This window comes from Pseudochelatococcus sp. (assembly GCF_050946405.1).
Taxonomy (GTDB): Bacteria; Pseudomonadota; Alphaproteobacteria; order Rhizobiales; family Beijerinckiaceae; genus Pseudochelatococcus.
The window spans coordinates 1-108983 of record NZ_JBMNUS010000012.1 but is presented as its reverse complement, the minus strand read 5'-3'; the positions used below and the strand labels follow the sequence as shown (position 1 = coordinate 108983).

Sequence of the window (108983 nt, the reverse complement as noted above, 5' to 3'; positions counted from 1 at the left end):
CGCAAGGCACCGGAGAGGGCCGACGCATCCGCGCCCGGCCGCGGCTCCTGCGCCCTGCGGGCGGCCTGAGCCTCCTCCTCCTTTGCGGACAACCGGCGGCCAAGAGCCTCAAGCCTTTCGGCGAGCTCCCGGTCATCGGGCTGTCTGCCGCGCTCGCCGTTCTCCGACATGCCAAGAACTCCAGCCATGACAAATGCGTTTTCAGCACTATCACCGAAACCGGAACAATTCCAAGGCCCCTGCCGGCACCGACCTGCGCCGCCCCCCGTAGCCACCGGCCTGCAACCGTCAACCCACAAGGAATGCGGCGCAACATAGTGAGTGTCTCACCCGGTGTCAACACTGTCCGGGCACGGCTTAACATCATGAAATATAAACGGAATACGGATCACTTCGGAATTGCTCGCCCCGCCGGCGAAGATTTCCGGCGGCATGGTCTTCCGCGCAACACTGTCCCCTCCCCTCTCATCCGGCGTCGAGAATTCGCTCCGCGAGCGCGAGGTCGACCGACACGAGCTGGGACACGCCCTTCTCCGCCATGGTGACGCCGAACAGCCTGTCCATCGCCGCCATGGTGATGGGATTGTGGGTGATGACGATGAAGCGCGTCTGCGTCTGCCCCGCCATGGTGCGCAGCAGGTCGCAGTAACGCTCGACATTGGCGTCGTCGAGGGGCGCATCCACCTCGTCGAGCACGCACACGGGCGACGGGTTCGTCAGAAATACCGCGAAAATCAAGGCGATGGCGGTCAGCGCCTGCTCGCCGCCGGACAGCAGCGTCAGCACCTGCGGCTTCTTGCCCGGCGGGCGGGCGACGATTTCAAGACCCGCCTCCAGCGGATCGTCGGAATCCACCAGCGTCAGATCGGCGGTGCCGCCGCCGAACAGCGACGTGAACAGGCGCTGGAAATGGCCGTTGACGACATCGAAGGCGGCCATCAGCCGCTCCCTCCCCTCGCGGTTCAGGTTGGAGATCGCCTGCCGCAGACGGCGAATCGCCTCGACCAGTTCATCGTGCTCGGCGGCTATCCCGTCACGCTTGCCTTGCGCGTCCGCGAGTTCCGTCTCGGCCCGCAGATTGACGGCGCCCAGACGCTCCCGATCCAGGCGAAGCGCCGACAGGCGCTGCTCGATCTCCTGCGAATCAGGTATCGCCGCCTGCGGATCGAGGCCCGCATGGCCGGCCAGCGCGTCCGGCGCGATGCCGAGCGAATCACCGATCTGGCGGACGACGTCGGCAAGCCTTTCGCGCGCCGCTTCCTCCATCGCCTGCGAGCGCGCCCGCGCCTCGCGCGTCGCCGCCAGCGCATCGAGCGCGCCGCGCGCCGCCTCGTCCGCCTTCGCCTGCGCGCTTTCCGCCTCCGCACGTACACCGGCCGCCGCCGCCTGCGCCGCCCGCGCACCGGCGACCCCGGACGAAAGCGCGTCATGGCGCAGCGACATGTCTTCGGCGGTTTCCGTCAATTCCGCCAGCGTCTCGCGCGCCACGGACAGCCGCTCCGCGATATCGCACAGGACGGAATCCGCCCGCGAGACGCGCTCTTCCCAGGCGCGCAGCTCGGCGGCGATCGCCTCGCGGCGGCGGGCGCGGGCGGCGATATCGCGTTGCAGACCCTCCAGCGCGCGCGCCGCCTCGCCATGCGCGGCCCGCGCCTGCGCCGTGGCGTGGCGGGTCCGTTCGAGCGCCCCCTCGTCGGCCGGCGGCAACGCGGCCAGTTCCTCGCGCGCCGAATCGAGCGATTCCCGTGCCTGCGCCTCCCCGGCCGTCAGCCGCGCATGCGCCTCCTCCAGCGCCGCACGCCGCGCGGCGACGGAAGCGCCGGCGCGCTCGGCCTCCGCGAGCCTGACGCGCGCGCTTTCCGCCATGCGCCGTGCGGCGCGCTGGGCTTCCAGCGCCTGTGCCTCTTCCCCGGCGAGCGAGCGCGTGCGCGCCTGCGCCTGCTCGAAGCTTTGTCCCAGCGTCCCGGCGGCGGCTTCGGCTTCCTCCGCCTCCCGCCGCAGATCGGCCAGACGGTTGCGTTCCTCAAGCCGCCGCGCCGCGGCGGAAGGCGCATCGGCGGCGCGCGTCAGCCCGTCCCAACGCCAGACGTCGCCCTCGATCGACACCAGCCGCTGCCCCGGCGCGAGACGCCCGCTCAGGCGCAGCCCCGCCTCGCGCGTCACGATGCCCGTCATGCGCAGCCGGCGCGTCAACGCCGCCGGCGCATCGACGACGCCGGAGAGCGCCGCCGCCTCCGCCGGCAGCGCGGCATCCGGAGCGATATCCGTTTCGCCCTCTTCCGCCCGGCGCCAATGCACGGCCGCCGCCGGATCGGTCGACGCCAGAAGATCGTCGCCCAGAACGGCGCCGAGCGCCGCCTCATATCCCTTTTCGACGCGAAGCGAATCGAGCACCGGCGCGAAGCCCCCGCCGGCGGCCGGCGCGACCAGCCGCGCCAGCACGTCGACCTCCGCCGCAAGACGCTGGGCCCGCCGCACCGCTTCGTCGAGCGGCCGGCGCAACGTCGCCTCGGCCTCCCGCGCCGCCGCGAGCGCCGCGCGCGCCGCGAGCGCCCGCTCCTCCGCGTCTCCATGCGCGGTCTCCGCCGCCTCGGCCGCCTCGCGCAGAAGATCGAGATCCTCCTGCTCCCGCATGCGCGCCGCGAGCGCCTCAAGATCCGCGGCCACGCGGCGGCGCTCCACAGCGAGCTTCGCCAGGCGCTCGTCCTCCTGCGCGACATGGCGCAGCAACGCCGACCGCCGCGCGCCGGCATCCGCCACCTCCGCCTGCGTGTGCGCCAGTTCCGCCTCGGCATCATCCAGCAGAAGCTGCGCCTGCGCCACGATCTCGGCCGCCTCGGCCAGTTCCTCCTGCGCGCCGTCGAGCCGCGCGGCCAGCACCGCATCCTCGTCACGCAGACGCGCGGTCATCACGCCCGCGTCCCGCGCCTGCCCCTTTTCACGCTCCAGATCGCGCTCAAGCTCCACGATGCGCCGCGCGGTGTCGGCGGCGCGATCGCGGGCGCGCCGCTCGCCCGCTTCCAGTTCCGCCAGCGCCCGCTCCTGCTGCTGCAACGCCTGCGCCGCCGCTTCCTCGCCCGCCCGCGCCTGCGCCAGCGCATGCGCGGCAAGCCCCTGCGCACAGGCGGCCTGCGCCTGCGTCTCGCCGCTGGCGCGCACGGCCTGCGCGTCGGCGCGCGTCGCCTCTTCCGCGGCCACCAGTTGCGCCGATGCCGCGCGCCACGCGATCAGGTAGCCGACCACCTCGAACTTGCGAATCTCGGCCGACAGCGCCCGGTAGCGGACAGCCTGCCGCGCCTGCCGGCGCAGGCCGTCGACCTGCCCGTCGATCTCGCGCATCACGTCCTCAAGGCGCTGGAGATTCTCTTCCGCCGCGCGCAGGCGCAGTTCCGCCTCGTGCCGGCGGCTGTAGAGGCCGGCGATGCCGGCGGCGTCCTCCAGAATGCGGCGGCGCGCCACCGGGCGCGCGGCGATGATCTCGCCGATCTGCCCCTGCCGCACCATCGCATGCGAGCGCGCGCCGGTGGCGGCATCCGCGAACAGAAGCTGCACATCACGCGCGCGCGCCTCGCGGCCGTTGACGCGGTAGACCGAGCCGCTGTCACGCGTGATCTTGCGCGAGACCTCGAGAATGTCGGAATCGTTGAAATGGGCCGGCGCGGTGCGGGCGGAATTGTCGATGGACAGCACGACCTCGGCGCTGTTGCGCGCCGGCCGGCCCGCCGAACCGCCGAAGATGACATCGTCCATGCCGGATGCACGCAGGGATTTGTAGGAATTCTCCCCCATCACCCAGCGCAGCGCCTCGACGAGATTCGACTTGCCGCAGCCGTTCGGCCCCACCACGCCGGTGAGGCCGGGCTCGATCAGGAACTCGCCCGGTTCGACGAACGTCTTGAAACCGACGATACGCAGCCGGTTAAGCCTCACCGCGTTCCCTCACACCCGCAACCGGCGCCGTTCAGCCGCCGGCGAGCAGCGGCTCGATCGCCTTGTCGAGATCGGCGAGCGACAGCGCGCCCGGATAGCGCTTGCCGTTGATGAAGAAGGTGGGCGTGGCGTTGACGCGGAACTCCGCCTCGCCGCGCTCTCGCACCGCGACAACGCCGTCGTAAAGCGCGCGATCCTTGAGAGCGGTGTCGAAATCTTCCTGGGTGATGCCCGCCTGCCGCACGGTCTGGCGCAGCGAATCGAGCGGCTTGTCGTCGCCGGGCTTCGCCCAGGTCTTGCCCTGCTGGCTGAACAGCAGATCGGTGACGGCATAATACCTCTCGCCGCCGCCGAAGCGGGCCAGCATGAAGCCGAGCAACGCCAGATCGTCGAGCGGGAACTCGCGCAGGATGAACTTCACCTTGCCCGTATCGACATATTTTTCCTTGAAGGCGGCGAACGTCTCGTTGTGGAAGGCCGCACAATGGGAGCACGTCAGCGAAGCGTACTCGATCACCGTCACCCTGGCGTCATCGGCGCCAAGCACCGCGTCGCCCAGCGGGCCGGGCACGGCGAGCGCGACGACGGAGGCATCCTGCGCACGGGCCGCGCCGTAGCCGGGGCCGAAAAGCCCCGCAGCCGCGCCGGCGGCGATTCCTGTGAGCACATTGCGACGTGTCGTCATCTGTCCTGTCTCCAACGGCAGCAAACCATCCTGCGGCCGCCCCGCGCTCCCGGCCGGAACGTAACGCCGCCACCGGTGAAACTGGAGCATCCGCCGTCCCGTGGCAAGGGCCGCCGCCGTGCGATCACGCAAATATCAGCGGATATCGGGCTCCCTCGAAGCCCCGGTCAGGACTGGCTGATGCGTTCGATTCGCGCGCCGCATTGTCCCAGCTTGTGCTCCAGCGCCTCGAAACCGCGGTCGAGATGATAGACGCGGTTGACGGTGGTTTCTCCATCGGCCGCGAGCGCGGCGATGACGAGCGACACCGACGCGCGCAGGTCGGTCGCCATGACGGGCGCGCCGGTGAGGCGGCGCACGCCCTCGACATAGGCGAGATCGCCGTCGAGCCGGATGCGCGCGCCGAGCCGGGCGAGTTCCTGCACATGCATGAACCGGTTCTCGAAGATCGTCTCGCGGATGCGCGAGGTGCCGCGCGCCTTCGTCATCAGCGCCATGAACTGCGCCTGGAGATCGGTGGGGAAGCCGGGAAACGGCTCCGTCGTCACGTCCACGGCCGAGATGCCGTGGCCGTTGCGCACCACGCGGATGCCCTCGTTGGTGGCGGTGATTTCCGCTCCCGCCTGCTCCAGCGTGTCGAGCGCCGCCTGCAACAGATCCGGGCGCGCGCCCGAGAGCAGCACGTCGCCGCCGGTCATGGCCACGGCCATGGCGTATGTGCCGGTTTCGATGCGGTCCGGCAGCACGGTGTGCTCCGCGCCGCCCAGCCGCGACACACCGTCCACGACGATGCGCGCCGAGCCCGCGCCCGAGATGCGCGCGCCCATGGCGTTGAGGCAGTCGGCAAGATCGACGACCTCCGGCTCCCGCGCCGCGTTCTCGATCACGGTGGTGCCCCGGGCGAGCACAGCCGCCATCAGCGCCGTATGGGTGCCGCCGACCGTCACCTTCGGAAACACGATGTCGCCGCCCCGCAGGCCCTTCGGCGCGCGCGCGACGGCATAGCCGCCGTCGATCTCGATGTCGGCGCCGAGGCGCTCCAGCGCCATCAGCAGCAGGTCCACGGGGCGCGTGCCGATGGCGCAGCCGCCGGGCAGCGACACGCGCGCCTCGCCCATGCGCGCCAGCAGCGGCGCGATCACCCAGAAGCTCGCCCGCATTTTCGACACGAGTTCATAAGGCGCGGTGGTGTCGATGATGTCGCGCGCGCGCAGCCGGATGCTCTGGCCCGTCGTCGGCGTCTGGCCGGGGCGCTTGCCCGCGACGCCGTGGTCGACGCCGTGATTGCCGAGGATGCGCAGAAGCAGCGCCACGTCCGCAAGCCGCGGCACGTTGTGCAACTGCAACGTCTCGTCGGTGAGAAGGCTCGCGATCATCAGCGGCAAGGCCGCGTTCTTGGCGCCCGAAATCGGTATCGCGCCGTTCAGCGCTTCTCCGCCGACAATACGAATCTGGTCCATCCAGCCGCTTTCCCTCATCTAATGCGCCGCTCGCCGGCCGATTGTGGCGGCCCGCGTTCGCCCCGAGCACCGGATTGAACGCAGGCCGCAGAAAACTATAGACCTCCGGGCGGTTTGCACAACGGCACCCGATTCAGCGACGGTGCAAATCGTTCTCGTCCGCTCCCGACACCTCGTCGTCGCCGTGCGCTCCCGCACCCGGCTCCCCGCTTCCGGCCCCGGTTTCCGGCGCGGTCCCGGAGGGTCGCGCGGTCCCGGAGGCGCTTTCCTGCGCCTCGCGCGTCCGTTCGCGGGTCTGGCGCTTGCGGCGCTTGAGGTTTTCGCGCAACGCCAGCGCAAGGCGGGTCTGACGGTCCGGCGTCGACGTATTCATGACATGGCACCCGATGACGGCGGCACGCAAGGCTCGCTACCGGCGGCCGGCGGCGGAAGCACAGCGATAGCCACGCGAACGGCCGTATGCAACAGGAATATGACCGGGTTCCGCGGCGCGGCGACCGGCCGCCTGCGGCGAGACGACAGCTTGCGCCCACCGACATGCCGTGGGAAGTGTTGATTTATCGTTGATTATAACGATACTCGAACGGGTGAGGCGGTTTTCTGCCTGATGTCGCCCGATCAGGGAACAATTGCTTGCAGCCGCTGGCGGTTTCGCTCGCCCCGCGCCGGCCTTCATGGACAGCCGATGGATTACGATCACTATTTCAACGCCGCCCTCGATACCCTGCATCAGGAGCGGCGGTACCGCGTTTTCGTGACGCTGGAAAAGGATGCGGCCCGCTTCCCCTACGCCACCCGCCAGACGGACGACGGCACGCGCAACGTGGTCATCTGGTGCTCCAACGACTATCTCGGCATGAGCCGGCACCCCGACACCGTGGGCGCGATGGTGGAAACGGCGCAGCGCATGGGCGTGGGCGCGGGCGGCACGCGCAACATCTCCGGCACGAGCGGCCCGATCGTAGCGCTCGAGAAGGCGCTGGCGAAGCTGCACCGCAAGGAAGGTTCGCTCGTCTTCACCTCCGGCTACGTTTCCAACGAGACCGGCATCGCGACCATCGCGAAGCTGCTGCCCGATTGCCTGCTGCTGTCGGACGAGTGGAACCACAATTCGATGATCCAGGGCGTGCGTCGCTCGGGCGCGGAGAAGGTCGTCTTCCGCCATAACGATCTGGAGCATCTGGAGGATCTGCTGAAGGCGGCGGGGCGGGAGCGCCCGAAGATGATCGTGTTCGAGAGCGTTTACTCGATGGACGGCGACGTCTCGCCCATCCATGCCGTTTGCGATCTCGCGGAGCGCTACAGCGCCCTTACCTATATCGACGAGGTGCATGCGGTGGGTCTCTACGGCGCCACCGGCGCCGGCTATGCCGAGGAGGTGGGCGCGCAGGAGCGGCTCGATATCGTCGAGGCGACGCTGGCGAAGGGATTCGGCTGCATCGGCGGCTATATCTCGGCGAAGGCCGCGATCATCGACGCCGTGCGCTCCAACGCCCACGGCTTCATCTTCACCACCGCCCTGCCCCCTGCGGTGGCGGCGGCGGCGCTCGCCTCGGTGGAGCATCTGTCGACGAGCGACAGCGAACGCCAGGCGCATCGCCAGCAGGTGGCGCGCACCAAGGAGGTATTGGCGCGGGCCGGTCTTCCCGTGCGCGACAACCCGACTCACATCGTGCCGGTGATGGTCGGCGACCCGGAGCGCACCAAGGCGGCGAGCGACCTGCTGCTCGACGAGCACGGCATCTACGTGCAGCCGATCAACTACCCGACCGTGCCGCGCGGCACGGAACGCCTGCGCATCACGCCCACGCCGTTCCACAGCGATGCGCTGATCGAAGAGCTGGCGCAAGCGCTTGTCGCCGTCTGGCGCAAGCTGGATCTTCCCCTGCACGCCGCGCGCGCGGCGGCCTGAAGCGCCCCCGGCATCGAACGGGGGCTCCTGCACAACAATCCCCCGTTTCGTGCAGATGGGGGGTTGACGCGTGTGTCCGGCCCGCTTAAGGGTGAGCACATGGTCGAAACGTTATCGCGCTTCGCCTGCGGGTTTCCCGTTGCCGATCATGCCGGGTAGCCCTGCGTGGGGCAACGCTCCGCGCATCTCGGGGGCCTGACTTCAGGCATTCCTCCGACGCTGTGGTAGCTCAGTGGTAGAGCACTCCCTTGGTAAGGGAGAGGTCGAGAGTTCAATCCTCTCTCACAGCACCATTTTGCCGGCGACCATCCGAAAATCCGCAGAGCTGCGTCCGCCGGGCGCCTTACATGGATAAGCGCTTGCATGGACAGCGCTTGCCGCTTCTCTCGTCGGATGTTTTTGCGTCAAACCCGCGGGAGCGGGCGAGCGTGATTCGCGAATCTTCTGCTGGATCAGGCCGACCATTCCCGACATTGCTTCGAGCCTGTCCGGCGTGGCGTCGACGCGATCATTGCGCCGCTACCCACAGCTTGCGCCTGACCGGCTTCACCGGGACCGTTATGACGATCAGGCAGGAGACCACGAGCCCGACACCGACCCAGCCCAGCGGCGGCAGCCGTTCGCCCACGATCGCGACCGCCAGCACCGCCGCGACGACCGGCTCGATCAGCGTGATCGTTGTCGCCATGCTCGCCGGAATCCGGGCCAGCCCCATGCCGAAGCAGATGTAGCCGAGGAACATGGGCACGACCGCCATGTAGATTCCGACCGCCGCGTTGTTCCAGGAAGCGAGAAATGGCCCGCCGGCGGCGATCAGGACGGGCATGAGCAACAGACCGCCGATCCCGAAAGTGGCCCCCATTGATGCCGACGATTTTATGCCGCGCAACATCAGCCAACGCGCCGTCCAGGAATACAGGGCATAGGTCAGCCCGCCGACAAGGCCGAGCCCGACGCCGGCGACGGTCGCGCTGCCGGTCGTCGCCTGTTCATGCGCCGCACCTTCGGCGATGCAGAGAAGGACCACCATGCCGAGAAGCCCGATGAAGGCTCCGCACAACCACCGCCGGGAAAGGAGCGCGCCATCGAGGAAATATTCGATCAGGGCGGACAGCAGCGGCGCGGACCCGATGGTGACGACGGTCCCGATCGTGACCCCGGCCAGCCGCATGGAGCCGTAGAAAGCCAGAGGGTAAATCGCGACCGCCAGCCCGCCCAGCAGGAGATGGCGCCAATGTCGCCTCAGGTCGGGAAGAGCGCGGAGAATGCCTCTCCCCGCCAGCATCGCCTGCGGCAGCCCGCCGACTCCCATGGCGGCCGCACCGATCGCGGCCGCGCTGACATCGGGCGCGAAAGTGGCGGCCGTGCCGGTCGTGCCCCATACGATTGCCGCGAACAGGACTGCGGTGACACCGATTCTGTGATTGCGTGAAGAGCCGGTCACAATGCCTCCAGCATGTCGGAGGCCATGGCCCGGGCGTCCAGAACGAGGGCGCCGCTCCCTTCGAGCCCGGCCCGCGTCATCGCTCCCTCCAGCAGAAAAGCCAATTGTCTTGCCAGGCGGGCCGCCCGGCCCGCGTCGTTCGGGAGCAGTTCCGACAGATGCGTCGTCAGCAGGGTTTCGACTTCTTCCTTGTGACGCCTGACGGCCTGCCGGCCGGCATCGTCGGCGGCAAGTTCGGCCGCGGCATTGAGAAGGCCGCAACCGCGAAAACCCCGCTCATAGGCTTGCTCCGCATGGTCCCGATAGGCATCGAAGACGGTGAGGACCTTGTCGCGCGGCGTCGTCGCATGTCTCAACCGGGCGCGATAAAGGCCGAGCCATTCGGCATGGCGGGCTTCCAGATACCGGTTCACCAGATCCGATTTCGAAGCGAAGTTGTTATAAAGACTCTTCTTCGCAACACCTGCCTTCAGAACGATGGCGTCGATGCCCGTCCCGCCAATGCCGTTGTCATAGAAGAGAGCGGCGGCAGCCCGGAGCAACCGCTCTCGGGCGCTATCTTCCGCACGGGGTCCGGGCATTTCATAAAATCCCTCCAAAGGAGGTATACCGGGCTACCTACTTTATCGAAACCGGAAGGTCAATGAAATGCCCGTCATTTTACAGTGCCGGATGAGATCGGGCCGACCAGAGAGCGTTGCGAAGCGGCGTCGGCACTCAAACGAAAAGCGCCGACATCCCGATTCGGTTCGCGCCAGTACGCCTCCGCGAGGAGCATCGTCCAGAAAGGTGCGCATTCCTATGGTCGACAAGGATGCTTCAAATCAAGAAATCAGAGCAAACCTTCCGATTCCTTCTAAAGATCGAACTGATAGCTTGCCGGAACGTAGCGATAGCCCGTTTCCGCCTTTTCCACGAAACCGATCGACGGAAACGGGAAATGATAGCCGATGAACGGCAAGCGGTCGGTCGCGATCCGGTCGAATATTTTCTTGCGTGTCGCGGCGGCTTGCGCCTTGTCGATATCGTAGGCGACATGCCAGTCGGGACGTTGCAGCGACACGACATAATGATTCGCCGTGTCGGCCGTGAGCAGTATCTGCTTGCCGGCGGATTGAAGGTGGAAGGCCAGATGCCCCGGCGTATGCCCGAAGGCCGCGATGCTGGTGATGCCGCTGACGACATTGTCGCCCGCCTTGATGAACGTGGTCTTCTCGGCAAATGGCACGACTTTCGCCTGCACCGCCTTGGCATTGTTCTCCGCCGGCGTTCCCGCCCTGGCGGAATCGGTCCAGAAATCGTACTCGATCTGCCCGACGACATAGCGGGCGTTGGGGAAGGACGGATTGCCGCCGCCGGTGAGCCCGTTGATGTGGTCGCCGTGAAGATGCGTCAGAACCACAATGGTGATCGCATCCGGCGTATAGCCGGCCGCCCGCAGATTGGCCTCAAGCTGCCCCAGCCCGTTGCCGCGCCCATCCGCGCCGAAGCCGGTATCGAACAGGACGAGGTCGCTCCCCGTATTCACGAGCACGGGCGCGAAACCGGTGACGAAGCGATTCTCGGGCAGGAAATTCTCGCGCAACAGGGCCCCGACCGTTTCCGGCGTCTGGTCCGCGCCGAAGATGGGGTGAGGCCCGTCGGCCGCCCGCTTGCCGTCGAGCAGCGTGACGACCTCGAAATCGCCGATACGGATGCGCCGGAAGCCGGGCGCGTCCGCGCTCGCGCGCGGCGTCTCGGCCTGCGCGGCGCGTGTCATGATCTGCGGCATGGCCAGGCCGGCGATCGCCAGCGTCGAGCCCACCATCAGATTGCGGCGGGTGCACAGGTTTTGCGTATGATTTTCGGCTGTCATGGAACGGCTCCGATAAGGCAGATGCGACACGGCATCGGCCATGCGGGTCAGCGGGAGCGGACAGGATACACGAATCGGCACCGTGAGGCCGTTCCTCGGTATAATGACGCCTTTCACGATTCCGTTTTGCTTGCGCGACGCGCGGAGGGCGTGGATATTGCGGCAAGCCGGCAAATCGGACTTGACCGGAAGCGGCTGGACCGCTAGGAACCATGCTCTGAAATGAGCGGAAGCCTCCCGGTGCCGCAGCACATGCGGCGCGCGGGAATTGTTATTTTTTTGACCGGCAGGCCATGCGCTGGGCCGGGCGGAGAACGGTTCGATGAAAATTCGCAATTCGCTGAAGTCGATCCGCGGCCGTCATCGCGACAACCAGCTCGTGCGTCGCAAGGGCCGTGTGTACATCATCAACAAGACGCAGAAGCGCTACAAGGCGCGTCAGGGTTGATGCCCCCGCTTTCCTCGTGCGCGAGGCAGGATGTGCGTGAAGTCTGACGGCTCCCGGATACGCTCCGGGGGCCGTTTTCTTACTGAGTTCTCTTGCCAGGGTTCCTTGCCCGGATTCCCCGACCGAGTTCCTTGCCGGGTTTTCATGGCGTATTTTCATATGGCGTGTTTTCATGATGCATTGCCATGGTGGCCGGCGGCGGGAGACCGCTCCGCGTGAATGTTCGATCGCCTGACGACGCGCCGGAGAGCGATTCCCTGCCCGCTTTCGGCCTGATCTGGCCCGGCAAGGCGGAGGCCCGCCGCGCCGCCCGCACGCCGACGCCGCTTCGCCTGCGCGACGCGCCGGAGGCCGGCCTTTCCCCGCACGCCACGCGCAACCTGCTGATCGAGGGCGACAATCTCGACGCTCTCAAGCTGCTGCTGGCGGACCATGCCGGCAGCGTGAAGCTCGTCTACATCGATCCGCCCTACAACACCGGCAGGCCCCTGCCCTATCGCGACGATTTTCGTGCGGCCGATCCGGGCATCCCGGATGCGGAGCGGGCGCCCGTGTGGTTGCGGCCGCATGCCGCATGGCTGTCGATGATGTACCCTCGTCTCGTGCTTGCGCGCGAAATGCTGCGCGACGACGGGCTGATCTTCATCAGCATCGGCGACGAGGAACTGGACAGCCTGACGCAGATCGGCCGCGAGATCTTCGGCGACGAGAATTTCTGCGGACATCTGATCTGGGAGCGGAAGAAGAAGCCGTCGTTTCTCGATGCGCGCATGGGCCGGGTGACGGAGTTCATCGTCTGCTTCGCCCGCGACCGCGCCAGGGCCCCCGCCTTTACGGCCGGCTCCGTGACGTCGGGGAAGAAATATCCGTTCAACAATGCAGGGAACGGCTTGCAGGTGCTGACGTTTCCCGCTGCGTCCGTCTCGTTCGGCTGCGGCGACGGCCTCATTGCGCCGCAGGACATGTCCGCCGGCAACATCGTCACCGAACTGCTCGACGCGGTGGAAATCCGCGACGGCGCGAATCGCAACGCCTTCCGGCTGAAGGGCGAATGGCGCTATGCACAGGCGACGCTCGATGCCCTCGTGGCGGAGGGCGCGCGGATCACCATCCGCAAGGTCCCCTTCCGGCCCAATCTCGTGAGCCGGTCGCAGGCGCGCAAGAAGACCGCGAGCCTGCTTTCCTACCGCACCAACGGCGTGCCCACCAACGAAGACGGAACGGCGGAACTGCGGGCGCTGTTCGGGGCCGATGTCATGCCCTATCCCAAACCCTCCGGCCTCATGGCCTACCTGATCGACATGGTGACGGAAGACGGCGATGCGGTGATGGATTTTTTCGCCGGCTCCGGCTCCACGGCGCATGGCCTGTGGCGGGCGGATATCGCCGCCGGCTTCCGGCGCCGCTTCATCCTCGTGCAATCCCCCGAGCCCACGCGCCAGCCCCGCGCCGGCGGCGGCTGGCGGACGTCATCGGCATGGGAAGCCGGCTTTCCCACCATGTTCGCCGTCACGCTGGAGCGGCTGCGGCGCACGGCGGCGGCGCTGACGGGCGACGGCGCGAAAGCCGATCTCGGCTTCCGCGTCATGCAGGTCATCGACGAACACGGCGACCCGAACCGTCTCGACGTTCCGAACCACTCTGGCGATCAATAAAACTGCTGACAGGAGCGGCGGGTTGTCGTATCCATACAACAGTGTTGTACGGATACACCATTGCCGCGAATCGGGTTGCCGGTGGCGCGGCTGCGGCGTGGTCCTGCTGGCGTGAGGGCGGCGGCGGCTTGGTTCAGGTTACGGAGAAACGGCGCAAGCGCGAGGCGCGCGTCTCGGGCATCCTCGGCACCGTGGCGGTGGGGCTGGGGCTGTGCTCGGCGCTGGCCACCTTTCTCGTGCTCGCCGGGCTGACGCCGATCCTGCCCACGCATTCCGTGGTGGTGTGGGCGCTGGTCAGCAACGGCATTCTGGTGGCGCTGCTCGCGGGCATCGTGGTGTGGGAGACGTGGGCGATCGTGCGGGCGCGCCGGGCCGGGGCGGCTGCGGCGGGCCTGCATGTGCGCATCGTCTCGCTGTTCAGCCTCGTCGCGGCGTTTCCCGCCGTGCTGGTGGCTGTCGTCGCCTCGATCACGCTGGAGCGCGGGCTCGATCCCTGGTTCACCAATTCGTTGAAGGCGCTGATCGCCAACACGTCGGAAATCGCCGACGCCTATCGCGAGAGCCAATGCCGGAATCTGGCCCGCGAGACGGACCTGATGGCCGCCGACCTCAATCGCGCGCTGGTGCTCTACCGGGCCGACCGCAAGCTGTTTCAGGATTTCCTGCGCTCGCGCGCCACTTTTCTCGGCTTTCCGGTCGCCATGCTGGTGAAGCCGGACGGCACCATCGTCGAGCGCGTCGACGCGGACGAGAACGAGCGGCTGCCCGGCCCGAGCCCGGACGACATCGAATCGGCCAATTCGCGCGATCCGATCTGCCTCATTCCCCAATCCGGCAATCTTTTCCGCTCCATCCTGCGTCTGGAATGGGAGGAAGAGACGTTGCTCTACGTCGCCCGGCCCGTCGACCCGCGGGCGGTGGAGTTTCCCGCCGTGGCGGAGGTGGGGGTGGCGTATTATCAGGCGCTCGAGGAAAAGAAGGTCACGATCCAGGTCGTCTTCGCGCTGATGTTCGCGCTGGTGGCGCTGATCGTGCTGCTGTCGGCGGTCTGGTTCGGGCTCAGTCTCGCCAACAGGCTTGTGTCGCCCATCCGCCGCCTCATCCACGCCACGGATCAGGTGGCGAGCGGAAACTTCTACGTGCGCGTGCCGGTGCTGCGGACGGAGGGCGATCTGGGCCATCTCAGCACCACGTTCAACAAGATGACCACGGAGCTGCGCCAGCAGCACGACGGGCTCGTGGCCGCCAACGAGGTGATCGACCAGCGCCGGCGGTTCACGGAGGCGGTGCTCGCCGGCGTCTCGGCGGGCGTCATCGGCACGGACGGCGAGGGCATCGTCAACATCGTCAACCGCTCGGCCGAGGCGCTGATCGGCACCCCGGCGGCGGAGCTGATCGGCCGCCCGGCCGCCGAGGTCATTCCCGAAATCGCCGATCTGGTCACGGAGGCGCTGGAAAGCGTGCGCCGCGCGCAGGCGCAGGGGCGCGCGCTGGCGCAGGGGCAGGTGTCGCAGGGGCAGGTGTCGCTGGCGCGCGGCGGGCGCGACGAGCGCATGCTGAACGTGCGCGTCACCAGCGAGAAGGACGAAGGCGAGGATCGCGGGTTCGTCATCACGCTCGACGACATCACCGGGCTCGTTTCCGCCCAGCGCACCGCCGCATGGGCGGACGTGGCGCGGCGCATCGCGCACGAGATCAAGAACCCGCTGACCCCCATCCAGTTGTCGGCCGAGCGCATCCGGCGCAAATACGGCAAGGTGATCACCGAGGACCGGCAGGTGTTCGACCAATGCGTGGAAACCATCGTGCGCCAGGTCGACGACATCAAGCGCATGGTGGACGAGTTCTCCTCCTTCGCGCGGATGCCCAAGCCCGCGCAGGCGGATGAGGATATCGTGGAGACGGTGCGGCAGGTGCTGTTCCTGATGCATGTCGGCTCTCCCGACATCGTGTTCGCGCAGGAGCTGCCGGAAGCGCCGATCGTCGCCCATTTCGACCGCCGGCTGCTGTCGCAGGCGCTGACCAACATCGTCAAGAACGCCACCGAGGCGGTCAAGGCCGTGCCGGAGGCCGAGCGCGGGGCCGGCCGCATCACGGTCGCCGTCCGGCGCGAGGCGGACCGCGTCGTCATCGAGGTGACGGACAACGGCAAGGGTTTTCCGCGCGAGAACCGCCACCGGCTGCTCGAACCCTACATGACCACGCGGGAGGGAGGCACCGGCCTTGGCCTCGCCATCGTCGGCAAGATCCTCGAGGACCACGGCGGGGGCATCCAGCTTCTCGACGCGCCTGGCGGGCGCGGCGGGCGCGTCGTGCTGTGGTTGCCCCTGCAGGGCACGGCGGGGCGGCAGGCCGCGCCGGAAAAGGTGGCGGCATCAACCGAGCCTGTCCGGCCCTATGAGAGGGTCGGCGGCGAGAACCGGGAGCCAGGGCATGAGCGCTGACATTCTCATCGTCGACGACGAGGCGGACATCCGCGATCTCGTCGCGGGTATTCTGGAGGACGAAGGCCACCGGGCGCGCACGGCGGGCAGTTCCGACGAGGCGCTGGCGGCCATCGAGGCACGCCGCCCGCATCTGGTCTTCCTCGACATCTGGTTGCAGGGCAGCCGGCTGGACGGGTTGCAGGTGCTCGATATCGTCAAGGAAAACAATCCCGAGCTGCCGGTCGTCATGATTTCCGGCCATGGCAATATCGAGACGGCCGTCTCCGCGATCCGGCGCGGGGCCTACGATTTCATCGAGAAACCGTTCAAGGCCGACCGCCTCGTGCTGGTGGCGGAACGCGCGCTGGAGGCGTCGCGCCTGCGCCGGGAGGTGAAGGATCTGCGCGCGCGCTCCGTGCAGGCCAGCCGCATCGTGGGCCATTCCGCCGCCATCAACCAGCTTCGCCTCACCGTGGAGCGCGTGGCCCCCACCAACGCCCGCGTGCTGATCACCGGCGCGCCCGGAGCGGGCAAGGAGCTGGTCGCGCGCACCATCCACACCATGTCCAGCCGGGCGTCGGCGCCCTTCGTCGTGATCAACGCCGCCACCATCACGCCCGACATCATGGAGCAGGAGCTTTTCGGCGTCGAGAGCGGCGACGGGCGCGGGCGGCGCGTGGGCGCGCTGGAAGAGGCCCACGGCGGCACGCTTTATATAGATGAAGTCGCGGACATGCCGCGCGAGACGCAAAGCCGCATCCTGCGCGTGCTCGTCGACCAGAACTTTCAGCGCGTGGGCGGCACGGCGCGGGTGCATGTCGATGTGCGCATCGTCGCCTCCACCGGCCGCGACCTCGCGCACGAGATCGCGCAAGAGCGCTTCCGCGAGGATCTCTATCATCGGCTCAGCGTGGTGCCGATCCGGGTGCCCTCGCTCGCCGAGCACCGCGAGGACGTGCCGGAACTGATCACCTTCTTCATGGACCAGATCTCGCAGGCGACGGGCCTGCCGCGGCGCGCCATCGCCGATGATGCGCTGGCGGTGCTCCAGTCCCACGACTGGCCGGGCAACGTGCGCCAGTTGCGCAACAATGTCGAGCGGCTGATGATCCTGGCCGGCGGCGAGCCCGACGCCGCCATCACGGCGGACATGCTGCCGGCCGAAATCGGCACGCTGGTGCCCACCACGCCCGCGGGCGCGGGCGGCGAGAAGCTGATGAGCCTCACCCTGCGCGACGCGCGCGAGATTTTCGAGCGCGAGTACCTGATCGCCCAGATCAACCGCTTTTCGGGGAATGTGTCGCGCACCGCCGAGTTCATCGGCATGGAGCGTTCGGCACTGCACCGCAAGCTCAAGTCGCTCGGTATCGGCGGCTGATGCGGGACGGTTGATTTCCTGGCCGTCCGTGGAAGACTTCCGACACGGATGGGCGGTTCCGGTGCCGATTGTCATCGTTGTGTTGCGCAACACTGTCACAACGCATCTGTCGTGGCGGGTAGCGACATGAGGACATGAGCGGTGCTGATCATTGATGGCGTGACAAGGCGATTTGGCGACAAGGCTGCGGTGGCCGATGCGCGGGTCGAGATTCCGGTCGGCAGCATGGTGGGCGTCATCGGGCGCTCCGGCGCCGGCAAGTCCACGCTGCTGCGCATGATCAACCGGCTGATCGATCCCACCGAAGGGCGCATCCTGTTCGAGGATGCGGACATCACCCGCCTGCGCGGCGCGGCGCTGCGCAACTGGCGCTCGCGCGCGGCGATGATCTTCCAACAGTTCAACCTGGTCAACCGGCTCGACGTGCTCACCAACGTGCTCACCGGCCGCCTCAATCACGTGCCGCTGTGGCGCTCGCTCACCAAGACCTTCACCGACGCCGAGCGGACGCTCGCGCTGCGCGCGCTGGAGCGGCTGGGCATCGCGGAAGTGGCCTTGCAGCGCGCGGATACGCTTTCCGGCGGCCAGCAGCAGCGCGTCGCGATCGCCCGCACCCTGCTTCAGGAGCCGCGGATCATTCTGGCGGATGAGCCGATCGCCTCGCTCGATCCGCTCAACGCGAAGGTGGTGATGGACGCGCTGCGCGACATCAACCAGCGGGACGGCATCACCGTCATCTGCAATCTGCACACGCTCGACACCGCGCGCCATTACTGCGACCGGATCGTCGGCATGGCCAACGGCCGCATCGTCTTCGACGGCACGCCGGAGGAGCTGGACGACGCCGTGGTGCGGCAGATCTATGGGACCGACGGCGCGGCTCTCGACGAGCGCATCACCTCGACCAGCATCGTTCCAGGCAGGAAGCTCGCACCTGAGGCCACTCCCGCCTGAACCCCGCCGCCGGCGGGGTTTCCGGCAGCGGGCGCAAGAGCCATGCCCCACCGTTCTTGTCAACTCTCACGGAGTACCACCATGCTTCGCAAGCTGATGCTCGCGGCCGCCGCCGCGCTCGCGCTCGCCGCCCCTGCCGCTGCCCAGGGCTACAAGGATACCGTCAAGGAATTTCGCGTCGGTCTGATCGGCGGCGAAAACGCCACCGACCTGCTGACCCGCAACGAGGACTACCGCAAGCTGCTCGAGACGGAACTCGGCATCCCGGTCAAGCTCTATCCGGCCACGGACTACGCCGGCATCATGCAGGCCATCGGCGCCGGGCAGGTCGAGCTGGCCGCCTTCGGCGCCTCGGGCTTCGCCGGCGCCTATCTCGACTGCAACAAGTGCATCGAGCCGCTCGTCGTCGCGGAAGAGAACGACGGTTCCACCTTCTACTATTCGGTCGCCGTGGCGCGCGCCGACAGCGGCATCAACTCGCTCGACGACGCCAAGGGCAAGTCGCTTGCCTTCGCCGACCCGAACTCGACGTCCGGCTACCTGATCCCCAACGCCACGCTGAAGGCCGAGGGCAAGGACCCCGAGAAGTTCTTCTCGCGCGTGGGCTTCGCCGGCGGCCATGAGCAGGGCGTGCTCGCGGTGCTCAACAAGCAGTATGACGTCGCCGTGACGTGGACTTCGGGCCAGGGCGACATCAACGAGGGCTATTCGCGCGGCAATCTGCGCGCGATGGTGGACAAGAAGCTCCTCGACATGAAGGACGTCAAGATCATCTGGCAGTCGGGCAAGATCCCGAACGGCCCGGTTGCGATCCGCGCCGATCTGCCGGCGGATCTGAAGGAGAAGCTGCTTCAGATCCACCTCGATCTGCCCGTGAAGCACCCCGCCATCTACCAGGCGATCGAGCGCGGCACCGGCAAGGGCTACGCGAAGGCGACGCTTGAGCTTTACGAAGACATCATCAAGCTGCGTCAGGCCGAGGCCACGGGCGGCCGCAAGAACTGATCCACGCAAGCCTGATGCGGCCCGCCCGGTTTCGGCCGGGGCGGGCCGCATCGGTCCGCGTCCGCCTGCTCTTTGGAGCCGTTTGCGTTCAAGTCGATCCATCGAGTTGAACGCAAGTCGCGGTAAAATGTGAAGTTGAGAGCAGGATGGCGATTCAATCTGATCGCTTCGTGCTCTAGGAGCGCATTCTGATCGCTCAGAACCAAAAGACCAGGCCGTGTTCCCGCAACCGCGAGAAGTGTGTGCGTCATGACGTCAGTCGAGACATCCGGTGCCCCGATATCCGGCGCTTACGACATCATGCGTCGGCGCATCGATGACCATCGCCGCGAGAAATTCCGCGCCACGCTGGCCGGCGTGGTCATTTTCGCCGCCCTGTTCGCGCTTGCCGCCTGGTGGACGGATTTCGGTCTCCTGCCGGTGATCGAGGGGCTGCCGAAACTGGGCGAGTATGTCTCGAAACTGTTCTCGACGCCCGTGGCGCAGGGTTCCGCGGAGCGCATTCCCATTCTCTCCCTGTCGCATCTTTTCGGCGACTGGGACACGAAGCAGTCCCTGCTTTACTGGTTTTACAACATCAACACGTTTCTGGCCCTGTTGCTCGACACCGTGGCCATGGCCGTGCTCGCGACGCTGCTTGGTTTTTCCGTCGCTTTCGTGCTGAGCTTCCCGGCGGCCTACAACCTGTCTCCGCATGGTTCGATCGTGTGGATATCGCGCCGCTTCCTCGAGGTGCTGCGATCGATTCCCGATCTCGTCTTCGCGCTGTTCTTCGTGTTCTGCTACGGCATCGGCCCGCTCGCGGGCATTCTCGCAATGGGGCTGCATTCGGCCGGCGCACTCGGCAAGCTGTTTTCGGAGCTGAACGAGAATGCGAGTCCGCGGCCGGCGGAGGGCATCCGGGCGGTGGGCGGCAACTGGTTCGAGACGATCCGCTACGCCATCGTGCCGCAGGTGCTGCCCGGCTTTCTGAGCTACGGCCTGCTGCGTTTCGAGATCAACGTGCGTTCTTCCGCCATCATCGGCGTGGTGGGCGCCGGCGGCATCGGCGAGGAGTTGAAGAAGGTGATCAACTTCAACCGCTATGAGGACATCAGCGCCGTGATCCTTCTGATCGTGCTGCTGGTTGTGGCAATCGACGCGCTGTCCGGCTTCCTGCGCCAGCGGCTCATCCGCGACGCGCGGGTGGTTTGACGCGCACCGTCCCGGCGTGCCTGTGGATCGACAGCAAATGGACCAAAGATATGCGCCCCATCCGTCTCGACGCCGTTACGCCTGAGGAAATCCGCGCCGCGCGGCTTTACAATCCGGGGGCTTTCGGCCTGTCGCCATCGCGGCGCACGCTTGTGGGTTGCGGCCTCGCGGCGGCGCTGGCCATGCTCGTATGGCTGCACATGGCTTATGGCCTGACGCCGGCGCGCCTGCTGTCGCCCGATCCGCGCGCCGGCCTGCTGCTGGCGAATTTTTTCGACTGGTCCAACTTCGCCAATTTCGCGCATGCGGATATTTTCCGCTCGCTGGGCGAAACCGTGGCGATGGCGTTCATCGGCACCTCGCTGGCCGCCCTCGTGGCGCTGCCGCTGGCGTTCCTGGCGGCGCGCAACGTGATTCCGGCGTTTATCCTGCGGGTATTGACGAAGCGTCTGTTCGACGTGGCGCGGGGCATCGACCAGGTGATCTGGGCGCTGATCTTCATCTCGGCGGTCGGCCTCGGGCCCCTTGCGGGCATTCTGGCGATCTTCATCAGCGACATGGGCACGTTCGGCAAGCTTTTCGCGGAGGCGATCGAGAACACCGAGAAGGGGCCTGTCGAGGGGCTGCAATCGGTAGGGGCATCTCCGGTGACGGTACAGCGCTATGCCCTGTTGCCGCAGGTATTGCCGGTTTACGTGTCGCAGGCGTTGTATTTTTTCGAATCGAACACGCGTTCGGCCACCGTGCTGGGTCTCGTCGGCGCCGGCGGCATCGGTTTCGAGCTGATATCGCGCTGGCAGGTGATGCGTTTCGACGAGGTGGCCTACATCATCCTGCTGATTCTGATCACGGTCGGCCTGCTCGATCAGATCTCGCGGATGGTGCGCGAGCGCCTCATCGGGAGCGTTCACACCTGACGGCCGTTGCGGCAGCGGGGTTGCCGACGGCGCATGGTGGAAAAGGGAGAATGTTTGCCGGTTCGTTCAAAACAGCCCTTGCCACCGGCATGACAAATGGGTAGAAGCCACTCCTGCTGTCGCATGTTCGTTGCGGTTCCGGTCTGCGCTGGAATCGATACCTGATGCGAAACCGTTACGGTGTCGGCCTGCCACTGATGATGCCATGTCGTCGTCATTGACGGGGTTGTCTCCGAAGGTATTCGTATGGCGACAACGGCGGCGGGATTGGCGTCACGGAATTCTGTTCCGGGGTCAATGTCTGGAGAGGTGGCCGAGTGGTTGAAGGCGCACGCCTGGAACGCGTGTATACGGGCAACCGTATCGAGGGTTCGAATCCCTCTCTCTCCGCCACTTCGGTATAAAACCGGGAACGCCGATTCCCGCCGATTTCCCTCCTTTCGCAGCCACCAATGTCCGCAGCAGGGTGTTTTTCGATCCCATGATGCGAACCGCGTCGTCGGCGACCTCGACGCGCTGAGCGAAGGCCCGGACGTGTTCCCGCCGATAGCCGCCCTTTCCAAGCCTCATCCGGCTGCGGGCTTCGGTCGCCATTTCCCGAACGGCAATGCCTGTCAGGCCCTGATGGGCCGAGCTTGCGAGCATGGCTTCGATTCGTGAGGCATCGGCTCGCGCCTGGTCCCGTAGAGCGGTCAGCCCTGCAATCCGCTCACCAAGGGCGGACTCGGCAGGATCGAGCGAACCGGACTCGATGGCATCATAGAGCCGCTTGAGGCGCATATCCGCCTCGGCCGCGCGCTGGTTCAGTTCGGCGATGTGCTGGCCGCGCCGCTCGATGCTTTCCTGTCGGCGATCCAGCAGCGTGGCGAGGATTTCTTCGATCCGCTCGGGGTCGAGCAGCCTTTCCTCGATATGGTTGACCACCATGCGGTCGAGCTTGTCCATGGGGATGGCTCGGCCCTTGCAGCCGGTATCGCCCTGCCGCGCCCGGATCGAGCAGGCATAATAGCGATAGCGGCCGCTCTTGCCGGTGCGTAGCGTCATGGCCCCGCCGCAGTTGCCGCAATAGCAGATGCCCGTCAGCAGGTTCGGCCCGCTGACGACGCGCGGCGGCGTCACCTTCGGATTGTTAGCCTGCAACCGCTTCTGGACGCCCTCGAACGTCTCAAGGTCGATCAGCGGCGGCACCGCGACGGTGACAACTTCCTCGGCGGGTTTCAGCTCCTTGGCCTTGGACCGCTTATTGAACTGATGCTCGCCGATATAGGTGCGGCGGGTCAGGATGCGGTGAAGCTGGCCGATGCCCCACCGCCCGCCGTTGCGGGTGAAGATGCGGTTCTTGTTCAGATGGTTGACAATGGCCTTGACGCCCATCGGGCCGGACGTGCCGTCGCCTTCCGACGCAAGCCGGAAGATCATCCGCACGGTGTCGGCGTGAAGCGGGTCGATCTCCAGCTTTTTCTTCATCTTCGATCCGCGCTGCTCGGCATCGATGACGCGGTAGCCGATGGGCGGCAGGGAGCCGTTCCAGAAGCCCTGCCGCGCGTTCTCCTTCAAGGCGCGCAGGACGTGCTTGGCGTTCTCCTTGGACTGGTATTCATCGAATAGCGCCATGATCTGCCGCATCATGACGTGCATGGGATCGTCGCCCATCTCCTGCGTGATGGAGACAAGGCGCACGCCGTTCTTCGCCAGCTTCCTGACGTAAAACTCCAGCTCGAAGTGATCGCGGAAGAAACGCGAGAAGCTATGAACCACGACGACATCGAAGGGCGCGGGCTTACTGGTGCCGGCCTCAATCATCCGTTGGAACTCGGGGCGGCGGTCGTTGGTCGCAGATGCTCCGGCTTCCACGAAGGTTTCGACAAGCTGGTAGCCACGCGAGGCGCAATAGGCTTCGCCCTGCTTGCGCTGGTCGGGGATCGACACGTCATGCTCGGCCTGCCGCGTCGTAGAAACGCGCAGGTAGAGCGCGGCGCGCAGCGCGACGTGGGGACTCTGCATATTCATAGCGCGCCTCCTTTCGCGGCCCGGCGTTCGATCAGCGGCAACTCCAGCGCCACGCGGTCATGCAGCACCTTCGGCACGAGCTTCTGGCCCTCGCCGGGGTCCATGCGAATGAGGCCATAGTTCGCCATCGTCTTGAGCGTTCGAGACAGGCTGGGCTTCGTTCGCCCGGTGATCCGCGACAATTCCTCCAGCGATCCGGGCGACTGCTCGTAGATGACACGCAGCAGCTCTCGGTTCCCGCTGGACAGGATTTGCGCGAAGGATTCCGTGGACGTGAACCACACCTTCGGATCGTCGGGCGCGGGCTTTTCCTCGCCGCGCGCAATCCGCATGGTGCGGTCCTTCATCTCGTCATAGTCGGCGATCCCGACTTTCAATGTGGTCATAGCACACCTCGCTCCTTCAGCACCGCATCGACCGCCTGCCAGAAGTCGGCCAGCAAGGCGGCCGCATCCTCCCAGGCGTAAGGCTTCACGGTCTGGAGGCGGTGCCGATGATCCATCGGTTCGCCGCGTCTCCCCCGGCCGACCGGATGGGCGTTGTCGAAGCCGACCAGCCGTTCGCCCGAAGGCCCATGAAGCGTGAGCGAGTAGTCGAGGCCGTGCGGCTTTTCCGGCGAAGCCGGAATGCGCGTGACGACAAACTTTACCCAATGACCGCCTTCGGGATCGACGACAAGCACTTGCCCGTCCAGGTCCAGAAGCGTGTCGAGGCTCGGATCGCGATCCCCGCTCATGACTTACTGTTACCATTAGATGTTAACGGTGGCAAGCTGTCATTGCCCGGATCGGCATCGACGGGGCCGAACAGCCGGTCGAGAACGTCGCCGAAATACCGCTCGAAGATGTCGATTTCCGCCTCTGTGACCGGCACGCGCTCGGGCCAGTCGTCGATGATGGGCAGCTTCTCTATGTCAAAGATATGGGGCGACGGCTCCCGACGTGGTAGGCGCTCCGCTGGCGTCGGATCGTTGGCATAGTCATAGAGGTCATCAGGAAACGCTTGCGGGATCGAATGCCGGGGACGCCCTCTCGGGGCGCGGCGGTGCCTGGCGCACATGGAATCCTCCTTGGTTCGCAGGTGGATTCCGGGGCGCTAAAGCCCCGGAATTAAGCGAACCATGGAGGGGGAACGGCGGGCTGTAGCGTGCCGCATTCGCGCCTGTGCGCTGGCGGCACCCCTACGGTAAAGAATCAGAGAGGTTGCCGCCGCGCCTTGGCGAAACCGCGATCCGTGGTGATGAATCGCTCCAGCATCGGCACGATGAGCCTGATGGGATCGGCGGCGGACCGGCCGCTTTCGCGCGCCAGCACCTCGGCATAGGCGGCCAGATCGCGGTGGAGCTGCGCGGGCAACTCCACCGTCACCTTCACCGGCTTGTCGTCGGCCAGAGGGCCGAGTTTCAGCTTCGCCATGGTCAACTCCTGTAGGGTTCGAGCACAAGATCGCGGGTGACGATGACCCTGACAGGGAAGCCAGGCCGGATGGTCAGCGTCGGTGCGACCTGCAACTCGCGCTGGACGATCTGCTGTCCGGCCTGGTTGATGGTGTCCTGCGCCCCGTCGCGGATGGCGCGGATCAGCCTGTCCTCGTCGTCGGTCGCCAGTTCGGTGCCGATGCCGAGCAGCGTGGACAGTCCGGCCGCCTTCATCAGATCCCACCAGTGATAATCGACGCCATCCTCAAGCCCGGCATAGCCGGAAGCATCCGCGCCCGGTTGCCGCTCCAGCACGATAGAGCGGCCGTTGGGCAGGATGAGGCGGTTCCACACCAACAACACCCTGCGCTGGCCGAAGGTCACACCGGCATCATACTGGCCGATGATGCGCGTTCCCTGCGGGATCAGAAGCAGGCTGCCGGTCGGGCTGTCATAGACGTTTTCCGTGACCTGCGCGGTGATCTGGCCGGGAAGGTCCGAACGGATGCCGGTTATCATCGCCGCCGGGATCACGGCCCCGGCCTGAAGGATGTAGGGCGAGGCTGGCGCGGCGATGCGATCCAGAGCGACCGTCTGCCGATCCACCGGGCCATTGAGGAAGGCCGTATGCCGGTCCTGCGTGCCGGCAGCACCTGGCTGCGCGGTGAGGCCAAGGCCGGCAAGGCTCGGGCTTGCGGTTCCCGTTCCCGGTGCGGTCTGGAAAAAGACGCGGCTGACGCGCGCAGCTTCTTCCGCGGCGAGCCGGCGCTGTTCCGCCGGATCGACGGCGGGCGTCGTCATGACGGGCGGCGCGACCGGCTGTCCCCGGTTCTGCGCATCGAGGATCGGACGGCCGAGGTCGCCCGGCAACGCCGGCCCCAGGACCGGGCCAGTATAGTCGCGCGGCAGGCCGGACAAACCGTCCGCCGTGGGCCGGTTCTCGGTCGAATAGAGTTCTTCGCCGCCTCCGCCCATGTCGCGGGTCTGGAGCGCATAGATCAGCGCCCCGCCGATGCCGAACAACGCGACGGCTCCGACGCCTGCCAGCATCTTGCGGGACAGGCGGGTGACGCGAGGGGCTTCGGCGCGCAGTCGCATGGGCGCCAGTGTGTCCGTGGGAGTGTTCTCGGTCATGACGGGGATTCTCCGGTTGCCTTTGCAGGCTGTGCGGCTTGCCGTTGCTCGATGCGGACGATCCTGACCGTCTGCTGGCGGTCGCCGCTGCCGAGGCGCAGTTCGGCCGCGCCGAACAGGCGGTCCACGATCAGGATGTTCTGATGGATGCGGCTGTTGACGATCTGGGTTTCGCCATCGGAACCGATAACGAAGATCGGCGGCATCTCGCCCTGCTCGATGCCGCGCGGGAAGACGACATAGATGCGGCGGCCGTCGTCGAAGACGGAGATAGGTCGCCAGGGCGGGCTGTCGCCGGTCAGGCCGTAGCGATAGTTGCGTGCCGCCTCGGCCGGTATGATCGGCGCTGCCGGAACAGTCTGGCGCTGGCCTGCTGGCTGCGCCGGATAGGCCCATGCGACGGACGGCATATAGAGGGATTCGCGGGCGCGCAGTTCGATCATGTAGGTGCGCCGGTCGGTGGTGACGACGAGGTTGGTTGTGATGTCCGGGCGGCTCGGCTTGACGAGGATATGGACGCGCCGCGACGTTCCACTGCCGCTCTCGGTATCGCCGATGATCCAGCGGGCGGTGTCGCCGGCGGCAATCGGTCCCGCGCCGGTCAGGCTTTCGCCCAGCTCCAGCGCGATGTTGGTGATCTGCCCCGGTGCGGCATAGACCTGATAGAGCGCGCCTTCCGACCAGGGATAAATCTGGATGGCGTTATAGTAGCCCTCGCGGCGCGGCTCGACGCGCGCGGCGGCATTGGCGTTCTCGACACGGCCCGCCGGTGTTCCGGCAGCGGTCCCGCCACGCGCGACGGTCCATGCGGGCGGCGTGTGCAATGGCCGGGGCCGGTCATCGGTGACGGCGGCAGGCACGACGGGCAGCGACGGCACGTCGGCGTCGTAGCTGAATTGCGGCGGCTTGTTGGTCGCGCAGCCTGCGAGCATGGTTGCGGAAAGCAGCACGGCGGCAATGGCGGGCGTGTGGATGCTCGTCTTCATTGGCCCATCTCCCGCGACCAAGAGATTGCGTTGATGTAGATGCCGAGCGGATTGGCGCGCAGCCTTTCAGCGTCGCGTGGCGTCTGGATCACGATGGTCAGGATCGCGGTCCATCTCTCGGTCGTGGAAAGCTGGCCGTTCTCATAGTGGCGCTCGGTCCAGGCCACGCGGAAGCTGTCGTTCGATGCCCGGATGACGCTGGAAACCTCGACGGCGACCTGCTGCTTTCCGACCTTCGTGAACGGGTCATTGCTGCGGGCGTAGTCGTTCAGGGCCGCCGCGCCCCGGTCGGTCGTCCATTCATAAGCGCGGAGCCAGTTCTGCCGGACAATGATCGGGTCGGCCGGGATCGCGCGGACCTGTTCGATGAAGCGGCCCAGATGGAAAGCAATCTGCGGATCGGTCGGGCGATAGTCGGCGACGGCGGCCGCGACCGTCTGCGCCTGGCCGAGCTTGTCGACCTGCACCACCCACGGCACCACGGTCCCGCGCGCCGATTGCCAGACAAGGGCGGCAGCGAAACCTGCTGAAAGGATCAGCGAGCCGAATGCCATATAGCGCCAGTTCTTCGCCTGCACGCGGGCCGAACCGATGCGCTCGTCCCACACTTGCGCGGCGCGCTGGTATGGCGTTTCGAGTTCGGGTGATTTGCCGTAATGGGTTGATGGTCGTTTGAAGATGCTCATGAGCGGTCACTTTCGGAAAGGTTGACGGAAGAGCCGCCGCCGTGGCTGTCGCCGGATCGGACGGCATGGGCAGCCATGGTGGTGCCGTGGTTCAGGGCCTGTGATCGCTGCATCCGCTGCGCCCAGGCCGGGGGACCGGCGGTTGTGGATGCCTGCGCTGCGGCTGCGGGAGCGGCGCTTGCGCCGCCAACCGTGCCGGCGGTGGATGAGCCGCCCGTCACGCCAAAACCCGCGCGCGCGCCATCGGAAAAGCTGGATTTGACGCTATCGGTTGCTTTCGCGGCAGCGCGCTTCAAGGGCGAGACAGCGGCGGAACCTGCTGCGCGAGCAACGCCGCCAAGGCCGGAAGCGACACCGGCTGCGCCGGACTGGCCGAGCGAGCCGACGCTATAGGCTGCGGTTGCCGCACCCGCCGCGGTGGCACCGCCCCGCACGGCTGCGGCTCCACCTGACAGGGCGGCAGCGCCTCCCTTGACGGCAAGACCAGCCGCACCGCCTGCGGCAAGGGCTGCGCCGCCAACGGCAAGGCCGGTGCCAACAGCAGAGCCCGCGCCAAGCTGCGGCCCGCCCGAGACGATGCCGGAAGCAATGCCGGGGCCGAAGATGCCAAGGCCGAGCAGAGAAAGGGCCGCGAGCACGATCGCCATGGCGTCGTCGATGGTCGGTGTCGCACCGCCGAAGCCTGCGGTGAACTGCGAGAACAGCGTCGAACCGATGCCGATGATGACGGCCAGCACCAGAACCTTGATGCCGGACGAAACGACATTGCCGAGGACTTTTTCGGCCATGAAGGCGCTCTTGCCCCAAAACCCGAACGGAATGAGGACGAACCCCGCCAATGTCGTCAGCTTGAACTCGATCAGCGTCACGAAAAGTTGGATGGCGAGGATGAAGAAGGCGAGCAATACCAGCGCCCAGGCGAACATCAGGCAGGCGATCTGGATGAAATTCTCGAAAAAGCTCCAGTAGCCCATCAGGTCGGAGATGGAGTCGAGCAGCGGGCGGCCCGCGTCGAGGCCGGTCTGCGCCACCTTGCCGGGGCGCATGAGGTCGGCGGTCGAGAAGCTGGTGCCGGATGCTTTCAGGCCGAGACCGGCGAAGCTCTCGAAAACGATGCGGGCCAGATTGTTCCAGTTCGAGATGATGTAGGCGAACGCGCCGACGAACAGGGTTTTCTTGACCAGCCGGGCGATGATGTCGTCATCCGCGCCCCAGGACCAGAACAGGGCGGCGAGCGTCACGTCGATGACGATCAGCGTGGTGGCGATGAAACCGACCTCGCCGCCGAGCAGGCCGAACCCGCTGTCGATGTAGGACGTGAATACGCCGAGGAAGTTGTCGATGACGCCTGTGCCGCCCATGGATCACTCTCCTTCGCTGGGGCGTGGCGAAACCGGCGCAGGCGTCCGACCAAGAAAGCGGTCGCGGTTCTCGGCCCAGGTGGCGAGGCAGCCCGGATCGCTCGCGGCCGCCTCGCCGAGACGCTGGCAGTTGCGCAGGCTCTGGCGCAGCGGATCGGCGGGACGCTGTAGCTCGGGCGCGGGCCTGCCGCGCATCGGCTCGTCCTGCCGGGTCATTTCGATCACCGTGGCGGTGATGGCGATGGCGACGAATATGATTGCCCCGAGCCGGGCCAGCATCTTGCCGTCCATGACAGCCCCTCTCGCGCGTCAGTTGCCGTTGCCGAACATTCGGGCATTGCCCGGCTGGTAGCCGCTGCCCGGCGTCAGGAAGCGTTGGCGCTGGATGCGTCCCTGTTCTGCGGCGGTCGCGCGTTCGGCTTCGATCAGCGCCTCCGACCGGCCATTGGCCGACATCAGCGCGATCAGGTCGGAAAGCTGCTGCGATTGGAGAGCGAGAAGCTGGTTGCCGGCCTGCGTGGCTTGCAGCGCACCGGCAGCGTTCTGGCTCTGGCCGACCAGTTCCGACATCTGCGTGCGATTGGTGTCGATATTGCCGACGACGCCGGCCTGCACGCGCATGGCATCCTGCAAGCCACCGACCGTGTTCTGCCAGCGCGAGCGGGCGTCGGTGACGAGCTGCGTATCGGTCGCCGACAGGGAGATGTTTCCGTATTTCTGCTGGAACGCCTGGTCGATCTGGCTCACGTTGAAGGCGATGTTCTGCGCCTGGCTCAAAAGCTGCTGCGTGCGCTGCACGTTCTGCTGCAACGTCTGGAGCGACGAGAACGGCAGGCTCGCCAGATTCTTCGCCTGATTGATGAGCATCTGCGCTTCGTTCTGGAGCGACGTGATCTGGTTATTGATCTGCTCCAGCGTGCGTGCGGCCGTGAGCAGGTTCTGCGCATAATTGCTCGGGTCATAGACGATCCACGCCGCCGACGCTGACGGCGCGAGAAACATAGGCAAGGCGGCAATCGGCGCGGCGATCAGCACAGCGGCGAAGCGGCAGGCGCGGGAACGACGGATGGTCATGGTTGGGACTCCTTCTCGGTCTGAGAGATGAGGTTGGTAAGGTCGGGGATGAGGTCGGCCGCCCAATCGACGCCGCGCAGGCGCAGCCAGGCGGCGAGGAAGCCGTTGCGGCCATGCTCGGCGACGATACGTTCGATGGCGGTCTGATCGGATTTGGACGATGCGGCGCAAAGCGCGAGGCCGACTTCGGACAGGCCAAGCTCGAACAGGCGGTTCCCCCTGCGGCTCTGGCAGTAGTAATCCCGCTTGGGCGTGGCTCTCGCCAAAATCTCAATCTGGCGGTCATTCAAACCAAAGCGCCGATAGATGGCCGTGATCTGAGGTTCGATGGCCCGTTCGTTCGGTAGAAGCAGCCGCGTCGGGCAGCTTTCGATGATGGCGGCCGCGATGTTGCTGCCGTCGATGTCGGACAGGCTTTGCGTGGCGAAGATGACGCTGGCGTTCTTCTTCCTGAGCGTCTTCAACCATTCGCGGAGCTGGCTGGCGAACCCTTCATCGTCCAGCGCCAGCCAGCCCTCGTCGATGATGAGCAGCGTCGGTCGCCCGTCGAGCCGGTCGCCGATCCGGTGGAACAGGTAGGACAGCACGGCGGGCGCGGCTCCGGTGCCGACCAGTCCCTCGATCTCGAAGGCTTGCACCGTAGCGGAGCCGAGATGTTCAACCTCTGCGTCGAGCAGTCGCCCATAGGCCCCGCCGATGCAATATGGCCGCAATGCCTGTTTCAGATCGTTGGATTGCAGCAGAACCGAGAGGCCCGTGATGGTGCGCTCGCCTACCGGGGCGGACGCCAGTGAGGTCAGCGCCGTCCAGATATATTCCTTGTTCTCGGGTGTGATCGGGATACCCTCACGGCCGAGAATTGCGGCGATCCAGTCCGCGGCCCAGGCGCGTTCATAGGTGTCGTGGATGCGGGCGAGCGGCTGGAGCGAGACGGACGCCTCATCCCCTTCCGTCATTCCGCCGCCCAGGTCGTGCCAATCACCGCCCATGGCGACCGATGCGGCGCGGATCGAACCGCCGAAATCGAAAGCAAAGACCTGTGCGTCGGTGTATCGGCGAAACTGCAAGGCCATGAGCGCCAGCAACACGGACTTGCCCGCGCCGGTCGGGCCGACGACGAGGGTGTGGCCGACGTCCCCGACGTGAAGGGATAGCCGGAACGGAGTGCTTCCCTCGGTCTTGCCGTAGAGCAAGGGGGGGGCACCGAGATAGTCATTCCGTTCCGGCCCCGCCCACACGGCGCTCAAGGGGATCATGTGGGCGAGGTTGAGCGTCGAGATGGGCGGCTGGCGGACATTCGCGTAGGCGTGTCCGGGGATCGAGCCGAGCCATGCGTCGACGGCATTGACAGTTTCGGGCATGGCCGTGAAGTCACGGCCCTGGATGATCTTTTCGGCGAGGCGCAGCTTCTCGTCGGCCAGGCGCGGGTCGGCGTCCCAGACGGTGATGGTGGCCGTGACGTAGGCCATGCCCGCCACGTCCGCCCCAAGCTCCTGCAAGGCCATGTCCGCGTCGAGCGCCTTGTTCGCCGCGTCGGTGTCCACAAGCGCGGACGCCTCGTTGGTCATGACTTCCTTGAGGATTGCGGCGATGCTCTTGCGCTTGGCGAACCATTGCCGCCTTATCTTCGTCAGCAGCCGGGTCGCGTCGGTCTTGTCCATGAGGATGGCGCGCGTGCTCCACCGATAGGGGAACGGCAGGCGGTTCATCTCGTCGAGCAGGCCGGGCGTGGTCGCGGTCGGGAATCCCACGATGGTCAGGACGCGCAGATGCTGGTCGCCAAGGCGCGGCTCCAGCCCGCCGGTCAGCGGCTGGTCGGCGAGCAGCGCGTCGAGGTGCATCGGCACCTCGGGCACGCGCACGCGATGCCTGTTGGTCGAGATGGTGGAATGGAGGTAGGTCAGCGTCGCGCCATCATCCATCCAACGGCATTCCGGCATGAAGCCGTCGAGCAGCGCCAGCACGCGGTCGGTGCGGTCAATGAAGGCGCGCAGCAATTCCCATGGATCAACGCCGGTTTTCTCCCGGCCCTCATAGAGCCAGGTTTCGGCGCGGGCGGCGTCCTCTGCGGGCGGTAGCCAGAGGAAGGTCAGGAAATAACCCGACACGAAATGCGTCCCGGCTTCCTCGAACGCAGCCTTGCGCTCTGCGTCGAGCAGCGCGGATGCGGCTTCGGGAAAGCGGCTGTCGGGATAGGTCGCGGCTTCGCTGCGCTGCGCCTCGACGAAGATGCTCCAGCCCGATCCGAGACGGCGCATGGCATTGTTGATGCGGCCTGCGACGGCGACCAGCTCGGCGGCGACGGCGGAATCCAGATCGGGACCGCGAAACTTCGCGGTGCGCTGGAACGAGCCGTCCTTGTTCAGGACGACACCCTCGCCAACCAACGCCGCCCAGGGCAGGAAATCCGCGAGACGGCTGGCGGTGCGGCGATATTCGGCAAGGTTCATCATGTGCGCCTCCGTCAGACCGAGAGATGGCCGGGGATGCGCAGATGCCTGCGGCCCACTTCGACGAAGAGCGGATCGCGCTTTGCCGCCCAGACGGCGGCGAAATGACCGATGGCCCAGATGGCGAGGCCAACGAGCCAGAGGCGCAGGCCGAGGCCCACGGCCCCGGCGAGCGTTCCATTCATGATGGCGATGGAGCGCGGTGCGCCGCCGAGCAAGATATGCTCGGTCAGCGCCCTATGGACCGGGACGGAAAATCCCGGCACCGCGTCGAGTTGTTCGAGGCCGCCCGCCATCAGACAAGCGCCCCGCCGCCAAAGCTGAAGAAGCTGAGGAAGAAGGAACTGGCCGCGAACGCGATGCTGAGGCCGAAGACGATCTGGATCAGGCGGCGGAAGCCACCGCTGGTGTCGCCGAACGCGAGCGCGAGGCCGGTGGCGATAATCACGATCACCGCGATGATCTTGGCGACCGGCCCCTCGATCGACTGAAGGATGGATTGCAGGGGCGCTTCCCAGGGCATCGACGAGCCGGATGCGTGTGCGGCGGGCGCCAGCATCAGGTTGATGGAAACAGTGGCTGCGGCGGTCGCCATGATGCGGCAGCCGCGCGAAATCGTGCGGATCATGAGAGGTCTCCTTTCGAGGTGGTTGCGGGGGTAATGGCGTAGTCACCGTCCGATCCCAGCCCTTCGACGCGGGCGAGTTCGGCCAGCCGGCGCGCGGAGCCGCGACCGGACAGGACGGCAACGAGGTCGATGGTCTCGGCGATCAGCGCGCGCGGGACCGTGACGACGGCCTCTTGAATGAGCTGTTCGAGGCGGCGCAGCGCGCCGATGCCGGTGCCGGCATGGATGGTGCCGATGCCGCCCGGATGTCCCGTTCCCCAGGCTTTGAGCAGGTCGAGGGCTTCGGAGCCGCGCACCTCGCCGATGGGAATACGATCAGGCCGCAAGCGAAGGCTGGAGCGCACCAGATCGGAAAGTGTGGCGACGCCATCTTTCGTCCGCATGGCGACGAGGTTGGGCGCGGCGCATTGCAACTCGCGCGTATCCTCGATGATGACGACGCGATCCTGCGTCTTCGCGACCTCGGCGAGCAGCGCGTTGGTCAAGGTGGTCTTGCCGGTGCTGGTGCCGCCCGCGACGAGGATGTTGGCGCGTGCCGCAACGGCTTCGCGGAGAGTCACTGCCTGATCGGTGGACATGATGCCGGCAGCCACATAGTCGTTGAGCGTGAACACCGCGACGGCGGGCTTGCGAATGGCGAAGGCGGGCGCAGCGACGACAGGCGGCAAAAGCCCCTCAAAGCGTTCGCCGGTTTCGGGAAGCTCTGCCGAGACGCGGGGGGCGCGGGGGTGGACTTCTGCGCCGACATGATGGGCGACCAGCCGGACGATGCGCTCGCCATCGGCGGCGGACAGCATCTCGCCTGTATCGGCCAGACCTTCGGATAGCCGGTCGATCCAGATGCGACCGTCCGGGTTCAGCATCACCTCGATGACTGCCGGGTCTTCGAGAAACCGCGCGATGGACGCGCCAAGCGCTGTGCGTAGCATCCGCGCGCCGCGTGCAATCGCCTCCGGTTTCTGGTGATGTGTCGTCATGTCGGCCCCTTGTTCTCGCGGGGCGCAACAGACGGACCCCGCAACGGGGTCGATTAAAAGAGCCTGAAATCAGGCCGATTCAACAAGTATCTAATAGGTTGCGGTGATCGGCGGCTATCGGCGGCAAATAGGATGGGTTGAAAATCTAAGCAGCGTCACCATCGGTCCCAGTCTGATCTTTCGGCGGACTGGCGTGAAACGAATCCATGTCACGCGACAACTCTTTCAGGAACCTGTCTCCTGTCGCAAGCCTGCGGCCGAGATTCTGCATGAAGCCCTCGAACCGCTCGTTCCCCTTGATCCGTGCGGACTGCTTGGCGCTGTCGGGCAACGGCGGTGTCATCGTTAGCCAGAAGTGGACGAATAAGGAAAGGGTCTCGCCGAGCACGGCGAGATCTTCGTCCAGCGTGCCGATCTGCCTGCCGATCTTGTCCAGGCGGCGCGACATGGCCGCTTCCAGCCGGTCAGACGTGTCGCCCGACAGGAAGGATGCGACCGCCGCCTCGATGATGGCGGACTTTGAGACCTGTCGGCGCAACGATAGCGCCTCGACCTGTTTGAGCAGTTCCGGGTCGAAATAGACATTCATGCGATTGCGCGTCGTCATGGGCGGCCTCTCAAAGCTCTATACCGTCATCGGGGTTCATCGACGCCTGCCGGGCGATCATTCGCATCCGCGAGCGCAGCGCGCGGGCCTTGGCGGCATCCACGTCCGGCTCGTCGTCCAGAATGTCGAACTCCTGGGCTGGCGGGGTCGGCGGCGGGACGATTTCCTCATGCTCGGGCAATTCCGGCTCGCGGCGGATACCCGCATTGTCGGGATCGCCCTCCGCGCCATTGGCAGCGGTCGTCGCTGGCCTGTCCGCCGCTATGATGACGCGGCTCGTCCAGTCGTCGGTTGCCGGCTTAGTCGCCGGAACGGATGGCAGTTCGGGCGGCGGCAGGATGCGCTCCTGCAATCGCGCATCCTCGAAATACCGGGCCTTCTTCGCCCGGATCGGTGGCGTTCCCGCGACCATCACGATTTCGTCTGCGGGCGGAAGCTGCATGATCTCGCCCGGCGTGAGCAGCGGCCGCGCCGTCTCCTGCCGCGAGACCATCAGATGCCCGAGCCAGGGCGCGAGGCGATGGCCGGCATAGTTGGTGGAATCGCGCATCTCGGTTGCTGTGCCAAGCGAGTCCGACACGCGCTTGGCGGTGCGCTCGTCGTTCGTGGCGAAGGCGACGCGCACATGGCAGTTGTCGAGAATGCTGTTGTTTGGCCCATAGGCGCGCTCGATCTGGTTGAGCGATTGGGCGATCAGGAAGGACTTGAGGCCGTAGCCCGCCATGAAGGCGAGCGCCGATTCAAAGAAGTCGAGACGGCCCAGCGCCGGAAACTCGTCCAGCATCATGAGCAAGCGATGGCGCTTGCCGGAGGTGGTCAGTTCCTCGGTCAACCGCCTGCCGATCTGGTTGAGGATCAGCCGGATCAGCGGTTTGGTGCGGTTGATGTCGGACGGCGGAACGACGAGGTAGAGCGTGACCGGACGGCGGCTGCCGACCAGATCCGCAATCCGCCAGTCGCAACGATCCGTGACGCGGGCCACGACCGGATCGCGGTAAAGGCCGAGGAACGACATGGCAGTGGACAGCACGCCCGACCGTTCGTTCTCGCTCTTGTTCAGCAGCTCACGCGCCGACGAGGCGATGACGGGATGAACGCCAGCCTCGCCCAGATGCGGCGTGTCCATCATGGCGCGCAAGGTCGCCTCGACCGGGCGGCGGGGATCGGACAGGAAATTGGCGACGCCGGACAGGGTTTTGTCCGGTTCGGCATAGAGGACGTGCAGGATCGCGCCGACAAGCAGGCTGTGGCTGGTCTTTTCCCAATGGTTGCGCTTGTCGAGGCTGCCTTCGGGATCGACCAGAATATCCGCGATATTCTGCACGTCGCGGACTTCCCATTCGCCCTGCCGCACCTCCAGCAATGGGTTGTAGGCGGATGACTTCGCATTGGTCGGATCGAACAGCAGCACGCGGCCGTGCTTCGCCCGGAAGCCCGCTGTCAGGGTCCAGTTCTCGCCCTTGATGTCGTGGACAATGCAGCTTCCCGGCCAGGTCAGCAGCGTCGGCACCACCAACCCGACGCCTTTGCCGCTCCGGGTCGGGGCGAAACATAGGACATGCTCGGGGCCGTCATGGCGCAGATAGTCATGGGTATAGCGGCCGAGCAGGACACCATCGGGACCGAGCAGTCCGGCGCTGCGGATTTCCCTGTCTTCCGCCCATCGCGCCGATCCGTAGGTGGCGACGTTGCGGGCTTCGCGCGCCCGGATGATCGACATGAAGATGGCGGCGGCGATGGCGAGGATGCCGCCGGACGTGGCGATGGCCGCGCCCTCCATGAAGATCGCGGGCGCATAGGCGTCGAACGAGAACCACCACCAAAAGAAGGCCGGGGGGTAGTAGACCGGCACGCCTGCTAGTTCGAACCATGGCGCACCAAGCTGGGACTGGAAGCCAAGGCGAAAGGCGACCCATTGCGTCGCCGCCCAGGTCATCACCAGAACGATGATGAAAACGACGGCAATCTGACCCCAGAGTATTCGGCCTCCGCGCATACAGGCTCCAATCGGCGAAAAGTGACGGAGCCGATCAGAGAATGGGCAATTGTGCGGTAATCAACAATAAAGGTGGAGCGATAGGGCGACCGGATACTATCGGCGGCAAATAGGATGGGTTGTCGCGGCACTGCACCGGCACTCCGGCCGAGGTGAACTACAGCGAATCAGATTTCGGCTCTGAGTTGGCCATTTTCGTCGCCAAGGTGAGCAGGTTCGAAAGCGCTGGGTCACGGTTTCGGGGGGACCAGACGGCCGAAAACGGGATGGTTTCCGGCTCGTCGGTAATCGGTAGGAAGGCGACATTCGCTGCGCCGGCTGCGGCTCCTTCCTCGACGAAAAGCGAAATGCCATGCCCGGCCGCAATCATCGGCAGCAACGTGCAATGGCTGACATCGACACGAAGAATCGTCGGTGTCAGCCATTTTCCGGTCGAGCGGGACACTATCAGGTCATGAACCTGCGGCCCGGTGCCGCCCTGGCGGACGAGAAAGGTTTCCTCTGCAAGCTGCCGCCATTCGACATCCTGCCGGGTCGCCAATGGATGCCGTGTTGGCAGCGCAACCATCAGACGGTCGCGCCAGATCACACGGGAATTAAGGTCTGGAATGTCGTGAGAAAACGCCATGAAGGCGACATCGAGCCTGCCTTCGCGCACCATGAGTTGCGTGTCCCGCGCCGTGCCTTCGGTAATATGCAATCGGATTCGCGGATACTTTCCGTGAAACCATTTGAGCAAGCGGTCAAGGAAGCCTTCAGCCGCAAGGACATGAACGCCGATGTCCAGCTTTCCCTCTTCGCCGCGTGCCTGCATCCCGGCCGTTTTGATTGCATGGTCAAGGATACCCATGGCGCTATCGACCTGATCGACAAAGCATCGACCGGCGTCTGTCAGGCGGACTCCGCGCGTGTTGCGATCGAAGAGGACAACGCCAAGGTCTTCTTCCAACGCCTTAATCCGTGCGCTGACACTCGACTGACTGGTGCCAAGAGCCTTGGCCGCACGATGAAAGCTGAGGTATTCTGAAACGGCAAGCATCTGCACCAAAGCCGCCATAGGTATGCGGCCGCAAAGCAAAGAAGGCTCAACTTTTGCCGTCATGTGCCGAAGCGATCGCCTGCGCATGACCGATTGCCCGCTTAAAGACTAAGCTGTCTTACGTGGGGGGATTTAAGTCTCGGCAAATCGCCCCACATCAGTCTCTCCCCGAACCAGCGCGATGATGCAAAACCATAACCGGCCATCAGGATACGTCCGCCTGATATTGACGAGGTCTTTCCTCCACCGGCCCGCTTCGTCAGTCGTAGGAAGCGCATCCTTTCAATCCATCTCTCTGTGCTGGAATTCATTGCTCCCGTTGGCCAGAAGGTTCCTGGCGATTGTCCCTGCCTCGCGGCCGTCAGCAGCTACAGTCGTTGTGACACCGAAAACAGGACCAAGAACCAGAGCGCGCGCATATAAAAGCGCACGCTTTATCGCGTCAGGCTCGATACCGACTATTCCCCGGCAGACACCGCGGAACGACTGCCTGTTTTTCTTGAACCAGAGCACGACCTCGTTTCGATCTTGAATCGACTCGTGATCGTCGTCGCCCTCCTGAAGAAGCAGAACAAACGGCACACGTGCATCAAGAAGGCGCTCCTGCTCCTTGCACCACTGCTCCGCAAATCCTGGCTTCATGCGCTCGGAGTTCAGGTGAACGAGCGGAAAGTGCGCAACGTCGTGAAGGATGAAGAAGTCTGCTGATGAGGGCTTCGCCATGAGGAAGGCTCCGATGTGTCGTGTGCTAGCCAATGCATTTATTAACGACGTTAATATCATCTGTTGACCGATATGTTAACATCGGTAATATGTCAAGGAATGATCGAAGGTTCGAGAACAGCATGAACGAACGCACGAAGGCGATCGGCACACGCCGCACGCGCCGCAAAATGGAAAAGCTGACGCAGGCTCAGATCGTTGCCGTCGGGTTGCGGCTCGTCGACGAGGGGGGGCTAGACAGCTTGACGATGCGCGCCCTCTCAGATGCGCTCGATGTCCAACCACCTGTTCTTTATCGATATTTCTCTGACAAACGCAATCTGGTGGATGCGATGGCTGAAGCCATCATAGGCGATATAGACCTCGCAGGGCTGCCGGAAGATGAGCCTCTGGAGGGACTGAGAGAGTTAGTGCGCCGCCTGCGACAGGCGCTGCTACGGCACCGGGATGGCGCGCGCATCGTTGGCGGCAGCTATGACGCAAAGAGCAATACTTTGAAGACTGCTGAAGTGATGATGCGGCTCCTAATCCAGGCTGGTTTCGCGAAGGAAAAGGCCATTTGGACCATGACCAGCCTCTTCTCATTTGCTCTTGGTGAGGCGTTGGAGCAGCAAGGGTTGCCCGAGCGGCTGCGGGATGCATTGCCTCCGTTCATGGATGCGATCGAAGGCGTGCTGGCGCAGCCGACTTATCGGCATTTGGATGCCGCCGTCCTCGCTCAGAGCTTCTTCGACTTTGAGGGGCGCTTCGAGTTCGGTCTGACCCTCATACTCAACGGTGCCAAGACTGTTTGCCCGGATTGTCCGTGATGCAGGAACACTGCAAGATCGTTCAATCGCAGCAGCATCACTCCTCTTAGGCTTTGTATCGCGAAGAGATGTCCGGACGTTTGGCAATCCAGACAGCCGCGCGCTCCCGCTATGTAATAGTCTGAAAGGAGACTCTAATGTCGATAAGATCGACTTTAGTTGCCGCTGCTACAGCATTAGCTGTCGGCATCGGCTTCATCACTACACCAATCCAAGCAGCGGAGAATAAGAACGTGAAATCTGTTGTCCTTGTTCATGGCGGTTTTGTCGACGGCTCCGGCTGGGAGGGGGTCTATGAAATCCTCAAGAAGGATGGGTATGACGTCACCATCGTCCAGAACCCGACGATCTCACTCGACGACGACGTTGCCGTCACCAAACGTGCCATTGCGGCAGCATCGGGCGACGTTATCCTCGTCGGCCACTCCTATGGTGGTGTCATCGTGTCGGAAGCCGGCACCGACCCGAAGGTTGCCGGTGTCGTCTATATCGCGGCCTTCGCGCCCGATGCCGGCGAATCCGTTTCGAGCCTGATCGCCAACCCGCCGCCCGGTGCCCCGGTTCCGCCCATCCTGCCGCCGGTCGACGGTTTCCTGTTGCTCGACAAGTCGAAATTCAGGGACTCCTTTGCGGCGGACGTGCGTCCGGACCTGGCTGCTTTCCTCGCGGACTCGCAGGTTCCGTGGGGCGTTGCGGCTCTGGATGGAAAAGTCACCCAGCCCGCTTGGAAGACCAAGCCGAGCTGGTATCTCGTCGCGACCGATGACAAGATGATTCCGCCGGCTGCACAGCGGGTCATGGCCGAGCGTGCTGGCGCAACCACGGTCGAGGTGCCCGGCAGCCACGCCGTCTATGTCTCGAATCCGGCGGCTGTCGCCAAGCTGATCGAGCAGGCTGCTACGTCGATAAAGTAAATAGACGCGGCGACCACACCTAGCTAGGCATCATCCGTCCAAATCAAAAGGTGACTGCGGACGGGTGATGCTCTTACAGCGAACACACGCGATGCAAAATATACGAGCAAGGCCGATTTCTACTCTTATATGAGGGATTCTTGATCGCTGAGATGGAAATATAGAAAATCCGGTCTGCGGTTGGGAAAGCGGAGGAGAACAAATGACCCTCAACGTGAAATTGGTCGAAGTCGCGACCGTGCCGATCGGCCTGCCGCACAAGACGGACTTGAAGCTCGCAGTTCGGGGGCTTGCCAGTTCGCGGCTGATCGCGGCGGACGTCAGCTATGGCTTCAAGGCGGCCGATAGCAACCCGACGTTTCCGTCCTGGGAGGGGGCTTACAGCATCGGCGTGCATTTTGCCGACGAGAAAAGTGAAGTCTTCCTCGACAGCCAACATTTTTCGCGGCCGATCAGGAAGGGAGAGACGCAGTTCCTCTACGTATCTGACCTCGCGCATATCGACTTCACCACCCCCCGGCATAGTCAGGAGGTGATCCTACAGCGCAGCTTCATGCGTGAAATCGCCGATGATCTCGAAGTGCCGTATATCACCGACCTGGCGGCCAGCCGCTATCATGTCGCTGACGATCCGATCCTTCGAAGCATTGCCCTCCGTATCCATCCGTTCTTCGATGCGCCCGCGACGATCGATCCCCTTTATGCTGATCATTATATGTGGAGCCTCGGCATCTATCTGTGCGCCCACTATGGCGGTCTCGCCGCTCGTCGCCCGGTCGTGGGAGGGTTAAGCACATGGCAAGAGCGGCTGGCAAAGGACGTGATCGAAACCTGTCTGGTGGAGGGCATTGGACTTGCAGAGCTTGCCAGCATCTGCGGTCTTCGGACGAGCCAGTTTTCTCACGCATTCAAACGATCAACGGGTGTCGCTCCCTACCAATGGCTGATGCTTCGGCGCGTCGCCCAAGCGAAACGGTTATTGCGCAACAGCACAAATCCGTTGGCTGACATTGCTCTTGCCTGTGGATTTGCTGATCAGGCGCATCTGACCCGCGTGTTTTTACGCAGTAACGGAATAACGCCTGGAGCATGGCGAGCAACATTTCACTGACGTCGATACTTCTCGCTATTCGCTTGGCCGCAAACCCGCGATCAGGCGGTCAATGCCGAAAGTGAACCGGTCTTCCGGGTCAGATTCGAACAACTCCCCCGCAGCAGCGAAGGCATTGGAAAATTGGGCCTGCGCCATCTGACGGAATGCCTCCTGCTGCTTGTGGAACGCAGTTTCATCCAGCGCCGCCAATCCTTGTTCCTCAATGGTGAAGCCAAGAATGTAATAGAGAAGGCTGAAAGCTCCCCAACTTGCTGAGCGCGGATCAAGGCCGCCGTCCCGTAGGGCAGAGATCAGGCTTTCCCCGACGCGCAGGACATTCTCCGTTGACACGTAAGTTCCTGAAAACACCTGTGCGCCGTCCCGCCGCGACAGCAGCGCGTTGCGGATTTCGTGGCTGACCTGACGAACGCGCTCTTCATAAGAGGCAGCCGAATCGACATCCCGTGCCACGCTTTCCATCAGGGCGTCTGACATGCCATCCAGCAACGCCTGTTTGCTGGGGAAATGCCAATAGAGCGAGGGCGCTTGAATCTGAAGTCTCTGCGCTAGACGGCGCATGGTCAGACCATCAATTCCTTCAGCATCCAACAGATCGAGCGCTTCTGCCACGATTTTCGAGCGCTGTATCGCCATGAAATCTCCCTAACACTGTTTGACAGCCTAACGCAGTTAGAGTAAGGGTGCAAGTCAACTAACAGTGTTAGGGAAAATCGCATGTCACACTCCGGTAGCTCCGGCTTGGTGCTGGCTTGCGGCTTGCTCACCGCATGTGCGTCGCTGCCCCAGCCCGCCAACATGTCGGTGGCACCGCCAGCAGCAGCGCCAGCGGGAAACAATTGGTGGCGTCTCTATGGTGACGTCGCGCTAAATGACCTCATTGCGCAGGGCCTGTCGGATAATCCCGACATACATGCCGCTGAAGCGCGAACCGAAGCCCTTCGCGCGGCAATACGCGAGGCCAAGGCTGCAAGCGCAGCAAGTCTAAGCCTCGCGTTCACTGCCAACGATGCGCGCCTCGCACAGGCTTCAGGCTTGTCGACGGACCCGTTACAAAGCTCAACCCGCCAAGCTCTCGCTCAACTCGACTGGTCTCCCGATCTTTGGGGCCGCGGTCGGGCTGGTCAGCATGCGGCGTATAGCGATGCCCAAGCGGCAAGGGCCGATGCTGACGACGCACGTCGTCGCCTCGCACTTTCGATCGTTGAGGGCTGGATTGAATTAGGGCGTCTGGCGGCTTGCCGTGAACTCATGCGCGAAATTCTAGCTGCACGCCGATCCGCTCTCGACATTGCCCAACACAGGGCGGCGGTTGGCGCCGAACCGGCGTCGTCGATATGGCCGCTAGAAGCCCAGGTGGAGACAATCGCCGGCCAAGCCGATCGTATGGACAGGAGCCTTGCGACCGCTAGTGACGCACTGGCTGTCGCTGTTGGACGCTCGCCCGGTTCGCAACCGTTGGCACCTCCGCATCTGGATCACCTTCTGTTGACGTCGCCGCGCACTGATGCTGGCGAAGCCAGCAGTCTCCGCCCCGATGTGATTGCGGCTGCCGCTCGAATCCGCGCGTCGAAAGCCCGTGTCGATCAGGCTCGCGCAGCCTTCTACCCCAGCTTGAATCTGATGGGATTCGTGGGCCTCCTTCGCCTGGACGGACAAGGGTTTCGCGGCGGCGGCGGAGAAGCCGCCATTGATATTCCATTGCTTGATGCGGGCCGGCGACGCGCGGCTCTGTCTGCAAGGCAAGCCGAACGAACGGTAGCCGAGGCCGAGTATCGCGGTGTTCTTCTCAATGCCCAAGGCGAAGTCGCTCAAGCAATGAACGACCTTCACGCCGCCTTGGCAGACGGGAAGCACAAGACAGGCGTTGTCGCAGCCAACGCAGGAACCCTCGACTGGGCGGTTGAACGCCATCGCGTTGGCGTGTCGAACGAGTTGGAAGCTCTGGAAGCAAAGGTGGTCTGGCTGGAGAGCCGGATCGAAGCGATCAATCTCCAGGCTGAAGCTCTCCTTGCTCACGCCGCTTTGTCGGCCGCCACCGCGACTATGGGAGAGCCCGGCCCGCGCTCTCCGACTTATATTCCGTGAGAGACGCCATGTATCATCGATCAACAAATACCCGCCCCGCTCTGGGCCTTATTGTCACCGCTGCTGCCACACTGCTGACGCTTCAGGCTTGCGGCGAACCCTTAGCTACACCAGCAGAACCATCGGCGCTGAGTGTCACATTGGTTCCTGCCCGGCCTGTGGTGGATGTTGCAACGTCGCGTCTCGTCGCCGGGACGTTTGAACCAGCCGAACTCGCCTATGTGAAGAGTGAACTGAAAGGCTACGCGATCGATGAACTATTCGTTGAGGAAGGTCAGCTCGTTCGACGCGGCCAAATCATGGCGCGTCTTTCTTCGGATAGGCTGCGTGCCGAACAGGAAGGTATAGCCGCACAAGTTCGCCAGACACAGCTAGCTCTAGCGAGGGCTGAGGCCCTTTTTGCTCGCAATGCTGGTTCTGCAAAAGAACGCGACGATGCTTCGGCCGAGCATACGCAAGCTCTCTCGCGCCAACGCGCATTGGCAATAGACTTGGAGCGCACCAACATCCGCGCTCCGGTAGATGGCCGAATAACAAAGAGAACCGCAGAAAAGGGTGACATTACCGGCGATTCAGCCCTGTTTGAAATTGCCGCCGGAGATGCACTGGAACTGGTGCTCGACCTGAGCGAAACCGTTTGGCTTCAAAGTGCCGTCGGTCAGTCCGTCGAAATCTCGGCATCAGACGGTTCCAGCATTTCCGGCCGCGTAGCACGCCTTTCTGGAGCTGCCGATCCGCGTTCGAGACTGCATCGTGCGTGGGTTGCCTTTCCCGCTGGCAACCACCGTTTTGTCTCCGGTCAAGCCGCTACAGCTCGTCTTATTCTGCCTCCGGTATCCGGTGTTTTGGTTCCGCAGACCGCCCTGCAATTTGACGCGCAAGGCCCCTTTGTTTTCGTGATGGAACAGGGACGAGCCCACATCAGGCGAGTAAAAACCGGGCCGATGACCGCTGACGGAGCACTGGTCGAAGCGGGCCTCGCTTCGGGCGCGCAGGTCGTGGCGCGTGCGGGGTCGCTGCTCAGGGACGGCGATCCCATACGCTCCGCTCCGTCTCAGGATGGAGCGAGGTGATGTTCAATATTTCTGCGTGGGCCATACGTCGTCCTATCCCGTCCATAGTGTTGTTCGTGGTTCTGATGCTGTTGGGCTGGTCTGCCTTCCAGGGTTTGCCGGTCGCGCGTGCGCCTAATATTGATATGCCGCTAGTTACGGTGACGGTCGAACGCTCGGGCGCTGCACCCGAGGAACTGGAAGCGGAAGTCACGCGACCGATTGAAAACGCGGTGGCAGGGATCACGGGTATCAAGCATATCCGGTCATCCATTGCAGATGGAGTTTCGACCACGACCGTTGAATTCCAGCTAGAGGTCAACAGCGATGCGGCGCTTTTCGACGTGAAGAACCGTGTTGACGCTCTCGGAAACGAACTGCCTTCGGATATAGATCCACCTATTGTTTCCAAGGTTGATGTCGAGGGCCAAAGTCTCGCGATATGGAGTGCATCATCTCCCGATAAATCTCTTGCTGATCTTTCCCGTCTTATCGACGACCGCGTGGCACAGCGCCTGCGCGGCATCCCCGGTGTCGGGAATGTTGAGCGTATTGGTGGCGCGCCTCGCGAAATCCAGATCGCATTTAAAACCCGCGAAATGCTTGCGCTAGGACTGACGGTTGGCGACATCAACACCTACCTGCGAACCGCATTAAGCGACTACGCCGCCGGAAGCTGGGAGGCGGATGTTGGCCGCCAGCCGATTCGCGTCCTGGCCCGCGCCCGTTCTGTCGAGGACATTCGCAACACGCCGCTCCCGGCCGATGGACGCAATCTGCTCCTTGGGGATATTGCCGATATAATCGACACCAACGCAGACCCGTCCGAATTTGCTCGTCTCGATGGTGCGCAGACGGTCGTTGCCTTCTCGATTTATCGGGCTCGTGGCGCTGACGAGGTATCGGTGGCGCGTGCTACGGCGAGCGCACTATCGGATATGCAGCACGAGATGCCGGGCGTTACCTTCACCCGGATCGACGAAACCACCACAGCAACCGAAGATACTTTTAAGGCAGCCATGAGCACCCTCATCGAAGGGGCACTGCTCGCGGTGATCGTGGTCTTTCTCTTTCTTCGAGATTGGCGCGCAACCCTTGTTGCGGCCGTTGCGTTGCCATTGGCAATCGTGCCGACATTCTGGGTGCTCGCTCTCGCGGGCTTCTCCTTAAACACGATCAGCCTTCTGGGTATTACGCTTGTAACCGGCATCTTGGTGGATGATGCGATCGTCGAGATTGAAAACATCGAACGCCATATGGAGATGGGCAAGCCTCCCCTTCAGGCGACCATAGATGCTACCGCCGAAATTGGCATGGCAGTGATGGCCATTTCTCTGAGTGTGGCGGCGGTATTTGCACCCGTCAGTTTCATGACAGGCGTGGCGGGCCAGTATTTCAAACAATTCGGTCTCACCGTCGCAGTTTCGGTGCTGTTCTCATTGCTTGTCGCCCGGCTCATCACGCCAATCTTGGCGGCGCGTTTTCTCAACCACAATCCCAAACACGAGCATCGCGAAAGCCGCCTGGGAGCAGTTTATGGTCGGCTTCTGCGCTGGACGACACGACGCAAAGGTCTCGTCATCGGTGCCAGCTTGGGGGTGTTTTCTCTGTCCATTGTGGCTTCGAGTCAGTTGCCCGACGATCTGATCCCACTGGAAGATACAGGAAGGCTTGTGTTTGCCTTGGAAATACCGCCTGGAGGTGATCTCGGCACTTTGGCCGATGCGACGGATACCGTCGCACGTCAATTGCACGCTAAAGTTCCTGATATTCACCAAATTCTCGTGCGTGGAGGCGTAGCGCCCAATGGGGCGCGGGATGCAAGACGGGCGACGCTTATCGTCCGGTTGAAGCCTCATGGTGAACGACATCGCTCCCAACGTGTCATTCAACAGGAAATTCGCGATCATCTGCGTGTCTCGGACGACATTCGCGCCTGGCCACTAAACGACAACGGCGGTCGTGAGGTGGAGGTCTCGATCTCGTCGGGAGACGACAGTTTGTTAGATAGCTCGGTGGAAGCGCTGGAACGTCGTATGCGCACCCTTCCTCAGTTGACTAATGTAGCGGCTGAATCCGGCGTAAAGCGAACCGAGTTGCATGTAATACCGCGTCTTGATGACGCTTCGCGTCTGGATGTGACCACCGAACAAATCGCAACGGCCGTGCGCCTGGCAGCCGCCGGTGACATCGAATCGCTGCTGCCCAAGATGAAAGATCAGGATCGTCTGATTCCGGTGCGGACCCGTCTTGATTCTGCTGGTCGCAACGATCCTGAGATGCTGAATAGCCTGCCGGTCGCTCGTGTTGACGGGATGCCGATCCCATTGTTCGCCGTTGCTGACGTCACCTTCCGAAGCGGGCCATCGTCCATCGAGCGACTGGATCGGCAACGTCGCGTGGTGATCGGAGCCGATCTTGGGCCAAACGCCGCGCTCGGCGGCGCGCTCGCAGAAGTGCTTGCCTCAAAGGAAGCCAGTTCTGTTCCTGCTGGTGTTGTCGTCGGCCCCACGGGCGACGGCGAGGTTATGGACGAGGTGACGACAGGTTTTGTCTCCGCCCTCTTTCTCGGCGTAGCGTTGATGTTCGCTGTGCTGGTTCTTCTGTTCTCGGGCGTGCGCGAGCCGATCGTGATCCTGCTTTCGCTACCTCTGTCGATCTCGGGTGCTGTCGTGGCCTTGTTGCTTTGCAATATGGCAGTCAGCCTTCCGGTGCTGATTGGATTGCTGATGCTGATGGGCATCGTCGCCAAGAACGCCATCATGTTGGTCGATTTCGCCCAGATCGGCGTCAAAGAGGGACGCTCACGCGCTGACGCCATCGTTCACGCCTGCCAAATACGCGCGCGTCCAATCCTGATGACAACCCTTGCCATGTGCGCGGGAATGGTCCCGAGCGCGCTCGGCCATGGAGGCGGTGGCGGTTTCAGGGCACCCCTCGCAGTGTCGGTCATTGGTGGATTGGCGTTAGCCACCTTGCTGACCCTCATAACACTCCCGGCATTTTACCTGTTCGTTGAGAAAACCGCGGATCGGATCGCTTCGCTCTTCAAGCGCAGACGTTCTTCGACGGCGACAGCGGACGAAGAAGAATAACGACGAGGTTGAATCTGCTTCAAAAAGGAGAATGAGCAATGACAAAAAACTGGCTCATTACAGGAGCCTCCCGTGGACTCGGACGCGCATGGGCCGAGGCCGCACTTAAAAGAGGCGATAAGGTCGCCGCAACGGCCAGAAACATCGACGATTTGCAGGAGTTGGCGAACCAGTATGGAGATTCCCTCCTTCCGATCATTCTTGACGTAACCGATCGGCACAGCGTTTTCGAGTCCATGAAGACGGCCTTCGCTCATTTCGGCAATATTGATGTCGTGGTGAGCAACGCGGGGTATGCTCTCTTCGGAACCATTGAAGAGAGTTCAGAATTGGAAAGCCGGGCGCAGTTTGACGCCAACTTCTTCGGGACACTGTGGGTCGTGCAGGCCGCCCTTCCTTATCTGCGTCAGCAGGGAGGCGGTCATATCCTTGCAACGTCGAGCCTTGCCGGCGTCATCACTTTCCCCACCGCAGGAATTTACAATGCGTCGAAATGGGCGGTAGAGGGTCTTCTCCAGACGCTCAATTCCGAGGTCAATAGCTTCGGAATTAAGGTAACTCTTATAGAGCCGGGCGGATACGCAACCGATTGGCGCGGCCCTTCATCGACGCTGACTACGCCAATGAGTGAATATGACGAACTGCGAACCATGATCAAAACTGCGAGTGTCGGGCGGAAGCTTGGTGATCCGTCCGCGACGGCATCCGCAATTCTGAGCGTCGTTGACACTGCTGAGCCGCCGTTGCGACTCTTCTTGGGGAACGGGAACCTGGATCTCGCTCACAAGGAGTATGCTGGCCGCCTTGCGACGTGGGAAGCTTGGGCAGAAGTATCGCGCGCGGCGCAGGAATAGTGGCTCGGGAGTATCCGGAGATGATTGGGGACGGAGTAGGCATGTTCAAATTCCCATTCCCCGCTGCCGCCCCAACTGCCAAGATACCGACCCGCCCTGCACGATGCCCGCGACTTCGCGGCCGAGTTGGCGGTCGATTACCGGCCGCCATGGGACAAGAGTGAACTCGTGGCTCTGTTCGACGATGGCGAACTTCCCGCTCGATAGCTGCACGGTGCCGGTATATTTGCCGCTGATCTTCTCGCCATCGGCAGCAGCGCGGAATGGCACTGCCTTGCTCTCGGCCATCTCCGCGCCGACGCGGGCGACTTCGCGCTCGCGAAGGGTGGCGAGAAGGCTGCGTCGATAGAAGATGCGGCCGTCCCGCGCTCGGGTGGCGTCGCCCTGCTCGATATGATGCTCGCGGCGCTGGTCCATGGCGTCGCGCACCTGCTGCCCGAAACCGGCCGGAACGAGATCTGATGCGTCAGGCGTGACCAGTCGCCGGTCAAGCCAGGTCGCGCCGTCCGAACCGATCTGGCTTTCCAGATTGAAGGTCGAGATGACACGGATGCTGGCCTGCCGGTTGCGGCCGGCGTCATAGCCGGCGGCGCGGCCCTCGAAATCCTCCGGGATGCGCCATTGGTCGGCGTCGATCCGCTCGACGATCCCGGCGCGGCGAAGCGCTTCCAGCCGGCGCACATGCGCATCGACAAAGCCTTCATAGTCGCCGCCCGGAACGCGGCCCTCGAATTTCGCCTGTTCGAGATGGCGGCTCGGCCGATAGGTGCCGTCCTCGGCGATGGCGGCAATAGTCCGTTCGGATGGTCGCTGCGCCGTGTCGGCTGAGCCGATCTCGATGACGCTGCCGATCCGGGCATCTTCGACGCGGGCCGGGTCGATGCCAGGAACATGATGCGTCCGGCCGTCGATCCCATCCACCACAAGGGTCAGGTTCTCGCCCATCTCGTCGGTGAGATACTTGTCCACGACCCGGCCGACGATGGGCGTCTCGGGCGCGGCATCATGAAGCTGGAAGGTCATCGGATCACGCTCCAGCCCGTCGGCCTTCAGCGCCTTGTCCATGTTGCGGATGATGTCGCCGCGCTCGCCCATCTCGCGCAAGGTCGGCTCCATCCGCTCGCTCAATTCCCAGACGCCAGGCGCGTGTTCGGTGGCGAGGCCCATCTGCTCCAGCTTGCGCAGACGGCGCAGGCGTAGCGTCCGGTCGAACTGGCGACGCGGATTGTCGGGTTCATGGCGCAGGTCGATGAAGTGCTCATCGGCTTCCTCGGTAATCGCCCTGTCGATGCGGGTGAAGCGGTCCTGGTCCACCTCGGCGGACAGCTTGCGGGTCTGCTCGATCTCGGTGACGGGACCAAGCTCCATCGTGGTCAGCTCGCTCGCCCGCTCGCGGATGCCATTGGCGAGATAGTCGCCGTTGATGACCAGATTCTCGCCCAGGTCATCCTTGCCCCGGACGATGACATGCACATGGGGATGGCCGGTGTTGTAGTGATTGACCGCGACCCAATCGAGCTTGCTGCCGAGGTCGGTTTCGATCTGGCGCATGAGGTCGCGGGTGTGCCCGGTCAGGTCGGTCAGGTCCGCGCCGTCTTCCGGCGAGACGATGAACCGGAACTGGTGGCGATCGTCCTTGCCGCGATCAAGGAAAGCGTCGCCATCGGCGCGGTCGTCGGTGGCGGAATAGAGCTGGCCCCGCTTGCCGTCGCGTGATGTGCCGTCCCGCTGGATGTAGCGCAGATGGGCGGCGGCCTTGCCGTTCTTTCCGGCCTGCTGGACATAGCGGGTTTTCACGACGACGCGGCGCATTCCCGGCGTGCTGTGCTTCCAACCGCCCGACAAGGTGCGGGCACGCACGAACGACGCGCCGCGTCCACGCTTGAGGCCCGGCCCGCTGCTCCCCCGCGATGCCTTGCCGCCTTTGGTGGTGGCTGACGATCTGGAGCGTTGCGAGGATGATGCGGATGACCGCGAAGGGCTGTTGCTGTGCTGCCGCGCCAGCTTCTTCGCCCGCGTCAGAAAGCTCTTGGCCTTGCCGAGCTTTGGGGCATCAGCGCGGATGCGGCCGGGTTTCGGACGGAAGCGGTTCTCGTCGTCGGCGCTCATCGACGCGCCTCCGGCCGAAATCCGAGAAAATCGGGCGTTCGGCGGCCATGGTGCCGGTCGAAACCCAGCAAAGCCAAGGCTTTGCGCAAGATCACGGCTCTCGCCGTCCAAAAACAAGGTGCCGCTCGCGGCGCACCTAACCAGTGTGCAGACAACAACAATTTCAGAAATCCGGCCAGCGTAGTGCCGGTTTCCTTTATCTTGCCCTCGTAATCGGCACTACTTTCGCGACATTCTTGGTCATCTTGGTTCATCCTTCTTCCTCATGATGATCTGCACACTGTTTGTCCGCAAGAGAGCCTCCGCAAGCATGAGTTCTGGCGCGCCGTGCACTCGTCCGCACTCTGCGACGGGATGGTCGGGCTGCTGTCGAACGGCAGCGCTTTGTCCGTCGCGGTGCATTTTGCCATCGGATTCACGGGGCACATCACAGGCACTCCGGCGCGGCCCGGCCGTCTTTCGATCGGCGCGGCCGCAGGCAAGATAGCGTGCTTCCCGTCGTTCCTCGTCTGCACCAGTCCTCATCCGCTCGCGCGGATTCCTCTACCTAGTTCGCGTCCGTCACCATAACGGCCGCGGCGTTTTCATCAGCGGCGTCGCGGTCATGCGTGCGCGCCCAGAAGCTTGCGTTCCTTGCGCATGTGGCGCGCATCGGCCTCAGCAACGTCGGCGGCCGGGATGCCCGCATAGGCCGTGCCGCCGCTCCACATGGCGTGCATGATCACCGCCAGCTTGCGCGCCACGGCGACCGTCGCCTTGCGGTGACAACTGCGTTTGGCGAGCGCTGCGCCCCAGGTCTTGAGGTCGTCCTTGCCCTTGAAGCGCGTCATCAGCGCCGACGCCGCCTCGTAGAGCGCGCGCCGCACATCGGCATCGCCGGCCTTCGAGATCCGCCCCTTCACGTCGATCGACGTGCCCGACTGCCATCGCTTCGACGTCAAGCCGAAATAGGCGGCGACGTCGCGTGAGCGGCGGAAGCGCGACGGATCGTCGATCGCCGTCATGAACGACAGCGCCGTCACCGGCCCGACGCCGGGGATCGCCATGAAGCGTCGGCACAGCTCGCTCTGGGCGACGATCTTCACCACCAGGTCGTGCAGCCGGCAGTATTCCTTCCACAGCGCCGCGCGCGCCGCCAGCATCGCCTCCATCAGGTCAGCGGTGAACGGATCGTCGGCGACCGCTTCGCGCACGGCAGCGTCGAACTTGCCGCGCCCCGTGCCGCCGAGCCTGATCCCGAACGCCTTCAGCGAGTGACGGACGGCGTTTTCCAGATCGAGGAACTTGCGCTTGAGGTTGCGCCGATGCGTCAGAAGCAGGCGCATCCGGTAGCAGCTCTGCGTCTTCACATGCGCGCGGCGGAACCAGCCGGTGCGCATCAGATGCGCGATGCCGAGCGCGTCCGCCTTGTCGGTCTTGTTGCGCTGCGCCGACATCGCCGCGCGCACATGCACCGTCTCCAGGCAGATCGCCGGCAGGCCGAGTTTCAGCATTTCCGGGTGCAGCCAGGGCGACAGCGAGCCGGCCTCGTGGCCGACCCGGCGCAGCCTCGGCAGGAACGGTTCGAGCACGGCGAACAGCGCTGCGGCGTCCGTCACCGCCGTCGTCTGAAGATGCACCTCACCGTGATCATCGACGATGCATACCGAGGTTTCGTCAATCGACACGTCAAGCCCGCAAAAGAATTCCATCTGCCGTCGCCTCCTGGGTTTGGTTGTTCCAGGCAAGTTACTTGCTAAATCGCCGCCGGTCGGCAGCCGTTCGGTCTCGGCGCCGGCCCGCCGATTACGGCCGGCCCTCCCTTCCTTCCGGCCTTTTCGCCCAACCTGCCCGGAATCCAGCCAGACACGAACCTGCCTGACTGGACACTGAAACGCATGCGACCGGGTGCAGGAACGCCGTCCTCATGGCGCTCCCCCGTCATCAGCGCGGGCGACGAAAATGCTGCCGTCCTGTGGCTCCGTGCGGGCGAGATCGCGCACCGGAACGGTCGCGCGGGTGTCGCCGGGCTGCGCCTCGGATGACGGTGCGGCAGCAATCCGCCTGTCATCCGGGCGCGTGACGAACAGCGGAGCCTCGCGCCAGTCGGGCGGGGGTGCAGGTACCGCAACTGGCGATGCCGATGCGGTCGAGCCGCCGATAACCGGCACCAGAGCGGCGACATAGGCGCGGGTTTCGGCGGGCAATGTCCGGCCCGTCGAAAGATATTCGTCATAGCGGCCGGGACCGGCATTGTAGGCCGCGAGCATGGCGGCGACATTGCCATATCGGTCCCACATCTCGCGCAGATAGGCCGCACCCGCCATGATGTTGTCGCGTGGGTCGTGGGGATCGCGGCCGAGCCGGTAGCGGACACGCAGGCCCGCCCAGGTGTCGGGCATGACCTGCATCAATCCCATCGCCCCGGCCCGAGAAACCGCGCTCACATCGCCATTGCTTTCAGCGCGCAGCACGGCACGAATCCAGTGTTCGAGGATGCCGAACCGCTGCGACGCCTCGGCGATGTGGGCGGCATAAGGATCGACGGCGACCGGGCGGACAATCGGCGCAGATTGCGCGACCGCGCCGCCCGATCCGGTGCAGATGGAAAGCGCCCCGGCGACCAACAGGACGGCACAACGCCATGTCGTCCTGTCTCCGCTACGCCACCAGCCTGCCAGCGTGCTCGCTGCGGTCAAGGGTGCGCGCGAAGCGCCGTCCGGAGGCCGCCCCTGACCTTCGCTGCGCTCGCCGGCCGTCCGGTCGGCGAGCGGGACGAAGGGATGAGACGGCTTTCCCGCGAACAAAGGGATGACCGGAAGGCGCACCGATCAGCTCCGATCCTCGCGCGGCCTTTGCCGCTTCCAGACCAGCCGGAAGGTGCGTCCATCGTCGTCAGCCTGAAACAGCGCCGGACGAAACAGAGCGGAGAAAAGTGGGCTGTCGAGCTCCAGCGCGATATAATCTCCGGCGCGTTCACCGACACGTTTCCAGGCTCCGCCGATGTCGGGACCGTCCTCGTCGTCGAGGTGGATGCGGTAGTCCGGCACATTCTCGGCGTCGCCCGGTTCAATGGCGACGAGCACGATTGCCTCGTCGATACCGAAGTGCCGGACGCGGCCCGCGTAACCGTTGGCGGTGGGTTCAAAGATGGTGGATGACATTGCCAGATTCCTTTCGATGGTGGGGGGCAGTGCGTTGGCGCGCGCCACTCATGGCGGCCGTCGCCTTCCTCATCGGTCCAGAGCGGTAGCGCCCGGCCGATGACGGAACTTGCGGGGATGGGTCCGAAATAGCGGCCGTCGAGGCTGTCGCGGACTTCCCAATTCATGAGGAAAACTTCGCCGTCGCCGATGACGCGGCAGCCCTGCCAGACGGGCAGATCGCGGCCTATCCGGTCGCGCTCCAGCGCCTCGCCCATCTCGATGCCGTCCACGGTGATGGTACGGCTATGTCTGCAAACCCGTTGCCCGGACAGGCCGACGACGCGCTTCAGGAGCGGCACGCCGCGCCCGATATAGCCGCGCTCGACCATGAACTGTTCCAGCGGTTCGGGCGGCATGACGACAACCAGTTCCGGCACCTCGATCCGCTCGGCTGGCTCGACGGTATAGAAGCCGATGGGCGCGCTCGCGGTAGCGTTCCAGATGAGTTTCGTGGGCGTCGGAATGAACGCGGCGATGGTGATGCCCATTGCTGCGAAATATGTCGCCATGACGTAGCCGAACCGCGTCATGGTTCGATCCTCCGCCGCCCGATCCAGGCGGCATGCCGCTCGGGCGTGTAGGCGTTCGGTTCCAGATTGGCGGTCAGCCGGTTGTGGGCGTGCCGCCAGTAGTCGGGGGACACGTCAGCCGGATCGAAGCCGAGGGCTTCCACCGCGTCGATAACGGCAAGCGCCCGCTGCACCTTCTCCCAGCCATTAAGGCGCAGGAGAGTGTCGCCACCGGGCCGGACGAAAGGAACAGTCTGGAATGGTTCGCCCCGTCCGATGGCGCGCAGGATGTCGAGGCGCGAGACGACGGTGCCAAAGTCGTTCGCCGCCCATCGGACGAAAGCGAAGATGTTGCCCGGCGCAAAGCCGACGATGCTACGGCGGCGGTCGATAATCTGTTCGTAGCTCTTGCGGCCGAACCGTATCCATTGCTCGACCTTCTGCTTCTGGAAGGTCAGATCGACCAATGTGGTGAAGGGCGCAGGCCCGTCCGGCAGCGGACGGCCATGCGCGTTCCTGTGAGAACGACGGGTCATTGTTCGTCTCCGGGGATGTCGGTTGATGTGCGGGCGAGCACCGCGTCGAGCGCGGCTTCGGTGCGGAGAATGGCGCGACCAATGGCTTCGGGGATTTGCGGAAGAACCGCGTCGCCGAACGCTTCGACGATCAGACTGGCCGCAGAAGTCCCTTTGCGACTGCCGAGCGCAATGCGCGTGTCAGCCACCCAGGTGGAAAGCCCATCATCCAGCCGTAGGTGATGGGCAAGGCCGCCGTTCCAGTCAGCCCATGGCTCTGCAGCATCGTCGCCAGCGCCCGCGCGCGCGCCCATTTGTCCGGCGCGCGATCCGTCATCGCACCATCCATCACCGCGTCCATGGTCGGGGATTTCCGGCGGTCGTAGGCCGGACTCCAGGTGTCCATCCTGCTGTCGCGCTTCGTCGGCGTCGGCAGGATTTCCGCCGCGTGGCGCAACAGGTTCGGTGTGTCGATCTGCGCCTTCGCGCCGCTCAATCGCTTTCCTGTCTCGATCTCCTGCGCGCTCAACCTGCGCCCGCCATTCGGTCTCACCGGCGTTGGCATCAGACCGTAGGACGTTTCCAGCCTGTCGAAATGCAGCGCCTCGCTGATCGTCGGCGTTCGGTCGAAATCGTCCTGGTCCGAGGTCATCCTGTCCTTGTGCTTGCGCAGAACGCTCCCCCGCGGGGCCGGGTTCGCTGTCGGCGTTCCGATCATTCCCGCATGGCGGCTGGCATGGCCCTGCAACTGGCTGAGAATGTCGCCCCGACCGCCGCGATCCGCATCCGACTTCCTCGGCGTCGCCAGGATCATGCGCAGCGGATACGTCGATCCTGCGCCCCCGCCCGCGCCATCCTTCATCCCGTCCGATGCCATCGGCGTCGGCAGCGGACGATTGCGGAATAGCTCGTAAAGACCTGATTCCTTCATCGCCCGGCGCGCGCCAGAACCGCCCTCCAGACGGATGCCACCCTGCTGGGATTGCGATACGGGTGTTGGCAAGCTGTTGGGGGTCGTAGCCGATGAGCCATGACCGCTTGCGGACATGGTTGGCGCCGACATCCGAAGCACCCACCACGCACGGTTCAACGGCGTAACCGAGCGCGTCCAGCTCGCCGAGCAGCCGGTCAGCGCCGCGAGTTCGGAGATTAGCGCTGTTCTCAAAAGCGAACCAGCGAGGGCGGCAATCTCCGACCAGGCGGACGGCTTCGAGGTAAAGGCCCGACCGTTCGCCCTCGATCCCTTTGCCGCTGGTGTTGGCGCTGGAGATGTCTTGGCACGGCGGGCTGCCGACGATGATGTCGGGAAGGATGCCCAGGTCGGAAACAAGTCGAGCTGCCGTGAGTCCACGGATGTCGTCGTAGATGCGGACATGGGGATTGTTCTCTGCGTAAAGGATGCGCCGCCACTCGACGATTTCGCAGGCGGCTATGGTGAGGAAGCCGGCGCGATGCAGGCCGAGCGACCAGCCTCCGGCCGCTGCGCTGAACAGGTCGAGGGCGCGCATCATGGCGCACCTCGCCGTGCGGCACCGGCACCATGCTTCGCGTGTGCGCGCGTCAAAGAATAGAAGTTAGATTCTTTGTTAGATTCTTCTATAAAGTGCGCGGCGTGATTTGCGCCTAATGTGCCGATACTGTTTGCGCCTAATGTGCCGATAGGTTTCACATGGTTATCCACAGGCACTGTGGATAAGTTTTCGGGACGAAAACGCAGCAATTCGCGCCGATCCTCCCACTCGATTTCGAGCCGGTATCCGGGCAGCGGCTGGCGGGCGGCGATGCGGCGCAGGTCGAGCGCGAAATCGGACGGCCGTGCGAGGCTGCCGGATTTTTCGTGAAGATGGCTGATCTCGAAAGCCCAGCCGTCAGGCTGGTGGCCGGCGTGCTTGCGGGCGGCCCGGTAGAGCCAGCGTTCGATGCCGCCAGTCAGCCGGAAATAGGCCGGGTCGATGGTCAGGACCAGCGAGCGGTCGATGACGCTCTGGTATAACCATTCGGGCAGGACGAACTCCATGCCCTCGACGCGGCCCGTACGCGTCGTCATTTCCTCCCACTCGTTGATCCATGAGAATTGCCGCCGACGCCAATGTGTGCCGTTACGGATGGTGGTGGCGATAACGGTGGATTGCAGACGGGCGAGCGCCGCCTTCAGCAACAGATACTGATGATTTCCGGTCGGTCGCCCAATGGCGCGCAGCAACTGATAGGGCGTGAAGCGGAAGAAACGTGAGGTCGGGATGCCGTTGTTCTCGGCTGCGACGATCTGCGACGCGGCCCAGATGAGCACGTCGGCATCCCAGATGGTCGCCATGCCATGCTCGGGCATGGCGAAGACCTGCACCTCAACATCGGCGGCCTTGTAGAGAATCGGTTTCAGGCGTGGGCGCTTGCCCAGCGAAAAGAATGGCCGCTCCATCAGATCGCGCTGGTCGCGTGGCGCGGCGTCTCCGGTCACCACCACGAAAGCGTCAAGGTGACTGCGTTCGCTGACGGTTTCGGGCTGCGCCGGTCTATGATTGTCGTCGCGCAGCATTTCAGAGTTCGTCCCGCTCGGCAGGTGTCAGCGGGCGCGCGGGAAAGACCTTGCCGGCGTTCTTGTCGCGGGTAGATTTGCGGGAGCCGATCGACGACCAGCTTTCCAGATCGCGGACGGCATAGAGGACGCGGCCGCCGATCTTGCGATAGACGGGGCCGGTGCCATAGGTCCGGTGTTTCTCAAGGGTGCGTAGCGAAATGCCGAGGAAGCGCGCAGCTTCCTGCGTGCGAAGCAGGCGCGGCGGCAGGTCGGCTTTGCGGCCGTTGGTCATGGTATCGCCTCCGATTGGTCAAACAGGCAGGCCGTCGAGGGGACAGCGGGCTGTGGCGAACCATGGCGAGGGACCGGCGGCGTGTAGCGTGCCGCATTTGCGCCTGTGCGCTGGCGGCACCCCTGCGCGTGTCAGCGGGGCCGGAAAAGGCGAGATATTTCAGCGGCTCATTGCCTGCCGCGTCGAATTGAGAAAGACATTCGCGCGCACTTCGGCTAAGAATAAGGACGGAGCAGACGCGCTGCTCCGGGGGCGTAGTAACCCCTGACTAGCGGTTGGTGCCGGCCGTGACGGCACCATACTCCTTGACCCTATGGTCGGGGAGCCTGTGGCGTATACAACAGGCTTTCCGAGCTAAAGGCCATGGGGCCGTCTAGTCACGGTTACTAACTCCCCGATCACCAGGAGTCAGAGAGTTTTTGTTTGCGGGGGCGAACCGCAAGCCATCGCTCTCCCAGGATGAAGGGGAATGACGATGCGGGTTCCGGTCGAACTTGACCCCGATGTGGACGATCTAGCGCCAACGGGAAACGACATCACACCCTATGACGAACAGCACCATGTGACCTATCTGCGCCTTCTGGACGCTAAGGCGGACGGTGCCGACTGGAAAGAAGTGGCGCAAATCGTCCTGCACCGCGATCCGGTTGACGATGAAGCACAGACGCGACGTTGCTGGGAAAGTCACCTCGCGCGCGCCGAATGGTTCTCTCGCGAAGGCTATAGGCGGCTTCTGGAGCAGGACGCCGCAGACGAGGGGTGACGGCGAAGCCGGATCAGCGCTTGCCGCGCTTGATCGGATAATGCAGCAGCAGACGATAGCCGCCGTGCATCATCATGAGGCCGTGGGCGACGAGGCGGCGGGCTTTGTTCTTGCGTGGATCGCTCTCGAAATCTTCCTTGTTGCCATGAAAGCCGAGCAGAACTTCGGCGATGGTGCGGTAGCTCTCGCCGCGCAACCTCGCGTCGAGCGCGCGCAGGGACAGGATATGCCATTGCCGGAGCTGGTCGGGTAGTTCGCCGAAAGACGGCCCAGGCGACCGTCTCGCTACCGACCGCCAGAGGCGGCGCGCGGCGTGCGAGCGAAGCTCCATGAAAGCGTCCATGGGCAGACGCGCGACGTAAAGGGTCGCAGCGTCCGGCACGGCGTCGAGCAACCAGATTTGATGCGCGACACCATCGACCTGCCAGATGCCATGCCAGCCATCAGAGGCGCGGCGAAGGTCGAGACCGTCGAGATGAGCGAGCGTGACGACGGGCTCGGTCTCGGCCGTTTCGTTCTCGACAGGCGACAGCATGACTGCGTGCGGCTGGAGCCGGGGCGACCAGAACAGGGGCTGACCGTCAGGCGGCGTATCGGGATCGCACGGGAAATCGCAAACCCCAGCGTTGGGCGAATGATTCCAGTTGTTCCGCTTCCGGTCGCTCGATGCGGGTGATCGACAGGAAGTCATGACGGTATCCGTCATGACGACGGAGATATTCCCAGGCGAGTCCGGCAGTCACAATCTTCTTCGCATGTCTGTATGCCGCCGGCGAGCGCCACTCGATGCTTAGCATGGCGTCACCTCTCTATTTGGGGTTGTGCAAGACAAACCTCGAACAGAGAGCTTGTGAGAAGTCGAAAAGTAAGGGTAGCCGCGCCAAGGAGATAACTGATGCTCGTAACCCGATAAATTCCTTGGTTATTTCCTTCTTAACAATGCTTGCATTGTCTGGCGAGCCGGGCGCCGCCCGGCGAGCGAGTTTTCCACCGCGCAGTCTAGGGGACGCGCGAAGGCCGCCGGCCCGTTAGGGTCGGCGGCGGCGATTTCAGCCCTGCGGTTGCTTCATGGGCGAAGCCAGCGCCAAGGTTCATCCGCCCCAGCGCGGCGGTATGACAGGCGGCGGCACCGGAACGGTTGCCATAGGTAATTCAACGGCTCGAAACCGTGCCACCAATCGGCGTCAATGTCACTGCAACGGCCCTCGAACAGCACTTCACCGCTGGCGAGGTGAAGCCGGAAATCCATCGGCAGGGCTTCGGCTTGCTCCGGGTTTCCGCGTGCCGGAACGCCGTCCACGTCCTCGCCCAAACCCATGCAACCGCCATGGTGGTCAATCGTAACAATCCAGCGCATTGTGAAATCCTCTCATATGAAGTTGGGAAATGGCGGCGCCCGCCCCGTTGACGGGCGCCAGTGCAAAGGGGGTTATGCTGCCGTCCGGTGACGTTGCAGGGCTGCAAGGCGCTTGCTGGCCGTGTGGTAGTGGCCGTTGTCCAGCTCGATGCCGGTCCAGTCGCGCCCGGTCTGCTGCGCGGCTGCCAGGGTCGAACCGCTGCCGCTGAACGGGTCCAGCACAAGGTCGCCCGGCTTCGTGAACGCCTCGATAAGCGGCGTCAGGGCTTCGATGGGCTTCTGCGTCGGATGCAGCTTGTTCCCGGTATAAGGAAAGTCCAGCACATCGGGGATGGGCTGTGCGGGCAAGGTCGGATTACCCTTTGCCAGCAAATAAGCCTGCTCATGCTCATAGCGAAGGAAGCGGGCCGATGACGCATAACGCTTGCGGAAAACTAGATGCCCGACAACGCGGAAGCCTGCCGCCTTCCATGCGTCCATGAACAAATCGACCTTGTTCCATCCGTAGAAGCTGACGCAAAAGCCGCCATCCTTCAAAACGCGGTGCATCTGGTTGAACGCGGGGCGAAGCCAGCGACCGTTATCGTCATTGGCAACGGTGCGGCCCTGCCGGTCGCGGAAGTTGGTCACATAGGGCGGGTCGGTCAGGATGAAATCTATCGATGCCCGGTCAAAGGACCGCATCACGTCAATGCAATCGTCATTGAAAATCACATTGCGGGGGGCCTGGGTGCTGTTGGTCATCTCTCTAATCCTTCGGGTTTGGGGTTCAGAGCAGCGAAGCGCGCGCTCCTGAACCCTTGCCCGTCGGCGAGACCAGGGTAGCAAGGTGCCAGAGAAGTCTTCGGCACCGTGGAATATATGGAGGGGACCCGCTTGCGGGGAGCGGGCCGTTTATGCCGCGAAAGGCCGAAGAGTTTTCTTGCGCCGCGCGAGGGCAGCGCCCTTAGAAATCCCTTCTAAACTTTCAAAACTAGTGCGCTTCAGGCAGTTCCATCCATTCGCGCTGCGACCACGCCAATCTCAGCCGCATTGAGCCGATCTGCCGCCCAGCCTTCTGCAAACCGAACGCTCGCAGAGCGCGGAAGTTTAGTGTCGGGTAGATCACGGATTTTTATTTTCGCTGGTAGTGAAGCTCCCTCACCAACGAACAGGGCTTCCTGCTGAGCGAGGGTCGGTAAAGCTCTGGTCATTCCTGACAAACCATCCGGCAGAAACCGCGCAACATGTGACTGGTCTGCAGCATTGGTCAATCGAAGAACGAGCCAAGTGCCGCATTGAGAAATGACCGTGCTTTCCACGTCGGCCGGGCGCTGGCTTACAAGCATGAGACCAATACCGTATTTTCGTCCCTCACGCGCGATGCGCCGGACTGCCGATTGGGCTGCAGCATATTCCGCCTCGCCTTTGTCGGGCACGTATCTATGTGCTTCCTCGCATACGAGAAGGATAGGGTCGCGCTTCCGCTCGTCCTGAGTTTGATAGAGCTTGTACTGAAAAAGCAGCCGGGCAATTACAGCCGCTAAAGGTCCAGCAACTTCGTTGGGCAGGCCGGAAATGTCGATAATCCGTAGGTCGCGATTATCTCCGGGCGCGGTGGATGCATCACCGATGAACTGAGCGATCAGACCGCCGAGTTGCGTATCAGTTGGAGTCCAATCATTCATAAGAAAACGGATGCGGGGATCGCGGCGAAGCACAGCGACTTTGTCCAAGATTGACTTGAAGCCCTTGGCGAATTCAGATTCTGTCACCCGCTCCATCTTGCCGTCTTTCTTTGGACGGGCCGCTTGGACAAATGCGATATGGTTGGTGAACTCCGTCAGGGAGAACGGACGGGGCTTATCGCGATCGAACTCCGCGAGCTTGGAAGCTTCTACACCTGCCTTGGGCTTCGGCTCGTCATGAGCCGAACCGTCCGTGGGAGCATTCCAGTCATAAGATGTAGGCGCGGGATCGACCATGCCTGCCGTCACCATTCTGGCGTGAGTGAGGGCTTTATATACGATGTTGTGTTGCGAAGTGGCCTCGAATTCCGTTTTGCCGCTGACAAGCAGACGGAATTCTTCGGCGGACATGAGCCAATAGGGAAGCTGGATTGGCGTGCCCGCTGTTTCTTCCGTCCCGATCGGGTCATATGCCCGGTAGACTACGGCTCGCGCGCCAAATGCACGTCCATATTCTCCATGTGGATCGATTATAACGATCCGGGGTCGGCATACGGTGCCCTCGACAGGATGATGGTCGAGCACGCTATGCAGTATTGCGGCAACGGCACCGGATTTTCCGGAACCGGTTGATCCAAGAACCGCGCAATGAAGGCTGAACATCTTGTCGATATTAGCCCGACATTGCGCAGCATCCGCACCTACATAGGTTGCGAAAGGAACCAGGGGGTCGGCCCCGTCCGGCCTCTGACCTTCGGCGGATTTGTACAAAAGTCCCGCTTCATCCCGGGTCAGCAGATAGACGTTCTGGCGAGGCAGCGGATAGGTGGAGACACCCCGGGTGAATGTAAGACGGCTTTCACTCGAATTCCAAACGCCTTCGGCGAACAATTCGATCTCCATGACCCGCTGATCTGCATCCGCAGGGATCGGCGTAGCGATTTCGACGAGCTCTTCTGAACGCATCCGCAAAAGCGTGACAAAGCCAAATACGAGGCGGCGACCAAAATGAACCTTCACCACGCTCCCTATCTGTCCAATCGGGTAAACTCGCCCGCCGTAACTACGGGTGAGTTCTGATACGTCGCCGGACAACTCAACCTTGACGGTTGAGCCAGAAACTTCAACGATGGTGCCGACTTTGAGGTCTGCGACGGATTCAAAGGGCGAGGTCACAGGCTTCCCTCCGAGCCATCGCGAAGAATTTTTGTTACACCCGCGAAGGTCCACCAGTTGCGTGTTTTGCCACCCTCAGGCGCGTGAAATGGCCCCTGCTTTCCGATGTAGAGGCCCTTCTCGGTCACCACATAAACCCTTGCACCCCAGATGGAGTTTTTCCAACGAACCAAACATTCGGCCATTTCCTCACCTTCCTGCACAAAGGCGAGCAAGGTTGTCCGGCTATCTACTCTCTCCATGCAGAGTTCGATTTCCTGATTTATGTGATCATCGCCGAAACTGTAGCCGCACACCGCAAGTACATTGTCTTCGCCGCCGGAAAGCGCACGACGGAACAGATCGAACTGCGCGGCAAACGGATCTCTTTGAGTCGCGGCATACTTGGTCGCCTGCGGATGAATAAGGATCAACCCCTTACGGGTGGGGTAAGAGTCGAGATCGCGGACGCGCCAGACCTTTCCGTCTTCACCAAGGTGCCAGTCGATCGAACCATGGAGTTTCACGACACATGCGCGAATTCCGGTTTTCGGCTCGTCCTGGCCGAAACGGTGTGAACGAAAAGCAACGGCACCGCCGGAGAAGCCGTCCCAATAAGGGATGTGCGCCAAGGCAACGGCATCCTCTATGAGCGTGTCATAGTTAGTCGTAAAAATGCGTACTGGACGTCGCCTGTCCTGAAGGCCCGCCTGGGCGGTGTGGAACAGTGCTCCGATGAAAGCGCTATGCTCATCAATTCGAGTAAGGGCGTTTTCTGGCGAGCCAATGCTTTCGACCTGCCCTTCGAACGCGGGGATGTAGCCCCAACGGATAGTGGTCGCAATCCAACCTAATATCGCTTCATGCGCTTCAGTAAGTTGTTCATGGGAATATGTCGTGGCACCCACTTGAACGCTGTGCGTCCGGGATCTTTCCGCCAAGGCCGTATAATCACCCAAATGGCTTAACAGGTGCTCGACGTGCGAGTCTTCCGGCAACTCAGCCAAAATAGCTTTGATCAGCGGTTCATGGGGAGAATCGATCGCCATCGCGTTTACGCGCGCAGTGAGCGGATACATAAGAGGAATTCGCGCGCCGTAGCTGACGCCCGCACCCAGCAGCCAAGATAGGCACGGTGATGCTAAGTGCCGGTCGAGTTGTTCAAGCCAGTCGCTCTCTTGATCGCTCATAGTCCCCCCAAATGACACTTATTTTGTTGTGCAGGCGCATATTCCGAAACTAAATCACTATGACCGCACCAAGATCGTTGCCTGTGGATAGGTGTCCACTTGCTCACGATAAAGAATAAGTACCGCCGAAAGGGCGGTTGCCTGCCAACCTGGCGGAAGTTGACGTACCAGTTCTTCGATGACGCGCCGTGCGGTCATCTGACCATGGGGCATCGTAACTTCTGTGTTGGCGAGATCGGGATGCGGTGTCCGAGAGCGTGGAGGATGAGTTTGAAAGCGAAACGTATAAGGCAGGAGTGCCTTAAGTTGATTTGCTACCGCCGCAGCCGACTTCGTGCCGGAAAAATCTGCATCCAATAGATAGTCAATATCAATCGGGAACTCCCGATCAAACGTGCCTGGCGTTGAGTTATCGCGGTTGCGGCCGGGATCATTTGATCCAAATCCACTGCCATTCCAGCGGGTCCCATCACCTGCCGTATAATGCTTAATAAGCTGAGTCTCGAGGTCCATTGCCGTAAAGACAAAAATACGAATGGCCTTAAAACTCACACGCGCCGGATCAAGCCCAGATCGATGATTTACCTTTGTGGAGTGCCGCGTTAGCCGTCTAAATAGGCCCGATTCGGCATCGGTCTTGCCAATGTAGACAAGTTGGCCGTCCAAGAATAGTTGGTAAACTCCTTGCGCCTCAGGAACGCCAGAAAGATTGATTGCATCGAGCGGTGCCTGTTCCAATTCATCCAGAGCGCGCACGAGATGATCGAGCAGCGCTCCAGGGAGATCGAATTCGAATTCACGATAGCCACGAGTCATTGGCCAACACTCCGTTGAGGCCAATTCATGCCGCGACCATCAAATGTTTTGCGACGTCCTCACCAATTCTCCGTGCAAGCTGCACTGGAACAGCGTTGCCAAGTTGACGCATGCTTTCCGTCCACGATCCATGAAACAGGTAGTCGTCGGGAAAAGTCTGCAAACGCGCACTTTCTCGGATAGTGAAATAGCGCACTGAGCCATCGGCTCGGGCCAACATGTTTTCTCCACCCGGCACGCCATGTACTCCAGCCTTGAGTGTCTTGGCGGGCTCGTCAAATGGACTGCCCGTATGCCCGGTGTATGATCGGGCACCTGCCTGAAATCGATGGTTTGGGATGGTTGACGCTTTGCGAGTTTCCGGGTCCGGCAAATCGCGGATAGCGTCGCGAACGGTTCGCCAAGGCAGACTACTTGGCTTCTCACGGAGGGCCTTACCGCGTGCAATGGCCCGGTCAGACAGCTTCCGGTCTTTACGGGCGACTTCGTGGCGCTCCCAATAATCGTTAGCCCTTACTTGCTCCCAGAGCAGGGCATCGAGGGAATGTGTTCCCTCTGGGAAGCTCCACGAAACGTGTAGATCATCGCGGAACCCGACGAAGACGACACGCTCGCGCCTCTGGGGAACGCCATAGTTGGCCGCATTAAGTACGCGAGTTACCACTTGATAGTTCAGGCCGCTCCTGCGACCCCGTGTATGGTGGCGCTCCAGACGCACAAGATGGTCGGTCCATGTCTCGTCACTCTTTAACATCACTTCAGGATGCTCGAGCTGCAATCGAATGTACTCAAAATAGTTGCGGAATGCTTCGCGTGTCAGACCTTTCACATTCTCAAACAGGAATGCACGAGGGCGAGCCTCACGCACTGCCCTGATAGCCTGTGGAAACATGTCACGAGCATCGCTATACGCCCCATGCTTTCCGCCGAGCGAAAATGGTTGACAGGGAGGGCCACCCGAGACGAGATCGAGATTGCCCTCGAAGGCTTTAAACCCTACATCGCGAACATCTCCTTCAGTCAGCGGCCAATCTCTCACGAGCTTCTGCCCACGTGTTTTATTATCGCGAAGCGTATCACAGGAATCACGATCCCATTCCACAACCTGTAAAGGATGAAATCCAGCCTCATGGAGCCCCATGCCAAGTCCGCCAGCACCTGCGAACAATTCTATTGATTTCATCTCTCAAGAAACTCCCTAACAATTGCTTCTAGCGAAGCCGTTGCTTTTAATTGGCATTCCCAGATGGTAATGGCCTTCCAGCCCATGCCATCTAATTCTCTGATAACCCGCTCGTCGCGCGCCTTGTTGCCATCTAATTTAGGCATCCAAAAATCGAGACGGGAACGCGGGAGGCGAGCAAGTTTGCAATTTGGATCGTCATGCCTATGCCAGAAACAGCCATGCACGAATATCACCTTGCGCCGTGCTCGAAAAACGAGATCAGGACGGCCAGGCAGATCCCGCGCATGTAATCGATAACGATAGCCCATTCCATGCACGAGTCGGCGCACTGCAAGTTCAGGTCTAGTGTCCTTACTGCGGATCAGCGCCATGCGGGCACTCCGCTCCGCTGGCTGCAAGGTATCTAAAGATGTCGATTCGACGAATTTCATGGGCGACTCGACTGCCGTGTCAGCGGCATGCGGAATGGGGAGACTTTGATGTCCTTCTCCCGTTTCCGAACTTGGGCAATATCAAAGCTATTCTGCATACGCATGAGGGTGTCCAATGACACGCCAAAGGCCTTCTCAATTCGGAGTGCCATCTCCGGTGATAGATGCGCGCGCTGATTTAGAAGGGCGGACAACGCAGGGCGTGTGACACCCAACGCATGCGCGGCGTCAGTCACCGATAGCCCGTGGGCTTCGATTATTTCACTTCTCACGAACCCACCAGGATGAGCAGGGTCCTTCAATCGAATGCGATTCGTTGCGGCCATGACCGTTTCCTTGCGCCTTTCGGGCTACTGTGCACCGTAAAGCAACACTTTACAAGACCAAGATGTTCTCTTTTTGTGCGCGTTGAGCGCAGTACCCTGACTCGCCAGTGATAGGTATGTTTTAGAGGGCTATGGCGTAGACGTAGTTCTCAGTTTCGTCGTTCTCGGCCCGCCACTTGCACATTGCAAACCCGAAAACAGGTCCCTCGCGGGGCCTTTTTCTTTATGTGCCAAAGGGGTTTGCAGGGACCGTCCGCCCTTCGGAGACTGGCCAACCGCGCGAGATCGGTCTCCAAACGCCCACCGTCTCTTTCCATCCGCCCTTCGCCCTCAGCAAGACGGATTCAAAATCCATATATATTTCAGAGAACTGATGGGATCGCGCTGCGCCCCTGTTTCGCGGGTTCCGGCTTGTTTCAAAGCAGACGGAGAAGCGACACGGGCGGCGTGGTGGTACGTGCTTGCTCGAAGCAACGCGGGCACGCATCTTGAAACCGACAGAAAACCTTCTAACAATCGAGGGCATTACGCCCTGCCTGCCATCTGTCAGCCTCGGCGACTGGAAGCGCGCGCGGGGGCAACTTGGCAAAACTATCGTCAGATTATCTACTGGAGTACATTCGGCCGATCGCTCGGGTTCTGAAAGCCGCGAGGTTGATAACCAGTGCTCTGGGAGTGGTGGCGATAGCCGTCGGTCAAACCTGGATGACTTCGCAAACGGCATGGCAGCTTGAATGGGCGCCGATGATATTCTGGAGCGGGGTCGGCGCGATTGTCGTCACCGGATTAATCCTACTGTTCTTCGAGAAAGATAGCGCGTCACTGTTACTCGACCTTAACGCAAGTGAGGTAATGGTCGGCGAGCAGTCGGACCATATTCGTTACTTGGAAAGGCGAGAAGAAATCCTTCTTTCTTGGCAGTCGGTTACAAAACTTCTCGCTGAGCTGTTGGATCAGGCGCTAACTACCTCTGAACTCGACCCCGAGAAGAAAAAGGCTATTTTTACCGCTGTTGTGGAGATCCTCGCGGACTATAAATTCTCCTTGTTTCGGATCGCAGATGAATACTGCAACATTTCTATTTACGAACATTCCGCCGAACGAGGGATTCTGGAATGCATTGCCTGTTATCGATCGCGTCCATCTGATGCACTTGGTGACCATAGAACATGGAAAGTCGGCGAGGGGCATGTCGGTAAAGCGTTCGAATTGCAGCGGGAATTGATTTGCGGAGACGCATCGGCACCCGATATCAAGCCGTGGATTAGTGCCTCACCAGCGAACTTTGACGATCGTGATGATGAACGATACGTGTCGCTTGCGGCAGTGCCAATTGGAGTAAATGCGGAAGATCCGGTCGGTGTTTTGATCGTGACGAGCAATGTGCCGATGCGCTTTGCCAACTCCGATGAGAACCATGGCGACGAGAACGTGAAGGAAGAGCGCCGACTGGCCGTTGCAGCGCTGCAAGATTTTGCTGCACAAGTGGGACAGTTTGTGGCAGTATTCAGGTTAAGAGAGGCGACGCATGCCGAAGGAACCTCTAGCGATGAGTAAAGCACCGAAATCATTCAGCTCTTTCACGACGACGCGGATCGGTACGATCAATCGCGACATCGAGAAGAACATCAAACTCGTCGTGTCGGGGTCACGCGGCGCTACCGGTGAGGCGATTTCTTCCGTTAAGAAGCGTCAGGCCCTGTTGGCCGCTCGTCCGTTCAAGGCAAAGCAGTCCGCTTAATCACCGAAACGCCCGCTCAGCCTGCTCCTGCCATGTCTCCCCCGCCAGAAAACACAGGTCATAGAGGCTGACCGCCGATGCTTCGCGGCCGCAGGTCAGGCGTTTGAGCACCTCCGGCGCCAGATAGGCGAGGCGCAGCTGGCGGCTGACATGGCGTTCGGCCAGACCGACGGCCTCGGCCAGTTCCTGGATCGTGACGAATTCACCTGCCTCCATACGCCGCCGCCAGCCCCAAGCCCGGCCGATGGCGCGCAGGATGTGGGGGTCCTGCGCCTGATCCTCGCTCGGGCTGTAATCGGCGGGCGGCATGATCTTGGGCCGCCCGTTCTTCTTGCGCAGCTTCAGGGGGATCAGCACGCGGATCGTGCCATTGCCACGGGTCATTCGGCGGCCTCCATGTCGCGCGGCGCGATCATCTCGCGGATCACGCCCGCGACGCCTTCGCGCCGGATGTCGACTTCGAGTCCGGCGGCGGTGACGGTGACACGCCGGACCAGCAGCTGGATGATCCGCGACTGCTCAAGCGGAAACAGCTGGGCCCAGAGCGTGTTGAAATCATGCAGCGCCGCGATGGCCTCGGCCTCGGACACCTGATCGCGCTTCAGCGCCGCCAGCACCTGCGTAACCACCTCGGGGGTCTGCAGAATGCGCCGGACCTCGGTGACGATGGCGTCCTCGACCATGCCCGCAGGCAGGCGGACCGGTGCATGATCGCCACCGCTGTCGTCCTGCGTCGTGCGGTTCTTGATCACGTCCATCGAGACGTAATAGCGGTAGAGCTTACCGCGTTTCTTGGTCGCGGTCGGCGTCATCGCCGCGCCGGTGTCGGTGAAGATCAGGCCCTTCAAAGGCGCGGGCGTCTGCATGCGGCTGTTGCTGGACCGGGCGTGGCGGTTGCCCTGAAGGATGGCGTCGACCTGATCCCAAATCTTGTCGGTGACGATGGCCTCGTGTTCGCCGGGATAGGCCTTGCCCTTGTGGACGGCCTCGCCGCGATAGACGCGGTTCCGAAGCACCCGATAAAGATAGCCCTTGTCGATCAGCGTGCCCTGCTTGCTGCGAAACCCTTCCCGCCGCAGCTCCTTCGCCAGCATCGTGGCCGAGCCGAGTTCGACGAACCGGTCGAAGATCCGGCGCACCGAGGCGGCCTCAGTCTCGTTGATCACCAGCTTGCGGTCCTGCACGTCATAGCCAAGCGGCACATAGCCACCCATCCAGATCCCGCGTTTGCGCGAGGCGGCAACCTTGTCGCGGATGCGTTCGCCGATGACCTCGCGCTCGAACTGGGCGAAGCTGAGCAGGATGTTCAGCGTCAGCCGCCCCATCGAGGTGGTCGTGTTGAAGGACTGCGTGACCGAGACGAAGGTGACGCCGTTGCGGTCGAAGACCTCGACCAGCTTCGAGAAATCCACCAAGGCGCGGCTGAGCCGGTCGATCTTGTAGACCACCACCACGTCAATCAGCCCGTCGTCGATGTCCGCCAGCAGCTGTTTCAGGCCGGGTCGGTCCAGATTGCCGCCCGAGAAGCCACCGTCGTCATAGCGGTCGCGGGTGGCCACCCAGCCCTCGGACTTCTGGCTGGCGATATAGGCCTCGCAGGCCTCCCGCTGGGCGTCGAGGCTGTTGAATTCCATGTCGAGCCCTTCCTCGCTCGACTTGCGGGTGTAGATGGCGCAGCGCAGGCGGCGGCCGGGGCGCATGTTCATGTCCATGGTCAAACCTCCCGCGGTCGGACCTGCAGCCCGAAGAAGCGATAGCCGTTCCAGCGCACGCCGGTGATCTCACGGGCAATCCCCGAGAGCGATTTGTACTTGCGGCCCTGCCATTCGAAGCCGTCCTTCAGCACGGTGATGGTGTGCTCGACCCCGTTCCATTCCCGGATCAGCCGCGTGCCTGCCACCGGATTGCGGGGATCCGCGATCTGGTTCTTGCGGCGAGAGACGCCCTCGACCTCGTCGGCGAGCAGGTCCAGCATGCGGCGGGTCTCGTGATCGGGGCCACCGTAGGTCAGTTCCTGGAGCCGATAGGCGATGCGGGCCTCGAGAAAGGCGCGGCTGTTGTTCGGCGCGGCGCTGCCGAAGAGCCGTTCCCATTCGGTCTTCAGCTCTTTCACCGACATGGTCTTGAGGGCGGCGATGCGCGACAGGATGCTTTGGTCCAGGCGCGCGTCCTGTCCGGGTTTGGGCGGCGTTATCTTACTGTGATGCTTCATCAATTCCTCCGATGCGGATGCGTTTCCTGCGACGACCACCGCTCTTTCGGGGCGGGTAGTCCACGGAACTGTCTCCGTCGGCGGGCGATAAAGAACTGGACTTCCCGGCATTCAGGCGAACGACGCCCGCGGCGAGAATGCGGCCCAACTCGGCAAGCCGGGCATCAGGGGACATGCGTTCAGGGCATAGAGGATTGGGCCCGGAAACCGGGTCTTCGGGAGGAATGGACATGGCGGGTTTTCGCGACTGTTGTGATAGGCGAAATGTGTCGCGAAATCAGAAAAATATCAAGTAAATCAGTTTATTACGGAATTACTCGGTCGCTGCGCACCGTGGCGAAAATCTGCGTAGCTGATATGTTCCCACGCCGACCTTTCTGTCGGGCGGATGCGCCGAATCAACTCGTCCACCCGTCCATGAACTTGTCGTAGCTGTCGAGGATCGGCTCCTCCTCGAAGTCTCGACCATAGACGGCGTCGTCGAACTGCAAGATGGTCAGGGACAAGTCCAGAAACTCGGACACCAATGCCAGTTCCCGCACTGGCTCGGACCCGCGACTGAAGTTCCAGACGCCAGCCGGTCGCTGGACCGGCCGGTCCGAGACAAATCCCCTCTCGTCGGCGCCGAGGGCAGCCAGCGCATCGTCAGGGATCTGCATGCCCGATCGCACGAAGATCCCGCTCTTGAGAGCAGACTTGCTGGCACGCCCCCACCTTGCGAAACCGTCACGCGCGACGATCATGACGGCCCGCCGGTCCGTGAAATCGATCCACTTCCGGCAGGCGGCCAGCAGCGAAACGCCGTAGCGATCAGTGATGTGGTTCAGAAGGTCGACGGTCATTTCTTCGCCGTTCACCTGCTCACGGTAGTCATCGAGCGGCATCAGCAGGTAGGAGGCGAAAGTGTCCGCCTCTTCCTCGCGTTGTCGTTCTGCCTCCTGCCAGGCATTCGGCAGCAGCGGTTTGCATTGAAAATCGCAATCGCGCTGGAGGGTTCCGCTCTTGTAATCCCGATCGGACAGGACGGGGCGATGAAGTTGGTAGTGACCGAACTCATGCGCGATGGTGAAGCGAACGCGGCCGCGATACCGGGGGTCGTCGTTATAGACGATGTGCCATTCCGGGCGCTTTCGGTGCGGCCGGAGCATTCCCTCAAAACCCGGGAGCTCGCCACCCACGATTTTCCCGATCGGGTCCGCGTTGTTGCGGGAGACTTCTCGCGCCAGGGCTTCGACGTCGACCGGAAAGCGGTCTTCGCCCAGAACATGCCGGAGCATGATCGAGAGCCGGTTTGCCTCTTGCTGGGGAGATTTCTGCTTTCCGCTTGTCATCAATCGTCGTCCAAAGCATCCAGGATGCGTCGCAGGCGTTCTTTCTCCGGTGCCGCCATCTTCTTGTATTTCCGGAAGAAAGCTATGTCCTCGGCGTTTTCCTCTTCTTTCTCGCCGTCACCGGCCAATAAGTACTCGACTGTGGTGTCGAGCGCGGTGGCGATCATCGCCAGCTTCTCGGCCGAGGGGCGAACGACTTCCTTGTTCTCTATTTCCCACATGTAGCTCTTGCTGGAGCCGACCCGCTCGGCGAGTCCCTCCAGGGTCAATCCGCGCTTTCGCCGCTGTTCGCGAACGCGCTCCCCTAGTGGTGTTGGCACGGCAATACCCTTTTCGTTGGTGGTTCGTTTTTACGAACTTCTAGTCCTTGACACGCCATACGCGCAATCCCTATCTTCTGCGCAGGTTCGCTACTACGAACTTTGATTCCCGTTGAAACAAGACCAGGAGGCCAGAATGGCTGTTGGAAAGAACCCGGGCACGCATCACGTCGTGCCGAATGCAGAAGGCGGCTGGGATGTCCGCCGCGGTGGTGCGGCGCGCTCGAGCGGGCACTTTGATACCAAGCAGGACGCCGTCCAGCGTGCGCGCGAAATCAGCCGCAATGCGGATACCGAACTGAAGATCCACAATCGTGACGGACGGATCGCGCAGTCGGATTCGCACGGCAACGACCCCCGCAACATCAAGGGCTGAGGAGATGTAAGACATGGCGTCGGTGACCAACTTCATCCGCAATACCCCGCTCGCGTCGCTGCGCGACTATTTCACTGCGGCCGGGATCGAGTTTCCGACGCCCGTAAACTGGGATGCGCCTGAGCCGGAGGTCGTCCGGCCGCTGCTTCAAGCGGTGGACCAGATGGATGACGAAGCGCGAGGCCGCGTCATCAACGATGGTGAGCGCGTTGGCGCCATGGCCGATGTCGCGGGTCAGACGGCGCTCTACAGTGTTGTCGACGACCGGGAGGTCCTCGATGAGCTCGAAAATGGCCATGCCCGCGCCATGTGGCTGTTCATCAACGATCTGAACCGGTTTCGCCATGCGGAAGAGGTCCGTTTCACCGATGAGCGCCGCCGCGGGCGGAGCTGGGACGGCTTCATCTGCGAAGCGAACCTGAACCTCCGCCGCGACGAGCTCGCGCTCAACGCGTTCAAGACGGCCCTGTGCCAGAGGTTCGCGTCGCGGAATGTTCATGTCGACATTTTCGAGCGCGTCCGTCCGACCTTCGAAGGTGAGGACTGCGATCTGGTTCAGATCACGGTTTACCGCGAGGGTCTGCCGGACGATCAGTTCGCTTTCGACGAGGGCGAATTGGTGCGCCGCGCCTATCGGCCCGTCTTCGAGGCCGCGATGACCTATGAGCCCGCCTCCGGGGTCATCGAAGTCGTTGCCAATGATCGGGAGAGCCGCGCGGAGATGGCGCAGTATCTGGCCCGCGACCTGCTCGGCGTGGAGTTCCGGGACGAGAAGGTGCCCATGCGGCGCTATGATCTCGCGGTGCTGCTTGCGCCCCATGCGTTCCCGACTGACATCGAGGACGGGATCGAGCGGGTGGAAGTCCGGCAGCTCAGGCTCATGCCGATCGATGCCGTGGGTGAGCGCGTGACGCTGGAGGCGATGAGCAAGGCTGAACGCGACATCTGGACGATGGCAGAGGCTCGGCTTGGCCCGGACAATCCCCTCACCGGCGGCTGGGTGGCGACGCAGGCGAAGCTCGTGATCAAGTTCCAGCCCAAGCCTGGGGCTCGGCGTGGTCGCACGCTGCCCCTGACCATCACCATGCCGCATGGCTGCAATCTCAAGGATCAGACGGAAGAAGAGCAGCTGATCGGCGAGAAGTATCTGCGCCGGTGGGGAGTTGTGGTCGATGACCCGATCCTCATCGACGATTGACGAGCGGTCTGCCCGGCTTTTCGTCAGCATCGTCGAGACGAAAAGCGCGCGCATCGCCGGGGCCGTCCTTCACGACTATCACGCGGCCAGCGCCACCCCTTTGATCGGCGCTGGTCTCTTGGTGCCGGATGCGCCGGTCCTGGTTGCCACCTCTCTGGTTGACCATGAGGATGAGCCAGTGAATCTGGAATGGTCTCCAGAGCAGCGCGCCTACGGGTATTTCAGCCCGGCAGCGGGATGGGTGACCGTCGACAGCGAACGCCTTCAGGTTTTCCGCTTCGATGCCAACGCGTTCCTCGGTCGGGTGACATCTCGCCTTGACCTGCCGCGCTCCGCCCGCCCTGCAGAACGCATTCCGGGTCTTCTATGGGAGTTGGGCGATGTCAGACTGCCCGGGCGCGGTGCCCGTGTCCCAATCTGGTATGCGAGACGGCTCACGGATCGCGAGACCTGGCAGCAGGTCGTCAACTACCTCGGGGGACGTCCGCCCGCAGATTTCAGGGTGGTGGTGACCACGTCGGCGACCCGTCGTCTCGCTGAGGCGGACCTGTCCCGGCATCAGTTCATCGCGCTGGGGGATCTCGAAATTATCGGTGCGGCGCTGGTCATCGAACCAACGTATCTTGCTGCCCAGCTGAAGGCAGGCACGGCGACCCATGCAGGCGATCCCGTGCGCCACGCCGCTGGGTTCCGTCATTTCTGGGTGGGCGAACGGGAGTTCAAGTTTAGCGGCGACAAACAACGTCAGATCATTGAGTACCTCTTCAATGCCTGGGAAGACGGTGACGAAAACGTCAGCTCTCAGGTTATGCTCGCAGAGCTCGAGTTCGGCTTGAAAAGCAGGATCAGGGACATTTTCAAAGGCCACAAGGACTGGCAGGATTTGATCGAGGTGGCGGGCGGATCCTGTCGGCTTCGCATCAGGGAACTTCTGGAGGCCGATAGTCCCAACGCCGATTGATTGCGCTGTTCTCGATCTGCCCGAAAAAGGCAGCCTTCGTCTATTCCACCTCCATAATGCTCTGCACGATAGGCAATGCCCAGCTCGGCAGGCCATTGCTATAGTGGAGGAGATCCCTTTTCACTGCATCTGGCAGCTTGTGCATTAGCGTGGTCACAACCCGAGTGTCCGACGCTGCTTTTGATCCGAGCCAGAGCAGTGCCTGCGCAACGGGCGCAGAGGTCCTGCCTGTCCAAGCCATCACACTCGGGCTCGCATGCCGCAGATGGATGGTGCGACTGCCAATTTTCACGTCTCGCGTCGGCCCGTCCGTCACATAGCTTGTCTTCGCTGGAACCGCGTTGGTCAGGCCCAGCTGGTTCGCTGCGAAGATGCCATCGGGCATGATGCGGACACCGTCACGCCTCGCGATGGCGGCGACCGCCTTTTCAATATCGACTGGTGCAGGCCGCTTAAGGACGCCGCTGGTGCGGGGCAGATCATAAAGCCCTCGGCCGATGCGACGGAGGTCACCGTTCTTTGTCAATCGCGACAACGCCTTATCGACAGCATCACGGCTGCCGATGTCGAGGAAGTCTTTGGGTGTGCAAACCCACTTCCCACGGCCTTTTGAGGAAATCCGCTTCAGCATTTTATCAGAAATTGCAGTCATTTGGGCGGTCGTTGCAGGCTTTTTCTTGTCAGAAAAGTAGAGGATTTTTCTGACGAACTCAATTCCTCCCCGAACGCCCCCCCTTCGCCTCCCTAAGCCCTCCCACGCCCTCCGCCATGTTGAACCCGCAAGCGTTCGCAGAAATCCCAAGGAGGTTCACATGGCGACCAGGCACCTTTCCCAGATCGAGCTGGCGGCTCGCTGGAACATTTCGCACCGCACGCTGGAGCGCTGGCGGTGGACGGGCGAAGGCCCGAAATTCATCAAGCTCGGCGGCCGGGTGATCTACCGGCTCGAGGATGTCGAGGCCTTCGAGGCGGAACAGATCCGCGGCGTGGATCACGAACCCCATCGTCCGATGTCGGCGTGAGGGGGCGGAACATGACGATCTCCAATCACATCACCCTGGCCGATATCCACAGCATGCCGGTGGGCCAGATCGCAGCGCTGCCCGCCGATCAGCTCGCCCTGTTGAAAGGCGCGGCGGACGAGCAACTGACGCAGGCGAAGTCGGTCGCGGACTGGCTCGACGGCGCCATCTCTCTGAAATACGCCGACCGCGCCCAGGACACCCGCCAGGAGGCGGGCAAGGACACCGGCACGATCCGGTTCGAGGATGACGGCGTCACCGTGATCGCCGAACTGCCCAAGCGCATCGACTGGGATCAGGCGTTGCTGGCGCAGATCGCCGAGAACATCGCCGCGGCGGGCGAGGACCCGGCGGAATTCATCGAAACCAAGCTGTCGGTGTCCGAACGCAAATACACGGCGCTGCCGGAAAGCTGGCGCAAGGGCTTCGAGCCCGCGCGCACGGTCCGCACCGGCAAGCCGAAGTTCCGCCTCGTGCTGAACGAGGAGGTGCGCTGATGGCCATTTCGCTCGCGTCCCTGCGCACGTCCTCGGTGCTGACCCCGCCGCGCATCCTGATCCACGGCGTGGCCGGGGTGGGAAAATCCACCTTCGCGGCCGATGCCGACCGGCCCGTCTTCCTCATGACCGAGGATGGTCTGGGCAAGCTGCAGGTGCCGCATTTTCCGCTCGCGACCAGTTATGCGGAGGTGGCCGAGGCGCTGGATGCGCTGCTGAACGAGGACCACGATTTCGGCACGGTCGTCGTTGACAGCGTCGACTGGCTGGAGCCGCTGATCTGGGCCGAGGCCTGCAAGCGCAACGGCTGGGCCTCGATCGAGGCGCCGGGGTTCGGCAAGGGCTATGCCGAGGCGCTGACCATCTGGCGCGAATATCTCGACCGGCTCAATGCGCTGCGCGACCGCAAGGGCATGGTGGTCATCCAGATCGCCCATACCGACATCAAGCGTTTCGACAGCCCCGAGCACGAGCCCTACGACCGCTATGTGATCAAGCTGCAGAGCCGCGCCTCGGCGCTGCTGCAGGAGCATTCGGACGTGGTGCTCTTCGCCAACTATCAGATCTCGGTCGCGAAATCCGATGTCGGCTTCAACAAGAAGGTGACCCGGGCGCTCGGGTCCGGTGCGCGCGTCATGCACACCGAAGAGCGCCCCGCCTTTCTCGCCAAGAACCGTTACGGCTTGGCCGAAACCCTGCCGCTGATGTGGTCGGAGTTGCTCGCGGCCATGCCCCAATCCCAATGAACTGAACAAGGACAAGACCATGGCACGTTTCGACACGCCCTTCGACGCCACCAGCGTCGAGCCCACCACCGCCTACGAGCTTTTGCCCGCAGGCAAATACCGCGCCCAGATCGTCGAGAGCGAGATGCGCGTCACCAAGAACGGCATGGGCCAGTTCCTCTGGCTGATGCTCGACATCCTTGAGGGCGAGCACAAGGGCCGGAAGATCTTCGACCAGCTGAACCTGGTGAACCCGAACCCGACCACGGTGGAAATCGCGCAGCGCACGCTCTCGGCGATCTGCCACGCCACGGGCCGGATGCATGTCAGCGACAGCGAGGAGCTACACCTGATCCCCATGACGATCCAGGTGAAAATCCGGCCGCCAAAGAACGGCTACGGCGAGAGCAACGCGATTGCCTACCTGCCGCCCGAGCGGAGTTCGGCCCCGGCCGCCCGTCCATTGAGGCCCGCGCCCGATCCGGCCGGCTCTTCGGTGCCGCCGAAAATGGCCTCCGCGCCCTGGAACAAGAAGGGCTGATCCTTCGCGCTGCCCTGCGCCCTGACTGACGGGGCAGCGCGCAACCCCATCTGAGGAAATTCCCATGACTGACATGATCAACGCGGCCCCCGTGGCCGTGAACAGCCCAGGCTTGCCTGAAGACCAGCGGCGGCTGATCGAACTCGACGATGCCATCGCCAAGATCCGCACGCAGATCGCGACGGCCGATCTGGCCCGCCAGCGCGGCCAGAAGCCGATCGACCCGGACTGGTTCCACCGGGCCCGCACGGCGCTCCGCCACCTGTGCCGCGAGCGCGCGGAACTGCTCGCCCAAGGCACCGGCCGCCGCCGCCGCGAAAAGCTCAAGGACGCGCTGATCGGCATTCTGCGCGAACGCCATGACCCCGAGACCTGGGATGGCATTCTGGCCGAGGCGCAGGCCCGCAGTGAACGGGAGGGTCTGTGATGGCAGAGCTACCCGAAGCCCCCACGCCGACGCTGACGGCGATCTATGCCGACTATGAGGCCCGCCAAGGCGACGGTTTCCGCGATCACCTCGGCGCCTCGATCATCGGCAAATCCTGTGCCCGGGCGCTCTGGTATGATTTCCGCTGGATCACGCCCGCGCGCCATTCCGGCCGCCTGCTGCGCCTTTTCGAGACGGGTCAGCTGGAAGAGGACCGGCTCGTGCGCAACCTGCGTGCCACCGGGGCGACCGTGCTCGAAGTCGATCCCGAGACCGGCCGCCAGTTCCGGGTCGAGGACCATGGCGGCCATTTCGGTGGCTCGCTCGACGGCGTGGCCCTCGGGCTCCTGGAGGCGCCGAAGACCTGGCATGTGCTGGAGTTCAAGACCCATTCGGTCAAAAGCTTCAACGAGTTGACCGCCAAGGGCGTCGTTCTGGCGAAGCCCCAGCACGCCGCGCAGATGCAGATCTACATGCACCTGACGGGGATCACCCGCGCCATGTACGTCGCGGTCTGCAAGGATACCGACGCGCTGCATGTCGAGCGCATCGAGGCGGACCGCGCCATGGCCGAGCGCCTGCTGGAAAAGGCCGGGCGCATCATCTTCGCCCAGCATCCGCCCGCGCGGATCAGCGAGGACCCGGCCTGGTTCGAATGCCGGTTCTGCGATCACCATGCGGCCTGCCATGACGGCGGAGGGGCCGCAGTGACCTGCCGGTCCTGCCTGCATGCAACGCCGGTCGACCTTGGTTGGCACTGCGCGCGGCACGACCGGATGCTGCCCAAGGCGGAGCAGCGCGCCGCCTGCGGCCGCCATCTCTTCATCCCCGATCTCATCCCGGGCGAGGTCATCGATGCGGGCGACGATGTCGTCACCTACCGCATGGCCGATGGCTCGACCTGGACCAACGACGCTCGTTCCCCGGAGGCCGCGCCATGCTGACCCTGCGCCCCTATCAACAGGCCGCGATCACCGCGATCTACGGCTATTTCCAAGCCCACACCGGCAATCCGCTGGTGGTCATTCCGACCGCGGGCGGCAAGTCGCTCGTCATGGCGTCCTTCATCGAGGGCGTGCTGAAGGCCTGGCCCGATCAGCGCATCCTGATCGTAACCCATGTCCGCGAGCTGATCGCGCAGAACCACGCCGAGATGATCGGCCTCTGGCCCGATGCGCCCTCGGGCATCTATTCGGCGGGCCTCGGCAAGCGCGAAGCTCAGGCGCGGATCCTCTTCGCCGGCATCCAGTCGATCCACCGCCGCGCGGCCGAGATCGGCCACACCGATCTGGTGCTGATCGACGAGGCGCATCTGATCCCCGGCAAGTCGAGCACGATGTATCGGCGCTTCCTCGACGCGCTGAAGGCGATCAACCCGGCACTGAAGGTGATCGGGCTGACCGCCACGCCGTTCCGGCTCGATTGCGGGATGCTGCATGAGGGGCAAAATGCGCTCTTCACCGAAATCGCCTATGAGGCCCCGGTCCGCGAGCTGATCGACGCGGGGTATCTGAGCCCTCTGGTCTCGAAGCAGCCCGCCACCCGGCTCGACGTCTCGAAGGTGGGCACCCGCGCTGGCGATTTCATTGCACGCGATCTGGCGGCAGCGGTCGACCAGGATGCCATCACCCGCGCGGCCGTCACCGAAATCATCGAGCATGGCCGTGACCGGAAATCCTGGCTGGCCTTCTGCTCGGGTGTCGAGCATGCGCGCCATGTGGCCGAGGAATTCGGTCGCCAGGGCATCAGCTGCCGCACGATCTTCGGCGACACGCCGAAGGACGAGCGCGATGCGATCCTTGCCGCCTTCAAGCGCGGCGAAATCCGGGCGCTCGCCTCGATGGGCGTGCTGACCACTGGCTTCAACGCGCCGGGGGTCGATCTGATCGCGCTGCTGCGCCCGACGCAATCGGCCGGGCTCTATGTGCAGATGGTCGGGCGCGGCACCCGCCTCGCGCCGGGAAAGGAAAACTGCCTGGTGCTGGACTTCGCGGGCAATGTCCGGCGTCACGGACCGATCGACCTCGTGCGCCCCAAACGCCCTGCTGATGGCGGCGGGGGCGAGGCGCCGACCAAGGTCTGCCCGGACTGCGACAGCATCATCGCGCTCTCGGCGACGGAATGCCCGGATTGCGGCTATGTCTTCCCGGCGCGCGAGGTGAAGATCGCCCCTACGGCCGCCACCCTGCCGCTGCTTTCGCCGAAGCAACGATGGCTCCCGGTCACGGGTGTTTCCTACAGCCGCCACGACAAGGCGGGCGGGCGTCCGTCGCTCAAGGTGACCTATAGCTGCGGCCTTGCCACCTACAGCGAATGGGTCTGCCTCGAGCATCAGGGCTATGCCCGCCAGAAGGCGGTCGAGTGGTGGCGCAAGCGCGCGCCCGGCTGCCCCGTGCCCATAAGCGTGGCCGAGGCCCTCGCGCAGACGAGTCGGCTTGCGCGCCCCAGCGACATCTCGGTCCGCCCCTCGGGCCGCTATCTTGAGATCTCCGGTTACAGGTTCGCCCCATGCGCCCATCCGACCCCGGCCTCTGCGCCGTCTGCCACCGGGAACCTCGCGGCTTTGGCTGGTTCGAGCCGGGGTTCCGCCGCACCGACCCGCGGCGCGACGCCAGCCGCAAGCGGTTCTGCAGCCGCGCCTGTCAGGACCTCTGCCATGGGAGGAAGGGCATGATCGATCCGACCCCGAATGAGACCGAGGCCATGGCCACGGGCGGCCAGATGGGCGGCGAATATCTGGAAGCCATCGGCAAATCCGACCTCGCGACCCTGTCCGAGGAGGAATGGGCCCGGTTTCTCGATGCCGTCGTCACCGGCTATTGCGACCACCTGCGCGCGCTGGCGGCGAAGGATCGCAACCGGCTCGACGCGATGGCGCCGGAGGTGCCGTTCTGATGGCCGACACGTCCTGGATGACGCGCTTCGGCGCGCGGCTCGTCACCAATGGCTATGCCATCCTGCCGATCGGCCCGGGCACCAAGAAACCAGGCCGGTTCCAGCGCGGCGGTTGGGCCGATTACCCGGAATGGAACCGCCATGCCGAACGCCCGACCACGGAGGTTGAGGTCGCGACCTGGGCTGCTTGGCCCGATTGCGGCATCGGCATCGTCGGTGGAGCGGTAGCGGCGGTCGATATCGACATCGCGGCGGACGCCGAACTGGCATTGCAGATCGAGGCGCTGGCCCGGGCGCGCCTCGGCGACACGCCCGCGCTGCGCATCGGCCGCGCCCCGAAGCGTATGCTGGTCTATCGCACGACCGCACCGTTTCGGGGCATCAAGCGCCATCCTCTCGAGGTGCTCTGCCTCGGGCAGCAGTTTCTGGCCTACGCCGATCACCCCGACACCGGCGCGCCCTATGTCTGGCCCGACGAGGGGCTGGCCGATCTCGATATCACCGACCTTCCGGAAATCACCAAGGAAGCGGCGGCGGCCTTTTTGGAGGAAGCCTATGCGATCCTGCCCGAGGCTTTGCGTCAGCGCGGGCTGCGCTCTGCAGCACCGGCCACACTCCTGCGCAACCACGGGCAGATCGGCACATTGCCCGCCATCCGGTCGGCACTCGACTGGCTGCCGAATGACGAGCTCGATTACGACAGCTGGATGCGCATCGGCATGGCGTTGAAAGGTGCTCTTGGTGATGAGGGCGGTGAGGTCTTTGCCACCTGGTCGGCCCAGGCGGCCAAGGATGTGCCCGCGACCACGGCCCGCGCCTGGGCGAGCTTCAAGCCCGACCGGATCGGCGCGGGCACGATCTACCACCTCGCCATGGAGCGTGGCTGGCAGCCCGATGCTGCCTTGCGCCTTGATGGCAGCCTCGATCCGAAGGGCCCGCATCCGGCCGCAGATCTACTGGCCCGGCTGGAGGGGAGCGTGTCCACCGTCGCCGGCCCGGAAAAGCCGACCTTCAGCCTGACCATTCCCGATGGTCTTGTCGGCGAGCTGACCGGCTACATGCTCGCCACCGCCCGCAGGCCGCAGCCGCTTCTGTCGCTCGGGGCCAGCCTCTGCGCCATCGGCGCGCTGATGGGGCGGCGGTATCGCACGACCAGCAACCTGCGTTCGAACCTCTATGTCGTGGGGATCGCGGACAGCGGCTCGGGCAAGAACCACGCCCGAGAGATCATCAACGAGGTCTTCTTCGAGGCGGGTCTCGCCCACCATCTCGGCGGCAACAAGATTGCCTCCGGCGCGGGGCTTCTGACCGCGCTCCATCGCCAACCCGCGATCCTGTTCCAGATCGACGAATTCGGGATGTTCCTCTCGGCCGCCGCCGACCGAAAGCGCAGCCCGCGCCATATCACCGAGATCCTCGACAACATGACCGAGCTGTTCACGGCCGCGGGCGGCATCTTCCTCGGGGCGGAATATGCGAACCGCGACGGCACGAACGAGCGGCGCGACATCAACCAGCCTTGCCTTTGCGTCTATGGCACCACGACGCCGCTGCATTTCTGGGGCGCGCTGCAGGGCGCGAATGTGGTCGACGGCTCGCTCGCGCGCTTTCTGATCCTGCCGAGCGATGAGGACTATCCGGACGAGAACCTCGCCGTCGGCATCCGGCAAGCCCCGCCCACACTGATCAAGGCGCTCCAGCTGATCGCGAGCGGCGGCGGGGCCGTGAAGGGCAACCTGAGCGGCAAGACCGCCGATCAGAACACAGCCGTGAACCCGATGACCGTGCCGATGTCGGATGCTGCGCGCGCCCGGTTTGCCGACCTCAGCGATGCTTTGACCGAGGAGCTGCGGGCAGCGGCCGGGACGGCCTTCACCGCCATTCTCGCCCGAATCGGAGAGAACGCGTTGAAGCTGGCGCTGATCGTCGCTGTCGGGCGCGATCCGGTGCGCCCCGAGATCGACATCACCGCGGCGGATTGGGCCATCGGCTTCGTGCGCCATTACGCGCGGCGCACCATGGAAGCGGTCGAGCGCCATGTGGCGGACACCGAGACCGAGGCGCATCTGAAGCGGCTGAAGGAGATCGTCCGCGCAGCCGGGCCCAAGGGGATCACCAAATCCGAGATCACCCGGGCTTCCCAATGGCTGAAATCGCGCGACCGCGACGAAATCCTGCTGACGCTGATCGAGAGCGGCGACATCACCACCGGCATGCGCGGCTCCTCGACCAAGCAGGCCATGGTTTACCGGATGGCGCGGTGGGGCGGGTGACCGGAGATCCATCAATCCGCCTGAAGCGGCCCTTGAAGCCGAACTACCGCCAAGAAGCCGAAACGAAAGGGAAAAACCGAATCCTTCAAATCCTTCAATCTTTCAAGAGGACCCCTTATCCATCTATGTGTGCGCGCGCGGTTTAATATGAGGAGAGAGATACCCATTGAAATATTGAATAATTGAAAGATTATATATTACACATACAGGACAACCACTTAGGGGCGCAAATCTTTCAAGATGCCCCTCTGAAGGTTCTGAAGGATTTGCCGGGCGGCCGAGCCGCCCAGCACATGAACTGACCAGACCACCCTTCGGGGCCTGGCGAGACCGCAGCCTTCACCGGCCAGCCCGCTCGCCTCGCTCGCAAACGCGAAGAGGAGGTCTCTCATGACCCAATCCAACGAATACCCGCGCTGCATCCTGGCGCTCGATCTCGGCACCACCACCGGCTGGGCCTTGCGCAGCCACGACGGGCTCATCATCAGCGGCACCGCCAGCTTCCGGCCCGGGCGCTATGACGGCGGTGGCATGCGCTATCTGCGTTTCACCAACTGGCTGACCGAACTGGACCGCCTGTCGGGGCCCATCGCCGCGATCTGGTTCGAGGAGGTCCGCCGCCACGCCGGAACCGACGCGGCCCATGTCTATGGCGGGCTGATGGCCTCGCTCACCAGCTGGGGCGAGCTGCGCGGTGTGCCCTACGAGGGGGTGCCGGTGGGCACGATCAAGCGCCACGCTACCGGCAAGGGCAACGCGCCCAAGCAGGCCATGATCGCTGCGGCCCGCGCGAAGGGCTTCAGCCCCGAAGACGACAACGAGGCCGATGCTATCGCCATCCTGCTCTGGGCCATCGATGCCATTGGAGGTGCGGCATGAGATTCCATCCCAAGGGCTATGGCGGCCAGCGCCGGTCGCCCGATGAGGTGAAGCGCGACGGCTGGCGCGAACAAGGCGTGCTGGCGGTCAGCGTGGATGACCAGCGCCTGACCTGGCCCGAGCGTGAACTCGTCGAGCAGCTGGGCACGCGGCTCTATGGTCCGCGCCCGGCCGAGGATCTGCACCATGGTTGAGCACATCTGGACCGCCGACTGCGTCGCCGATCATTTCGAGGAGGCGTTCCGCACCCTGCGCAAGTTGCCGCCGGTGAAGGTGCAGGGCCATTTCAACGCCTGGCCGCAGGTCATCCGCACCGAGCGCGAGATCCTCGCCATGGAGCCTGAACCGATGCGGGTTTGGCCCTCGGCCGCCGCGATCTCGCGGCTCGAGCAGACCTTCGACTGGGTGCTCTGGCTCGGCGAGAGTGAACGCCGCCTGATCTGGTGGCGCGCTGCCCGTCGGCCGTGGAAGCAGATCACTCACGAACTGGGCGTCGACCGCAGCACCGCATGGCGCCAGCACAAGCTCGCGCTCACCAAGATCGCCGCGCGGCTGAATGCTGCGGCCGCATGAAGTGTTGCAACACTTTGGTCTTCGACAGCTGCAACATTTCCGTGCTATCTGAAGGATATGATGGGGAGAGTGCGTCGGAAGACGGCTCTCCCCGTTTCCGTTCGCGCGGACCCGCGACAGCAGGGCCGCAGCGGAGCGCATTTCCCTGAAATCGGCGGGTCCTTCCCGGCGTCCATCCTATACGGGCGGGCGAAGCGCGAGGGTTTCCCAGTGACACCCCGAAAAACACCCGTTTCGTTTCGCTTGGGCCTACGCGGTAACGAGCGAAGGGTTTGACGGCCCGACACCCCATGCCTGAACCGAAACGGCCCTGCGGGGGCATTTCGGTTCACGCCCCCCATTTCGCCGCCCGGCACCCCAAGGACAATCCCATGGACGTCGTCGACCTGCCGCTCGAGCAGATCATTCCCTATGCGCGCAATCCCCGGCGCAACGAGCAGGCCATTGCCACGGTCGCGGCCTCGATCCAGGAGTTCGGCTGGCGCCAACCTATCGTCGTGGACGAGGCGATGGTCGTGCTGGCCGGGCACACAAGGCTGGAGGCTGCGCGCAAGCTCGGCTTCAAGACTGCGCCGGTGCATGTCGCCAGGGGTCTGACCGCCTCGCAGGCCCGCGCGTTCTGGATCATGGACAACCGTTCGGGCGAGAATGCCGAATGGGACAAAGACCTCCTGAACCTCGAACTTGCGGACCTGCTCGAGGCGGATTTCGACCTCGGCCTGACCGGCTTCACCGAGGACGAGGTGAACGCGTTGATGTCGAGCCTCGATGCGGGCACCGGTCCGCAGGAAGGCGAAGACGAGATCCCGGAAACCCCGGAGGAGCCGATCAGCCGTCCCGGCGATCTCTGGCTTCTGGGGCACCACCGGCTTCTTTGCGGTGACAGCACGGTCGCCACGGATGTCGAGCGGCTGCTCGGCCCGGTGAAGCCGCTCCTGATGGTCACCGATCCGCCCTACGGCGTCGAGTATGACCCGGGCTGGCGCAACCAGGCGGGGGCGGCCAAGACCAAGCGCACCGGCAAGGTGCTGAACGATGATCGCGCCGACTGGCGCGAGGCTTGGGCGCTGTTCCCCGGCGATGTCGCCTATGTCTGGCACGGCGCGCTGCACGCGGCGACCGTGGCGGAAAGCCTCGAGGTCGCGGGCTTCACGATACGGTCCCAGATCATCTGGGCCAAGGAGCGGCTCGTTCTGAGCCGGGGCGACTATCACTGGCAGCACGAGCCCGCCTGGTATGCCGTGCGCAAATCCGGCAAGGGCCATTGGGCGGGCGACCGCAAGCAGACGACGCTCTGGCATATCTCGGGCAAGGATCAGGACGAAAAGACCGTCCACGGCACCCAGAAGCCCGTGGAATGTATGCGCCGGCCGATCCTCAACAATTCGAGCCCGGGTCAGGCCATCTACGAGCCCTTCATGGGATCGGGCACCACGCTGATCGCGGCCGAGACCACGGGCCGCGTCTGTCACGGCATCGAACTAAACCCGGCTTACGTCGATGTAGCCGTCCAGCGCTGGCAGAAATTCACCGGGAAGCAGGCCGTCCTCGACGGGGATGGAACGTCCTACGACGACCTCAAGACCAAAGACCGCTGAGGGATGGATGATCTGGCTTTACCTTCCGCAGGCCTGCCTGACGGAACAGGCGACGCATGCCTCTTCGGCCTCTCGCTCTGTTCCGGCGCCGGTGGCATCGACCTCGGACTCACCATCGCCTTGCCCGGATATCGAACTGTGGGCCATGTCGAACGGGAAACCTTCGCCGCAGCCACTCTCGTGGCGCGGATGGAAGACGCGGCCCTGGATCAGGCTGTTGTCTGGGACGACGTTGGAACATTCGACGGCCGCCCGTGGCGCGGCGCGGTGGACATCGTCACTGCGGGCTATCCGTGCCAGCCGTTCTCCGTCGCGGGCAAGCGCCGGGGCGCGGACGACCCGCGCCACCTCTGGCCCCATGTCGCCCGCATCATCGCCGAGGTCGAACCACCCTTCGTTTTCCTTGAAAATGTCGCCCATCATCTCCGCCTCGGCTTCCCCGAAGTCGCCAGCGGACTGGTCGGCATGGGCTACCGCCTTGCGGCAGGCCTCTTCACGGCGGCGGAGGTCGGCGCGCCTCACAAACGCGAACGGCTGTTCATCCTCGCGATCCGCGAGGGGGATGACCTGGCCGACCCCGCGCGCCTGCTCTGGCACCCGGTCGAGTGGCGGGAACCGGACGGAACTGCTGCGGCTCTGGCCGACGCCGAGGGCCAGCGCCAACGAGAACCGGCAGACGAAGCCGACGCCGTCACAGGCCGCGGGTCAGCACGGGATGAACCTCGCGACGACGGCTGCAATGTGGCCGACGCCGCAGACCGACAGCTTTCGGAGTCGGGGCGGCGACAGGCGCGACGAGAAAGGTTTGGACCGGATGGCGCGGGATTGGCCGACCCCGATGGCAACGGACGGCAACAAGCCGAGCGCCGGCAACCGCCGGACGGCGGACCTCACCCATGCCAGTCAGATGTGGATGACGCCGACGGCGCGGGATCACAAGGATGGCGCGACGACGCTGGCGAATACCCCGGTGAACGGCCTGCTTGGCCGCCAGGTCCTGGTGACGCCGACGGCTGGGCCGAATTCCTCCGATGTGCGCCGGACCTTGAACCCGCTGTTCGTCGAGGCGCTGATGGGCTGGCCCACCGGGTGGACCGGCTTCGCCTCTGTGGCAACGGCGTGGTCCCCCTGGTTGTGGCGCATGCGCTGCGAACTCTCGCGGCTGAACTACTGGCCGATGAATGAGGTGGAGGCATGAAACAGTCGCGCCTCATGTCACTGGTGGAGTCCGTCGCCAACGTGATCGTGGGCTACGGCGTCGCGGTCATCACGCAGATCCTGATCTTCCCGATCTTCGGACTGCACACAACGCTAGCGCAGAACCTGAAGATGGGGGCGGTGTTCACCGTGGTGAGCATCGTGCGGTCCTACGTCCTGCGACGGATGTTCGAGGCGCTCCGAGTTAATAGCTAGGGATCAGCAACCTGTGACGTCGGCACACCGCGCCGGATTGCTGCCTCCCGGAGGCGGGGCCACGTCTCGTCTGAGATCGGCGTGACCATGTAGCCTTGGTCAACGTCTCCCAGCATTGCCGAATGGGCAATGGGACCCGTTCGCCAGTAGAGACCAATCAGCACGCAGATGGCAGCGTCGAGCTTGTCCTGATCGGACTTCCGAGGCTGAGCGACATTCCGCATATGATCGGCCCATTCGGCAAGGCCCGGCACGTTGAACCACTCGGCTGAACGCTTGACCGCGCGCGCCACTGCCTGCCAGTCTTCCAAGCGGAATTTCTTCCGGTTCTGCGGATTATATTTCGGAGCGCGGAGCCGCTGAGCAAAGCGCTCGTCGAGCGCTGGCAAAGCCAGCGCGGGGAATACTTCGATGAGGAAGTGGCCACTAGACGCTGTGCGCGCCTGAATAGGATCTTCCGTCGCATCGAGACCGGAAATGAACGACCAAATTGGTGAGTCGTCGCAGAACATGCCGACCTTACTGCGATTGGCCATTTGGGCGCCCCCACCAACGAACGAGACCAATGAGGCCGCGACTTTGTCGACCGGGCGCCCGCCAGATGCGTTGGGAACAACAGTTGGCTGATCGAGCGCGACAAGGCTGACAACGAAATCTTTGCGGAGCTCCTTAATGTAGGCGAGAGCCTCCGCAAACGAGACAAGCCGAGGTTCGTAAAACTGAACTTGCCCCCGTTGATCAAACGCCACAGCGCAGATCGCGCCCGGCGCCTTCGGGGCGTCGGTCCACGCCGAGTCGAAACCAAAAACTACCGTGCTGCTTTGCGTGTCAACAAAATCCATGTGGTCCTCCGCAAAGCAGCATAGTCAAAGCATGCAGGGAATGCAGGCACTTAGTTGTTCATTTTGTACACCCTCCCACGTCCCTCGATCTTCTCCGAGGTCACCTCGAGCCCGAGCTTCTTCTTCAGCGCCCCGGCCATCGCGCCGCGCACCGTATGCGACTGCCAGCCCGTCGCGGCCATGATCTCCTCGATGGTCGCGCCATCCGGCGCGCGCAGCATGGCGATCAGCGTGGCCTGCTTGGTGCCCTCGCGAGGCGTGCGCGTCTTGGGCGCGGGTTCGGGGGCAGCGGCGGTGTCCGGTTCGATGCCGATAGCGGCAAGGCCCGCGTTGGTAGCAACCAGCGTGACGCCGTGGCCGTCGCCGGTCTCGCGCCAAACGGGTTCGCCCTTGCGCATGTCCGCCTCGGCCTCTTCGAGCAAGCCCTTGGCGAGCATCGCGCCGATCACCTTGGCGGCGGCACCGCCCCGTAGGCTCTCGGGCAGCGGCAGGGCGATGTGCTCGGGCCGCTGTGCGGCGGCGCTGAGGATGATGGCTTGGGTATCGGAAAGCTGGGTCATGGGGTCGTCTCCGTATTCGGGTCGCGACCGTCGCGATCCCTTATACGACCCCAAGCCGCGCCCGCGCACGGCAAAGGTCCGGCGATGCCAGAGGTCAGTCTGCGAATTCGCCTTCGCCGAACGCGCTGTCGGTGATACGCTTAATCAGGCTTGCGTAGTGTTCAAGGGTGCCGACGTGGCCCCAGTTGATCTCGTCGGGGTGGGCGTTGAAGTGGTCATCGCTCAGCCTCTGCAGGCGGGCGAGCATCGCGTCGATCTCGGCCTTCTTTTCAATGAAGGGGGCCAGTGCGGCTTCTTGGTTCGTGCGGGCCTTTTCGGCGCGGAGTTGGTGGCGCTCGGTCATCATCCTGCCCCCTCAGTTCTTCTGCTCGATCATCGCGAGGATCGCGCAGGCCATGCCTCCCAGAAACTCGCCGCGCCGGAAGACGATCTCGTCGATCTCGGTCGCGCGGGTGATGGCCGGATCGACCCGAAGGTCGGCCGCGATGTGCGGAAGCAGGCGGGCGGCTTCAAGGTTGTAACGTTCGGCGAGGGTCATGGCAGGCTCCGTGGGGTGCATCGTTTTCGCAGGATCAGCTTCGCTCTGCCGGGGCACATCATCCAGTATAATCGCAGCAATTACATGGCTTTAATCGGAGCGCGCGGATCATCTCATGTCGTCAGCCACGCAACCCATCGGCGTGATCGCGCGGCTTCTCGATCTCTCGGAGCGCCGGGTCCAGCAGCTGAGCCGCGAAGGCGTGATCCCGAAAGCCGAGCGCGGCCAGTACGACCTGATCGGCTCAGTGCGCGGCTATGTCCGCTACCTGCGCGATCAGGCCATAAAGGCGCAGGCCGGTGCGCCGGATTACGCGGCCGAGCGGGCGCGCTTCATTCGGGCGCGGGCTGATCTCGCCGAGATGGAGGCCGAAGAAAAGCGCGGCGCGCTGATTGCGGCCGAAGAGATCGAGGCCGCCTGGATCGCCGTCCTTGCGCTTCTGCGCACCCGCTTGCTCGCGCTGCCCGACCGGTTGGCGCCGCAAGTTTTTGAACTATCAACCGTCGGAGACACCCGGAACCTGATCCGAACGACCATCCGCGAGGTGCTCGATGATCTCGCGCAGCCAGACGTCCAACTCGAAGCCAGCGCTGACATTGACGGGCTCGCCGATCCTGAAGCGGACGGTGGAGACGGCGCTGAAGGTGCTGCGCCCGCCGCCGGAACTGACGATCAGCGATTGGGCGGATCAGAACCGTCGGCTGAGCTCTGAGGCCAGCGCCGAACCCGGGCAATGGCGCACGAGCCGGGCCGAATACCAGCGCGGGATCATGGAGGCGATCTCGGGCGCCTCGTCTGAGACGGTGGTCATCATGTCCTCCGCCCAGGTCGGCAAGACGGAGGTGCTGAACAACGCCTGCGGCTATCACATCGATCAGGATCCGGCGCCGATCATGGTGGTGATGCCGACCGAGCGTGACGCGGAAACCTGGTCGAAGGACCGCTTCTCGCCGATGGCCCGTGACACGCCCTGCCTTCAGGGCAAGATCGCCGATCCGCGCTCGCGCGACGGCAACAACAAGATCCTGCACAAGCGGTTTCCGGGTGGGCATCTGACCATCGTGGGCGCGAACGCGCCATCGGGTCTGGCGAGCCGCCCGATCCGCCTGCTGCTTTGCGACGAGGTGGACCGCTACCCGTTCAGCGCGGGCGCCGAGGGCGATCCGGTCAACCTCGCCAGAAAACGCACGGTAACGTTCTGGAACCGCAAGATCGTGCTGGTCTCGACGCCCACGAACAAGGGCACCAGCCGGATCGAGGCGGCCTTCGAGGAAAGTGACCAGCGTCGGTTCTGGGTGCCATGCCCAGAATGCGGGGCGGAACAGGTGCTGACCTGGACACAGGTGCGCTGGAGCAAGGGGCCCGAGGGCGACCACCGGCCCGAAACGGCGCGCTACCATTGCGCCGAATGCGATGCGGCGTGGCGGGACGAGACCCGTTGGGCGGCCGTATCAAAAGGACATTGGGTGGCGGAGCAGCCTTTCGCGGGCGTCGCAGGCTTCCACCTGAACGAGATCTACTCTCCATGGGTCCGGTTGGAGGCGATGGTGCGAGCCTTTCTCTCGGCTCGCTCCGGCGGGGACGAGACGATGAAGACCTTCGTCAACACGTCGCTGGGCGAGACCTGGGCCGAAACCGGGGAAGCCCCTGACTGGCAGCGGCTCTACGACCGGCGCGAGGCTTGGAAACCGGGCACCGTGCCTGCGGGCGGTCTTTTCCTGACCGCCGGGGCTGACGTGCAGAAGGACCGGATCGAGGTCGATGTCTGGGCCTGGGGCCGCGGCTTGGAAAGCTGGCTCGTCGATCACGTCGTGATCGAGGGCGGCCCGGATCGGCACGACGCCTGGTCGGAGCTGACCGCGCTGCTGGATCGGTCCTGGCCACACGAACGCGGCGCGCATCTGCGCATCGCGCGGCTGGCCATCGACACCGGCTACGAGGCCTCGGCGGTCTATTCCTGGTCACGGGCGCAAGGCTTCGCGCAGGTCTCACCGGTGAAGGGCGTCGAGGGGTTCAACCGCTCGAGCCCGGTGTCCGGGCCGACCTTCGTCGATGCCACCGAGGGTGGAAAACGTCTGCGGCGCGGCGCCCGGCTCTGGACGGTGGCGGTCTCGACCTTCAAGGCCGAGACCTACCGCTTCCTGCGGCTGGAACGGCCGACTGAGGAAGAACACGCCGAGGGCGCAGCCTTTCCGCCCGGCACGATCCACCTGCCGACATGGGTCGAAAGCGAGTGGCTGAAGCAGGTCGTGGCCGAACAGCTGGTGACGGTGCGCACGAAGCGCGGCTTCGCCCGGCTGGAATGGCAGAAGCTGCGCGAGAGGAACGAGGCGCTGGATTGCCGGGTCTATGCCCGCGCCGCCGCCTGGATCGCGGGCGCGGACCGATGGCCCGACGAGAAATGGCGCGACCTCGAGGATCAGCTCGGGGCTGCGCCTTACGGTGACACCGATCCGGCTGGGCAAATTCATCGGCCGGGACAGGCCCCACAGGGCAAGCGCCGCTCCGATTGGCTCGGGCGGCGGGAGGGATGGTTTTGATGACCGACTGGACGGAAACCGAGCTTTCGGCACTGCGCCGCGCTTATGCCAGCGGCACGACCCGGGTCAGCTATGACGGCAAGTCGGTGGATTACGGCTCGGCCGAGGATCTGCTCGCCCGCATCCACACCATCGAACGCGCCATCGCCGGCACCACACGACCGCTGCCGGTGGCCGGGCTGGCGGGCTTTTCTCGTGGGGACCGGTGATGTCGGCAAACTGGTTCGACCACGCCATCGCCACGGTGGCGCCGCGCATGGCCGCCCGCCGCGTCATGGCGCGTCAGGCTTTCGAGACCCTGACGCGGGGATACGATGGCGCCGCGCGCGGGCGGCGGACAGAGGGCTGGCGCGCGCCCGGATCCTCGGCCGATACCGAGATCGGCGTGGCCGGGGCGCTGCTGCGCGACCGGATGCGCGATCTCGTGCGCAACAACCCGCATGCGGCCAAGGCCGTCGCGGTGCTGGTGAACAACATCGTCGGCGCCGGCATCATGCCGCGCGCCGCCAGTGACAATGAGGCGCTGGACCGGAAGGTCGATGCGCTCTTCGAACGCTGGTCGGCAGAGTGCGATGCCGACGGCCAGCTCGATTTCTATGGGCTGCAGACGCTGATCTGCCGCGAGATGGTCGAGGCGGGCGAGGTGCTGGTGCGCCGCCGCCTGCGCCGCGCGGCCGATGGTCTGGCCGTGCCGCTGCAATTGCAGGTGCTGGAGGCCGATTTCCTCGACGCCACCAAATCCGGTGCCAACGGGACCGCGCGCCTCGTGCAAGGGATCGAGTTCGACGCCCTTGGCAAACGCCGCGCCTACTGGCTGCATGGCGAACATCCCGGCGACGCGCATGGGGTGCTGCGCGGCGGCTTCGACAGCCGCCCGGTCCCCGCGACCGAGATCGCCCATGTCTATGAAAAGCAGCGCACGCAGGCGCGTGGGGTTCCCTGGGGCGCGCCGGTGATCCGCAGCTTGCGCGATCTTGACGATTACGAGGTGGCGGAACTGGTCCGCAAGAAGACCGAGGCCTGCGTCACCGCCATCGTCTTTGGCGACGACGAGGCCCAGCAGGGAATCGCCCCCGCCGTGGTCGATGCCGACGGCAACCGTGTCGAGCAGTTCGAGCCAGGGTTGATCGCCTATGCACGCGGCGGCAAGGACATCCGCTTCAACCAGCCCGCCGCCACCGGCGGCTATGGCGAATACAAACGGGCGAGCCTGCACACGATCTCGGCCGGGTTCCGGGTGCCCTATGAATTGCTGACCGGCGATCTCAGCCAGGTCAACTATTCCTCGATCCGGGCGGGGCTGGTCGAGTTCCGCCGCCAGATCGATGCCGTGCAATGGCAGATCTTCATTCCAATGCTCTGCGCGCCGGTCTGGCGCTGGTTCACCGAGGCCGCATGGGCGGCGGGCCAGATCCCGACACCGGACGTGCCGGTAGAATGGTCGCCGCCGAAATTCGACGCTGTCGATCCTTACAAGGACGCGATGGCCGACCTTCTGGCGATCCGCTCCGGCACCATGACGTTGGCGCAGGCCATCGCCCGGCAGGGCCATAACCCCGATGCGGTTCTGGCGGAGATCGCCGCGACCAACGCCAGGCTCGACGAGTTGGGGCTGGTCCTCGACAGCGATCCGCGTCGCGTCACCAAGACCGGCAGCGCGCAGGCGGGCGACCCGACCGGCGAACCGACCAGTGACCCGGCCGCCCCCGCATCAGAAACCGAGAAGGAATAGGGCCATGCCCGAAACGATGATGGCGGCCCCGTCCGCCCTGCCGATGCAGCTGCGGCGCGCACCCATCCTGCCTGCGACCGTCAACACCGAGGCCCGATCCGTCGACGTGGTCTTCACCACCGGCGCGGCCGTCCGGCGGCGGCGCTGGACCGGCTGGGACAGCTCCGTGCCCTTCGACGAGATCCTTGAGGTCAGCGACAGTGCGGTGGATCTGACGCGCCTCAATGCCGGGGCCCCGGCGCTCGACAGCCATTCGGTCTGGTCCTCGCATTCGCAGGTCGGCGTCGTCGAACGCGCCTGGATCGAGGGCAAGGAGGGCCGTGCCACCATCCGGTTCCCCCGCGAAGGGCTCGATCCGGCCGCCGACCGCATGTTCGGACTGATCGGCGACGGTATCATCCGCAATGTCTCGGTCGGCTATTCCATCGACCGGGTGAAGGTGGTCGAGCCCGTCACAAAGGGCGAGGTCGAACGCCGCATCGCCGAACGCTGGACACCGCTCGAGGTCAGCTTCGTCACCGTTCCCGCCGATCCCCGCGCGCAGGTGCGCGCCGCCGATCAGGCCAGCTACCCCGTCGAGATCATTGAAACCCGTTCGCAGAAGGAGGCATCCATGCCTGAGAACACCGTCATGGCCGGGGATGCCCCCGCCAGCGCCAAGACCCGCCAGTCCGTCACCGCCCCGGCGCGGCCGGAATCGACTGCCACGCGCAGCCAGCCCCAGGCACCCACGCCGGACGCCCCCGCCGCGCCCGACACCGAGGCCATTGCCACTCGCGCCCGAGAGGCGGAACGCGACCGCGTCTCCACCATCTACGATTTGGCGGGCCGCCTGAACCTCGAGCGCAGCTTCGCCGAGGATCTGGTCAAGCGCGGCGTCAGCGTCGACGAATCCCGCCGCCTGATCCTCGATCAGGTCGCCGCCAAATCCGACGAGACCCGGACCTTCCCCCATGTCTCCGTCCCGCTCGGCGGCCGGGACGAGCGCATCACCCGCCGCGACGCGGTGGCGAACGCGCTCCTGCACCGCTACAGCCCGACGCTGTTCCAGCTGGAGGATGCCGCCCGCCAGTATCGCGGTATGACGCTGCTGGAACTTGCCCGCGAAAGCCTCGGCAATGCCGGGGTCAACACGCGCGGCCTGTCGCGCGACGAGGTGGCGACGCGCGCGCTGCATTCCACCTCGGACTTCCCCGAGATCCTGTCGGCGGTCACCAACAAGACCCTGCGGCAAGCCTACGAGGCCTATCCCCGGACCTTCATGCTGTTCTGCCGCCAGGTGCTCGCCACCGACTTCAAGGCCATGCACCGGGTGCAGCTCGGCGAAGCCCCGCAGCTTCTGGAGGTCGGCGAGAGCGGCGAGTTCAAGCGCGGCACGCTGGGTGAGAGCAAGGAGAGCTACAAGGTCAAGACCTATGGCCGGGTGGTCGCGATCACCCGCCAGACGCTGATCAACGACGACCTCGACGCCTTCACCCGCATCCCGGCGATGTACGGCAACTCCATCGCCCAGCTGGAGTCGGACGTGGTCTGGGGCATCATCACCTCGAACCCGGCGATGGCCGACGGCACCGCGCTCTTCCACACCAACCACAAGAACCTCGCGGGCACCGGTGCGGCGCTGGACGTGACCAGTGTCGGCGCAGCCCGCGCCGCGATGGCCAAGCAGACCGGCCTCGACAAGAAGACGGTGCTGAACGTCCGCCCCGCCTTCCTGATCGTGCCCGCCTCGTTGGAACTGAAAGCCGAGCAGCTGGTCGCCCAGAACCTCGTGCCTGCGTCCAGCGGCAACGTGGTGCCGCAGTCGATCCGCACGCTGGCGCCGATCAGCGAGCCCCGGCTCGACGCCGCCAGCGAGACCGCCTGGTATCTGGCGGCCAGCCCGAACCAGATCGACACCATCGAATACGCCTATCTCGAGGGCCAGCAGGGCGCCTACATCGAGACGCGCAACGGCTTCGACGTCGACGGCGTCGAGATCAAGTGCCGCCTCGACTTCGGCGCCAAGGCCATCGACTGGCGCGGCCTTTACAAGAACCCGGGTGCATAACGCGCGCGCCGACATGCTGAACCCTGACATGCGGGCGGTCCACTCGGGCCGCCCTTCGTCTTTCCACGAGGATCCTCCCCATGAAAAACTTCGTCCAGCCCGGCAACACCATCACCCTGACCGCGCCCTACGCCGTCGCCTCCGGCGATGGCCTGCTCGTCGGCTCGATCTTCGGCATTGCCGCCGGAGCGGCCGCCCTCGGCGAGCCCGTCGAGACCGCGCTCGTCGGCGTCTTCGACCTGACGAAGGTCGGCAGCCAGGCCTGGACCGTCGGCGCAAAGGTCTATTGGGACGATACCAACAAGCGCACCACGACCGTTTCGACCGACAACACGCTCATCGGTGTGGCTGTCGAGGCGGTGGCGAGCGGCGCAGGGGACACCATCGGCCGGGTCCGCCTGAACGCGACGTTCTGATGAGCGCCTTCGCCGCCGCCGTCGGTGCGCTCTTTGCCGATCCGAACATCGGCCGGGATGCGGTCTACATCGCCGACGGCGGCGCGCCCCTCCTGGTGCGCGTCGTCGCCAGGCGCGCCGACGCCGTCACCGATTTCGGCGACGCGCGCATCTGGTCGGAAACCACCCGGATCGACCTGCGCGTGGCCGAGGTGGCGAACCCGCGCCCCGGCGACCGCATCGAGATCGACGGCGAGGCCTTCCTCATTCAGGGCGAGCCGGTCCGCGACCGCGAGCGGCTGGTCTGGACCGTCGATCTGAGGCCAGCGTGATCTGTCATGAAGCTGAAGGCTGACATCATCGGCAGCATTGCCCGCATCATGGAGGCCGAGACACGAGCGGGCGAACAGGCTGTCACGACGGCGATGCGCGAGGCTGGGACCGGCCTGAAATCCACCTGGCGCGCGCAGATCACCGGCGCGGGTCTCGGGGCGCGGCTCGCCCGCACCATTCGGTCCGAACAGTTCCCGAAAGGCAGGACCAGCCTCAATGCGGCGGCGCTGGTCTGGTCGAAGGCCCCGGTGATCGTCGGCGCCCACGATACCGGCCCTCTGATCCGCTCGAAGAACGGGTTCTGGCTGGCGATTCCGACGCCTGCGGCGGGCAAGTCCCTGCGCGGCGGGCGGATCACTCCCGGTGAGTGGGAACGTCGCACCGGCCTGCGCCTGCGCTTCGTCTATCGCCGGACGGGTCCGAGCCTGCTGGTCGCCGAGGGGCGACTGAACAAGAAGGGCCGTGCTGTAGCGTCCCGCTCGAAGACCGGTCGAGGGCTGACCACCGTACCGATCTTCCTGCTGGTGCCGCAGGTGAAACTGCGCAAGCGGCTCGATCTGGCGCGGGATGCCGAACGGGCCGTGGACGGCGTGCCGAAGCTGATCGTGGCAAACTGGGTTGAGGCCCGCCTCTGACCGTGGGTGTCGACATACATGGTCAATTGGCATATATTGCCAATGATCTTGCAGGAGAGCCACATGGCCACCCGAAACGTCGTTCTGACGGAAACCCAATCCGACCTGGTCGACCGCCTGGTCGCTTCCGGGCGCTATCAGAATGCTTCGGAAGCCTTGCGGGCCGGGCTACGATTGCTCGAACGCGAAGAAACCGAGCTGGGCGCGTTGCGTGACCGGCTGACGACCGGGCTGGAACAGGCCAGGCGTGGCGATCTGGCCGAGGGGAGCGGCGAGGACGCCATCCGGCGCGCCTTTGCGTCTGCGCGCGCCCGATCCTGATGCTCAAGCCGTGGCGCCTGACCCGGCAGGCCGAAGCATCGCTTGTCGACATCGCGAACTGGACCGTCGAGACCTTCGGCCCTCGACAGGCGGCCGCTTATGAGGAGGACCTGATCGCCCGCTGCGTGGAGATCGCGGCCGGTACGGCCATGTCGCAGGACTGCCGCCGGATCATCGACCCGGAGCTGCCCGAGGATCTGCGCTTCGCACGCTGCGGCCAGCATTTCGTCATCTTCGTCGAGGACGCTGAACAGGTGATCATCGTCGATTTCCTGCATGCCCGCTCGGACCTGCCGCGGCGGCTCGCAGCCATCACGGAACCGAAGCCCGAAAGGGACCACTGAAGCCGGGCGGGTCCCGGACAACCGGGACCGCCATGCCCTCCACTCGCGAAACCATCCTCACCGCGCTGCACACGCGGCTTGTCGCGCTGCCCGCCACCGCCCTGCGCGGCGAGGTGCTGCCGGAACGTGTGCCGGCAGCCGGGCTGCTGATCCTGCGCGACGGCGAACCCGGCGAACCCGAGGTGACGCTATCGCCCTTGCGCTATCACTACCAGCACCGGGCTGAGATCGAGGCGGTCGTGCAGGGCACCAACCGTGACGCCGCTTTTGACAACCTCAGCGCCAGCATCGGAACGGCGCTTGCCGCCGACCGCACGCTCGGCGGTCTCTGCGACTGGGTCGAGGCAGAAGCCCCGCAGCCCGTCGATCTGCCGGTGGACGGCGCGGCCAGCCTGAAGGCGGCCGTCATTCCGGTGGTGCTGCATTATTCCACGGCCGACCCGCTCGGCTGAACCCCTTCGACAAGGAGACCGACATGGCACGCGCCCAAGGGGCGCGGGCGCGGATGGCGCTCGCGTTCGAGACGACCTATGGCACGCCGCCGGCAAGCGGCTACACCCGTATGCCCTTCGCCAGCGCCACGCTCGGGGCGGAACAGCCGCTGCTGAACTCGGAGCTTCTGGGCTATGGCCGCGATCCTCTCGCGCCCATCAAGGACGCGGTAACCGCCGATGGCGATGTGGTGGTGCCGATCGATGCCGAGGCCTTCGGCTTCTGGCTGAAGGCGGCCTTCGGCGCGCCGACCACCACCGGCAGCTCGCCCGGTCCATATACCCATACGTTCCAGTCCGGCAGCTGGACGCTGCCCAGCATGGCGATCGAGACCGCCATGCCCGAGGTGCCGCGCTACGCCATGTATTCCGGCGTGGTGCTGGACCAGCTCAGCTGGCAGATGCAGCGCTCGGGCCTGCTCACCGCCACCGCGCGGCTGGTGGCGCAGGGCGAAACGGTGGCCACGACCAGTGGCGCGGGAACACCGGCAGAGCTCGACCTGATCCGTTTCGGGCATTTCAACGGCTCGATCAAGCGCAACGGGGCTGCGCTCGGCAACGTGGTCTCGGCCGAAATCACCTATGCCAACAATCTGGACCGGATCGAGACCATCCGCGCCGACGGCATGATCGACGGCGCCGATCCGTCCATTGCCGCGCTGACCGGCCGGACCGAGGTGCGCTTCGCCGACAGCACGCTCGTCAGCCAGGCGATCAACGGCACGCCCTGCGAGCTGGAGTTTTCATACACGTTGATCTCTGGCGAAAGCCTGACCGTCACCGTCCACGCCGTCTATCTGCCGCGCCCGCGGATCGAGATTTCCGGGCCGCAGGGCGTGCAGGCCAGCTTCGACTGGCAGGCCGCGCGCGACGCCGCGCTGGGGCGGATGTGCACCGTCACCCTCGTCAATGATGTGGAGAATTACTGACCATGATCCGTCTCGATCTTTCCAGCGGGCCGAAATGGCTCGATCTCGGGGCTAGCCTGCGACTGCATGTCCTGCCCGTCACCACCGCCATCATGGTCGCCGCGCGCAACGACCCGGCAGTGGAATCGCTGCCCGAGGCGGCCAGCAAGGAGGAGATGGCGCTGGTCATGGCCAAGGCCGTTGCCCGCCGCGTGGTCACCGACTGGGAGGGTGTCGGCGATGCCAATGGCAAGTCCGTCCCCGTCACGCCGGAAGGGATCGATGCGCTGCTCGATATCTGGCCGGTGTTCGAGACGTTCCAGACCCGCTGCCTCGCACCGCATCTGATGCTGGACGCGGAAAAAAACGCCTCCGCGCCCTCGCCGAATGGCACTTCGGAGGGGGCGACGCCTATTGCCAGGCCTGCGAAGGCCCGTGCCCGGACTGCCCGGCGCGCGTGAGTCGTCCGGAAACTCCAGAGGGTTGGCAGGTCTGGGATCTGGCGCAGCGACTGACCGGCCAGCTGCGCATCGCCGCCGGCATGGGCGGTGGTGCCGTCATCGGCTGGGACATGTCGGCGGCGCTCGCCATGGCGCAGGCGCTCGGGCTCGATCCGCTGATCGCCGCCGAATGCCTGCCCGAGATCGAGGCGGTGATGGTCCGCAAGCTCAACGAACAGATGGCATCCGGTGATCGGTCGCCGCCGGGGCTGGCACTCTAGCGCCGGCAAGCACGCCCAATTCCGCCCGTCAGGAATAATGATCCATGGCACAGAAGAAGGTCTCCGTCCGCCTCGTCGCCGAAGGCGGCCGGCAGGTGAAGGCCGAGTTTCTGGGGATCGGCGACGCCGGCGAGAACAATTTCAAGCGGATCGAGCGGCAGGCCGACATCACAGGAGCGGTGGTGCGCCGGGTCATGGGCGTCCTCGGCGCGGCGATCAGCACGCGCCAGCTCGTCGCCTATGCCGACCAGTGGACCGACCTGCGCTCGCGTGTCGATCTCGCCACCGGCTCGCAGGAAGCCGGCGCGGCCGTCATGGACCGGCTCGCCGGGATGGCGCGGCGGACCTATTCGAGCCTCGGGCAGACCACGGAGTCCTGGCTCGCCAATGCCACGGCCCTGCGCGAACTGGGGCTGACGACGGCGGAATCGCTGGATTTCACCGAGGCGCTGAACAACGCCATGGTCGTCTCTGGCGCGCGGGCCGAGCGCGCGGCTTCGGTGCAGAACGCGCTTTCCAAGGCCATGGCCCTCGGCAGGCTCAGCGGAGACAACCTCAATACCGTGATCCAGACCGGGGGGCGGCTCGCGGAGTTGCTGGCATCCGAGCTCGGCACCACCGTCTCCGGCCTGCGCACCCTCGGTCAGCAGGGGGCGATCACCGGCGATGTCATCCGCACGGCGCTGATCGGCAATCTCGAGCTGCTGCGCGAGGAAGCCGACAGCATGCCGGCGACCATCGGCGATGCCTTCACGCTGATCGGCAACGCCGCCTTGCAGCTGGTCGGAACCTGGGATCAGATGGCAGGCGCCTCCTCGACGGTGGCGGGTGCGCTGATCCTGCTGGCCGACAATCTCGAACGGCTCGCCGCCATCGGCATCGCCTTCGCCGCCTTCATGGCCGGCCGCTGGGTCGCGGCGTTTGTCGCCGCCCGTGTCGCCACCTTCAGCCTCTCGGGCGCGCTGACGCTGCTGCGTGGGGCGATTATTCGCACCGGGATCGGCGCGCTGATCGTCGGGGCGGGCGAGCTGATCTACTGGTTCGGCCAGCTCGTGAAGGGCGCAGGCGGCTTCAGTTCGGCGCTCGAGCTGATGGGCAATGTGGCGCGAGCCGTCTGGGACGGGATCAAGGCCACGCTCGGCTCCTTCGTCGACGACTTCCGTGCCCTGCGCGCCGATATCGAGGCGATCTGGCTGCGGCTGATGGCGTTTCTGTCGAACAAATGGGCTGATTTTCTCGGCACCATCGGGCCGACCTTCAACGCTGTCGCCGAGACGATCGGTGCGGACGCGCGGATCGACTGGTTCGGCGCGCAGTCTTATGCCTCGATGCTCGACCACGCCGCCAGCAACGCCGGGGCGATGGCCGACCGCTATCGTCAGCGCGCCGCCGACACGCGGGCCGGAGCCTTCGAGGGCGTCGGTCCCGCAATGCAGGCGCTGCGCGATGCGCTGAGCGGGGATGACAGCGAAGGCGCACTCGACGACGCGGCTGCGGCTGCGGGCCGCGTCACGGATGCCCTGAACGCTTCAGAAACCGCAGCAAGGGGCGCCGGAGCGGCGGGCAGAACCGCCGGAGAAGAGACCCGTGCCGGGGCCGAGGCTGCCGCGACCGGCTGGGCGGCGGTGGGCCAGACCCTCGCCGACTATGCCACCAAGGCGCGCGACATCGGCGGGGACATCGGCAATGCGCTGGTTGGCGCGTTCCGTGGCGCCGAGAACGCCATCGGCGAATTCGTGAAGACCGGCAAGCTGAAGTTCGGTGATCTGGTCACCTCACTGATCGCCGATCTGGCGAAGCTCGCCGCAAGACGCTTTATCCTTGGTCCGCTGGCAGGCGTGCTTTCCGGCGTGCTGGGCAATCTCGGCGGTGGGATCTTCGCCAACATCCTGCATGCAGGCGGCATGGTCGGTGCGCCGGGACCGGGCCGCATGGTGCCCGCGCTCGCCTTCGCCAATGCCCCGCGTATGCATTCAGGCGGCTGGGCCGGGCTCAGGCCGGACGAGGTGCCCGCGATCCTGCAGCGCGGTGAGCGGGTGCTCTCGCGGCGAGAGGCAGCGGGTTACGGCAATGGCGGCAATGTCACCGTGAACATCAACGCCCGCGATGCCGAAAGCTTCCGGCAATCCCGCACCCAGATCGCCGCCGACATTGCCCGCGCCGTGTCGCTCGGGCGGAGGGGGATGTGATGGCTTTCCACGAGGTCCGGTTTCCGGACGACATCAGCCGTGGTGCACGCGGCGGGCCGGAGCGGCGCACCCAGATCGTCGAACTGGCCTCGGGCGACGAAGAACGCAACGCCAGCTGGGCCAACTCGCGCCGCCGCTATGACGTGGCCTATGGCATCCGCCGTGCCGACGATCTCGCCGCCGTCGTGGCCTTCTTCGAGGCGCGCAACGGTCGCCTGCATGGGTTCCGCTTCAAGGACTGGGGCGATCACAAGTCCTGCCTGCCCTCGGGCACGCCATCGCCGAGTGACCAGGCCATCGGCACCGGCGACGGGGCGACGACCGCCTTCCAGCTGGTGAAACGCTACACTTCCGGGGCGCAGTCATGGATGCGGGCCATCACCAAGCCGGTTGCGGGGACGGTGACCATTGCCTTGAACGGCGTTCCGCAACCCTTGGGCTGGTCGGTCGCCACCACCACCGGCCTCATCACCTTCACGACGGCACCCGTCGCAGGTGTCGCCGTCACCGCGGGCTTCGCGTTCGACGTGCCGGTTCGCTTCGACACCGATGTGCTCGACGTCACCCTCGACCTCGAGCGCCTCGGCTCGATCACCTCCATCCCGCTGCTGGAGATCCGCAGATGAACGACGAGACCGGATTCCTTGCCGCGGTGCTGAAAGAGCTCGCAGCATCGACAGCAGTGATCCTTGCCGCCTGGGGCGCGCTCGGCGGGGCCACCAACGCGCTGACCACGCGGATGCGGTTGCGCGACGCGCTGCGCCACATCCTCTTGGGCGGGCTGATCGCGGCAGGAATGGGCAGCCTGTCGATGGCGCTGGTCACAAGCTGGCTCGGCCTGCCGCCCGAGGCGATCCCGGCCGGCGGGGCTGCCGGATCGGCCGCCTATCTGGTCGGCGTTTTCGGTCCCGCCTTCATCGAGTTGATCCTCGCCCGGCTGCGTGGCGCGCAGGGAGGCCGCGATGAATGAGCTTCTCCGCCTCGCGCGCTCTCTGCGCTGCGACCCGTCCGATCCCGGTCAGGCGCTTCGCCACCGGCTGGGTGTCGGCATCGCCGTTGCCGCGCTGATCCTGATCCTCTCGCTTCTGGGGTGATCCCATGCACATGACCGACCGGGGTCTGCTGGCCCTCGTCCGGCACGAAGGCATCGTGCCCGGACCCTATCTCGATGTGAAACAGGTCTGGACCTTCGGCATCGGCCATACGGCCGCCGCCGGGTCGCCCGATCCGACGCGGATGCCACGCGGCATGCCTGCCGATCTCGATGCCGGTATCCGCGAGGCGTTCAAGGCCTTCCACACCGATCTGGCGGCCTATGAGGCGGCAGTGCGACGTGCCGTGACCGTGCCGCTTGCCCCGCACGAATTCGATGCGCTGGTCAGTTTCCACTACAACACCGGCGGCATCGCCCGCGCCGCGCTGACGAAGCACCTGAACGCGGGCAACCGCGCGGCGGCGGCTGAGGCCTTCATGGGCTGGCTCAAGCCCGCCGCGATCCGTTCCCGGCGCGAGGCCGAGCGCGATCTCTTCCGCCATGGTCGCTATCCGGCCGGCACCATCCCGGTCTGGGCCGTCGACCGCAATGGCAGGGTCGATTTCTCGCGACCCGTCCGGCGGCTGACCGAGGAAGACGCGCTGGCGCTGCTGCGTCCAATAAGCGTGCCTGCGCCGCCACCGGTGCCGACCCGACCCGCCGTCACCCCGTCGTGGTGGCAGCGGTTGATGGAATTTCTGACAGGAAAGGCAACATCATGAACTGGAACCTCGCCCGCGGCCTCGTCTATCTCGCCTGTCTTGCCGCATCCGGCCTTGCCATGGCGGGGCTGGCGGATTTCGATCTCGCCACCGGCACGCTCGATATCCGGCCTTTCAATCTCTATGCGCTCTTCGGCGCGGGCGGCGGCGTGGTGTCGTCGGCTCTCGCCTCCGTGGCGCTGCTGCGCGGCTGGGGGCGAAGGTGAAGGCGCTTTCGCCCGCATTTCAGGCGCATCTTGACGAAGGCACGACGACGCTCGCCTGGTGCTGGCGCATCACCCGTGCCGATGGCGTCACATTCGGCTTCACCGATCACGACCGGACCCTGTCGTTCGACGGGACCGATTTCGAGCCGGAAAGCGGGCTGACCGCCTCCGAGGTGCGTTCCGGCTCCGACCTGTCGGTCGACGCACAGGATGCCGAGGGCGTGCTAACCTCCGACCGGATCACCGAGACCGACATCTTCGACGGCCGCTGGGACGCGGCGCAAGTCGAGGTCTGGCGGGTGAACTGGAACGATCCGGCGCAGCGCGTGCTGATGCGGCGCGGCGCCATCGGTCAGATCCGGCGCGGGCGGCTCGCCTTCGTCGCCGAGGTGCGCTCGCTCGCGCATGTCCTCGGCCAGACGATCGGGCGGACGTTTCAGGCAACCTGTGACGCCGCGCTCGGGGATGCGCGCTGCGGCGTCGATCTGGAGGATCCGGCCTTCAAGGGCAGCGCCGCGGTGATCGACATGCTGCGCGACCGCGCCTTCACCGCCTCGGGCCTCGCCGGTTTTGCCGCGGGCTGGTTCTCCTTCGGCACGGTCGAATGGACCAGCGGCGCCAATGCCGGGCGGCGGGTCGAGGTTCTGTCGCATGACCTCGTCGACGGGGTGGCGATCCTGACCCTGCTCGAAGTGCCGGTGCGGCCGATCACGGCGACGGACGCCTTCACCATCCGCGCGGGCTGCGACAAGCGCATGGAGACCTGCGGCGCGAAGTTCGCCAATGTCGCCAACTTTCGGGGCTTCCCGCATGTCCCCGGCCAGGATGCGGTTCTGCGTTACGCGACGAAGGACGGCGGGCACGACGGGAGCGTACTGTGAGAGCCGCCAATCCAGAGCGGGTGATTGCGGCGGCGCGATCCTGGCTCGGCACACCGTATCACGACCAGGCGAGCCTGCGCGGTGTCGGCTGCGACTGCCTCGGGCTGGCGCGGGGCGTCTGGCGCGACGTCGTCGGCCCCGAGCCGTTCCCCATCCCGCCCTACAGCCGCGACTGGGGCGAGACCGGCCCGCGCGAGGTACTGGCCGAGGGCGCGCGGCGCATGATGATCGAGGTGTCGCCCGCCGAGGGCGGGCCCGGCGCGCTGGTCCTCTTCCGCATGAAGCCCCGCGCCATCGCCAAGCATGTCGGGATCCTCACCGCGCCCGACAGATTCCTCCACGCCTACGAGCGGCTCGGCGTGATCGAGGAACCGCTCACCCAAGCCTGGCGGCGGCGCATCGCCTACGCCTTCCTGTTTCCTCGCCCGGCCGCACCCGCGTGCAAGAAGCCCCGGCGCAAGAGAAAGTCCTGATCCGTGGCCACCCTCGTTCTCGGTGTCGCTGGCGCCGCCATTGGCGGCAGCATCGGCGGCGCGATCCTCGGTGTCAGCGCCGCGACCATCGGCGGCTTCATCGGCTCCACCATCGGCTCGGTGGTCGACAGCTGGATCGTCTCGTCACTCGCGCCCACCCAGCGTATCGAGGGTGCGCGGCTCGACACGCTGCGCATCACCTCGGCCACCGAAGGGGCAGTGATCCCGCGGCTCTACGGCCGAATGCGGATGGGCGGCAACATCATCTGGGCGACGGATTTCCGCGAGGAAACGAAGACCACCACGCAGGGCGGCGGCAAGGGTGGTGGTGGCGGCAAGGTCAAGACCACCGAGTACCTGTACTACGCCTCCTTCGCCGTGGCGCTCTGCGAGGGCCCGATCACCGGGATCGGCCGCATCTGGGCCGACGGCAAGTCCATGGACCTCTCCGGCGTCACCTGGCGCTGGTATCCCGGCAGTGAGGCTCAAGGTCCCGATCCGTTCATCGCGGCGAAGATGGGTGCGGCGAACACGCCCGCCTATCGCGGCACGGCCTATGTCGTCTTCGAGGAACTGCCGCTTTCCAGCTACGGCAACCGCCTGCCGCAGCTCTCCTTCGAGGTGTTCCGGCCGCTCGCCGATCCCGACACCGCCGAGGGGCTGACCCGCGCCGTCACCATGATCCCGGCCTCGGGCGAGTTCACTTATGCCACACAGGCGATCCGCAAGACCGATGGCGGCGCGACGCAGGCGGAGAACCTGAACGCGCTGGCCGACTCCACCGACATGGTGGAGGCGCTCGACCGGCTGCAGGCCATGGCCCCGGCGGTCGAGAGCGTCAGCCTCGTCGTCGCCTGGTTCGGCGACGACCTGCGCGCGGGATCCTGCAAGGTCCGGCCCGGCGTCGAGGTCTCGGCCAAGTCGACCACGCCCGCCAGCTGGTCGGTCAACGGGGTCAGCCGCGCCAGCGCCTTCCTCGTCAGCCGCGACGATCAGGATCGCCCCGTCTACGGCGGCACGCCGTCCGACTTCGCGGTCGTGCAGGCGATCCAGGAGATGAAGGCGCGCGGGCTGCGCGTCACCTTCTATCCCTTCATCCTGATGGATGTGCCGCCGGGCAACACGCTGCCGAACCCGTATTCCGACAATGCTGCTGGGACCGGCCAGCCCGTTTTCCCGTGGCGCGGGAGGATCACCTGCTCGCCTGCCGCAGGTTTCGCCGGGACCGTGGACAAGACGGCCACGGCCGCAAGCCAAGTCGCCGCGCTGTTCGGCGCGGGCACGCCCGCGAATTTCAACGTCTCGGGTCAGTCGGTCATCTGGACCGGCTCATCGGGCGACTGGGGCCTGCGGCGCATGGTGCTGCACTATGCCCATCTCTGTGCGGCCGCGGGCGGGGTGGACGCTTTCCTGATCGGCACCGAGATGCCGGGGCTCACCACCATCCGCTCGGGCGCATCCAGCTATCCGGCCGTGCAGGCCTATCGGGATCTGACCGCCGATGTCCGGTCCATTCTCGGGGCCGGAACGAAGATCGGCTACGCTGCCGACTGGTCGGAATATTTCGGGCATCAGCCGGGCGACGGCAGCGGCGACGTGTTCTTCCACCTCGATCCGCTCTGGGCCGATCCGGAGATCGATTTTATCGGCATCGACAATTACATGCCGCTCTCCGACTGGCGCGACGGCTTCGAACATGCCGACGCGGCCGAGGGCTGGCCCGCGATCTACGACCGGGCCTATCTGCAGGCGAACATCTCAGGCGGGGAAGGCTTCGACTGGTTCTACGCCAGCGCCGCCGATCGGTCGGCGCAGGTCCGCACCCCGATCAGTGATGGCGCGGCCGGCAAGCCGTGGGTCTTCCGCTACAAGGATCTGCGCGCCTGGTGGTCGAACCAGCATTACAACCGCCCCGGCGGGGTGGAGAGCGGGACGCCGACGGCGTGGGCGCCACAGTCGAAGCCGATCTGGTTCACCGAACTCGGCTGCCCGGCCATCGACCGGGGCACCAACCAGCCGAACGTCTTCTTCGATCCGAAGTCGTCCGAGAGCTACACGCCGTATTTCTCGCGGGGCTGGCGCGACGACGCCATCCAGCGCGCCTATCTCGAGGCGACCTACCTCTGGTGGGGCAAGGCCGCGAACAATCCGCTGTCCTCGGTCTACGGCGGCCGGATGGTGCGCGTCCCCGAATGCGCCGCCTGGACCTGGGACGCGCGGCCCTATCCGTTCTTTCCAGCTCTGGAAGACGTCTGGACCGACGGCGGAAACTGGCGGCTCGGGCACTGGCTGACCGGGCGGCTCGGCGCGGTGTCGCTGGCCGCCCTCGTGCGGCACCTCTGCCTGCGCGCTGGCATGCCCGAGGCGAGGGTCGATGTCTCCGGCCTCTGGGGTGCGGTCGAGGGCTATGCCATCACCGCGCTGGAAAGCCCGCGCGCCTCGATCACCACGCTGTCGCGGCATTTCGGCTTCGACGCGGTGGAGACCGAGGGCGTCATTCGTTTCATCATGCGCGGCCGGGCATCGGTCGCCACCCTCGCACCCGACGATCTGGTCGCGGCCCGCGACGGCGAGGTGCTGGAGCTGACGCGCGGCCAGGAGACGGAACTGCCGCAGGCGCTGAAATGGCAGCTGGCCCGCGCCGACGAGGATTACGATGCCGCTCTCGTCGAGGCGCGGCGCATCACCGTCGACACCACGCGGATCGCCTCGGAGTCCTTCCCCATGGCGGTGCCGCCCGAGGAGGCCGAACGGCGATGCCGCCGCGCGCTGATGGAGGCGTGGGTGGGGCGCGAGACGGCGGCATTCCGTCTGCCGCCCTCGCGCCTTGCGCTCGATCCCGCCGATGCGATCCGGCTCGAGCACGACGGGCGGCTGGTCGACCTGCGGCTGGTCTCCATCGCCGACGCCGAGGCCCGCGGCACCGAGGCCGTGCGCCAGGACCGGGATGCCCACAACCTGCCACCCGGATCACCCCGACCGTCGTCGGTCCCGAAGGCAGTGGTGTTCGGCACGCCGGATGCGGTGCTGATGAACCTGCCGCAACTCACCGAAGACCTGCCCGCGCATCGACCGCTTGTTGCCGCCCACGCCGTTCCCTGGCCGGGTGAGATGGCGGTATTCCGCAGCCCTTCGACCGATGGCTTCGAGCTGCTGACGACCTTCGGCAGTCGCGCTCGGATTGGGGCGCTGGTCGCCGATCTCTACGCAGGCCCCACCTCGCGCTTCGACCTCGGCAACGCGCTGGTGGTCGATCTGCTGACCGGAACGCTGGAGAGCGTCACCGACCTGACGCTGTTCGGTGGCGCGAATGCGCTGGCAGTGGAAACCGCGCCCGGTGTTTGGGAGATCGTGCAGGTGGGCGCGGCCGAGCTGCTGGCGCCCGGTCGGTATCGTCTCACCCGGCTCCTGCGCGGCCAGCGCGGCACGGAAGGCGCGATGGGCAACCCGGCGCCGACAGGCGCGCGGGTCGTGGTGCTGGACGACAGCCTCGCCGCGCTGCCGATCGCCGAGGCCGATCTCGGGCTGCCGTGGAACTGGCGCATCGGCCCGGCAAGCCGCCCGGTCAGCGACGAGACCTATGTTGCGCAGACCTTCACGCCCGAAGGCGTCGGGCTGCGGCCGTTCTCGGTCGCGCATGTCGAGCAGCCGTGGCGCAGGCCTCGCAGTACGCAAACGATCAAGGCCTCGGCATTATCTCGCGCGCATGAGGCCGTTGCGTGGTAGACTGGAGATGGTTTCAGAGGATCTTCTGCTCCAGTACCTTTTGGGCGTCGCGCAGTTTTTTCCATTCC

General features: G+C 64.4%; 115 protein-coding genes, 2 tRNA genes and 4 pseudogenes (1 of these 121 running past the window's edge). 64 read left to right on the top strand and 57 right to left on the bottom strand.

Annotated features, from left to right (window positions below):
• The 5 genes from ACOYJQ_RS16470 to ACOYJQ_RS16450 all read right to left on the bottom strand — a co-directional run.
• Positions 1 to 170, bottom strand: the start of a protein-coding gene (locus ACOYJQ_RS16470) for an AtpZ/AtpI family protein (RefSeq protein WP_433459967.1). The gene continues 193 nt to the left of window position 1, outside the view; 170 of the gene's 363 nt are visible here — the first part of the coding sequence; the start codon lies at positions 168 to 170; its stop codon lies beyond the left edge, outside the window.
• Positions 171 to 465: 295 nt separating this feature from the next.
• On the bottom strand, positions 466 to 3930 hold the full coding sequence (smc, locus tag ACOYJQ_RS16465; RefSeq protein WP_433459966.1) for a chromosome segregation protein SMC: 3465 nt from the start codon (positions 3928 to 3930) through the stop codon (positions 466 to 468).
• A 31-nt stretch (positions 3931 to 3961) separates the two neighbouring features.
• Positions 3962 to 4615 (bottom strand): DsbA family protein, encoded by a 654-nt coding sequence (locus ACOYJQ_RS16460; RefSeq protein ID WP_433459965.1) that lies wholly within the window; start codon positions 4613 to 4615, stop codon positions 3962 to 3964.
• A 167-nt stretch (positions 4616 to 4782) separates the two neighbouring features.
• A complete protein-coding gene (gene murA, locus ACOYJQ_RS16455) occupies positions 4783 to 6075 on the bottom strand; it encodes a UDP-N-acetylglucosamine 1-carboxyvinyltransferase (RefSeq protein WP_433459963.1) in 1293 nt (430 codons plus the stop codon).
• A gap of 133 nt (positions 6076 to 6208) precedes the next feature.
• Positions 6209 to 6448 (bottom strand): hypothetical protein, encoded by a 240-nt coding sequence (locus ACOYJQ_RS16450; protein WP_433459962.1) that lies wholly within the window; start codon positions 6446 to 6448, stop codon positions 6209 to 6211.
• Positions 6449 to 6760: 312 nt separating this feature from the next.
• On the opposite strand from ACOYJQ_RS16450, the gene hemA reads away from it, so the two are divergent.
• Both hemA and ACOYJQ_RS16440 read left to right on the top strand, forming a co-directional pair.
• Entirely contained in the window at positions 6761 to 7987 is a 1227-nt protein-coding gene (hemA, locus tag ACOYJQ_RS16445) for a 5-aminolevulinate synthase (RefSeq protein WP_433459961.1), read from the top strand.
• 218 nt (positions 7988 to 8205) lie between these two features.
• Positions 8206 to 8280 (top strand) — tRNA-Thr (locus tag ACOYJQ_RS16440).
• A gap of 215 nt (positions 8281 to 8495) precedes the next feature.
• On the opposite strand, the gene ACOYJQ_RS16435 is transcribed toward ACOYJQ_RS16440, so the two are convergent.
• The 3 genes from ACOYJQ_RS16435 to ACOYJQ_RS16425 all read right to left on the bottom strand — a co-directional run bounded on the left by ACOYJQ_RS16435 (position 8496) and on the right by ACOYJQ_RS16425 (position 11286).
• On the bottom strand, positions 8496 to 9431 hold the full coding sequence (locus tag ACOYJQ_RS16435) for a DMT family transporter (protein ID WP_433459958.1): 936 nt from the start codon (positions 9429 to 9431) through the stop codon (positions 8496 to 8498).
• Positions 9428 to 10012 (bottom strand): TetR/AcrR family transcriptional regulator, encoded by a 585-nt coding sequence (locus tag ACOYJQ_RS16430; RefSeq protein WP_433459957.1) that lies wholly within the window; start codon positions 10010 to 10012, stop codon positions 9428 to 9430. The genes ACOYJQ_RS16435 and ACOYJQ_RS16430 overlap by 4 nt, the downstream gene beginning before the upstream one ends.
• 275 nt (positions 10013 to 10287) lie before the next feature.
• Positions 10288 to 11286, bottom strand: coding sequence for an MBL fold metallo-hydrolase (locus ACOYJQ_RS16425; protein ID WP_433459955.1), 999 nt, complete (start codon positions 11284 to 11286; stop codon positions 10288 to 10290).
• Between the two features lie 322 nt (positions 11287 to 11608).
• Between ACOYJQ_RS16425 and ykgO the strand changes: the two genes are divergently transcribed.
• The 10 genes from ykgO (at position 11609) to ACOYJQ_RS16375 (ending at position 22301) form a co-directional block, all read left to right on the top strand.
• Positions 11609 to 11734 (top strand): type B 50S ribosomal protein L36, encoded by a 126-nt coding sequence (gene ykgO / locus ACOYJQ_RS16420; protein WP_009763379.1) that lies wholly within the window; start codon positions 11609 to 11611, stop codon positions 11732 to 11734.
• Positions 11735 to 11949: 215 nt separating this feature from the next.
• The gene (locus ACOYJQ_RS16415; protein ID WP_433459953.1) at positions 11950 to 13389 is read left to right on the top strand and encodes a site-specific DNA-methyltransferase; all 1440 of its coding nucleotides are present in this window, start codon (positions 11950 to 11952) and stop codon (positions 13387 to 13389) included.
• A 128-nt stretch (positions 13390 to 13517) separates the two neighbouring features.
• Complete coding sequence (locus ACOYJQ_RS16410; protein ID WP_433459951.1) at positions 13518 to 15833, top strand: ATP-binding protein; 2316 nt, start codon at positions 13518 to 13520, stop codon at positions 15831 to 15833.
• Entirely contained in the window at positions 15823 to 17193 is a 1371-nt protein-coding gene (locus tag ACOYJQ_RS16405) for a sigma-54-dependent transcriptional regulator (RefSeq protein ID WP_433459949.1), read from the top strand. Before ACOYJQ_RS16410 ends, ACOYJQ_RS16405 begins: the two co-directional genes overlap by 11 nt.
• A 141-nt stretch (positions 17194 to 17334) precedes the next feature.
• A complete protein-coding gene (phnC, locus tag ACOYJQ_RS16400; RefSeq protein ID WP_433459947.1) occupies positions 17335 to 18147 on the top strand; it encodes a phosphonate ABC transporter ATP-binding protein in 813 nt (270 codons plus the stop codon).
• Between the two features lie 81 nt (positions 18148 to 18228).
• Positions 18229 to 19152, top strand: coding sequence for a phosphonate ABC transporter substrate-binding protein (gene phnD / locus ACOYJQ_RS16395; protein WP_433459945.1), 924 nt, complete (start codon positions 18229 to 18231; stop codon positions 19150 to 19152).
• Positions 19153 to 19401: 249 nt separating this feature from the next.
• On the top strand, positions 19402 to 20346 hold the full coding sequence (gene phnE, locus ACOYJQ_RS16390) for a phosphonate ABC transporter, permease protein PhnE (protein ID WP_433459943.1): 945 nt from the start codon (positions 19402 to 19404) through the stop codon (positions 20344 to 20346).
• Between the two features lie 50 nt (positions 20347 to 20396).
• Entirely contained in the window at positions 20397 to 21263 is an 867-nt protein-coding gene (gene phnE / locus ACOYJQ_RS16385; RefSeq protein ID WP_433459942.1) for a phosphonate ABC transporter, permease protein PhnE, read from the top strand.
• A 303-nt stretch (positions 21264 to 21566) separates the two neighbouring features.
• Positions 21567 to 21656, top strand: a tRNA-Ser gene (locus ACOYJQ_RS16380).
• A 423-nt stretch (positions 21657 to 22079) separates the two neighbouring features.
• Positions 22080 to 22301 carry a hypothetical protein gene (locus tag ACOYJQ_RS16375; protein ID WP_433459941.1) on the top strand — a complete coding sequence of 74 codons (222 nt, stop codon included), beginning with the start codon at positions 22080 to 22082 and terminating at the stop codon, positions 22299 to 22301.
• On the opposite strand, the pseudogene ACOYJQ_RS16370 reads toward ACOYJQ_RS16375, so the two are convergent.
• The 19 genes and pseudogenes from ACOYJQ_RS16370 to ACOYJQ_RS16280 form a co-directional block, all read right to left on the bottom strand.
• Positions 22233 to 23267: pseudogene (locus tag ACOYJQ_RS16370) on the bottom strand (recombinase family protein); the annotation flags it as partial. The gene ACOYJQ_RS16375 and the pseudogene ACOYJQ_RS16370 sit on opposite strands and share 69 nt — an antisense overlap.
• 2 nt (positions 23268 to 23269) lie before the next feature.
• Positions 23270 to 23659, bottom strand: a complete 390-nt coding sequence (locus ACOYJQ_RS16365; protein WP_433459939.1) for a helix-turn-helix domain-containing protein — start codon at positions 23657 to 23659, stop codon at positions 23270 to 23272.
• Positions 23656 to 24009: a toxin-antitoxin system TumE family protein gene (locus ACOYJQ_RS16360; protein ID WP_433459938.1), complete on the bottom strand. Its 354-nt coding sequence runs from the start codon at positions 24007 to 24009 to the stop codon at positions 23656 to 23658. The genes ACOYJQ_RS16365 and ACOYJQ_RS16360 overlap by 4 nt, the downstream gene beginning before the upstream one ends.
• Positions 24006 to 24332, bottom strand: a complete 327-nt coding sequence (locus tag ACOYJQ_RS16355; protein WP_433459937.1) for a hypothetical protein — start codon at positions 24330 to 24332, stop codon at positions 24006 to 24008. Before ACOYJQ_RS16355 ends, ACOYJQ_RS16360 begins: the two co-directional genes overlap by 4 nt.
• A 134-nt stretch (positions 24333 to 24466) precedes the next feature.
• Positions 24467 to 24688, bottom strand: coding sequence for a DUF2274 domain-containing protein (locus tag ACOYJQ_RS16350; RefSeq protein ID WP_433459934.1), 222 nt, complete (start codon positions 24686 to 24688; stop codon positions 24467 to 24469).
• Positions 24689 to 24690: 2 nt separating this feature from the next.
• Positions 24691 to 25824: a TrbI/VirB10 family protein gene (locus ACOYJQ_RS16345; RefSeq protein WP_433459932.1), complete on the bottom strand. Its 1134-nt coding sequence runs from the start codon at positions 25822 to 25824 to the stop codon at positions 24691 to 24693.
• Entirely contained in the window at positions 25821 to 26810 is a 990-nt protein-coding gene (trbG, locus tag ACOYJQ_RS16340; RefSeq protein WP_433459930.1) for a P-type conjugative transfer protein TrbG, read from the bottom strand. Before trbG ends, ACOYJQ_RS16345 begins: the two co-directional genes overlap by 4 nt.
• Positions 26807 to 27496 (bottom strand): conjugal transfer protein TrbF, encoded by a 690-nt coding sequence (trbF, locus tag ACOYJQ_RS16335; RefSeq protein WP_433459929.1) that lies wholly within the window; start codon positions 27494 to 27496, stop codon positions 26807 to 26809. The genes trbG and trbF overlap by 4 nt, the downstream gene beginning before the upstream one ends.
• Positions 27493 to 28857 carry a P-type conjugative transfer protein TrbL gene (gene trbL / locus ACOYJQ_RS16330; protein ID WP_433459927.1) on the bottom strand — a complete coding sequence of 455 codons (1365 nt, stop codon included), beginning with the start codon at positions 28855 to 28857 and terminating at the stop codon, positions 27493 to 27495. Before trbL ends, trbF begins: the two co-directional genes overlap by 4 nt.
• A 3-nt stretch (positions 28858 to 28860) precedes the next feature.
• Positions 28861 to 29148: a putative entry exclusion protein TrbK-alt gene (gene trbK-alt, locus ACOYJQ_RS16325; RefSeq protein WP_433459925.1), complete on the bottom strand. Its 288-nt coding sequence runs from the start codon at positions 29146 to 29148 to the stop codon at positions 28861 to 28863.
• A gap of 18 nt (positions 29149 to 29166) precedes the next feature.
• Positions 29167 to 29931 carry a P-type conjugative transfer protein TrbJ gene (trbJ, locus tag ACOYJQ_RS16320; protein WP_433459924.1) on the bottom strand — a complete coding sequence of 255 codons (765 nt, stop codon included), beginning with the start codon at positions 29929 to 29931 and terminating at the stop codon, positions 29167 to 29169.
• A complete protein-coding gene (trbE, locus tag ACOYJQ_RS16315; RefSeq protein WP_433459922.1) occupies positions 29928 to 32384 on the bottom strand; it encodes a conjugal transfer protein TrbE in 2457 nt (818 codons plus the stop codon). The genes trbJ and trbE overlap by 4 nt, the downstream gene beginning before the upstream one ends.
• Before the next feature lie 11 nt (positions 32385 to 32395).
• Positions 32396 to 32677 (bottom strand): VirB3 family type IV secretion system protein, encoded by a 282-nt coding sequence (locus ACOYJQ_RS16310; RefSeq protein WP_232411756.1) that lies wholly within the window; start codon positions 32675 to 32677, stop codon positions 32396 to 32398.
• Positions 32677 to 33009 carry a TrbC/VirB2 family protein gene (locus ACOYJQ_RS16305; RefSeq protein WP_433459920.1) on the bottom strand — a complete coding sequence of 111 codons (333 nt, stop codon included), beginning with the start codon at positions 33007 to 33009 and terminating at the stop codon, positions 32677 to 32679. The genes ACOYJQ_RS16310 and ACOYJQ_RS16305 overlap by 1 nt, the downstream gene beginning before the upstream one ends.
• Positions 33006 to 33986, bottom strand: a complete 981-nt coding sequence (gene trbB / locus ACOYJQ_RS16300; protein ID WP_433459919.1) for a P-type conjugative transfer ATPase TrbB — start codon at positions 33984 to 33986, stop codon at positions 33006 to 33008. Before trbB ends, ACOYJQ_RS16305 begins: the two co-directional genes overlap by 4 nt.
• A gap of 145 nt (positions 33987 to 34131) precedes the next feature.
• Positions 34132 to 34593 (bottom strand): ribbon-helix-helix protein, CopG family, encoded by a 462-nt coding sequence (locus tag ACOYJQ_RS16295; RefSeq protein ID WP_433459917.1) that lies wholly within the window; start codon positions 34591 to 34593, stop codon positions 34132 to 34134.
• A 10-nt stretch (positions 34594 to 34603) separates the two neighbouring features.
• On the bottom strand, positions 34604 to 36589 hold the full coding sequence (locus ACOYJQ_RS16290; protein WP_433459916.1) for a conjugal transfer protein TraG: 1986 nt from the start codon (positions 36587 to 36589) through the stop codon (positions 34604 to 34606).
• A 157-nt stretch (positions 36590 to 36746) separates the two neighbouring features.
• Complete coding sequence (locus ACOYJQ_RS16285; protein ID WP_433459915.1) at positions 36747 to 37691, bottom strand: LysR family transcriptional regulator; 945 nt, start codon at positions 37689 to 37691, stop codon at positions 36747 to 36749.
• 219 nt (positions 37692 to 37910) lie between these two features.
• The gene (locus ACOYJQ_RS16280) at positions 37911 to 38351 is read right to left on the bottom strand and encodes a hypothetical protein (RefSeq protein WP_433459914.1); all 441 of its coding nucleotides are present in this window, start codon (positions 38349 to 38351) and stop codon (positions 37911 to 37913) included.
• Positions 38352 to 38473: 122 nt separating this feature from the next.
• Here ACOYJQ_RS16280 and ACOYJQ_RS16275 point away from each other — a divergent pair, with 122 nt between their 5' ends.
• From ACOYJQ_RS16275 to ACOYJQ_RS16265, 3 genes are all read left to right on the top strand, one after another.
• The gene (locus ACOYJQ_RS16275) at positions 38474 to 39160 is read left to right on the top strand and encodes a TetR/AcrR family transcriptional regulator C-terminal domain-containing protein (protein ID WP_433459913.1); all 687 of its coding nucleotides are present in this window, start codon (positions 38474 to 38476) and stop codon (positions 39158 to 39160) included.
• A gap of 137 nt (positions 39161 to 39297) precedes the next feature.
• Entirely contained in the window at positions 39298 to 40074 is a 777-nt protein-coding gene (locus tag ACOYJQ_RS16270; protein ID WP_433459912.1) for an alpha/beta fold hydrolase, read from the top strand.
• A gap of 202 nt (positions 40075 to 40276) precedes the next feature.
• Positions 40277 to 41185: a helix-turn-helix domain-containing protein gene (locus tag ACOYJQ_RS16265; RefSeq protein ID WP_433459911.1), complete on the top strand. Its 909-nt coding sequence runs from the start codon at positions 40277 to 40279 to the stop codon at positions 41183 to 41185.
• A 15-nt stretch (positions 41186 to 41200) separates the two neighbouring features.
• On the opposite strand, the gene ACOYJQ_RS16260 is transcribed toward ACOYJQ_RS16265, so the two are convergent.
• Positions 41201 to 41821, bottom strand: a complete 621-nt coding sequence (locus ACOYJQ_RS16260; protein ID WP_433459909.1) for a TetR/AcrR family transcriptional regulator C-terminal domain-containing protein — start codon at positions 41819 to 41821, stop codon at positions 41201 to 41203.
• Between the two features lie 81 nt (positions 41822 to 41902).
• Here ACOYJQ_RS16260 and ACOYJQ_RS16255 point away from each other — a divergent pair, with 81 nt between their 5' ends.
• From ACOYJQ_RS16255 to ACOYJQ_RS16240, 4 genes are read left to right on the top strand one after another with little or no spacing between them, the layout of a single operon-like run.
• The gene (locus ACOYJQ_RS16255; RefSeq protein ID WP_433459908.1) at positions 41903 to 43273 is read left to right on the top strand and encodes an efflux transporter outer membrane subunit; all 1371 of its coding nucleotides are present in this window, start codon (positions 41903 to 41905) and stop codon (positions 43271 to 43273) included.
• 8 nt (positions 43274 to 43281) lie between these two features.
• The gene (locus ACOYJQ_RS16250; protein WP_433459906.1) at positions 43282 to 44346 is read left to right on the top strand and encodes an efflux RND transporter periplasmic adaptor subunit; all 1065 of its coding nucleotides are present in this window, start codon (positions 43282 to 43284) and stop codon (positions 44344 to 44346) included.
• Positions 44346 to 47420 (top strand): efflux RND transporter permease subunit, encoded by a 3075-nt coding sequence (locus ACOYJQ_RS16245; protein WP_433459904.1) that lies wholly within the window; start codon positions 44346 to 44348, stop codon positions 47418 to 47420. Before ACOYJQ_RS16250 ends, ACOYJQ_RS16245 begins: the two co-directional genes overlap by 1 nt.
• Before the next feature lie 38 nt (positions 47421 to 47458).
• The gene (locus ACOYJQ_RS16240) at positions 47459 to 48274 is read left to right on the top strand and encodes an SDR family NAD(P)-dependent oxidoreductase (protein ID WP_433459902.1); all 816 of its coding nucleotides are present in this window, start codon (positions 47459 to 47461) and stop codon (positions 48272 to 48274) included.
• 45 nt (positions 48275 to 48319) lie between these two features.
• Here ACOYJQ_RS16240 and ACOYJQ_RS16235 read toward each other — a convergent pair whose 3' ends face one another.
• The 9 genes and pseudogenes from ACOYJQ_RS16235 to ACOYJQ_RS16195 form a co-directional block, all read right to left on the bottom strand.
• Entirely contained in the window at positions 48320 to 49642 is a 1323-nt protein-coding gene (locus ACOYJQ_RS16235; RefSeq protein ID WP_433460038.1) for a DUF3363 domain-containing protein, read from the bottom strand.
• Positions 49643 to 50985: 1343 nt separating this feature from the next.
• Positions 50986 to 52074, bottom strand: a complete 1089-nt coding sequence (locus ACOYJQ_RS16230; protein WP_433459900.1) for an IS110 family transposase — start codon at positions 52072 to 52074, stop codon at positions 50986 to 50988.
• A gap of 213 nt (positions 52075 to 52287) precedes the next feature.
• Positions 52288 to 53190 (bottom strand): lytic transglycosylase domain-containing protein, encoded by a 903-nt coding sequence (locus ACOYJQ_RS16225; RefSeq protein WP_433459898.1) that lies wholly within the window; start codon positions 53188 to 53190, stop codon positions 52288 to 52290.
• 3 nt (positions 53191 to 53193) lie between these two features.
• Positions 53194 to 53526 carry a DUF736 domain-containing protein gene (locus tag ACOYJQ_RS16220; RefSeq protein WP_433459896.1) on the bottom strand — a complete coding sequence of 111 codons (333 nt, stop codon included), beginning with the start codon at positions 53524 to 53526 and terminating at the stop codon, positions 53194 to 53196.
• A 29-nt stretch (positions 53527 to 53555) separates the two neighbouring features.
• Positions 53556 to 54098, bottom strand: a pseudogene (locus ACOYJQ_RS16215) (S26 family signal peptidase); the annotation flags it as partial.
• The gene (locus ACOYJQ_RS16210) at positions 54095 to 54613 is read right to left on the bottom strand and encodes a DUF2840 domain-containing protein (RefSeq protein ID WP_433459895.1); all 519 of its coding nucleotides are present in this window, start codon (positions 54611 to 54613) and stop codon (positions 54095 to 54097) included. The pseudogene ACOYJQ_RS16215 and the gene ACOYJQ_RS16210, both read right to left, overlap by 4 nt.
• Positions 54610 to 56103 carry a DNA cytosine methyltransferase gene (locus tag ACOYJQ_RS16205; protein ID WP_433459892.1) on the bottom strand — a complete coding sequence of 498 codons (1494 nt, stop codon included), beginning with the start codon at positions 56101 to 56103 and terminating at the stop codon, positions 54610 to 54612. The genes ACOYJQ_RS16210 and ACOYJQ_RS16205 overlap by 4 nt, the downstream gene beginning before the upstream one ends.
• A complete protein-coding gene (locus ACOYJQ_RS16200) occupies positions 56100 to 57128 on the bottom strand; it encodes a replication initiator protein A (RefSeq protein ID WP_433459890.1) in 1029 nt (342 codons plus the stop codon). Before ACOYJQ_RS16200 ends, ACOYJQ_RS16205 begins: the two co-directional genes overlap by 4 nt.
• Before the next feature lies 1 nt (position 57129).
• Positions 57130 to 57402, bottom strand: coding sequence for a helix-turn-helix transcriptional regulator (locus ACOYJQ_RS16195; RefSeq protein WP_433459888.1), 273 nt, complete (start codon positions 57400 to 57402; stop codon positions 57130 to 57132).
• Positions 57403 to 57877: 475 nt separating this feature from the next.
• Here ACOYJQ_RS16195 and ACOYJQ_RS16190 point away from each other — a divergent pair, with 475 nt between their 5' ends.
• Positions 57878 to 58165, top strand: a complete 288-nt coding sequence (locus tag ACOYJQ_RS16190) for a DNA -binding domain-containing protein (protein ID WP_433460036.1) — start codon at positions 57878 to 57880, stop codon at positions 58163 to 58165.
• Between the two features lie 13 nt (positions 58166 to 58178).
• Here the strand turns inward: ACOYJQ_RS16190 and ACOYJQ_RS16185 are convergent, their stop codons facing one another.
• From ACOYJQ_RS16185 to ACOYJQ_RS16140, 10 genes and pseudogenes are all read right to left on the bottom strand, one after another.
• A complete protein-coding gene (locus ACOYJQ_RS16185; RefSeq protein WP_433459886.1) occupies positions 58179 to 58856 on the bottom strand; it encodes a DUF2285 domain-containing protein in 678 nt (225 codons plus the stop codon).
• A pseudogene (locus tag ACOYJQ_RS16180) lies at positions 58831 to 58962 on the bottom strand (transcriptional regulator domain-containing protein); the annotation flags it as partial. The pseudogene ACOYJQ_RS16180 and the gene ACOYJQ_RS16185, both read right to left, overlap by 26 nt.
• A gap of 269 nt (positions 58963 to 59231) precedes the next feature.
• Complete coding sequence (locus ACOYJQ_RS16175; RefSeq protein ID WP_433459885.1) at positions 59232 to 59522, bottom strand: hypothetical protein; 291 nt, start codon at positions 59520 to 59522, stop codon at positions 59232 to 59234.
• Between the two features lie 72 nt (positions 59523 to 59594).
• Positions 59595 to 60266, bottom strand: a complete 672-nt coding sequence (locus ACOYJQ_RS16170; protein WP_433459883.1) for a DNA methyltransferase — start codon at positions 60264 to 60266, stop codon at positions 59595 to 59597.
• Between the two features lie 239 nt (positions 60267 to 60505).
• A complete protein-coding gene (locus tag ACOYJQ_RS16165; protein ID WP_433459881.1) occupies positions 60506 to 62365 on the bottom strand; it encodes an ATP-binding protein in 1860 nt (619 codons plus the stop codon).
• Entirely contained in the window at positions 62362 to 63534 is a 1173-nt protein-coding gene (locus ACOYJQ_RS16160; protein WP_433459879.1) for an SIR2 family protein, read from the bottom strand. Before ACOYJQ_RS16160 ends, ACOYJQ_RS16165 begins: the two co-directional genes overlap by 4 nt.
• Positions 63535 to 63591: 57 nt before the next feature.
• Positions 63592 to 64350 carry a GIY-YIG nuclease family protein gene (locus tag ACOYJQ_RS16155; RefSeq protein ID WP_433459878.1) on the bottom strand — a complete coding sequence of 253 codons (759 nt, stop codon included), beginning with the start codon at positions 64348 to 64350 and terminating at the stop codon, positions 63592 to 63594.
• Positions 64351 to 64375: 25 nt separating this feature from the next.
• Positions 64376 to 65533 carry a DNA cytosine methyltransferase gene (locus tag ACOYJQ_RS16150; protein WP_433459876.1) on the bottom strand — a complete coding sequence of 386 codons (1158 nt, stop codon included), beginning with the start codon at positions 65531 to 65533 and terminating at the stop codon, positions 64376 to 64378.
• Positions 65530 to 65967: a very short patch repair endonuclease gene (locus ACOYJQ_RS16145; protein ID WP_433459874.1), complete on the bottom strand. Its 438-nt coding sequence runs from the start codon at positions 65965 to 65967 to the stop codon at positions 65530 to 65532. Before ACOYJQ_RS16145 ends, ACOYJQ_RS16150 begins: the two co-directional genes overlap by 4 nt.
• The gene (locus ACOYJQ_RS16140) at positions 65964 to 66293 is read right to left on the bottom strand and encodes a HigA family addiction module antitoxin (RefSeq protein ID WP_433459872.1); all 330 of its coding nucleotides are present in this window, start codon (positions 66291 to 66293) and stop codon (positions 65964 to 65966) included. Before ACOYJQ_RS16140 ends, ACOYJQ_RS16145 begins: the two co-directional genes overlap by 4 nt.
• Positions 66294 to 66875: 582 nt before the next feature.
• On the opposite strand from ACOYJQ_RS16140, the gene ACOYJQ_RS16135 reads away from it, so the two are divergent.
• Both ACOYJQ_RS16135 and ACOYJQ_RS16130 read left to right on the top strand, forming a co-directional pair.
• The gene (locus tag ACOYJQ_RS16135) at positions 66876 to 67850 is read left to right on the top strand and encodes a hypothetical protein (protein WP_433459871.1); all 975 of its coding nucleotides are present in this window, start codon (positions 66876 to 66878) and stop codon (positions 67848 to 67850) included.
• On the top strand, positions 67843 to 68034 hold the full coding sequence (locus ACOYJQ_RS16130; RefSeq protein WP_164129574.1) for a hypothetical protein: 192 nt from the start codon (positions 67843 to 67845) through the stop codon (positions 68032 to 68034). Before ACOYJQ_RS16135 ends, ACOYJQ_RS16130 begins: the two co-directional genes overlap by 8 nt.
• Here ACOYJQ_RS16130 and ACOYJQ_RS16125 read toward each other — a convergent pair whose 3' ends face one another.
• The 5 genes from ACOYJQ_RS16125 to ACOYJQ_RS16105 form a co-directional block, all read right to left on the bottom strand.
• Positions 68035 to 68418, bottom strand: coding sequence for a hypothetical protein (locus ACOYJQ_RS16125; protein ID WP_433459869.1), 384 nt, complete (start codon positions 68416 to 68418; stop codon positions 68035 to 68037). It abuts the gene before it with no gap.
• Positions 68415 to 69746 (bottom strand): recombinase family protein, encoded by a 1332-nt coding sequence (locus ACOYJQ_RS16120; RefSeq protein WP_433459868.1) that lies wholly within the window; start codon positions 69744 to 69746, stop codon positions 68415 to 68417. The genes ACOYJQ_RS16125 and ACOYJQ_RS16120 overlap by 4 nt, the downstream gene beginning before the upstream one ends.
• 2 nt (positions 69747 to 69748) lie before the next feature.
• Complete coding sequence (locus tag ACOYJQ_RS16115) at positions 69749 to 70285, bottom strand: DUF2924 domain-containing protein (RefSeq protein ID WP_433459866.1); 537 nt, start codon at positions 70283 to 70285, stop codon at positions 69749 to 69751.
• Positions 70286 to 70644: 359 nt separating this feature from the next.
• Complete coding sequence (locus ACOYJQ_RS16110; protein WP_433459863.1) at positions 70645 to 71577, bottom strand: ImmA/IrrE family metallo-endopeptidase; 933 nt, start codon at positions 71575 to 71577, stop codon at positions 70645 to 70647.
• Positions 71577 to 71897, bottom strand: a complete 321-nt coding sequence (locus tag ACOYJQ_RS16105) for a helix-turn-helix domain-containing protein (protein ID WP_074743390.1) — start codon at positions 71895 to 71897, stop codon at positions 71577 to 71579. The genes ACOYJQ_RS16110 and ACOYJQ_RS16105 overlap by 1 nt, the downstream gene beginning before the upstream one ends.
• A 136-nt stretch (positions 71898 to 72033) precedes the next feature.
• Here ACOYJQ_RS16105 and ACOYJQ_RS16100 point away from each other — a divergent pair, with 136 nt between their 5' ends.
• From ACOYJQ_RS16100 to ACOYJQ_RS16090, 3 genes are read left to right on the top strand one after another with little or no spacing between them, the layout of a single operon-like run.
• Positions 72034 to 72273: a DUF2188 domain-containing protein gene (locus tag ACOYJQ_RS16100; RefSeq protein ID WP_043869383.1), complete on the top strand. Its 240-nt coding sequence runs from the start codon at positions 72034 to 72036 to the stop codon at positions 72271 to 72273.
• A gap of 13 nt (positions 72274 to 72286) precedes the next feature.
• Entirely contained in the window at positions 72287 to 73471 is a 1185-nt protein-coding gene (locus ACOYJQ_RS16095) for a hypothetical protein (protein ID WP_433459860.1), read from the top strand.
• On the top strand, positions 73446 to 74432 hold the full coding sequence (locus tag ACOYJQ_RS16090) for a hypothetical protein (protein WP_433459858.1): 987 nt from the start codon (positions 73446 to 73448) through the stop codon (positions 74430 to 74432). The genes ACOYJQ_RS16095 and ACOYJQ_RS16090 overlap by 26 nt, the downstream gene beginning before the upstream one ends.
• Positions 74433 to 74472: 40 nt before the next feature.
• Here the strand turns inward: ACOYJQ_RS16090 and ACOYJQ_RS16085 are convergent, their stop codons facing one another.
• Positions 74473 to 75084 carry a DUF6088 family protein gene (locus tag ACOYJQ_RS16085; protein WP_433459856.1) on the bottom strand — a complete coding sequence of 204 codons (612 nt, stop codon included), beginning with the start codon at positions 75082 to 75084 and terminating at the stop codon, positions 74473 to 74475.
• A 160-nt stretch (positions 75085 to 75244) separates the two neighbouring features.
• Here ACOYJQ_RS16085 and ACOYJQ_RS16080 point away from each other — a divergent pair, with 160 nt between their 5' ends.
• From ACOYJQ_RS16080 to ACOYJQ_RS16005, 16 genes and pseudogenes are all read left to right on the top strand, one after another.
• Positions 75245 to 75454 carry a helix-turn-helix transcriptional regulator gene (locus ACOYJQ_RS16080; RefSeq protein ID WP_043869387.1) on the top strand — a complete coding sequence of 70 codons (210 nt, stop codon included), beginning with the start codon at positions 75245 to 75247 and terminating at the stop codon, positions 75452 to 75454.
• An 11-nt stretch (positions 75455 to 75465) separates the two neighbouring features.
• A complete protein-coding gene (locus tag ACOYJQ_RS16075; RefSeq protein ID WP_433459855.1) occupies positions 75466 to 75951 on the top strand; it encodes a hypothetical protein in 486 nt (161 codons plus the stop codon).
• The gene (locus ACOYJQ_RS16070) at positions 75951 to 76697 is read left to right on the top strand and encodes an ATP-binding protein (protein WP_433459853.1); all 747 of its coding nucleotides are present in this window, start codon (positions 75951 to 75953) and stop codon (positions 76695 to 76697) included. The genes ACOYJQ_RS16075 and ACOYJQ_RS16070 overlap by 1 nt, the downstream gene beginning before the upstream one ends.
• Before the next feature lie 19 nt (positions 76698 to 76716).
• Positions 76717 to 77217 carry a DUF669 domain-containing protein gene (locus tag ACOYJQ_RS16065; protein ID WP_433459852.1) on the top strand — a complete coding sequence of 167 codons (501 nt, stop codon included), beginning with the start codon at positions 76717 to 76719 and terminating at the stop codon, positions 77215 to 77217.
• A gap of 64 nt (positions 77218 to 77281) precedes the next feature.
• A complete protein-coding gene (locus ACOYJQ_RS16060) occupies positions 77282 to 77644 on the top strand; it encodes a hypothetical protein (protein WP_433459851.1) in 363 nt (120 codons plus the stop codon).
• Positions 77644 to 78588, top strand: coding sequence for an oxidoreductase (locus ACOYJQ_RS16055; RefSeq protein ID WP_433459849.1), 945 nt, complete (start codon positions 77644 to 77646; stop codon positions 78586 to 78588). Before ACOYJQ_RS16060 ends, ACOYJQ_RS16055 begins: the two co-directional genes overlap by 1 nt.
• Positions 78582 to 80318, top strand: a complete 1737-nt coding sequence (locus ACOYJQ_RS16050) for a DEAD/DEAH box helicase (protein WP_433459847.1) — start codon at positions 78582 to 78584, stop codon at positions 80316 to 80318. The genes ACOYJQ_RS16055 and ACOYJQ_RS16050 overlap by 7 nt, the downstream gene beginning before the upstream one ends.
• On the top strand, positions 80315 to 80539 hold the full coding sequence (locus ACOYJQ_RS16045; RefSeq protein ID WP_093359441.1) for a DUF6511 domain-containing protein: 225 nt from the start codon (positions 80315 to 80317) through the stop codon (positions 80537 to 80539). The genes ACOYJQ_RS16050 and ACOYJQ_RS16045 overlap by 4 nt, the downstream gene beginning before the upstream one ends.
• On the top strand, positions 80539 to 82812 hold the full coding sequence (locus ACOYJQ_RS16040; RefSeq protein WP_433459845.1) for a PriCT-2 domain-containing protein: 2274 nt from the start codon (positions 80539 to 80541) through the stop codon (positions 82810 to 82812). Before ACOYJQ_RS16045 ends, ACOYJQ_RS16040 begins: the two co-directional genes overlap by 1 nt.
• 390 nt (positions 82813 to 83202) lie before the next feature.
• The gene (locus tag ACOYJQ_RS16035; protein ID WP_433459843.1) at positions 83203 to 83691 is read left to right on the top strand and encodes a crossover junction endodeoxyribonuclease RuvC; all 489 of its coding nucleotides are present in this window, start codon (positions 83203 to 83205) and stop codon (positions 83689 to 83691) included.
• Positions 83688 to 83885 carry a hypothetical protein gene (locus tag ACOYJQ_RS16030; RefSeq protein ID WP_433459841.1) on the top strand — a complete coding sequence of 66 codons (198 nt, stop codon included), beginning with the start codon at positions 83688 to 83690 and terminating at the stop codon, positions 83883 to 83885. Before ACOYJQ_RS16035 ends, ACOYJQ_RS16030 begins: the two co-directional genes overlap by 4 nt.
• Positions 83878 to 84264 carry a DUF6362 family protein gene (locus ACOYJQ_RS16025; protein WP_433459838.1) on the top strand — a complete coding sequence of 129 codons (387 nt, stop codon included), beginning with the start codon at positions 83878 to 83880 and terminating at the stop codon, positions 84262 to 84264. The genes ACOYJQ_RS16030 and ACOYJQ_RS16025 overlap by 8 nt, the downstream gene beginning before the upstream one ends.
• Before the next feature lie 371 nt (positions 84265 to 84635).
• The gene (locus ACOYJQ_RS16020) at positions 84636 to 85862 is read left to right on the top strand and encodes a DNA modification methylase (protein WP_433459837.1); all 1227 of its coding nucleotides are present in this window, start codon (positions 84636 to 84638) and stop codon (positions 85860 to 85862) included.
• Between the two features lie 3 nt (positions 85863 to 85865).
• Positions 85866 to 86372: pseudogene (locus ACOYJQ_RS16015) on the top strand (DNA cytosine methyltransferase); the annotation flags it as partial.
• Positions 86373 to 86577: 205 nt separating this feature from the next.
• Positions 86578 to 87060, top strand: coding sequence for a hypothetical protein (locus ACOYJQ_RS16010; protein ID WP_433460043.1), 483 nt, complete (start codon positions 86578 to 86580; stop codon positions 87058 to 87060).
• Positions 87057 to 87275: a DUF7220 family protein gene (locus ACOYJQ_RS16005; RefSeq protein ID WP_433459835.1), complete on the top strand. Its 219-nt coding sequence runs from the start codon at positions 87057 to 87059 to the stop codon at positions 87273 to 87275. Before ACOYJQ_RS16010 ends, ACOYJQ_RS16005 begins: the two co-directional genes overlap by 4 nt.
• Here ACOYJQ_RS16005 and ACOYJQ_RS16000 read toward each other — a convergent pair.
• From ACOYJQ_RS16000 to ACOYJQ_RS15985, 4 genes are all read right to left on the bottom strand, one after another.
• Complete coding sequence (locus ACOYJQ_RS16000; protein ID WP_433459834.1) at positions 87272 to 88117, bottom strand: DUF429 domain-containing protein; 846 nt, start codon at positions 88115 to 88117, stop codon at positions 87272 to 87274. The genes ACOYJQ_RS16005 and ACOYJQ_RS16000 overlap by 4 nt on opposite strands.
• A gap of 50 nt (positions 88118 to 88167) precedes the next feature.
• Positions 88168 to 88677, bottom strand: coding sequence for a DUF3489 domain-containing protein (locus ACOYJQ_RS15995; protein ID WP_433459832.1), 510 nt, complete (start codon positions 88675 to 88677; stop codon positions 88168 to 88170).
• Between the two features lie 94 nt (positions 88678 to 88771).
• Positions 88772 to 89023, bottom strand: coding sequence for a hypothetical protein (locus tag ACOYJQ_RS15990; protein ID WP_433459830.1), 252 nt, complete (start codon positions 89021 to 89023; stop codon positions 88772 to 88774).
• Between the two features lie 9 nt (positions 89024 to 89032).
• Positions 89033 to 89215: a hypothetical protein gene (locus ACOYJQ_RS15985; protein ID WP_433459829.1), complete on the bottom strand. Its 183-nt coding sequence runs from the start codon at positions 89213 to 89215 to the stop codon at positions 89033 to 89035.
• 115 nt (positions 89216 to 89330) lie between these two features.
• Between ACOYJQ_RS15985 and ACOYJQ_RS15980 the strand changes: the two genes are divergently transcribed.
• The 23 genes from ACOYJQ_RS15980 (at position 89331) to ACOYJQ_RS15870 (ending at position 108915) form a co-directional block, all read left to right on the top strand.
• Positions 89331 to 89927 carry a hypothetical protein gene (locus ACOYJQ_RS15980; protein WP_433459828.1) on the top strand — a complete coding sequence of 199 codons (597 nt, stop codon included), beginning with the start codon at positions 89331 to 89333 and terminating at the stop codon, positions 89925 to 89927.
• Complete coding sequence (locus ACOYJQ_RS15975) at positions 89842 to 91755, top strand: phage terminase large subunit family protein (protein WP_433460034.1); 1914 nt, start codon at positions 89842 to 89844, stop codon at positions 91753 to 91755. Before ACOYJQ_RS15980 ends, ACOYJQ_RS15975 begins: the two co-directional genes overlap by 86 nt.
• Positions 91755 to 91964 (top strand): phage head-tail joining protein, encoded by a 210-nt coding sequence (locus tag ACOYJQ_RS15970; RefSeq protein ID WP_433459826.1) that lies wholly within the window; start codon positions 91755 to 91757, stop codon positions 91962 to 91964. Before ACOYJQ_RS15975 ends, ACOYJQ_RS15970 begins: the two co-directional genes overlap by 1 nt.
• Positions 91964 to 93487: a phage portal protein gene (locus tag ACOYJQ_RS15965; RefSeq protein WP_433459824.1), complete on the top strand. Its 1524-nt coding sequence runs from the start codon at positions 91964 to 91966 to the stop codon at positions 93485 to 93487. Before ACOYJQ_RS15970 ends, ACOYJQ_RS15965 begins: the two co-directional genes overlap by 1 nt.
• Positions 93488 to 93491: 4 nt before the next feature.
• Positions 93492 to 95537 carry a prohead protease/major capsid protein fusion protein gene (locus ACOYJQ_RS15960; RefSeq protein ID WP_433459823.1) on the top strand — a complete coding sequence of 682 codons (2046 nt, stop codon included), beginning with the start codon at positions 93492 to 93494 and terminating at the stop codon, positions 95535 to 95537.
• Between the two features lie 80 nt (positions 95538 to 95617).
• A complete protein-coding gene (locus tag ACOYJQ_RS15955; RefSeq protein WP_433459822.1) occupies positions 95618 to 95953 on the top strand; it encodes a DUF2190 family protein in 336 nt (111 codons plus the stop codon).
• On the top strand, positions 95953 to 96264 hold the full coding sequence (locus ACOYJQ_RS15950) for a head-tail joining protein (RefSeq protein WP_433459821.1): 312 nt from the start codon (positions 95953 to 95955) through the stop codon (positions 96262 to 96264). Before ACOYJQ_RS15955 ends, ACOYJQ_RS15950 begins: the two co-directional genes overlap by 1 nt.
• A 6-nt stretch (positions 96265 to 96270) precedes the next feature.
• Entirely contained in the window at positions 96271 to 96900 is a 630-nt protein-coding gene (locus ACOYJQ_RS15945; protein WP_433459820.1) for a DUF6441 family protein, read from the top strand.
• Between the two features lie 63 nt (positions 96901 to 96963).
• Entirely contained in the window at positions 96964 to 97221 is a 258-nt protein-coding gene (locus tag ACOYJQ_RS15940) for a type II toxin-antitoxin system ParD family antitoxin (RefSeq protein ID WP_433459818.1), read from the top strand.
• On the top strand, positions 97221 to 97565 hold the full coding sequence (locus ACOYJQ_RS15935) for a type II toxin-antitoxin system RelE/ParE family toxin (RefSeq protein WP_433459817.1): 345 nt from the start codon (positions 97221 to 97223) through the stop codon (positions 97563 to 97565). The genes ACOYJQ_RS15940 and ACOYJQ_RS15935 overlap by 1 nt, the downstream gene beginning before the upstream one ends.
• Before the next feature lie 32 nt (positions 97566 to 97597).
• On the top strand, positions 97598 to 98017 hold the full coding sequence (locus ACOYJQ_RS15930; RefSeq protein ID WP_433459816.1) for a hypothetical protein: 420 nt from the start codon (positions 97598 to 97600) through the stop codon (positions 98015 to 98017).
• A gap of 23 nt (positions 98018 to 98040) precedes the next feature.
• Positions 98041 to 98985: a phage tail tube protein gene (locus ACOYJQ_RS15925; RefSeq protein WP_433459815.1), complete on the top strand. Its 945-nt coding sequence runs from the start codon at positions 98041 to 98043 to the stop codon at positions 98983 to 98985.
• A 2-nt stretch (positions 98986 to 98987) separates the two neighbouring features.
• Positions 98988 to 99425: a hypothetical protein gene (locus tag ACOYJQ_RS15920; RefSeq protein WP_433459814.1), complete on the top strand. Its 438-nt coding sequence runs from the start codon at positions 98988 to 98990 to the stop codon at positions 99423 to 99425.
• The gene (locus ACOYJQ_RS15915) at positions 99422 to 99685 is read left to right on the top strand and encodes a DUF7697 family protein (protein ID WP_433459812.1); all 264 of its coding nucleotides are present in this window, start codon (positions 99422 to 99424) and stop codon (positions 99683 to 99685) included. Before ACOYJQ_RS15920 ends, ACOYJQ_RS15915 begins: the two co-directional genes overlap by 4 nt.
• A 44-nt stretch (positions 99686 to 99729) precedes the next feature.
• On the top strand, positions 99730 to 101874 hold the full coding sequence (locus tag ACOYJQ_RS15910; protein ID WP_433459811.1) for a tape measure protein: 2145 nt from the start codon (positions 99730 to 99732) through the stop codon (positions 101872 to 101874).
• Entirely contained in the window at positions 101874 to 102500 is a 627-nt protein-coding gene (locus ACOYJQ_RS15905; protein WP_433459810.1) for a phage distal tail protein, Rcc01695 family, read from the top strand. Before ACOYJQ_RS15910 ends, ACOYJQ_RS15905 begins: the two co-directional genes overlap by 1 nt.
• Entirely contained in the window at positions 102497 to 102844 is a 348-nt protein-coding gene (locus ACOYJQ_RS15900) for a hypothetical protein (RefSeq protein WP_433459809.1), read from the top strand. The genes ACOYJQ_RS15905 and ACOYJQ_RS15900 overlap by 4 nt, the downstream gene beginning before the upstream one ends.
• Positions 102837 to 102968, top strand: a complete 132-nt coding sequence (locus tag ACOYJQ_RS15895) for a hypothetical protein (RefSeq protein ID WP_433459808.1) — start codon at positions 102837 to 102839, stop codon at positions 102966 to 102968. Before ACOYJQ_RS15900 ends, ACOYJQ_RS15895 begins: the two co-directional genes overlap by 8 nt.
• A gap of 4 nt (positions 102969 to 102972) precedes the next feature.
• On the top strand, positions 102973 to 103629 hold the full coding sequence (locus ACOYJQ_RS15890) for a lysozyme (protein WP_433459806.1): 657 nt from the start codon (positions 102973 to 102975) through the stop codon (positions 103627 to 103629).
• A complete protein-coding gene (locus tag ACOYJQ_RS15885) occupies positions 103626 to 103835 on the top strand; it encodes a hypothetical protein (protein WP_433459805.1) in 210 nt (69 codons plus the stop codon). Before ACOYJQ_RS15890 ends, ACOYJQ_RS15885 begins: the two co-directional genes overlap by 4 nt.
• Positions 103832 to 104716 (top strand): DUF2163 domain-containing protein, encoded by an 885-nt coding sequence (locus ACOYJQ_RS15880; RefSeq protein WP_433459803.1) that lies wholly within the window; start codon positions 103832 to 103834, stop codon positions 104714 to 104716. The genes ACOYJQ_RS15885 and ACOYJQ_RS15880 overlap by 4 nt, the downstream gene beginning before the upstream one ends.
• Positions 104713 to 105189 (top strand): NlpC/P60 family protein, encoded by a 477-nt coding sequence (locus ACOYJQ_RS15875; protein WP_433459801.1) that lies wholly within the window; start codon positions 104713 to 104715, stop codon positions 105187 to 105189. Before ACOYJQ_RS15880 ends, ACOYJQ_RS15875 begins: the two co-directional genes overlap by 4 nt.
• Before the next feature lie 3 nt (positions 105190 to 105192).
• Positions 105193 to 108915 (top strand): baseplate multidomain protein megatron, encoded by a 3723-nt coding sequence (locus tag ACOYJQ_RS15870; protein WP_433459799.1) that lies wholly within the window; start codon positions 105193 to 105195, stop codon positions 108913 to 108915.
• Positions 108916 to 108983: the final 68 nt, after the last annotated feature.

What these genes read in the sequence shown, in the direction of transcription:
- ACOYJQ_RS16205 (WP_433459892.1), bottom strand. Translation starts at nt 56,103, where the DNA reads ATGATGCGCGCCCTCGACCTGTTCAGCGCAGCGGCCGGAGGCTGGTCG.
- ACOYJQ_RS15895 (WP_433459808.1), top strand. Translation starts at nt 102,837, where the DNA reads ATGAATGAGCTTCTCCGCCTCGCGCGCTCTCTGCGCTGCGACCCGTCC.
- ACOYJQ_RS16280 (WP_433459914.1), bottom strand. Translation starts at nt 38,351, where the DNA reads ATGGCGAAGCCCTCATCAGCAGACTTCTTCATCCTTCACGACGTTGCG.
- ACOYJQ_RS16295 (WP_433459917.1), bottom strand. Translation starts at nt 34,593, where the DNA reads ATGACGACGCGCAATCGCATGAATGTCTATTTCGACCCGGAACTGCTC.
- ACOYJQ_RS16430 (WP_433459957.1), bottom strand. Translation starts at nt 10,012, where the DNA reads ATGCCCGGACCCCGTGCGGAAGATAGCGCCCGAGAGCGGTTGCTCCGG.
- ACOYJQ_RS16360 (WP_433459938.1), bottom strand. Translation starts at nt 24,009, where the DNA reads ATGAGCGGGGATCGCGATCCGAGCCTCGACACGCTTCTGGACCTGGAC.
- ACOYJQ_RS16345 (WP_433459932.1), bottom strand. Translation starts at nt 25,824, where the DNA reads ATGACCGAGAACACTCCCACGGACACACTGGCGCCCATGCGACTGCGC.
- ACOYJQ_RS16155 (WP_433459878.1), bottom strand. Translation starts at nt 64,350, where the DNA reads ATGACTCGTGGCTATCGTGAATTCGAATTCGATCTCCCTGGAGCGCTG.
- ACOYJQ_RS16210 (WP_433459895.1), bottom strand. Translation starts at nt 54,613, where the DNA reads ATGACCCGTCGTTCTCACAGGAACGCGCATGGCCGTCCGCTGCCGGAC.
- ACOYJQ_RS16045 (WP_093359441.1), top strand. Translation starts at nt 80,315, where the DNA reads ATGATCGATCCGACCCCGAATGAGACCGAGGCCATGGCCACGGGCGGC.
- ACOYJQ_RS16275 (WP_433459913.1), top strand. Translation starts at nt 38,474, where the DNA reads ATGAACGAACGCACGAAGGCGATCGGCACACGCCGCACGCGCCGCAAA.
- ACOYJQ_RS15910 (WP_433459811.1), top strand. Translation starts at nt 99,730, where the DNA reads ATGGCACAGAAGAAGGTCTCCGTCCGCCTCGTCGCCGAAGGCGGCCGG.
- ACOYJQ_RS15905 (WP_433459810.1), top strand. Translation starts at nt 101,874, where the DNA reads ATGGCTTTCCACGAGGTCCGGTTTCCGGACGACATCAGCCGTGGTGCA.
- ACOYJQ_RS16050 (WP_433459847.1), top strand. Translation starts at nt 78,582, where the DNA reads ATGCTGACCCTGCGCCCCTATCAACAGGCCGCGATCACCGCGATCTAC.
- ACOYJQ_RS16175 (WP_433459885.1), bottom strand. Translation starts at nt 59,522, where the DNA reads ATGCGCTGGATTGTTACGATTGACCACCATGGCGGTTGCATGGGTTTG.
- ACOYJQ_RS16255 (WP_433459908.1), top strand. Translation starts at nt 41,903, where the DNA reads ATGTCACACTCCGGTAGCTCCGGCTTGGTGCTGGCTTGCGGCTTGCTC.
- ACOYJQ_RS16350 (WP_433459934.1), bottom strand. Translation starts at nt 24,688, where the DNA reads ATGGCGAAGCTGAAACTCGGCCCTCTGGCCGACGACAAGCCGGTGAAG.
- ACOYJQ_RS15940 (WP_433459818.1), top strand. Translation starts at nt 96,964, where the DNA reads ATGGCCACCCGAAACGTCGTTCTGACGGAAACCCAATCCGACCTGGTC.
- ACOYJQ_RS16195 (WP_433459888.1), bottom strand. Translation starts at nt 57,402, where the DNA reads ATGACCAACGGCCGCAAAGCCGACCTGCCGCCGCGCCTGCTTCGCACG.
- ACOYJQ_RS16460 (WP_433459965.1), bottom strand. Translation starts at nt 4,615, where the DNA reads ATGACGACACGTCGCAATGTGCTCACAGGAATCGCCGCCGGCGCGGCT.
- murA (WP_433459963.1), bottom strand. Translation starts at nt 6,075, where the DNA reads ATGGACCAGATTCGTATTGTCGGCGGAGAAGCGCTGAACGGCGCGATA.
- ACOYJQ_RS16450 (WP_433459962.1), bottom strand. Translation starts at nt 6,448, where the DNA reads ATGAATACGTCGACGCCGGACCGTCAGACCCGCCTTGCGCTGGCGTTG.
- ACOYJQ_RS15955 (WP_433459822.1), top strand. Translation starts at nt 95,618, where the DNA reads ATGAAAAACTTCGTCCAGCCCGGCAACACCATCACCCTGACCGCGCCC.
- trbJ (WP_433459924.1), bottom strand. Translation starts at nt 29,931, where the DNA reads ATGACCATCCGTCGTTCCCGCGCCTGCCGCTTCGCCGCTGTGCTGATC.
- ACOYJQ_RS16235 (WP_433460038.1), bottom strand. Translation starts at nt 49,642, where the DNA reads ATGGAGCTTGGTCCCGTCACCGAGATCGAGCAGACCCGCAAGCTGTCC.
- ACOYJQ_RS16110 (WP_433459863.1), bottom strand. Translation starts at nt 71,577, where the DNA reads ATGACAAGCGGAAAGCAGAAATCTCCCCAGCAAGAGGCAAACCGGCTC.
- ACOYJQ_RS16150 (WP_433459876.1), bottom strand. Translation starts at nt 65,533, where the DNA reads ATGAAATCAATAGAATTGTTCGCAGGTGCTGGCGGACTTGGCATGGGG.
- trbF (WP_433459929.1), bottom strand. Translation starts at nt 27,496, where the DNA reads ATGAGCATCTTCAAACGACCATCAACCCATTACGGCAAATCACCCGAA.
- ACOYJQ_RS16075 (WP_433459855.1), top strand. Translation starts at nt 75,466, where the DNA reads ATGACGATCTCCAATCACATCACCCTGGCCGATATCCACAGCATGCCG.
- ACOYJQ_RS16200 (WP_433459890.1), bottom strand. Translation starts at nt 57,128, where the DNA reads ATGCTGCGCGACGACAATCATAGACCGGCGCAGCCCGAAACCGTCAGC.
- ACOYJQ_RS15890 (WP_433459806.1), top strand. Translation starts at nt 102,973, where the DNA reads ATGCACATGACCGACCGGGGTCTGCTGGCCCTCGTCCGGCACGAAGGC.
- ACOYJQ_RS16140 (WP_433459872.1), bottom strand. Translation starts at nt 66,293, where the DNA reads ATGGCCGCAACGAATCGCATTCGATTGAAGGACCCTGCTCATCCTGGT.
- ACOYJQ_RS15965 (WP_433459824.1), top strand. Translation starts at nt 91,964, where the DNA reads ATGTCGGCAAACTGGTTCGACCACGCCATCGCCACGGTGGCGCCGCGC.
- ACOYJQ_RS15960 (WP_433459823.1), top strand. Translation starts at nt 93,492, where the DNA reads ATGCCCGAAACGATGATGGCGGCCCCGTCCGCCCTGCCGATGCAGCTG.
- ACOYJQ_RS16365 (WP_433459939.1), bottom strand. Translation starts at nt 23,659, where the DNA reads ATGACCACATTGAAAGTCGGGATCGCCGACTATGACGAGATGAAGGAC.
- ACOYJQ_RS15920 (WP_433459814.1), top strand. Translation starts at nt 98,988, where the DNA reads ATGATCCGTCTCGATCTTTCCAGCGGGCCGAAATGGCTCGATCTCGGG.
- ACOYJQ_RS15985 (WP_433459829.1), bottom strand. Translation starts at nt 89,215, where the DNA reads ATGACCCTCGCCGAACGTTACAACCTTGAAGCCGCCCGCCTGCTTCCG.
- ACOYJQ_RS16355 (WP_433459937.1), bottom strand. Translation starts at nt 24,332, where the DNA reads ATGTGCGCCAGGCACCGCCGCGCCCCGAGAGGGCGTCCCCGGCATTCG.
- hemA (WP_433459961.1), top strand. Translation starts at nt 6,761, where the DNA reads ATGGATTACGATCACTATTTCAACGCCGCCCTCGATACCCTGCATCAG.
- ACOYJQ_RS16125 (WP_433459869.1), bottom strand. Translation starts at nt 68,418, where the DNA reads ATGACCCGTGGCAATGGCACGATCCGCGTGCTGATCCCCCTGAAGCTG.
- ACOYJQ_RS15970 (WP_433459826.1), top strand. Translation starts at nt 91,755, where the DNA reads ATGACCGACTGGACGGAAACCGAGCTTTCGGCACTGCGCCGCGCTTAT.
- ACOYJQ_RS16260 (WP_433459909.1), bottom strand. Translation starts at nt 41,821, where the DNA reads ATGGCGATACAGCGCTCGAAAATCGTGGCAGAAGCGCTCGATCTGTTG.
- ACOYJQ_RS16040 (WP_433459845.1), top strand. Translation starts at nt 80,539, where the DNA reads ATGGCCGACACGTCCTGGATGACGCGCTTCGGCGCGCGGCTCGTCACC.
- ACOYJQ_RS16005 (WP_433459835.1), top strand. Translation starts at nt 87,057, where the DNA reads ATGAAACAGTCGCGCCTCATGTCACTGGTGGAGTCCGTCGCCAACGTG.
- ACOYJQ_RS16240 (WP_433459902.1), top strand. Translation starts at nt 47,459, where the DNA reads ATGACAAAAAACTGGCTCATTACAGGAGCCTCCCGTGGACTCGGACGC.
- ACOYJQ_RS16170 (WP_433459883.1), bottom strand. Translation starts at nt 60,266, where the DNA reads ATGACCAACAGCACCCAGGCCCCCCGCAATGTGATTTTCAATGACGAT.
- ACOYJQ_RS15900 (WP_433459809.1), top strand. Translation starts at nt 102,497, where the DNA reads ATGAACGACGAGACCGGATTCCTTGCCGCGGTGCTGAAAGAGCTCGCA.
- ACOYJQ_RS16080 (WP_043869387.1), top strand. Translation starts at nt 75,245, where the DNA reads ATGGCGACCAGGCACCTTTCCCAGATCGAGCTGGCGGCTCGCTGGAAC.
- ACOYJQ_RS16120 (WP_433459868.1), bottom strand. Translation starts at nt 69,746, where the DNA reads ATGGACATGAACATGCGCCCCGGCCGCCGCCTGCGCTGCGCCATCTAC.
- ACOYJQ_RS16055 (WP_433459849.1), top strand. Translation starts at nt 77,644, where the DNA reads ATGGCAGAGCTACCCGAAGCCCCCACGCCGACGCTGACGGCGATCTAT.
- ACOYJQ_RS16030 (WP_433459841.1), top strand. Translation starts at nt 83,688, where the DNA reads ATGAGATTCCATCCCAAGGGCTATGGCGGCCAGCGCCGGTCGCCCGAT.
- ACOYJQ_RS15935 (WP_433459817.1), top strand. Translation starts at nt 97,221, where the DNA reads ATGCTCAAGCCGTGGCGCCTGACCCGGCAGGCCGAAGCATCGCTTGTC.
- ACOYJQ_RS16405 (WP_433459949.1), top strand. Translation starts at nt 15,823, where the DNA reads ATGAGCGCTGACATTCTCATCGTCGACGACGAGGCGGACATCCGCGAT.
- ACOYJQ_RS16100 (WP_043869383.1), top strand. Translation starts at nt 72,034, where the DNA reads ATGGCTGTTGGAAAGAACCCGGGCACGCATCACGTCGTGCCGAATGCA.
- ACOYJQ_RS16160 (WP_433459879.1), bottom strand. Translation starts at nt 63,534, where the DNA reads ATGAGCGATCAAGAGAGCGACTGGCTTGAACAACTCGACCGGCACTTA.
- ACOYJQ_RS15950 (WP_433459821.1), top strand. Translation starts at nt 95,953, where the DNA reads ATGAGCGCCTTCGCCGCCGCCGTCGGTGCGCTCTTTGCCGATCCGAAC.
- ACOYJQ_RS15990 (WP_433459830.1), bottom strand. Translation starts at nt 89,023, where the DNA reads ATGATGACCGAGCGCCACCAACTCCGCGCCGAAAAGGCCCGCACGAAC.
- ACOYJQ_RS16265 (WP_433459911.1), top strand. Translation starts at nt 40,277, where the DNA reads ATGACCCTCAACGTGAAATTGGTCGAAGTCGCGACCGTGCCGATCGGC.
- ACOYJQ_RS16270 (WP_433459912.1), top strand. Translation starts at nt 39,298, where the DNA reads ATGTCGATAAGATCGACTTTAGTTGCCGCTGCTACAGCATTAGCTGTC.
- ACOYJQ_RS16020 (WP_433459837.1), top strand. Translation starts at nt 84,636, where the DNA reads ATGGACGTCGTCGACCTGCCGCTCGAGCAGATCATTCCCTATGCGCGC.
- ACOYJQ_RS15925 (WP_433459815.1), top strand. Translation starts at nt 98,041, where the DNA reads ATGGCACGCGCCCAAGGGGCGCGGGCGCGGATGGCGCTCGCGTTCGAG.
- ACOYJQ_RS16290 (WP_433459916.1), bottom strand. Translation starts at nt 36,589, where the DNA reads ATGCGCGGAGGCCGAATACTCTGGGGTCAGATTGCCGTCGTTTTCATC.
- ACOYJQ_RS16010 (WP_433460043.1), top strand. Translation starts at nt 86,578, where the DNA reads ATGAACCTCGCGACGACGGCTGCAATGTGGCCGACGCCGCAGACCGAC.
- trbE (WP_433459922.1), bottom strand. Translation starts at nt 32,384, where the DNA reads ATGATGAACCTTGCCGAATATCGCCGCACCGCCAGCCGTCTCGCGGAT.
- ACOYJQ_RS16305 (WP_433459920.1), bottom strand. Translation starts at nt 33,009, where the DNA reads ATGATCCGCACGATTTCGCGCGGCTGCCGCATCATGGCGACCGCCGCA.
- trbB (WP_433459919.1), bottom strand. Translation starts at nt 33,986, where the DNA reads ATGACGACACATCACCAGAAACCGGAGGCGATTGCACGCGGCGCGCGG.
- ACOYJQ_RS16000 (WP_433459834.1), bottom strand. Translation starts at nt 88,117, where the DNA reads ATGGATTTTGTTGACACGCAAAGCAGCACGGTAGTTTTTGGTTTCGAC.
- phnD (WP_433459945.1), top strand. Translation starts at nt 18,229, where the DNA reads ATGCTTCGCAAGCTGATGCTCGCGGCCGCCGCCGCGCTCGCGCTCGCC.
- trbK-alt (WP_433459925.1), bottom strand. Translation starts at nt 29,148, where the DNA reads ATGGACGGCAAGATGCTGGCCCGGCTCGGGGCAATCATATTCGTCGCC.
- phnE (WP_433459943.1), top strand. Translation starts at nt 19,402, where the DNA reads ATGACGTCAGTCGAGACATCCGGTGCCCCGATATCCGGCGCTTACGAC.
- ACOYJQ_RS16285 (WP_433459915.1), bottom strand. Translation starts at nt 37,691, where the DNA reads ATGACGGCAAAAGTTGAGCCTTCTTTGCTTTGCGGCCGCATACCTATG.
- ACOYJQ_RS16060 (WP_433459851.1), top strand. Translation starts at nt 77,282, where the DNA reads ATGACTGACATGATCAACGCGGCCCCCGTGGCCGTGAACAGCCCAGGC.
- ACOYJQ_RS16220 (WP_433459896.1), bottom strand. Translation starts at nt 53,526, where the DNA reads ATGTCATCCACCATCTTTGAACCCACCGCCAACGGTTACGCGGGCCGC.
- ACOYJQ_RS16065 (WP_433459852.1), top strand. Translation starts at nt 76,717, where the DNA reads ATGGCACGTTTCGACACGCCCTTCGACGCCACCAGCGTCGAGCCCACC.
- ACOYJQ_RS16145 (WP_433459874.1), bottom strand. Translation starts at nt 65,967, where the DNA reads ATGAAATTCGTCGAATCGACATCTTTAGATACCTTGCAGCCAGCGGAG.
- phnE (WP_433459942.1), top strand. Translation starts at nt 20,397, where the DNA reads ATGCGCCCCATCCGTCTCGACGCCGTTACGCCTGAGGAAATCCGCGCC.
- ACOYJQ_RS16250 (WP_433459906.1), top strand. Translation starts at nt 43,282, where the DNA reads ATGTATCATCGATCAACAAATACCCGCCCCGCTCTGGGCCTTATTGTC.
- ACOYJQ_RS16245 (WP_433459904.1), top strand. Translation starts at nt 44,346, where the DNA reads ATGTTCAATATTTCTGCGTGGGCCATACGTCGTCCTATCCCGTCCATA.
- ACOYJQ_RS16130 (WP_164129574.1), top strand. Translation starts at nt 67,843, where the DNA reads ATGAGTAAAGCACCGAAATCATTCAGCTCTTTCACGACGACGCGGATC.
- ACOYJQ_RS16095 (WP_433459860.1), top strand. Translation starts at nt 72,287, where the DNA reads ATGGCGTCGGTGACCAACTTCATCCGCAATACCCCGCTCGCGTCGCTG.
- ACOYJQ_RS15945 (WP_433459820.1), top strand. Translation starts at nt 96,271, where the DNA reads ATGAAGCTGAAGGCTGACATCATCGGCAGCATTGCCCGCATCATGGAG.
- ACOYJQ_RS15980 (WP_433459828.1), top strand. Translation starts at nt 89,331, where the DNA reads ATGTCGTCAGCCACGCAACCCATCGGCGTGATCGCGCGGCTTCTCGAT.
- ykgO (WP_009763379.1), top strand. Translation starts at nt 11,609, where the DNA reads ATGAAAATTCGCAATTCGCTGAAGTCGATCCGCGGCCGTCATCGCGAC.
- ACOYJQ_RS15930 (WP_433459816.1), top strand. Translation starts at nt 97,598, where the DNA reads ATGCCCTCCACTCGCGAAACCATCCTCACCGCGCTGCACACGCGGCTT.
- ACOYJQ_RS16035 (WP_433459843.1), top strand. Translation starts at nt 83,203, where the DNA reads ATGACCCAATCCAACGAATACCCGCGCTGCATCCTGGCGCTCGATCTC.
- ACOYJQ_RS16310 (WP_232411756.1), bottom strand. Translation starts at nt 32,677, where the DNA reads ATGGCGGGCGGCCTCGAACAACTCGACGCGGTGCCGGGATTTTCCGTC.
- ACOYJQ_RS15885 (WP_433459805.1), top strand. Translation starts at nt 103,626, where the DNA reads ATGAACTGGAACCTCGCCCGCGGCCTCGTCTATCTCGCCTGTCTTGCC.
- ACOYJQ_RS16230 (WP_433459900.1), bottom strand. Translation starts at nt 52,074, where the DNA reads ATGGAATTCTTTTGCGGGCTTGACGTGTCGATTGACGAAACCTCGGTA.
- ACOYJQ_RS16185 (WP_433459886.1), bottom strand. Translation starts at nt 58,856, where the DNA reads ATGACTTCCTGTCGATCACCCGCATCGAGCGACCGGAAGCGGAACAAC.
- ACOYJQ_RS16090 (WP_433459858.1), top strand. Translation starts at nt 73,446, where the DNA reads ATGACCCGATCCTCATCGACGATTGACGAGCGGTCTGCCCGGCTTTTC.
- ACOYJQ_RS15995 (WP_433459832.1), bottom strand. Translation starts at nt 88,677, where the DNA reads ATGACCCAGCTTTCCGATACCCAAGCCATCATCCTCAGCGCCGCCGCA.
- ACOYJQ_RS16085 (WP_433459856.1), bottom strand. Translation starts at nt 75,084, where the DNA reads ATGACTGCAATTTCTGATAAAATGCTGAAGCGGATTTCCTCAAAAGGC.
- trbL (WP_433459927.1), bottom strand. Translation starts at nt 28,857, where the DNA reads ATGGGCGGCACAGGCGTCATCGACAACTTCCTCGGCGTATTCACGTCC.
- ACOYJQ_RS16025 (WP_433459838.1), top strand. Translation starts at nt 83,878, where the DNA reads ATGGTTGAGCACATCTGGACCGCCGACTGCGTCGCCGATCATTTCGAG.
- ACOYJQ_RS16070 (WP_433459853.1), top strand. Translation starts at nt 75,951, where the DNA reads ATGGCCATTTCGCTCGCGTCCCTGCGCACGTCCTCGGTGCTGACCCCG.
- ACOYJQ_RS16425 (WP_433459955.1), bottom strand. Translation starts at nt 11,286, where the DNA reads ATGACAGCCGAAAATCATACGCAAAACCTGTGCACCCGCCGCAATCTG.
- trbG (WP_433459930.1), bottom strand. Translation starts at nt 26,810, where the DNA reads ATGAAGACGAGCATCCACACGCCCGCCATTGCCGCCGTGCTGCTTTCC.
- ACOYJQ_RS16190 (WP_433460036.1), top strand. Translation starts at nt 57,878, where the DNA reads ATGCGGGTTCCGGTCGAACTTGACCCCGATGTGGACGATCTAGCGCCA.